This is a genomic window from Pseudomonas sp. EU05-FHT14B02 (assembly GCF_058791055.1).
Genome location: NZ_JBYTDD010000027.1, coordinates 1 through 107,481, shown reverse-complemented (window position 1 = coordinate 107,481; position 107,481 = coordinate 1). Strand labels below are relative to the sequence as shown.

Below are 107,481 nucleotides of genomic sequence, written 5' to 3'. Positions count from 1 at the left end.
AACAGTCAGAATCGAGCCTTGTCCCTCCTCCTCCCTTCAAGTCCTACCATACAAGCGAGCTTGCTCGCGATGGCGTCCGTTCAGGCGCCGCCGGCATCAAGGGCTGACGTGATACGGATTCCTCGGATCATGATTCCAGTCCAGGAACGGCTTGCCAGTCTCCACCGGCACCATCTCGATGCAGTCCTGCACCGGGCAGGTGATCTGGCACAGGTTGCAGCCCACGCACTCCTCATCGATCACTTGATACTTGTGGGTGCCATCCGCTTGCTTGAGGCTGGCCACGGCCTGGTGCGAGGTGTCCTCACAAGCGATATGGCAGCGACCGCAACCGATACAAGCCTCCTGATCGATTTTCGCGATCACCTGGTAGTTGATGTCCAGGTACTTCCAGTCCGTGGTGTTGCCCACCGCGCGACCGGAAAACTCCGAAATGCTGGCATAGCCCTGACTGTCCATCCAGCGTGACAAACCGTCCTTCATGTCTTCGACAATCCGGAAGCCATGCAGCATCGCCGCCGTGCATACCTGCACCGAGCCACTGCCGAGTGCGATGAATTCCGCCGCATCGCGCCAGTTGCCAATGCCGCCGATCCCGCTGATCGGCAGGCCCTGGGTCTGCGGGTCGCGGGCGATTTCGGCAACCATGTTCAAGGCAATCGGCTTGACCGCCGAGCCGCAATAGCCGCCATGGGTGCTCTGGCTGCCGACCATGGGGTTGGCGACCATGCGTTCGAGGTTAACGCTGGTGATCGAGTTGATGGTGTTGATCAACGACACCGCATCGGCACCGCCTCGGTGGGCGGCGCGGGCGGCAACACGGATGTCGGTGATGTTCGGCGTGAGCTTGACGATCACCGGCAGCGAGCAATACGTCTTGCACCAGCGCGTGACCTGTTCCACGTATTCCGGCACCTGGCCGACTGCCGCGCCCATGCCCCGTTCCGGCATGCCGTGGGGGCAGCCGAAGTTCAGCTCGATGCCGTCGGCGCCAGTGGCTTCCACCAGCGGCAGGATGTGTTTCCAGGATTCTTCGACACAGGGCACCATCAAGGACACGATCAGCGCACGGTCCGGCCAGTCCTTTTTGACCTGGGTGATTTCCCGCAGGTTGATCTCCAGCGAGCGGTCGGTGATCAGCTCGATGTTGTTAAAGCCGAGTACCTCCCGGTTAGCCCCGAAGTGTGCCGAGTAGCGCGAAGACACGTTCACCGCCGCCGGGTCTTCACCCAGGGTTTTCCAGACCACGCCACCCCAGCCGGCCTCGAAGGCGCGGACCACGTTGTAGGCCTTGTCGGTCGGCGGCGCGGAGGCCAGCCAGAATGGATTGGGTGCTTTGATGCCGGCGAAGACAATCGACAGATCGGCCATTTACGCAGCCTCCACGTTGAGCATCAGTTGAGCGTTGATCGCCTCGGCGGCGCGCTTGCCATGCTGCACGGCTTGCACGGTAAGGTCTTGATCGAGGCTGGTGCAGTCGCCGCCGGCATACACGCCGGGGATGCTGGTGCGCAGTTGTTCGTCGACTTCGATGCGTTCGCCTTGGCGTTTGAGTTCGCGGGCCAGCGGATCGCTGAGGGCGCAGCCGTCGAAGGTCTGGCCGATGGCTTTGAAGATCGCGTCGGCGGCCAGTTCGAAGGTTTCACCGGTGGTTTGCAGGCGGTCTTCCACCAGATGGGTGCGGGCGAAACGCATACCCCGCACGCGGCCGTGGTCATCGAGCAGCACTTCTTCGGGTTGCGACCAGGTCATCAGCCGTACCTGATTGGCCTTGGCGATCTCCTGTTCGTGGCGGGTGGCTCCCATTTCCTCGATGCCACGGCGGTACACCAGATTCACGTCACGGGCGCCGAGGCGGGCCATTTGCACCGTCATGTCGATGGCGGTGTTGCCTGCGCCAAGGACAATGCAGCGGTCGGCCAGGGGCAGTTGGGTCAGGTCATCGGCCTGGCGCAGTTCGCGGATGTAGTCGGTGGCGGCGAGCAGGCCGGGTGCGTCTTCGTGGGCCAGCCCTAGCTGTTTGCTGGCATTGAGCCCGAGGCCGAGGAACACCGCATCGAACTGTTGATGCAGTTCACTGAGGGTCAGGTTCTCCCCGAGTTTCTGCCCGTGGCGGATTTCGATGCCGCCAATCTCCAACAGGAACTCAAGCTCCTTTTGCGCGTAGTCATCCACCAGTTTGTATTTGGCGATTCCGTACTCGTTGAGGCCGCCAGCCTTTTCCCGCGCCTCGAAAATCACCACGTCATGCCCGTGCATGGCACTGCGGTGGGCGCAGGACAAACCGGCCGGACCGGCACCCACCACGGCGATGCGTTTGCCGGTGGCGGCAGCACGCTGGAAGGGGTGCGTGCTGAAGTGGGCGTTGTCCACGGCGTAACGCTGCAACAGGCCGATCATGACCGGTGCACACTCGTGGGCGTTATTGCGCACGCAGGCTTGCTGGCAAAGAATCTCCGTCGGGCACACCCGGGCGCAACTGCCGCCGAGGATGTTGGCCGAGAGGATTTTCTGCGCGGCGCCTTGCACGTTGTCCTGCGCAATGTTGCGGATGAACGAGGGAATGTCGATCTCGCTCGGACAGGCATTCACGCAGGGGGCGTCGTAGCAATACAGGCAGCGCGAGGCTTCCAGGTGCGCCTGGCGCTCGTTGAGCGGCGGCGCCAGATCGGTGAAATGGCCGGCGAGGGCGGCCGCATTCTCAACGGGATGCGGGAGGTGGTCCAGGGTCTTGATCACGGTTTTGGCCTCACGGTTATTTGAGGTGCTGCCTCTGAATGGGCATTGTTTTTCGTTGTCTGTACCGGCCTCTTCGCGAGCAAGTCGAATCGTCGCACCGCCGCTCCCACATTTGGAACGCGTTCCCCTGTGGGAGCGGGCTTGCTCGCGAAGGCCGTAGGCCTCGATTTCAGCGTTTCACGGCAACCGGCTTGTGCTGCTCCGCCCGCTTGCTCAGCAAATCAAACACCGCCGGATACGCCGGTCGTTCGATGTAGCGCCCGGCCCCGCGTTCGGCCCGCAGGTCGCCGTCGGCCCAGACCACGCGGCCCTGGCTGATGGTGTGGCTGGGCACGCCGCGCACGGTCTTGCCTTCGAAGATGTTGAAGTCCACCTGCTGATGGTGGGTCTTGGCGGAAATGGTCCGGGTGCCTTGCGGGTCCCACAGCACCAGGTCGGCATCGGCACCCACGCGAATCGCGCCTTTGCGTGGGTAGAGGTTGAAGATCTTCGCCGTGTTGGTGGACGTCAGCGCGACGAATTGCTGCATCGAAAAGCGTCCGCTGTTCACGCCTTCATCCCACAACACCGCCATGCGGTCTTCGATGCCGGCGGTGCCGTTGGGGATCTTGCTGAAGTCGTCGCGGCCAGCGGCTTTTTGCTCGGCGCAGAAGCAGCAGTGGTCGGTGGCGGTGGTGTGCAGGTTGCCCGATTGCAGGCCATGCCAGAGCGCCTCTTGATGGCCGCGGGGGCGGAACGGCGGGCTCATCACGTAACCGGCGGCGGTTTGCCAGTCCGGATCGCGGTAGACGCTGTCGTCCAGCAGCAGGTGCCCGGCCAGTACTTCGCCGTAGACCGGCTGGCCCTTGCCCCGGGCGTAGGTGATTTCGTCCAGGGCTTCCTTGGTCGAGACGTGCACCAGATACAGTGGCGTGCCCAGGGTTTCGGCGATGCGGATCGCCCGGCTCGCGGCCTCGCCCTCAACCTGTGAAGGCCGCGACAGCGGATGCGCTTCCGGTCCGGTGATGCCCTGGGCCATCAGCTTGCGTTGCAGGTGATACACCAGTTCACCGTTTTCCGCATGAACGGTCGGCACCGCGCCCAGTTCCAGGCAGCGTTCGAAACTCGCCACCAGGGTGTCATCGGCGGCCATGATCGCGTTCTTGTAGGCCATGAAATGCTTGAAGCTGTTGACGCCGTGCTGGCTGACCAGTTCGGCCATTTCCTCGCGGACCTGTTCGCTCCACCAGGTGATGGCGACGTGAAAGCCATAGTCCGACGCCGATTTCTCGGCCCAGCCGCGCCACTGATGGAAGGCTTCGAGCAAGGATTGCTGCGGGTTGGGAATCACGAAGTCGATGATCGACGTGGTGCCGCCGGCCAGTCCGGCCGCCGTGCCGCTGTAGAAGTCTTCGCTGGCCACAGTGCCCATGAAGGGCAGTTGCATGTGGGTGTGCGGGTCGATGCCGCCGGGCATCAGGTATTGGCCGCTGCCGTCGAGCACTTCGGCGCCTGCAGGTACATCGAGATTTTCGCCAATGGACTTGATCACGCCGTCTGCGCAATACACATCGGCGCGATAACTTTCATCATGGGTAATAAGGGTGGCGCCACGGATCAACAGAGACATTCCGAGTTCCTCGCAGGCAATGACCGGCTTTTGCCGGTTCTAGATGTTCTATATAAAAACAGCCCGGTCAGATTGATTCCTGTCAGCGCTGTCAGGATTAAACGCTAGCTGCAGTTATCCGAATCGGCAAGAATATTTTTTATAAGCTTATGCAGGTATTAACTGATTGATATTAAAAGATTAATTACAAGAATCACCAAAATGGTGAGGCCGCTCACCATTTTGACGCACTTGACAGGATCGAAAAATAGTCAAGATTTCTTATGTGAAATCAGCTGTTTGAGTATGGTCTATGGTGGATGCGCAGCCATTGAAAAAAAGATCAACGCACCAGATTGAGTCCTGACTGTCAGGACAACTTGCCTGGCATTCGGCCTGAGTGGCATGACATGCAACTGAGGACTGCATCGTTGACTGCATAAAACTGATAAATATCAGTTGCTTACAGAGTGTTTATGGAACTGCCCGATGCGTAAGCGGGGCACCCGGCACGTTTATTGATGCCGCCAGCCCCCGATGAGCAAAAAATAATTCAAAGAACAGTGGAGCGGCCATGCAACAGATCAGATCGCAAGTGACCGAGCGCGACGGCTTGTTCGAGCTTGAAGCCGGCAGCGATGTCCTCGACAGTCCCCGTTACAACCACGACATTGCACCGACCAAGGTGCGCGAACGCACCTGGAACAAATGGCACATCACCGCGCTGTGGGTCGGCATGGCGATCTGCGTGCCGACCTACACCCTCGGTGGTGTGCTGACCGCGTACTTCGGCCTGACCGTCGGTGAAGCGCTGCTGGCGATTCTGTTTGCCAACATCATCGTGCTGATTCCCCTGACGCTTAACGCCTTTCCCGGCACTAAGTACGGTATTCCCTTTCCGGTGTTGCTGCGGTCGTCCTTCGGCGTGCTCGGCTCCAACATTCCGTGCCTGATCCGCGCTCTGGTGGCGTGTGGCTGGTTTGGTATCCAGACCATGTTCGGCGGGCTGGCGATTCACCTGTTCCTCGGCTCGGTGTTCGAGGGCTGGAAGTCCCTGGGCGGCACCGGTGAGGTCATCGGCTTCATGGTGTTCTGGGCGCTGAACCTGTGGGTGGTGATTCGCGGTGCCGAGTCGATCAAATGGCTGGAAACGCTCTCGGCACCGCTGTTGGTGCTGGTGGGAGTTGGGTTGTTGGTGTGGGCCATGCCCAACGTGTCGATGACCGAGTTGCTGGCGATCCCGGCCAAGCGCCCCGAAGGCGCGGGCGTGGTCAGTTACTTCGCGGCCGGGCTGACCGCGATGGTCGGGTTCTGGGCCACGCTGTCGCTGAACATCCCCGACTTCAGCCGCTACGCGAAAAGCCAGAAGGACCAGATCGTCGGGCAGATCATCGGCTTGCCGCTGACCATGTTCCTGTTTGCCTCTCTGGGCGTGGTGATGACCGCCGCCTCGGTGAAGCTGGTGGGCGTGACGGTGTCCGACCCGGTGACCCTGATCGGCCATATCCAGAGTCCGGTCTGGGTGGCGCTGGCCATGGCGTTGATCATCATCGCCACGCTGTCGACCAACACCGCGGCCAACATCGTGTCGCCCACCAACGATTTCCAGAACATCGCACCCAAGGCGATCAACCGGACCAAAGCGGTAATCCTCACCGGGCTGGTCGGACTGGCGCTGATGGCCCATGAACTGCTGAAAAAGCTCGGCCTGATCGTTTCCGATCTCAGCCTGGAAACGGTCTATTCCAACTGGTTGCTCGGCTATTCCAGCCTGCTGGGGCCGATCGCCGGGATCATGGTGGTGGACTATTTCCTGATCAAGAAGCAGCAACTGGACCTCGCCGGCCTGTACCGCGATGACGTGTATCCGGCGTGGAACTGGAGCGGGTTCATCGCGTTTGGTGTGCCGGTGGTGCTGACGCTGCTGTCCCTGGGCAACGACGCGTTCAGCTGGTTCTACAGCTATGGCTGGTTCACCGGCTCGGCGTTGGGTGGGGTTATTTATTACGGGTTGAGTGTGATGCGGCCCAGCCCATCTATTGCGAAATCTGCGGTGTGAACACTGGCCCCATCGCGAGCAAGCTCGCTCCCACAGGGGGTCTGTAAACACTGGAGATCCAATGTGGGAGCGAGCTTGCTCGCGATGAGGCCTCTGAATCCACCAAAGAACTGCCTGAAGAAACACACAAGAACTGCCTGAGGAGATCATCATGAACGCGGCCGTAGACGTTCTGCAGTCCAGCCATCAGCACATCAACCGCGACCGCCTGTGGCAATCGCTCATGGAACTGGCCCGACTCGGCGCAACGGTCAAGGGTGGCGTGTGTCGCCTGGCCCTGACCGATCTGGATCGCCAGGCCCGGGACATCTTCGTCAAATGGTGTACCGATGCCGGCTGCACCGTCAGCATCGACGCCGTCGGCAACATCTTCGCCCGTCGTCCCGGGCGCAATCCCGATCTGCCACCGGTGATGACCGGCAGCCACATCGACACCCAGCCCACTGGCGGCAAGTTCGATGGCTGTTTCGGGGTGCTGGCGGGCGTCGAAGTGCTGCGTACCCTCAACGACCTCAACATCGAAACCGAGGCGCCGCTGGAAGTGGTGGTCTGGACCAACGAAGAAGGCTCGCGCTTTGCCCCGTGCATGATGGGGTCCGGCGTGTTCGCGGAAAAATTCACCCTCGAGGAAACCTTGGCCAAGGTCGATGCCGAGGGTGTGACGGTGGGGCAGGCACTGAATGCCATTGGTTACGCCGGGCCGCGCAAAGTCAGCGGCCACAAAGTCGGTGCCTACTTTGAAGCCCACATCGAGCAAGGCCCGATACTGGAAGACGAACGCAAGACCATAGGCGTGGTCATGGGCGCCCTCGGGCAGAAATGGTTTGACCTCAAGCTGCGCGGCGTCGAAGCCCACGCCGGCCCGACCCCGATGCACCTGCGCAAGGACGCCCTGGTCGGCGCCGCGGTGATCGTCGGTGCGCTTAACCGCGCCGCCCTCAGCCATCAACCCCATGCCTGCGGCACCGTCGGTTGCCTGCAAGCCTATCCCGGCTCGCGAAACGTCATACCTGGCGAAGTGCGCATGACCCTGGACTTCCGGCACCTGGAACCGGCGCGCCTGGATTCGATGATTGCCGAAGTGCGTGAAGTCATCGAAACCACCTGCGACGAACACGGCCTGACCTTCGAACTCACGCCAACGGCTGACTTCCCACCGCTGTACTTCGACAAGGGCTGCGTCGAAGCGGTACGCGGCGCCGCCCACAGCCTGGGTCTGTCGCATATGGACATTGTCAGCGGTGCGGGCCACGACGCGATTTTCCTCGCCGAACTCGGCCCGGCCGGGATGATCTTCGTGCCGTGCGAAGGCGGCATCAGCCACAACGAAATCGAAAACGCAGCGCCGGATGACCTGGCGGCCGGGTGTGCGGTGCTGTTGCGGGCAATGCTGGCGGCTTCGGCGGCACTTGGGAAGGGAGAGTTGGCTGCTTGAACCGAGTGACGTGCGCTGAATGAATCAGCGCACGTCACAAACCCCAACCCTCAATCGTCATCCTGTTGAACCTCTCAAACAGTGGAGCAACACGATGTCTTCCAACACCCAAGCGGTCAACCTGCTGCAATCGATTCCACAGGTTTTCGAAAGCCTGACCCAGGTCCATGTCGCGCTCGATCAGCATGATCTTGATCCAGGCCTCAAGTACTTGATCCACTTGCGCGCCTCGCAGATCAACCAATGCGGTTTCTGCGTGAAGATGCACACCCGCGAAGCCCGGGAAGCCAATGAAACCAACGAGCGTCTGGATCGCCTGATCGTCTGGCGTCACGTCAGTGATTTCAGCCCTGCGGAGCGCGCCGCGCTGGCGTGGACCGAAGCCTTGACTGTTCTGGATGAAAAAACCGATTACGCCAGCCTGCGAGGTGAACTGAGGGCATATTTCAATGACGAACAGATCGGCGCCTTGACGGCCGAGATCGGCATGATCAACCTGTGGAACCGCTTGCAGGTGTCGAGGCACTGATTGATGAACCGCGCTGAAAACGCCGCCACTGTGTTCGAGCAGCGGCGGCCCTTTTTGCTTGGTCTGGCCTATCGCATTCTCGGTTCGCGCACCGAAGCCGAGGATGCGGTGCAAGAGTTGTTCATCAAGTGGCTGGAGGTCGACCGGGCCTCCATCGCCACGCCGGCCGCCTGGTTTACCACCGCGTGCACCCGCCATTGCATTGACCTGCTACGGTCGGCGCACAAGTCCCGGGTAGATTACATCGGTACCTGGCTGCCGGAGCCGATCCACACGGCGCATCAGGACTCACCCGAGCACATGCATGAACTGGCTTCGTCGCTGTCCACCGCGTTCGTGTTGTTGCTGGAGCGGCTGACACCCAAGGAGCGTGCCGCGTACCTGCTGTACGAAATCTTCGACATGGATTACCCGCAGGTTGCCGATGCGGTCGGGGTGCAGGAAGCCGCATGCCGCAAACTGGTTTCCCGGGCAAAGGCGAGTCTTGGCAATGCCCAGACCCGCTATCAACCGGAACCTGTGCGTCAAAACCAGTTGCTCAGTGCCTTCCACAACGCCATCACCAGTGGTTCCACCGCAAACTTGAGCGTGATGCTGAGCGAAGACGTCGAACTCTGCGCCGACAGCGGCGGCAAGGCTTCGGCGATCCGTGAAACGCTGTTTGGCATCGAAAGCGTGCTGGATTTCATTGGCCAGTCGTTGCACGCCTATTGGCAAGCCTGTGAATGGCTGCCCGTTGAAATCAATGGTGCACAAGGCGTCATCATCAAGGCCGATGGCAGCATCACGGCGTCGATGACCTTTGGTTTTGATGAGGCGGGGCGGGTGAATCGGGTTTTCATCATGCGTAATCCGGACAAGTTGGCGGGGCTTGACGCGTCCTTTAACGTGCAATAGTCAAAGGACCACCGGCCCTCCAGGCTTTTCGCCGACCAACTCCACCGCTTTCGCGAGCAAGCCCGCTCCCCAAGGTTCGTTGCACTAACCAAAACTTCGGCGGTCGTATTCTTCACAGGGGCACCATACTTGCGGAGTCGAAATGCGCCAGCGCGTCCTGACCACGGAGGCCAATCGTTGCCAGTTGGAGCAAATCATCGCCAGCTTGTCCGACGGGGTGATTCTGCTCGATCCCGACCAGAGCATCCTGTGGGCCAACGAGGCGGCGCTGGCCATGCACGGTGCCTCGCAGATCAGCGACCTGGGCAGCAATGCCAAGGCCTATGTCAAACGCTTCGCCTTGCGTTATCGCAACAATCACCTCGTGCCGGCCGACAGCTACCCGATCAGTCGGGTGGCCCGTGGCGAGACGTTCAGCGATGTGCTGGTGGAGGTGACATCGGCGGGGAACGAAGCGCGCACCTGGGTCCATCGCGTGCGCAGCCTGGTATTGGTTGACGGCCGTGGCAAGCTGGAATCGCTGGTCTTGATCATGGACGATGTCACCGACCGGGTCAGCACCGGGCAACTGACCGCCCGTGAGCGCGATGTACTGGGCCTGATCTGCGAAGGCCTGGCCGACAAGGACATCGCCGCGCGCCTGAAACTGGCACCGAACACAGTGCGCAACCATGTGGCGACGGTGTACTCCAAGCTCAATGTGCACAGCCGCAGCGAGGCGATTGTCTGGGCGCGGGAGCGGGGACTGTTCTCTGGTGAATCCCGGTCGAAGGGGCAGGGTTAAGCTACAAACGCACTATAGGTCACCGCATCGATCGAAGAACTACGTTACGAACTGGACAGCGATTCCTTGCAGCGCCCTGATTCGGTGATGTAAGAACTGTCAGCTTTTACGGGTGCTGGCTACGGATTGGGCTATAAGTGATTCGCAGATATTTATTTTTTTGACAGGTGCATGGATTTTGCGCGCCAGTTTTGTTGTCACAAAAATGTGTCTATCACTTATCGCGGGTCAACCTATGAAAACTCTTGGGAAACGCGTTATCTCACCTTTGTCGCTGGCGTTCTGCGTGGCGATCCTCGGCGGCTGTGCCAGTCCGCCACCCCCTCCAGCGGTCACTCCACCCCCTCCTGAACGCACTTGCCAGGCCATGGATAAAACCGATGTTCTGGGCGATGTACGGGATGAAAACGGGCAGGTGACCCGAGTCACCACCACGACTCGTTGCGTCACGCAGTAAATCCGCGCTGCGCTGAGCAGCAGCTTCGATCTGTTCGGGGTATCACTCTGTGGGAGCGAGCTTGCTCCCACAGGGACTTGTGCTGTTCAGACGATCAGGACAGGAAACCGCCATCCACATTCAGCGAAACGCCGGTGGTGTAGCTGGAAGCATCGCTGGCCAGGTACAACACGGCGCCGGCCATTTCGCTTGGGTCAGCCACGCGCTTGAGCGGGATCTGTTGCAAAGCGGTGTTCAGGATGGCTTCGTTTTTCACCAGTGCCGAGGCGAACTTGGTGTCGGTCAGACCCGGCAGCAAGGCATTGCAGCGAATCCCGAATTGCGCACATTCCTTGGCGAAGACTTTGGTCATGTTGATCACCGCCGCCTTGGTCACCGAGTAGATGCCCTGGAAGATACCCGGTGAAACACCGTTGATCGACGCCACGTTGATGATGCTGCCGCCGCCGTTTTCGCGCATCAGCTTGCCGGCTTCGACCGACATGAAGAAGTAGCCGCGGATGTTCACGTCGACGGTTTTCTGGAAGGCGCTGAGGTCGGTGTCCAGCACGTTGCAGAACTGCGGGTTGGTCGCGGCGTTGTTGACCAGGATGTCCAGGCGCCCGAACTGTTCCTTGATGCCGGCGAAGACCTGGTTGATCTGTTCCATTTCGCCGATGTGGCAGGCAATGGCAGTGGCTTTGCCGCCGGCGGCGATGATGGCGTCGGCGACGTGCTGGCAGCCTTCAAGCTTGCGGCTCGACACGATCACGTGGGCGCCTTGCTGGGCCAGTAGTTTGGCGATGGCTTCACCGATGCCACGGCTGGCGCCGGAGACGAAAGCGATCTTGCCGTCGAGGTCGAACAACTGAGTCTTGGACATGGGATTCCCTTATGAAAAGTCTTGTTATCGATTCAAATGCCGTGTTGCGGCTAATGCTGTTCAGTTGAGGCCAGTCAGTGCGCGCTATCGTTCACGATCTTTTCGAGCAGGCTCGCCCCTACAGGGATCGCATACAGTCAGAGGCTGGATTTCGAAATGACCTGCAAGCTCATCTGCTCCAGCAGCCTGTTCATGTGAATGAACTGCGCGAAGCGTTTGTCCTGGGTCTGGCCATGGTAGAAGCGGTAGTAGATCTGCTGCACGATGCCAGCCAGGCGGAACAGGCCGTAGGTGTAGTAGAAGTCGAAATTGTCGATGCGTATGCCCGAGCGCTCGGCGTAGTAGTCGACGAACTCGCGGCGGGTAAGCATGCCCGGCGCGTGGCTTGGCTGGCGGCGCATCATCTGCACCGGCGCCGGATCATCGGCTTCGATCCAGTAGGCGAGAGTGTTGCCCAGGTCCATCAGCGGATCGCCCAGGGTGGTCAGTTCCCAGTCGAGCACGCCGATGATCTGCATCGGGTTGTTCGGGTCGAGGATCACGTTGTCGAAGCGGTAGTCGTTGTGCACGATGCTGGAGGTCGGATGGTCGGCCGGCATCTTGTCATTGAGCCAGGCCTTGACCGCTTCCCATTGTGGCGCATCGGGGGTCAGGGCCTTTTCGTAGCGATCGCTCCAGCCTTTGATTTGTCGTGCCACATAGCCTTCGGGTTTACCCAGGTCACCCAGGCCGTACGCGTTGTAGTCGACGCGATGCAGTTCCACGAACTTGTCGATGAAACTCTTGCACAGGGCTTCGGTTTTCGCCGAATCCAGGCCCAGCTCCGGCGGCAGGTCTGAGCGCAGGATGATGCCGTTGACCCGTTCCATGACATAGAACTCGGCACCGATCACCGATTCGTCGGTGCAGTGCACGTAGGCTTTCGGGCAGTACGGAAAACCGTCGCGCAGTTGATTGAGGATGCGGAATTCACGGCCCATGTCGTGGGCCGACTTGGCCTTGTGGCCGAAGGGCGGGCGACGCAGGACGAATTCCTGTTCGGGGTATTCCAGCAAGTAAGTGAGGTTTGAAGCACCGCCCGGAAACTGGCTGATCCGTGGCAAGCCGCTTAGCCCCGGAATATGGGCCTTGATGTACGGATCGATCAGGCCGGCATCGAGCTCTTCGCCGGTGCGGGTACGGGTGGACTGGTCAGTAAGCGCCATGCTTATCCCTTCTGCTTATTCTGGAGGCCTTGAACTATTGGCTAATCTAATGCTGAGACGTGAGTGCCACAAGCGTGGCACGGTCTTATAGGTTAGCGTGTTGCAGGATAATCAGCGTTCCTGATGTGCGAGAACACGCCAGGCGGACTATGGTTCAGGGGCATGGTGCTTCCAGGAAGGAGGTTTGAAATGGGTTGTCCGCAAGTCTGTGCCACCGCCACCCTGCAATGCAGCTTTGGCGCGGCGCCGGCCGTGCTCAACGTGCTGCCGATCAATCGCACACTGACCGCTGACCTGCCGGCGGCGAACATCATGGATCACATCCCGCTGGTCAACATCATGCCCTTCGGTGTGTGCACGAGCCTGGCCAACCCGATGGTCGCGGCCGCCACCGCTGCGGCGTTGGGTGTGCTGACACCGATGCCCTGCATCCCGGCGACCGCCACGCCGTGGATACCGGGCGGGGCACCTACGGTGCTGCTGGGCAACATGCCGGCGATTGACGCCAACAGCACGTTGATGTGCAACTGGGCCGGGGTGATCAAGATCGTCATGCCCGGGCAGATGCAGATGCTCATTCCCTGACTCCCACTGGGGTCCTTCTGTGAGTGCAGTATTTGTGAGCAACAGTGCTCACAAGCGGGCTTGCCCGCGATGGGGCATCTGAGTCAATACAAGGCTTCAGGCCTCGGCAGGATCACTACAGCGCCTGAGCCACCAGCGTACCCTCGAGATCGGCTTGCCTTCGGCGTCCAGCGGTCGCCCATCGGCAGCGAAACCCTGTGCCGGTTCCAGTAACTGACCGTTGAGATACCGCGCCTCGACGGCGGTTTTTCCGTTGGGGTGAAACCGTTGATACCGCCCCTCACGCTCGCCATCACGGTAAAACTGCGTTTCGGCCAGTTGCCCGTCTGGGAAGTAGTTGTTCGCTTCACCGTGGAGCAGGCCCTGGCGATAAGTCGCCTTGCGTTGCAACCCGCCCTCGGGCGTAAAGAAACTGGCCACACCGTGCAATTTGTCGCGCACATAAGGCAGTTGCGCCGAGACATTGCCATTGGGGTAGTACAGCAGGCTCGTGCCCTGTAGCTCGCCCTGGCTGTAGTTCAGGTTCGCCTGAGGTCGACCGGCGTCCTTGATGCGCAGCGGGCCTTCCAGTCGGCCTTCAAGCAAGCGCCCGTCGAGGTGGCTGTCGCCACGCTCCAGATCAAGTTTGCTTGATGTCATTGCGTAACCCCCCTAGTTGACCTTCACCAGGCCGCCCTTGATGGTCAGCATGCCGCCGCCGTCGACGGTTTGCTCGGCGGCGGCCTTGTTCATCAGACTGATCCCTGCATCGTTGGTCAGCGTCGTGCCCGCCTTGTTTTCCAGCGAGGTGCCGGCCTGGTTGCTCAGGGAGGTGCCGGCTTTCTGGCTGATCGAGGTACCGGCCTCGGCGGCGAGGTCTGCGCCGCTCTTGATCGCAAAACTGCCGCCACTTTGCAGGGTCAGGGTGCCGGTCACCTTGATGGTCAGGTTGCCGTCCACGGTCAGGTTGTAGTTGCCGGTGACCGTGTGGTTGTAGTTGCCTCCAGTGCTGTGAGTCTGGTCGGCGCCGACTTTCACCGTGCGGCTGTCCTTCACGTCAAGGCTGTCGCTGCCGGTCTGGATGGTCACGCTGCGTTTGCCTTTCTCCAGGGTCACGGTCTCGTCGCCTTCCTTCACTGTGCGCGTGCGCGCATTCTGCACCGTCAGGGTTTCGTCATGACCAACGGTGGCAGTGGCGTCGTTGAGCACGTTGATCTTGAGATCCTTCTGCGCCTGCAGGAACACCTCTTCGGCGTCCTTCTTGTCCTCAAAGCGCAACTCGTTGAAACCGCCGCCCCCTTTGGACGACTGGGTCTTGATCCCGGACTGGGTCTGATTGGCCGGCAGCGCATAGGGCAGGGCGTTGTCACCGTTGTAGACGCAACCGGTCACCAGTGGTCGATCGGGGTCGCCGTCGATAAAAGTCACGATCACTTCCTGGCCGATCCGCGGCACGAACTGCATGCCGAAACCTTTGCCGCTCCAGGGCAATACCACTCGCACCCAGCACGAACTCGCTTCGTCGTTCTTGCCGTCGCGATCCCAGGGGAACTGCAATTTGATGCGGCCGTATTCGTCGGTCCAGATCTCTTCGCCGGATTTGCCGACAACGAGAGCGGTCTGGGTGTGCATGCGTGGTTTGGGCGTTGTTCGCGCCGGGCGAAATGGCGTGGCTTTGGGGATTGCTTCGAAGTGATTGCGATAGTTTTCGTGACTGGCCTCATGGGTCACCGACATCACTACCCAGTCGATATTCAGGCTCGCATCATCATGGCCGGCGAGGGTGAACCAGTGCCCAGGCACCAGCCAGCGGCAATCGCTTTCGCCGACAAAACGCTTCTCCTGACTGCGCAGCCCGTCGACCCGTTGTTTGGTCAGTGCATCTCCGCGGGCCTTGGCGTTGTAACTGCCAGGATGCTCGTACATCGACCGAGGTCCGGCGACGGCTTCGGCCTGGCTGTAGAGCGAAGTGGTCGGTGTGGTGAACTCGTAATCCGTCGCCTGATAGACGCCGGCTACGGCTTGCATGCACACCTGGCCGGAGCGAATGCCATGCAGTTCGCGCTCGCCCATTTGCTGGCCGAGATAGTTTACCTTCGGCCCGTTCGGGATTATTGGGAAGGCATCGTTACTGTCCCCCAGCACCAGCGTGTGCTTGCCGTCTTCGTGGGTAAAAAACCAGAAAATCCCTTCCTCTTCCAACAGCCGTGAAACGAAGGCGAAATCGGTTTCGCAGTACTGCACGCAGTACTCGCGCGGGGTGTAGCTGCCGGTGAGTTTCAGCGTGAAATCGGTGAAGCCGTGGGCCTTGAAAATCGTGGTGACGATGTCTGAAGTGCTGAGGTTCTGGAACACCCGGTTATTGCTGGCCAGGGTCAGCCACCAGAGCCACGGTCTTAGCACCAGATGATAACGCTCGGCGGTGGCGTCCGCAGGAAGCTGGCGGACTTCGGCGACCAGTGCGTCGAAGTGCCGGGTTTTCGCGTCGTTGTGCAGGGTGGTGGTGACGTGGGTGGCGACGGCGGTGGACAGGGTGACAGAGGTGCCGTCGTTGAGGCCGTTGAGGGTTTGCGAACCGAGTGCGTTGAGTGCTTCCTCGCCGGACAGCGACTCAGGGTAAAGCGCCGACAGCGAGACGGCGGTGAGGGAGAGGGTGGTGTTGCTGTCGGTGGTTCGGGGCATCGAGTAGCCTCTCGTAGCGGTCAATGTTCAGCATCACCGTTGAAAAATCGACTGACTAGATGATCGGATTCGCTTGATGTTGGGTGACCAGGCGAGCAAACGCTTTTATATGTTCGGAGGTATTGAACTGTTGGCGTGCCACAGCGTTATTAATCGGATCGCCTGCACCAGGATGAGGGAACTGCAGTCTGAATTCCTGCAAGATCCAATTGATAAGAGGTGCCAGGTTGTTAAGGTCAGGAACAGGGGCATTATTCATGTCGAGCAAAAGAACATCACCTGTACCCTCTTGGTAGCTGGGCATTGCCGCCTGCGCCAGGGATAACACTGCGTTCGGGGAAAAGTTGAATCCCCTGGCGTAATAGTAAATATAGTGAGTGAAGCCAACCTTGGTCGTCCAAAGCAGTTGGAAGACAGCGGGATCAAGTTCAATTTTTCTGTGAGATTCTTCAGTAGTTTCTTTCGCACACGTTACGTAGGTATTGTCGTCGTCGTCATTGCCTCCAAAAACACTGGGGAAACCAGCGCACCACGCGGCGGCGCCGTTGTAAGGGTTCAGCAGGGACTTTACCCCCCAATAGGCGACGCCGTTTCGGACGGGGAAAACATAACATTTCATTTGGCTGCTCCATTTTTTGATGTTGAAACAAAGCGGACACCCATTAACCGGACTCAAGTCAGGCTAATGGGTGTCTCATTTCCTATTTCAATCAACCCATTTGAGCCAGAACATTGATCAGTCTCAGGCTCGCTTCAGCCGCCTGGTATAACCGAAAGTCCGGGTTTCCCAAGTGAGCTCTTACGTCGTTGAACGCATCATTGAACGGTGCCCTTTGTGCAGGCCCCTGTAACACAACCTGAATGCCATTGGGGTACGTAAGTCCGGTGACATCATCCCAGCCAAACGGTGTTGCACCGCCGTTCTGGGTAATCCAGGTCTGGAGGTTGTTAAAGTAAAGCGTGAAGGCCGGCACCATGGGCCCCTGATTTTGCGGGGTTGAGTTCGCCCATAGCTGCAGGTCATTACGGCTGTTGGTGATCTGCGCGGCCAGTTGTGTGGTTGTAAATGCCATATAAACACTCCTTGTTTTCACTGCATTGGTTTGCATTGCCCTAAGGACGGGGCGGGCTGCACCCTGTATTCACTCCAGCACCCATTCCGCCAGTTTCCCAGTCACCTGGGTCATTAATACGTTCTCTACATCCCTTGCACCCGCCGCACTGCACTTGGCCAACACCGCCTGCACAATTCCTGCATCGAACTCGAACTGTTTTCCAGTCGCAGCCTTGTACCGGCCACGCAATTTCTCCAGCTTCGCCAACACAATCCCTTCCAGCGTCGCCTCATCCAGCGGCCGATACGCCACCACGGTCATCCGCGCCAAAAAGGCCGGGCGAAAGGCTTGCAGCAGCACTTTGTGCAAGGCCTCGTTAAAGGTATCGGTTCCAAGTTGTGCCACCGGTGTGTCGAGCAACAGTTCGGCACCCACGTTGCTGGTGGCGAGCATCACGGTGTTCTTGAAGTCCACCACCAATCCGGTGCCGTCTTCCATCACGCCTTTATCGAACACGTTGTAGAAGGCTTCGAGCACGTCCGGATGGGCCTTTTCGATTTCATCGAGCAACACCACCGAGTAGGGTTTGCGCCGTACCGCTTCAGTCAATACGCCGCCGCTGCCATAACCGACGTAACCGGGCGGGGCGCCTTTGAGTTGGCTGACGGTGTGGGCTTCCTGGTATTCCGAGAGGTTGATGCTGATCAGGTTGCGTTCGCCGCCGTAGAGCGCATCGGCCAAGGCGTAGGCGGTTTCGGTTTTACCCACGCCAGTAGGGCCGACCAGCAGGAACACGCCGACCGGTTTTTGCGGGTCGGTGAGGCCGGCGCGGTAAGCCTGCAGGCGCTGGGCGATGGTGCCCAGCGCGATGCTCTGGCCCATGACGCGCAACCCCATGCGTTGGCCGAGGGTGCGCACGGCGTGGGCTTCGTCGGCGAGCATTTTGCCGACCGGGATGCCGGTCCAGCCGGCGATGACGGCGGCGACGGTTTTTCCGTCGACCTGTTCCGGTACCAGCGGGTCGTCCTGGCGGATCGCGTCGAGCCCGGCCTCCAGTCGTACCAGTTCGGCGGCCAGATGATCGATGCGGCTGTCGATGGCTTCGTCCGGTTTGTCGCTGTCGGCGCGTTCGCTCAAGGTCAGCAATTCGCTGCGGGTTTCCAGCAGTTCGCGCACCGCAACCCGCTCTTCATTCCAGCGTACTTCCAGTTCGCGAATCGCTTGCACATTAGCTACGGATTCGGTTTCAAGCAGGGTGATGCGCTCGCGGTGATCGAGCCCGGTGGCCTGTTCGCGGCGCAGACGTTCGACTTCGTCGCTGAGGCTGTTCTGGCGGTGACGCAGGCTTTCCAGCGGTGGCGGCACGTCGTGCTGGCCGAGGGCGACCCGGGCACAGGCGGTGTCGAGCACGCTGATGGCTTTGTCCGGCAACTGGCGCCCGGAGATGTAGCGATGGGACAGTTTCACCGCCTCATGGATGGCCGCGTCAAGCACTTGCACGCCGTGGTGCTGTTCGAGTTTGGCGGCAACCCCGCGGAGCATTTCCACCGCAGTGGTTTCGTCCGGTTCCTCCACTTGTACCAGTTGAAAACGGCGGGCGAGGGCCGGGTCTTTCTCGAAGTATTTTTTGTATTCAAGCCACGTGGTGGCGGCCAGGGTACGCAACTCGCCACGGGCCAGGGCCGGCTTGAGCAGGTTGGCCGCATCGCTGCCGCCTTCCGCGCCACCGGCACCGATCAGGGTGTGGGCTTCGTCGATGAACAAGATGATTGGTTTTTCCGCGCTGCGTACGGCGTCGATCACTCCTTTGAGGCGTTGCTCGAACTCGCCCTTGACCCCGGCGCCAGCCTGCAACAAGCCGAGATCGAGCACACGCAAGCTGACGTCCTGCAAGGACGGCGGTACATCACCGGCAGCGATGCGCAGGGCCAGGCCTTCGACCACGGCGGTCTTGCCCACGCCCGGCGCGCCGACCAGGATCGGGTTGTTCTGCCGGCGGCGCAGCAGGATGTCGATGCATTGGCGAATCTCGCCGTCGCGGCCGACGATGGGGTCGATGCGCCCGGCGTGGGCGTCGGCTGTCAGGTCCTGGGTGAACTGGTCCAGCACCGAGTCCTCTTTCGGCGCCGGGTTGCCGGCACTCACCGCACGTTTACCGCCGACGTGCTCGCGAGAATTTTCGGTCCATTCCAGCAGGTTGCTGCGCAGAGCATCCCGGGGAATCTTCAACAGTGACGAAGCGCTGTTGAGCAACAGGCTGCGGCGCTCGTCGCGGTCGATCAAGGCAAGTAGCAGCAACCCTGAGCGAATGCTCTCCAGCCCCAGCACACTGGCCTGCACCACCGCGTCTTCGAGCAACCCGGTGGTGTGCGACGACAATGCCGGGGTGCGCGTGCTGCCGGATTTGAAGAGCTCCAGCGCCTTGTTGATTTCCGCTGCCAAGGCATCGCGCTCCAGGCCGAAGCGCGGCAGCAGATAGGCGAAGTCTCCGCCCTCGATGTCCAGCAACTCCAGCAGCAGGTGTTCGATTTCCACGTAGTGGTGGCCTCGCTGCAGACAGCGTTGCGCGGCCCGTTCCAGGGCGCGGCGGTTGTCTGGATTGAGGCGTCCGATCAGGCTGGCCAGTTCCATGTTCAGGTGATCTCCAGCTGACGAAGACGGGTTTCGATGCGTTGCACCGCCAGGCTGGCCTGGCGTTGCAAACCACCGTTCCAGCTGAGCAGTGGCGGTGCCTGGCGGCTGAGTCTGATTGGGCCGGCGCCGCGCACCAGCAACACCAGGGTGCAATCCAGGTCCGGGCCAAAATACAGTGCGCTGAGGCTGGCCAGTACCGGGTGAGATTCGCCATCGGGCAGGAACCGCGCCGCCTGGGCAGTGGCCAGCGGGCCAAGGGTCAGGCGGAAGCCGGCGTGTTCATCCCAGACCCGGGTGCCGGCCACTGCCGTGCGACCCAGTTGCAGATTGCGACCGCCGGGGATCATGCGGCTGCGACTGGCGGGCGGGATCTCGCGCCAGGCACCTTCATAGGCGCCCAGCTCAACCGGCAGTTCGAATTGCTCACGCACGATGGCTGCAAAACCGGCGAGGGAGCGGCGCCCATCGGCGAACAGCGCGCTGCACGCCAGCACGGCACAATCGGGTACGGCCTGACGCTCGCGCAAGGCTTTGGGCAGCAGGCCGGTCAATGCCCTGAGTTGCGCCTGAACTGCCGAGGCACCGGGGGCGGTGAACCCCAGGGCAATCCGGTGTTTGCGCATCACTTTGTACAGCAGGCTCAGCAGCCGATGCTGAAACAGATCGAGAAATTCAGCGGGCGCGTAATCCTTGGCCCGCGCGCGTTGCTGCAACCATTCCTGATAGGCGTAGGGCAGCGGGCCGTCGGGACCGCCGAGGCCGAACACCGGGGTGCTGAGGACCGGTTGCTGGCCGGGTTGCTGGGTCAGGCTTTCGATTTCGCTGGCGGCAAACAGCGGCGTCAACGGGCCGCGCAAGCGCAGTGCTTCCGCTTGCGGGGCGGTGCCGCTGCCCAGTGATTCAGCTTGCGGATGTTCGCGCTCCAGCAGCAACAGTGCCTGCAACAGTTCGAACCCCTGGGGATCCCGGCGCAGTCGTTGGCTCAGGCTCAGAGGGAGAGTGGCATGCCGGCTTGGGGTTGCCATGTCTTCACCTCCCTGTCTGATTGAACCAGCACCGTGCGCACGAAACGGTTAGCGGTGGCATAGAGTGAAAAGAACTGCGCAAGCACTGCTGAAAACAACACCGCGCTGCTACCGACGAAATGCTGCGGGTCGAGTTGCAGGCGCACCTCCAGCCCATTACGCCAGCCACGCCAGGCGTCTTCGCCGACATGGGCGATGACGCGTTCACAACCGAGGCTGAGCAAGCCTTCGATTTGCCGCCAGGCGCTGGCCTCGTCACGCAGGTTGTGCAGCTGGAGAATTTCCTTGAGCGCGTCCAGCGCCTGTGGCCCTTCGACCAGCGACAAATGATTGAGGGTCAGTTGCGAGACCAGCCGCCAGCGCGACTCGCCGTCCAGTCGCGGCACACTTTGCGGGCTGGGCGGGTTGCGCAGGCGTGCCCAGGCCACGGGACCAGGACGCTCAAAGCCTAACGGTGTGCCGGCTGGCAGGCTTTGCGCCAGGTGCCGATTGGTGCAGAGCAGTTCCGCGGTGAGGCTGTAGCCGACGGCCTCGGACAACGGGTCGAATCGAGTGTCCACCAGGCTCACCAGCAGGTCGGTGCCAAGGCGATTGGGGGTCATGCCACTGACACGGCGGGCATGCCAGTAGCACTGTTTATCGGTGCCGCCATGTTGGCTGCCGTAGTAGGCCGGTACTCGCTGAACCCCACGACTGGAAGTGGCACGCATCGCCCGGATGCTATGGATCTCGACGCTGTTTTCCCGGTGGCTGTCGGCGACCAGGCGGTATTCACTGCGGGTGCCGTCCGGGCGCAGCGGCTCCGAGGTTCGAGGAAACAGATTGATCACCGGCGTGCAGCCCAGTGCAAGATCGCTGGCCTGAAGGTGCAGGCGGTTGGCAGGGGCGCGGTCGAAGACGATGTACAGGTACAGCGCCTGACTGTCGCTGGTGGCGCCTGCAAGGGGCAGGTCGAAGAAGTTGAATTTGTCCGCGAAGGCAAAGTACTCGGCGAGCAGACGCATGCCGGGGTGCACGCCGTCCTCGTCCGGCAGCAAACCTTCATCGCTGGCAAAACCGACGATTTGCGGCATCCCGGCAAGGGCTTTCGGCACACTGCCGACGGGGCCGGCCAGAACCTTCACGGCATGGGCACCGAGCAGATCGTAGAGGCAGGCGTTGACCACCGGAGATGCACACAGGTGGACGCGCAACTGTTCGATGCCCAGCGTTGACCACTGGCTGTCGCCGAGGCAGTGCAAGCCCAGGCGCAACGCCGAACGCGCCTGGACAACGCCGGTCAGGGCCTGGGCTTCATCGCTGCCCAGCAGCAACGCTTCGGTGATTTCCACCGGCCACAGACGCACGGGTGCACTGGTGCGAAAGTGGATGCTTTCGCCTTTGCCGGTGGTGACGAACAGCGGCGTGTCGCGAGGTAATGGATAGCCGCCGTCGAGATTGCCTTTGCTCGGGTCCGGCTGGAACTGCACGATGGCGCAGGACGGCAGTGGGCGCATCGCCAGTGGATAGAGTTGTTCGAGCAGGGCATCGCTGAATTCGGCGTAGTCGTCATCGAGCCGGCGTTGCAGGCGGGCCGCCAACAGTGCGAATCCTTCAAGCAGCCGTTCGACGTGGGGGTCGGGGCATTCGTCGGGGGACAACTCCAGCCGCCTGGCCACCTTGGGGTAGCGCTCGGCGAAAATGCCGCCGGCGTGGCGCAGCCAGGTCAGTTCCCGCTGGTAGTAATCGAGCAGTTGCGGGTCAATCGAGTCGCTCATGACGCACCTCAAGGCCATCGCTGGCCTTCTCGATGACAAAGGCCACGGGCCAATGCTGCTGGCCGCTGCGCAACTCGCCGAGCAGGCGGATGCTCAGTTGCTGCGGATGGTCGGGGACCGGATTGACCTGAACCTCGTCCAGTTTCAGGCGTGGTTCGAAATGGCTGATGGCCTCGCGCACTTCCCGCGCCAACTGCCGTCGGTCATCGCTACGCTGCTGTTGCAGGGCGGTCCAGTCAGCGAGGCCGTAATCGAGAATGCTCGGTGGCGAGGTCAGGGCACGAGGGCCGCGTCGGGTGTTGAACAGGCGCAGCAATTCCGTGCGGACCGAGTCGAGCAGGTCCTGGAGGTCGAACACGTGCAGCGTGTCGACCTCGCTTGCGGCCAGTCGCTCGAACAGCGGTGGGAGGAGTGAGCCTGCCATGGCCGATGCGCCCGCTTACTTGACGAGCTTGTTGGCGGCCATGTCCCAGGTCGAGGCGGCCGTGCCTTCCTTGGTGCCGTCGTCTTTCTGCGCGGTCAGCTCCCATTTGATTTTGGTGAAGTTCAGCGACAGGGTTTCCACTGGCTTGCCACCCGTACCGCCGCTGACACTGACGTTGGACAGCACCACGTTGGTCAGGGTGTAGATGATGAACGGCATCAACTGACCGCTGCCTTCGGCGGCGTTACGGCCGATGGTGATCTTGGCTTCCGGGATCGGCTTGCCGGCACAGCAGTATTCATTGAGGGAGGGTGTGGAACTGTCGACGAATTTGGTCAGCGTGAACTCGCCGATGTGCGGCTTGCCGGAGGTCCGTTCCGAGTTGCTGACGTCGTTGGTCACCTGCATGGCCACGTTGTGGCTGTAGGACATGACTTCGATCTTGTCCTTGTAGCCCTCGAGCAGACTGTCGCCTTTGATGTCGCCGCCGAGGTCGAGAATGATTGCATCCATCGCATGAAACTCCTGAAGGTTATCGCGCTAGATAAGCAGGGAACTCCCGCCGGGCTGGCCGACGGGAGCGGGGCAGGTCAGGCGGCGACCGGTGGCGGCAGGGTAGCCACCAGGCGGATCGAGGCGGTCAGCTCTTCAAGCTGGAAGTGTGGCCGCAGGAATACCGTGGCCTTGTAGGCGCCCGGCTTGCCCGCGACTTCCGTCACATCGACACGGGCTTCGCGCAACGGGTACTGCGCCTTGATCTCTTGCGGCGCGTTGTCGTTGATCAGCACGTAGTCGGCGATCCAGTTGTTGAGGTAGGTCTGCACGTTGTCGCGGGTCATGAAACTGCCGACCTTGTCGCGCATGATCACCTTCAGGTAATGCGCGAAACGCGAGGCTGCGAGCACGTACGGCAACATCGCCGAGATCCGCGCATTGGCGTTGGCCTCATTGGTGTTGTAGAGCTTGGACTTGTTGGTGGTCTGGCCGCCGAAGAACACGGCCACGTCGCTGTTTTTCTTGTGGCACAGGGCGATGAACCCCAGGTCGTTGAGCTCTTTTTCCCGGCGATCGGTGATGGCCACTTCGGTCGGGCACTTGAGCGACAGGTCGCCGGAGGTGGTGCGGAAGGTATGGGCCGGCAAGCCTTCGACTGCGCCGCCGCCTTCAGCCCCGCGAATCGCCGCGCACCAGCCGTATTTGGCGAAGGCTTCGGTGATGCGCTGCGACAAGGCCCAGGCGGCGTTGCCCCACAGGTATTTGCCGTGGTCGCTGCCGTTGACGTCCTCGATGTAATTGATGCCTTCCACCGGCGAGGTGTCAGGGCCATAAGGCAAACGCAGCAGGAAATGCGGCAGCACCAGCGATACGTAGCGCGAGTCTTCGCTTTCGCGGAAGGCGCGCCACTTGATCAGTTCCTGGCTCTCGAACACTTTCGACAGGTCACGGGGCACGGCCAGTTCGGTGAAGCTGTTCATGTCGAACAACCGGGGGCTGGCGGCGGCAATGAACGGGGCGTGGGCAGCGGCGGCGACGTTCGACAGTTTTTCCAGCAGGCCGATGTCCTGCGGGTGCCGGCCGAAGGTGTAGTCGCCAACGAGCAGGCTGAACGGGTGGCCACCGAAGGTGCCGTATTCCTCTTCGTAGATCTTTTTGAACAGCGCGCTCTGGTCGAACTCGACGGCTTTTTCCAGATCGTTCTGCAGCTCTTTCTGGGTGACGTTGAGCAGGCGCAATTTCAACCGGGAACTGGTTTCGGTGTTTTGCACCAGCAGGTGCAGGCCGCGCCAGGAGGCTTCGATTTTCTGCAGCTCGGGGTGGTGCAATACCTCGTTGAGTTGCGCGCTGATCAACTGATCGATCTGGCTGATGCGGTCGTTGATCATTGCCACGGTGTCCTTGTCGATGGCCATGCCTTCGTCGAGGACCTGGGTGGCGAACTCCGCGAGCATGTCGCGGGCATAGTCCTGCTGGCTATCGTCATGGGCCATGCGGCCTTCGGCGATGATGCGGTCAAGCAGGGACAGGCTTTGCGTGGTGCTTTCACTGGTGTTGGCGCTGGCTGAAGCGGGCATGGCGACATCTCCCTAAGTGAATGAGTGATCAGGCTTGCGGTTCGGCCGGTGCTTCGCTATCGCCTGCGGGGGCGGCGGTGTCCGGACGGGCAGACTTGATCTCTTGCAGGCCTTCGGTATTGGCGATGACGTCGCGCAGGAGTTTGTCCAGGTCATCGTTACCGTCGAGCTTGGTCAGCAGGTCGCGCAGACGCTGACGGGCTTCGAACAGGCGCCGCAGCGGGATCACCTGTTCGACGACCTTCACCGGGTCGAAGTCGTCGATGTGTTTGAAGTTGAGTTCGATGTTGAGCTTGCTGTCGTCGCCAGTGAGGGTGTTGGTGACTTGCAAGGTGGCGCGGGGGGCAATCGAGGCGAGCACTTCGTTGAAGTTGTCGCGGTCGATCTCGGTGAAGCGTCGTTCATTGAGTTTGGGAAGGGGCTCGAGCGGCTTGCCGGAAAGGTCGGCCAGAATGCCGACGACCAGCGGCAATTCTTTTTTCTCGATGGCGTTGCCGATTTCGACGTCGTAGGTGATTTGCACCCGGGGTGGGCGGACCCTGTCGAGCTTGTGCTGAGTACTTTCTGCCATGTTGGCTGACTCCGATGCATGAGCGGGCGCAATGCATCGGGAGGCCCGTTCATCGCTTTCCCTTGCTGGACCGTAGGTTAGAAAGGGTGGCAGATGGACCTGTCGTTCCTTTGACAAACCTTCCACATTCGGCATGGGGGGCCGAACTATCCAAGACGCTAGAACAGGTCTATAAAAATGCAAGCGAAAAACAATTTTGGACCGATCCGAGAAAAGGACAATTCATTTTGATTGCACGTTTTTTTGCTTTCGCCTTGTTCCTGACCCTCGCCGGGTGCTCGTTTTTCGGGCCTCGGGTGGACCTTGACAACCTGACCCTGGACGTCGCGCCGAAGGCAAACGACGACACTCCGATTGCCGTGGATTTCATCGCCGTCAATGATCCGGATCTGCTCAAGCAGTTGTCGGGCATCACGGCGCGGCAGTGGTTCGCCGAACGCGATCAATACCAGCGCGACTACCGGCAACTGATGACGGTTTGGGGGCTGGAGCTGGTGCCCGGCCAGTTCATCGACAAACAACCCTTCCCGCTGGGGGGCAAGCGGGCAACTGGACTTTTGGTCTTCGCCAGCTATAACACTCCCGGAGCACACCGGTTACGGCTCGATGACCAGAGCGATGCCTGGCTCAAGTTCGACAGTCGCGAGATGACGCTGGTCAGCAATACTCCGCAGTGAACACATTGCCAGGCCGCTGGTTTGCGCGGCGACGTAGACGTCGAAGGGAGTCGTATGAGCCTGTTACCTGACGCGGTTTGCTGGCACGAGGGCATGCAATTGCTGCCCCAGCATTTTCAGTTGCAAGGGTTGCGAGCCGAGGCGTTGGTGGCGCATTTTGCCCAGGCCTGCAATCCCTGGTTCTGGGGCGTGAGCCGGGTCGAGTTCGACCCCGGCGCATTGAGTGCCGGGCTGGTGCGGTTGCTCGATCTGCAAGCGACGCTGCCGGACGGTTTGCCCATCAATCTGCAAGTGGGTGTCGGGCCGGCGCTGGAGCTCGATGTCAGCGAAGCGGTCAACGCTTCGGAAAACGCCACGGTCACGGTGTACCTGGCCGTCAGCCCGTTATGGCGTGCCGGGCAATTGCTGCCGCTCAAGGGCCGGTTGCAATCGGTGATCGGCGATGCGCTGCCGGATTTGACCAGCGGTGAGTACCCTGAGTCGATCACGGTGTGGCGTCCGAATCCGCGGTTGTGCACGCAATTGAACAAAGCCGATTCCATCTGTTTGCCATTGCTGAAAATCCGCAAGGAGGGCGGTGGTTTCCTTTCGCTGCCCTACACACCGCCCACGCCATGCCTGCTGCCCGAGTCGCTGCTGGGTCGCCGGGTGGCCGGGCTGTGTGCCAGGACGCGGGAGAAATGCATGTTCCTGGCTGGCCGTTTGCGTCAGGCGCAACAGGCCGGCAATCAAGACGATGCGCTGGAAATCCGTCGACAACTGACGGCGCTCTGGGCGCGCCTGCCGGAGGTCGAGGGTACGCTCAACAGTCGATCGGCCACCCCGCAGGCATTGCACGGTTTGTTGCTTGGGCTGGCCGGTGCCTGGTCTGCGCTGGACCCTTTGGCCGGGGTTCCACCGTTCGCCCCCCTGGATTTTCTCGAGCTGCAGCGCGGCTATGAACAAGTCCTGGACTGGCTCGAAAATACCCTCGAATTGATCCGCGCCGGCTATCGCAGCCTGCCGTTTGAACGCAGCGAGCAACTCTTTTCGATTCAACTGCCGGACGATCAACCGAGCCAGCGACTGGTCATTGGCTTGCGTATGCCCAACGGCAGCAGCGAACAGGCTGCCAGCGAATGGCTGAGCGGCGCGATCATCGCCTCGGCACCGCATGTGCCCTTGCTCAGTCGCCAGCGCATGAGCGGTTTGCCCCATGAGGCGATGAGCCGAAACGAGCAAGTGGCCTACAGCGTCGGCGACGACACGCGGTTGTTTGTGGTGACGGCCGAGGGTCAATGGTTCGACGGGCAATTGCCGTTGCTGATTGTCGCGCCGGCCGCCAAGCCGGCGAGCAGCCCATGGCAAGTGGTGTTGTTTGTGGCACAGGCCAGTGAAAGTGCCTGATCAGGGAAGGGGCGTCGTATGTTCGAGGGGCATGCCGGGGCGGGTACAAGGGGCTTGCGCGAAGCACCGTTGAGCAGCGCATTTCGCGAAGCCTGGTTGCAATGGTCCCGGGAATGGAATCAGTTGCCCGGGGACAGCGATGACGATGCGCTGGTGGAGGCGGTGGTCGACCTGTCGACGCAAATATCCCAGCGTCTGTGGCGCACGGCTTTCGCCCGGGTTGGCGAAGCGGCGACCGATCAGGTCAAGGCACTGGTCTATGCCTTTGTCGCCTTGATCGATGAAACGCTAGTGTTCACGCCGTGGCCGGGCCAGACCGCCTGGCAAGAAAAACCGCTGGAGTCGCGGATGTACGCCAGCCGTCAGGCCGGTGAAAAACTGCCGGCGGCGATCAAGACGTTGCTGGACGAGCAGATTCCCGCCACCCGCGACCTGGCCAATGTCTATTTGCAATGCCTGGTGTTGGGGTTTGAAGGACGGCTGCGCGGCGAACAGAGCCAGGCCCAGCATGAAAAATTGCGCCTGGCGCTGTTCACGTTTGCCTGGCAGCACGACGCGGAATATGCCGATGTCAGCATCCGGCTCGAGCAGCCTTCGGCGGTGCCCGCGGTGCAGTTGCCGGTGCGGCAGTCGTTGCCCGATGGCTTGCGCCTTGGCCTGGTCATTCTCGCCATGGTCATGATTCTGACCGGGCTGGGGCAGTTCTTCTGGCGTGACATTCACCAGGAGCTCGACCCGGTGTTGCAGAGCACCGACCCGGTGGCCACCTCGGAGCAAGACGCATGAGCACACTGGGGATCGTGGGGCTGGTCTTCGTCCTGTTGGTGGTGTTGGCGGACATCGCGGTGGCGGTATGGTGGTTGCGCACCCAGAGCGGGGCGGCGATCCGCAGTTTTTATAACGCGGTGCGCCATATGGAACAGGAGCAGGGCGCTCAGGACCGTTACCAGATTCCATGGCTGCTGATGCTCGGCGATGAAACCCAGGGAAGCCAGTTGTGCAGCCAGTGGCGCTTGCAACCGACGGATAAACCGGCCTGGTTCGGGCGCTGGTGGTCGGACCCCGAAGGTGCGGTGCTGGTGGTGCCTCAGGCGCTGTTTTTGCCCGATGAAGGCATGAGTCTTCAACGTGGAGGCTGGTGGCGCTTGTTGGGGTTGATACTGCGCCTGCGCAGCAAACGGCCACTGGACGGGGTGATCTGGACCGTGCCGGTCAGCCGCCTGGGCAATGCCGAGCAGGCCGCGAACCTCGGCCTGGCGGCGCGCCGGCGCTTCATCGATCTGTTGCAGCGGTTCGGCCTGAGCCTGCCGGTGTACGTGGTGATTACCGGCATGGAAGAACTGCCGGGTTTTCAGGAGCTGATCTCGGCGCTCCCCGCCGAATCCCGCGAACGCACATTGGGCTGGTCTTCACCCTTTGGCCCCGAGGCGGTCTGGCAGGCGCAATGGAGTGATCAGGCGCTGGACCAGGTGAATCGGGCCCTGTCGGAATCGATCATTGAAATCGGCGCGTTGTCCGGCCATCTCAAGGGCGAACTGTTTGGGTTGCCGGAACAATTCGAGGCCTTGAGGCACCACCTGCAAACCGTGCTCGAACCGGTATTTCAGGGCAATGCCCAAGGCGAGGCGCCACGTTTTCGTGGGGTGTACTTCACCGCCAACCAGCCTTCGCAAGAGGCTGCCGACGGATTCTCAGCCCATGACAACGGGTTGCAGCAGAGTGCTTTTGCCCGGCAATTGTGGCAGCGCCGGGTGGTTGCCGAACGCGGTCTGGCTCAGGTGGTGCCACGTTTGCTGCGCCTGCGTCAGCGTTGGCAGCGACTGACCGGCGCGGTGGCCCTGGTGGTCGGCGTGGTGTGGGCTGCAAGCATGCTCTGGGTCTGGCAGGACTCGGTCAAGGATGCCCATGAGCTGTCGCGTCTGCTACAAGGTGCACAGAAGAATTACGTTGCAGTCACCGATGAGTCCCATCGGCTGGAGTCGACCCGACGCAACGTCCAGGGGTTCTGGCGGGTCCTGGAAAAGGCTCCGCGCTGGAGCTTCACCTCGGTGGTGTTTCCCACCTCCTGGTTCTCGTCGCTGGACAGGCAACTGGAGGATCAACTGCGCCTGACTGCCCAGAGCCATATGCTGGAACCGCTGCATGACTTGCTGAAGGCCGAACTGGTGCAACTCAAGGCCATTCGCAACACCGAGCGACGTGGCAACGTCGAAAGCGAAGACCCGGCCCAATGGCAAAATTACGTCAAGGCCAAGGACCTGGTGGAGCGCGCAGTACGTCTTGAACAACAGAATCAATGGTTCAATCAAGCGCTGAACAACCCCAAGGCGCCGCTCGAAGATCTGGCGTTGCTGAGCAACAACTCGCTGTCCCTGAACCTCAATGCCGGGACATTGCACCGTGCAGGTTTTTACAACCGGGTGTTGCTCGATGCCAATAGCGGTGACTTGAAGCCCCAGGACCTGGCCATGGAACGTGCGGTCATCGAGGAGAACTTTTCCGGCCTCATGGAACGTTGGCTTGACCAGTACTTTCTGGCCGACAACTTCGTCCGTCAGGCCGGTTATCTCAAGCTGCACCTTGAACGGCTGGAGGCCGGCAGCGGCAACTCCCTGGTGGAACTCGAAGACTTGCGTGCACTGATCGACGACCTGCAAGCGCTGGTAGGCCTGACCAATTCGGCCTGGAGTCGCGGCAAGGGCCAGGACCTGGTGCCGGGTTATCGCGAGATGATGGACAAGGTGCGCCAGAGCAGCCTGCTCGGCCCGCAGGTCGAGCAACAGCTGGATCAGCAAGCGTCCAGGTTGCAGCAAAGCTTTCGTGATCAGTGGATCGCCCAGGCGGGGGCGCGGGGCAATTTGCTGGTTCAGCAAGGCAGCGGGCAGCTGAGCCTGCAAGTGCACGTCAACCAGTTGAACAACGCGGTAGCGGCCCTGTTCAAACGGGATTTCGTGGCCATCGCCTTGCGCGCGGATCAGGCCGCCACTGCCGTTCAGGGGCAGAACGTCGACGGCGATGATCTCGGTACGGCGCTGAACTATTTTGCCAGCTACAAGAGTTATGCCGCCGAGGAGCTGCCGCGCATTCCACCGGCGTATCGCGATGCGGTGCTTCAGGCGGCAGAGGGGGCGGCGGCCAAGGCCATGTGGTTGAGTCTCAAGGATCAGAATGACCAACCCCGTGGCGATGATGTATTCAACGTGCTGGCGCCACAGGCCGTGGCCTTGCAAAAAGCCTTCGCCGAGGTCCATCGCAACGATCTGGCCATGCGAGTGCAAAACGCGCTGAATCGCCGCGCCATGGCCCAGGTGGTCAGCGGTCTGGAGGAGATTACCGCGCAGCCGTTGTTCAGCGGGCGCAGTGAGATCAACCAGTGGGACGGCTCGAAAAACCTTGGCCTGCAACTGTTTGGCGCCCTTGATGTGCAGGATTTGAAGCTGAGCCTCAAGCAGCAATTCAACACCATGCTTGGCATCACCGAACGGCGCACCTCGGCGCTGGAGTGGTTGAAGACTCAGCAACAGAATCTCTCGGCGCTGGATTACGAGCGCGTCATGCAATTCAGCGCGCTCAACGATGAACTGCTCAAGTACAAGGATCAGAACCCCGCCAGTTCTCCTGCCCAGATCGAGCAGTTGGTAAGTCGCGATTTCATTGAAATGAACGCCACGTCCTGCGGCCAGATTCTGCAGACAGCCAACTTGTCCGGCGGGCGCGGAACCTTGGCCCTGCGGGCCCTGGATCTGCAACAAAGCGCGATGCAACGCTGTCAGTTCTTGCAGCAGCAACAAGCAGCGGCAGCCTGGAACGACCTGGCCAGCTACTTCAATCAATACCTGGCCGAGCGCTTCCCGTTCGCCAACGGCGTGCAGGCCAGCGACGCCGACCCGGCCCGGGTTCAGCACTTCCTCGATCTGATCGACAAACGACTGCCCGTGGCGCAGGCCGGGTTGCAACTGAGCCAGACGCCGGAGCGTCTGGCTGCCGAGGATTTCCTCAACCGCTTGAAGCTGGCCAGCACGTGGCTGGGTCCGCTGTTCGTGCGGGACAAGAGCGGCATCCTCGGCGTTGAAATGGATGTGCGCTGGCGCACCGATCGCAATGAGGAACGTGGCGCCGATCAAGTGATTGCCTGGGGTTTGAATGCCGGTAATCAGCAAATCAATTACCCCGGCGAGCCACAGCCGAACCTGCGCTGGATGGTCGGCCAACCGGTCCGGTTGACCTTGCGCTGGGCCAGGAACGGCTCGCAACGTCCGGCCAATGATCCGTTGCAGCCCAACCTGATGGTGCGTGATTTCGAAGCCGGTTGGGAGTACGGCGGCCCGTGGTCGTTGCTGCGCCTGATCGGTTCGCACCAGTCGGTGCAGCGCCAGCCGAACATGGATTTCACCGATTTTCCGTTGACATTGCGTTTGCCGGTGACTGCACAGACCAGCACGGCCGGGCAGACACAAATGTTTATGCGCCTGTCGTTAATGAGCCAGGGCTCGAAATTGCCGCTGTCCATTCCACCGCTGCCCACCCGGGCCCCGCGTTCACCGTTCATGCAAACCAGGGCGACTGCGTCTGCGACGGTCATGACTGAGGAGGAGGGCTTGTGAACCTGACTTCACCACCGTTGCCGGAGCTGATTGCCCGACTGCTCGAACCCATCAGCGAACAGGCACCCTGCGGCGAGGACTTGCGTTACGAGCGTGAGTTCGACCAGGCCCGTGAATTGCGCCGGGAGGACGACACCAGCCTGCCAACGGGGGTCTGGCAGTCTTCGATCAAGCGGGCGCAATGGCCCGAGCTGGAGAAGCTGACCACCACCTTGCTGCTTGAGCGCAGCAAGGATTTGATGGTGTGCGCCTGGCTCGGCGAGGCCTGGTTGCATCGGGACGGCCTGGACGGCTTGCCGGGCAGCCTCGCACTGGTCGCGGGCCTATGCGAGCGCTACCCCGAGCAGCTTCATCCCCGGGCCGAAGACGGTGACCAGTCATGGCGGGTCATACCCCTGGAATGGCTGGTGCGGCGCTACAGCGAAGTGTTGCTGACGCGGGTGCCGTTGCTCGATCCGCGTCACGGTGAGTTCGAAGGATACTGCCTGGACGCCTGGCGGCGATTGCAGCTGCAACAGGTACTGGTCAATGACAGCAAGGCGGCAAAAACAGCGGCGGAAACAGCACGGGGCGAACAGCAAAAACTGACCGAGCTGATCCGGTCCACACCTCTGTCCCACTGGCTACGCCGCCAGGACAATCTGCTGGCGAGTTTGCAACATCTGCAACGGCTGCAAGCCTGGAGCGATGCTTACCTCGGCGCCCAGGCACCGGGCTTCAAGGGCTTGCAGGATGTGATCGAAGCGTTATTGACACTGGTCCAGGAGTTCATCGCCATGCAGCCAGGATCATTGACCGCGGTGCCGGTCGAGCCGCCATCCCTGGCGGCGTCAGAATCGGCCGGGCCGGCGTCGGTGCCATCCACACCGCAGGTGTTTCGCGAGCCGGTGAGTCGCGACGAGGCCTATCGGCAATTACTGTTGATTGCTGAGTACCTGACACGCACCGAACCCCACAGCCCCGTCCCTTATTTGATTCGCAGGGGGGTGGAGTGGGGCAACAAACCGCTGAGTGAACTGTTGGGTGAGCTGATCTCGGCCGATGCCGAATCCCGTCGTCTCTGGACGCTGTTGGGCGTCCTTTAATCGGTGACCAAGTACGGCGTGATCGGCGCGGGCAAGTCAATCGGCGTGAACACCGGTTTGCCGGAAAAAAACGCCCCGAGGTTCTTGCCCACCATTTCGACGGTGCCCTGGGTGGCTTCCGGGGACAGCCCGGCGACATGGGGGGTGAGGATCACGTTGCTCAGGGCCTTGAGTGCATCCGGCACCTTCGGTTCGGCGTCGAATACGTCGAGTGCGGCGCCAGCGATCCGGCGTTGTTCAAGGGCGCTGATCAGGTCGGTGGTGACGATCACGCTGGCGCGGGCGATGTTGACGATAAACCCGTTGGGACCCAAGGCATCAAGGACCGCTTTGTTGATCAGGTGTCTGGTCCCGAGCCCACCCGGGGTCGCGACGATCAAAAAGTCCGAAGCACGGGCCAGTTCAGTGGGGGTGGAGCAGAAGGTGTAGGGCACATCGCTGCGATGCTGGCGATTGTGGTAACTCACCGCCATGTCGAAGCCATTGGCCGCGCGTTTGGCGATGGCCATGCCGACGGCGCCAAGGCCGAGGATGCCCAAGCGTTTGCCAGCGAGGGAAGGACGCATGATCTTCGGCCACTCGCCGCGCCGTACCGAGGCATCACAGCGGGGTATGTCGCGCACCAGCGCCAGCAGCAGCGCCATCGCATGGTCGGCGACGGACGAGGCGTTTACCCCGGCGCCATTGGTGACGGTGATGCCCCGGTTCGCTGCGGCCTGCAGGTCGACGTGTTCATAGCCGGCACCAATCACGCAGATGATCTTGAGGTTGGGCAGGGCGGCGATTTCATCGGCATACAGCCCCAACGGGCCACGGGTGAGGACTGCGTCGATCTGCCCGGCGTGGCGGGCAATGGCTTCGGCGCGTTCGGCGGGCGTCGGGGCCAGTATCAGGTGAAAGCCCTGATGTTCGAGGATGGGCAGGTACTCATTGATGGTTTCAACCAGTACCAGAACGGTTACAGGCATGCTTGGCTCCCTGTGGGCATCAAAAAATCGGCTCGAACGTCACTTGAGATTGCTGATTTCAGGGCTGCTTGGCAACCACCAGCGATCGCAGTCCGTGGCAGCTCCTGCGCCATTGTGGACCCTGCGCTGAGTGCAGGAGCTCGTAATACCTGCGATTTTCCCATTGCGTGGGGGCGGGCGATTACTTCGACGGCGTGAGGGTGGCCCGGGCAGCTTCGAGAATTTCATCCGATAGCGGGTCGCCTCGGGTGGCCCGGGACAGCATCAGCGCACCGAACATCAGCGAATACTGCACCAGCGCCTGCTGCCGTTTGCCGGCTTCGTCCTCTGCGTCCAGCAGCGAGCCGAGGGAATCAAGCAGATTGTTCAGGCCCTGCAGATAGGTTTGGCGCAATCCGCTCTCGGCGGCCTCATGGCACATGTCCCCGGCAAAGGCCACCACCGGGCAGCTGTCGCCCGGATTGTCCCGACTTTCGTTGGACAGGTAGGTTTCGACCACGGCACGGTGGGCGGCGTCCTTGCTGTCATGCTCGGCCACCCGTCCTGACCAGCGTTGCGCGGCCTGCTCGAAAGCCCGGCCGCTGGCCTCTTGCGCCAGGGCTTCCCTGGATTCGAAGTGCCCGTAGAAACCGCCGTGGGTCAGGCCCGCGGCGGCCATCACATCGACCACACTGATCCCGTGCAAGCCGCGTTCACGAAACAGCCGGGTGGCGGCATCGACGATGGTCTCGCGGTTGAGGTCGGCTTGTTTGCGGGATACTCGGGGCATGGGTCATTCTCGGTTTGCAGGTGGACAATCAGAGGGCGTATTGGGCAATCCCGTTGCCGAACGACCAGTTCTCTTTTTTCACTTCCACCAGATTGATGAAAACGTCCTCCAGACGCACCGCCAGCTCTGCATTAAGGCTTTCGGCGATGGTTTTGTAGAGACTTTTTTTCTGCTCCAGGGTTCGCCCTTCGTTGAGGGTGATCTGGATGACAACCAGGTTATCGGTGCGGTTGATGCCCAGATACTCGGGGTCAAAGATGAAATGCTGCTGATCGTGTTCGGCCAGGATCTGGAAGTTGTCGTGTTCAGGCACGCCAATGGTCTGGCGCATGGCGGCATAGATCAGTTGCCCGATGCGTCTGGCGTGGGTGGGGTCCCGGTGTTTTTTGATATCGACGCGAACCAGTGGCATGGGCAGACTCCAGAAGGAATGCAGTCGGTTAAAAATACATGGTGGTAGACCTTTATCAAGTGTCCCATGCTTTCTGGCAATGAAACGAAGCCTCGAAAACACTGCAATTCCTTGTGGGAGCGAGCTTGCTCGCGATAGCGTTGTGTCTGGCAAGTGGTTGTTGGATGTGCCGAAGCCATCGCGAGCAAGCTCGCTCCCACAGGCGGGGCGTCTATCTGGTACCACCGTTCCTCACCTAAGTCTTTGCTTCTGCTCACTAATCCTCCAGAATCGCGCCCCTGTTTCGGCCGGGCGCCGCCTGTCGGGTATTCCGACGCGTCCTGGCCGGGTGGCAAGTGACCGGAATGTGGAGATCCCACCGGATGAATGATCAGGCCAATAGCGTTAACGAACGCTATGTAGACGCGACACCCGCGACGCTTACAAGCTGGAATCGCCAAGACACCACCTGGATGCTGGGCCTGTTTGGCACGGCGATTGGTGCCGGAACCCTGTTTTTGCCGATCAACGCAGGCCTGGGCGGTTTCTGGCCGCTGCTGATCCTGGCGTTGCTGGCGTTTCCGATGACGTTCTACGCACACCGCGGGCTGACCCGTTTCGTGTTGTCCGGTCGCGAAGGCGCCGACATCACTGAAGTGGTGGAAGAACATTTCGGCATCAAGGCCGGCGCGCTGATCACGCTGTTGTACTTCTTCGCGATCTTCCCGATCCTGCTGATCTACAGTGTGGCGCTGACCAACACCGTGGGCAGTTTCCTTGAGCATCAATTGCACATCACGCCGCCACCGCGCGCCGTGTTGTCACTGGTGCTGATCCTTGGCCTGCTGGCCGTGGTTCGCTGCGGCGAGCAAATGATCGTCAAGGCCATGAGCCTGATGGTCTATCCGTTCATCGTCGCGCTGCTGTTTTTGGCGGTTTACCTGGTTCCACACTGGAACGGCGGTATCCTGACCACCGCCAGCAGCGTGCCGGCGCCATCGGCGCTGTTGCATACCCTGTGGCTGGCGATTCCGGTAATGGTGTTCTCGTTCAACCACTCGCCGATCATCTCGGCGTTTGCGGTCGACCAGAAGCGTCGTTATGGCGAACACGCCGAGGAACGCAGCTCGCAGATCCTGTCCCGTGCCCATCTGTTGATGGTCGTGATGGTGCTGTTCTTCGTCTTCAGTTGCGTGCTGACCCTGTCGCCAGCGCAACTGGCTGAAGCCAAGGCGCAGAACCTGTCGATCCTGTCGTACCTGGCCAACCACTTCAGCAATCCGACCATTGCCTTCGCGGCGCCGTTGATTGCCTTCGTGGCCATTTCCAAGTCGTTCCTGGGGCACTACATCGGCGCCAGCGAAGGCCTCAAGGGCCTGATCGTCAAGAGCGGCAAGCGTCCGTCCGCCAAGGCCCTGGACCGTATGACCGCCGCGTTCATGCTGGTGGTGTGCTGGATCGTCGCCACGCTGAACCCGAGCATCCTGGGCATGATCGAAACCCTCGGTGGCCCGGTGATCGCGGCGATCCTGTTCCTGATGCCGATGTACGCCATCCGCAAGGTGCCGGCGATGGCACGCTATCGCGGTCAGGCGTCCAATGTCTTCGTGACGGCGGTGGGCCTGGTGGCGATTTCGGCGCTGGTCTATTCGCTGAGTGCGTGATTGCTGTTTGATTTGATGAGTGAATGACGGCTGATCCGGTTTTCGGGTTGGCCGTTTTTTTTGGGGGGGGCTCGGGGGTATCCGGTCTGCCGCGGTCGGCTGTAGGAGCGAGCCTGCTCGCGAAAAACGCCGGGACACCGCGGGGACTCAGACAGCCCGCGTTATCGTTAACGACCATCGCGAGCAGGCTCGCTCCTACAGAGGTTCGGGGGCCTCAGCCAGAGCCAGGTCGGCTCGCTTTGTCTGTTTGCCGTAAGGGCGGAACAAATAGCAGCCATTACTCCAGAAACGGATATATACACAAAAAAAAGGCATAAAAAAACGCCGCTCATCTCACGATGGGCGGCGTTTTTCATTGCGTTGCAACGTTAGGCTTGAACGACCGGGATGTTGGCGTTCGCAGCAGCTTCACGGAACTCGGCGATCTGGTCGAAGGACAGGTAGCGGTAGACATCGGCCGCCATGCTGTCGATCTTGCCAGCGTATTCCATGTACTCCTCGACGGTCGGCAGGCGACCCAGGATGGAAGCCACGGACGCCAGCTCGGCCGAAGCCAGGTAGACGTTCGCGCCGTCACCCAGACGGTTCGGGAAGTTACGGGTCGAAGTCGACACGACAGTCGAGTTCGGCTCTACACGTGCCTGGTTACCCATGCACAGCGAGCAGCCTGGCATTTCCATGCGAGCGCCAGCCTTGCCGTAGATGCCGTAGTAGCCTTCTTCGGTCAGCTGGTGAGCGTCCATCTTGGTCGGCGGCGACAGCCACAGACGGGTTGGCAGCTGACCCTTGACCTGCTCCAGCAACTTGCCGGCGGCGCGGAAGTGACCGATGTTGGTCATGCACGAACCGATGAACACTTCGTCGATCTTCTCGCCAGCAACGCTGGAGAGCAGGCGAGCGTCGTCCGGGTCGTTCGGCGCGCAGAGCACAGGCTCCTTGATATCGGCCAGGTCGATCTCGATGACTTCGGCGTATTCGGCGTCTTTGTCGGCTTCCAGCAGCTCAGGGTTGGCCAGCCAGGCTTCCATTGCTTGAGCGCGACGTTCCAGAGTACGTGCATCGCCGTAGCCTTCGCCGATCATCCAGCGCAGCAGGGTGATGTTGGACTGCAGGTATTCGGCAATCGACTCTTTGGACAGCTGGATGGTGCAACCGGCAGCCGAACGTTCAGCCGAGGCGTCAGACAGTTCGAACGCTTGCTCTACGGTCAGTTTAGGCAGACCTTCGATCTCCAGGATGCGACCGGAGAAGGCGTTCTTCTTGCCTTTCTTCTCTACGGTCAGCAGGCCAGCCTGGATCGCGTAGTAAGGAATGGCGTGAACCAGGTCACGCAGGGTGACGCCTGGCTGCAGTTCACCTTTGAAGCGAACCAGGATCGACTCAGGCATGTCCAGCGGCATGACGCCGGTGGCTGCGGCGAACGCAACCAGGCCGGAACCGGCCGGGAACGAGATGCCGATCGGGAAACGGGTGTGGGAGTCACCACCGGTACCGACGGTGTCTGGCAGCAGCATGCGGTTCAGCCACGAGTGGATGATACCGTCGCCCGGACGCAGGGAAACGCCGCCGCGGGTCATGATGAAGTCAGGCAGGGTGTGGTGGGTGGTCACGTCGATCGGCTTAGGGTAAGCCGCGGTGTGGCAGAAGGACTGCATCACCAGGTCGGTCGAGAAGCCCAGGCACGCCAGGTCTTTGAGTTCGTCACGGGTCATTGGACCGGTGGTGTCCTGGGAACCCACGGTGGTCATCTTCGGTTCGCAGTAGGTGCCTGGACGAACGCCAGTCACGCCGCAAGCCTTGCCGACCATTTTCTGCGCCAGGGTGAAACCCTTGGTGCTTTCAGCCGGAGCTTCAGGCTTCTTGAACAGGTTCGAAGGTGGCAGACCCAGTTCGGCGCGAGCCTTTTCGGTCAGGCCACGGCCGATGATCAGCGGGATACGGCCGCCAGCGCGAACTTCGTCCAACAGCACCGGAGTCTTCATTTCGAAGGTGGTCAGGACTTCGTCGGTGCCGTGCTTGCACACTTTGCCAGCATGCGGGTACAGGTCGATCACGTCGCCCATGTGCATGTTGGAAACATCGAATTCGATTGGCAGTGCGCCAGCATCTTCCATGGTGTTGTAGAAGATCGGAGCGATCTTGCTGCCGAAGCAGAAACCGCCGGCACGCTTGTTCGGTACATAAGGAACGTCGTCGCCGAAGAACCACAGTACGGAGTTGGTCGCCGATTTACGCGAAGAACCGGTACCGACCACGTCACCGACGTAGGCGATAGGGAAACCGGCGTTGCGCATTTCTTCGATCTGCTTCATCGGACCGGTGACGCCTTGTGCGTCAGGCACGATGCCGTCGCGAGCCATTTTCAGCATGGCCAGGGCGTGCAGCGGGATGTCTGGACGGGACCAGGCATCAGGAGCAGGGGACAGGTCGTCGGTGTTGGTTTCGCCGGTGACCTTGAACACGCGCAGGCTGATCTTGTCGGCCAGGGTCGGGCGCTTCACGAACCACTCGCCGTCAGCCCAGGATTGCAGCACGCCTTGGGCGTGAACGTTACCGTTCTTGGCTTTTTCAGCGACGTCGTGGAAGGCGTCGAACATCAGCAGGGTGTGCTTGAGTTCGTCGGCCGCTACTGGAGCCAGTTCGGCGTCATCCAGCAGGTTAACCAGAGTCACGATGTTGTAGCCGCCCTGCATGGTGCCGAGCAGTTCAACAGCGCGCTTCTTGTCGATCAGGGGGGATTTGGCTTCGCCTTTGGCGATGGCGGACAGGAAGCCGGCCTTTACATAGGCTGCTTCGTCCACTCCAGGCGGAACGCGATTGGTGATCAGGTCAACGAGGAATGCTTCTTCGCCAGCCGGGGGATTTTTCAGCAGCTCGACCAGGCCTGCAGTTTGTTCGGCGTTTAGCGGCTGGGGAACGATACCCAGTGCTGCGCGCTCTTCGATATGTTTGCGGTAGGCTTCAAGCACAGTTATTACCCTCATCAGTGGTCCCAAATGGGTGTCCGGGACGCTCATCCCGAAATTGCCGTACTCATGCGCTGCATGGCGTTGTGAGCCACTTAGCCAGAATTACCGACAATTCCTTACAGAAGCTGCTTTCAAAGTTTTACGCCTGCAGAACGGGAGCTGATGAGGGTTGGCGTTGGGCTTTTCCCCGCTGGAAAAACCCCTCGCCAACACCGCTCTGAAGGAACGACTGTGCTCGTGACGCTTTGAAAACAGCTTCTAACGGACATTGGCGCCTAAAAAGGCAGGCTGATTCTACGGCAAAAAAAAATTAAAGGTAAGTCAGTGATTATTGGACTTTGGTGGTGACGGTCACCAGAACCCGATTCTCCACAGGCCCTGAACTTTGAGGGGTGATCAATGGCCGACAAAGGGCTAACATGCCGGCCTGTTCTGCTTTTTCGCGTTTTGCCTATCTATGCCCAATCAGACCATCAAGACCCCCTGCGTCGGCCTCTGCTCCACTGTTTACGGTGACCTGGTGTGCCGTGGCTGCAAGCGTTTCCACCACGAAGTGATCCACTGGAATGGTTACAACGAGGAAGAAAAGCGCGCGGTATGGCTGCGTCTTGAGCAGTTGCTGTCACAGGTGATGGCCGCCAAGGTGGAAATTTTCGATCCGGCGCTGCTCCGAATGCAGCTGGAGCAGCGCAAGATTCGCTTCGTGCCCCATCAGTCGGAGTATTGCTGGGCCTACCAGTTGATCGCGCGAGGTGCGCGGGTGATCAACAACCTGGAAGCCTACGGGATGGTGCTGCTGCCGGAGTTTCGCGAGTGGAACCTGCCGGAACTGCGCGACGCCATTGATCGGGAATTTTTCCTGCTCTCCGAAGCCCATTACCAGCGCTATATCGCGCCGGGGTTCCTGCAAGATGCCTTTGGCGGCTGACCCGCTGATATGTGGCGAGGGGGCTTGCCCCCGTTCGGCGGCGCAGCCGTCGCAAATTGAGCTGGCACAGTACATCTGCCGGAATGCAGGGGGCCGCTTCGCGACCCAGCGGGGGCGAGCCCCCTCGCCACAAAAGCATGTTCGGCTTCAATGCTTGTCCGCAATCTCCTCAAGATGATCCGCCACTTCCATCGGCTTGAGCACCAACACATCGCTCTCGACTTTATCCAGCACCACTTCCGCCGTATTACCGATCAATGCCCCTGACAACCCGCTGCGCGCTACGGTGCCGATCACCGTCACCGCTGCCTGCAGTTTGTGCACCATGAAAGGAATCAGCACATCCGCCGGGCCTTCCTCGATGTGCAGGTGGTCATCGTCGATGTCGAATTCCGCCTGGAACGCCTTGCACTGTTCGCGATAGCGCGCCTGGATGGTTTCGCTCAGTTGAAACGTCGGGTCGGCCGCCGACAGCATCGGCGAAGGGTGGGCGCTGATCACGTGCAAGTGGGCCTTGGCCAGGGTTGCGATGTCATAGCCATGATCGATGATGGTGTTGTGCAGGTGGCGATGTTCCTGGTCGGTGTTACCAACGTCGATGGCTGCCAGAATCACTTTGTCTTTCCATGAATCGGCGGTTTTCACCAGCAGCACCGGTGTCGGGCAGGACCGCAACAGCTTCCAGTCCTGCGGGGTCAGCAGGGCTTTTTTCAACGGGTTATCGGGGAAGTGCTGCTTGACCACCAGGCCGCAACCTTCGGCTTGCTGCACATCGACGATGGTTTGGTGTTGGCTGTCGTTCCAGGCCTGCTCGGTGGTGACGCTGTAGCCGTCCTCCGTCAAAGCAGCCTTGAGCACACTCAACATGCCACTGTGATCATGCTTGGGGTCGCACACCAGCAGATGCAACTGCGCCTGGGTCACACCGGCTATCAACTTCGCCCGTTTGAGCGCCAGGCTTTCCGAGTGCTCGGGTTCGATGACCACCAGAATGCTGCGAATGGCTTGCATGAGCGGGATCTCCTGAAAATGAAAAAGCACGGCGTTGCACAACTATAGTTGCTGTCGGCGATTCGGGGACTTGATGCATATCAACGGTTGGCGACTGGTGGTCTGCGGGCAGGCCGGTATAATCGGCGCCCTTCGTTTGAACCTATTTTTCCGTGAGCCCCATGATCCTTCCCGAAATTCACGAGTTCCTTGGCTGCCGAACCCCCGACGGCTGGATCCAGGCCGCGCTGGCTGATCAGGAAACCCTGCTGATCGACCACAAGAACTGCGAATTCAAGGCCGCCAGCACCGCGTTGAGCCTGATCGCCAAGTATCACTCCCATGTCGATCTGATCAACATGATGTCGCGCCTGGCCCGGGAAGAACTGGTGCACCACGAACAGGTCATGCGCCTGATGAAACGACGCAAGATCGAACTGCGCCAGCTGTCCGCCGGGCGCTATGCGTCGGGGCTGCGCAAGGTGGTGCGCAGTCACGAGCCGGTGAAACTGGTGGACACCCTGGTGGTCGGTGCCTTCATCGAAGCCCGCAGTTGCGAGCGTTTCGAAGCACTAGTGCCGCACCTGGACGAAGAACTGGGCAAGTTCTATTTCGGTCTGCTCAAGAGCGAGGCCAGGCATTTCCAGGGTTACCTGAAGCTGGCCTACCTATATGGGGACGCCAAGGACATCGCCCAGGTGATCGACAGGGTCCGTGCCGCCGAGCAGGAACTGATCGAATCCCCGGATGTTGAGTTCCGCTTCCATAGCGGCATACCGGCTGCGGCATAAACACCGCAACCCATTGTGGGAGTGAGCTTGCTCGCGATGGCGGATCAGGCAGTCACACCTGAGGTGGCTGACAGTCTGCTATCGCGAGCAAGCTCGCTCCCACAAGTTCCGGTGTTAACTGACAGGTATCAGTTTTCTGGCGGGCGCTCAGTTTAGAAATCCCACTTGGTGGTCAACATCACGTTGCGTGGTTCGCCGTAGTACGTGGTGTCGAAGTTGCCCAGGCCCGTCAGGTAGCGTTTGTCGAAGACGTTGTTGGCGTTGACGGTGAAGCTCAGGTTTTCGTTGAACTGGTAGCGGCTCATCAGGTCGACGAGGGTGTAGCCACCTTGCTTGATACGGGTGTCGCCGCCCGTTGTCGGGCTGTAGATCTTGCCGTAGAACGCACTCTGCCAGCTGATTCCGCCACCGACGGTCACCCGATCCAGTGCGCCGGGCAGGCGGTAGGTGGTGAACGTACGCACGACATGTTCCGGTTTGGATGTCGCCAGCGGGAAACCAAAGATGCGCTGTTCATCAGCGTCACGGGTGCGGGCGTAGGTATAGCCCGCCGACAGGTTCCAACCTTCGGCCACTTCACCGGCCAGTTCCAGTTCCACACCTTTGGTGGTTGCGCCGTCGATGGCTTTGTAGATGCCTTCGTTGGTGACCGGGTTGGTACCGATCGATTCAGCGACGTTGTCTTGCTCGATACGGAAGAAGGCCAGGCTGGCGTTCAGTCGCCCGTCGAAGTAAGCGGCTTTCAGGCCGGCTTCGTAACTGGCGCCTTCGACCGGTGCCAGGGTCGAACCGTTGGCATCCTTGTAGGTTTGCGGCTGGTAGATGCTGGTATAGCTGGCGTATGCAGAATAGGTGTCGTCCAGGTCATAAACCACACCGGCATAGGGCGTGACCACGCCATGTTCCTTGTAGCTGGCATGGGTGTCATCGAGTCCCACACCCGGATAGTACGAATAATCCTCGTTGTACTTGAAGGTGCTCAGGCGGCTGCCGAGGATGATCGACAGATCGTCGGTCGCGTGCAGGCGCGTGGCCAGGTACAGGCCATTCTGACTTTGGGAGCGTTCGTACTTGCCGTTTTTCGGGAAGTTCTGTTCCGGCAGATCGCCGCTCCAGTCGTAGATGCTGCCCGGGACCAATTCGAAGGCGCTGGTGTCGTAGGTCGCGCCGGTCTGGCGCGAGTGGGAAGCCATGAAGCCAGCCACCAGTTCATGCTCGCGGCCTCCCAGGCTAAAGGGGCCGGTGACGTTCACGTCAGCGGTGTTTTGCACGCGATGACCTTCCCAGCGACCCCAGTACAGGAACATGCCTTCACCAGTGGCGCGGTCCGGGTTGCCGCCGCTCGCCGAGGCCAGGCGAGTGTCGTGGTCGGTGGTTTTCTGGTCGATGCTGGCCTTGAACTTCCAGTCGTTGGCCAGGGCCTGTTCCAGGGAGGCGAAGTAGGTGATGTCGTCGAAGTCACGTCGGCTCCAGTCGGCGCCCGGGTTGAAGTGACGCGGGAAGTCGGTACGGCCGCCGTCCGAGAAGTACACCGGGTTGCCGGTCCAGGACGAGCCGCGCGGGGTGGTGCTTGATTTGTCGACGCCGAAGGTCAGCAGGGTGTCGGGTGTCAGATCGGCTTCGAGGATGCCGTAGAACAGGTCTTTTTTCTGGCTGTAATGATCCTGGTAGGAGTTCTTGTCGGAATAAGCGCCGACGAAGCGGCCACGCACACTGCCGGAATCGTTCAGCGAACCGGAAATATCGCCGACGCTGCGATAGGCGTCCCAGTAACCGACGGTCCCGCTGATCGATGCCTTGAACTCGCTGGTCGGCTTCTTGCGGATCAGGTTGACGGTGGCGGACGGGTCGCCCGAACCGGTCATCAGGCCGGTCGCACCCTTGACGATTTCGATGCGGTCCAGGCTGGACGCGTCGTCGCCGTTGTTAGGGTTTTCACCGTAGACACCGTCATACGGAATGTTCACGCCGTCGTACTGGAAGTTGGTGATGGCATAGCCACGGGCGGAAAACTCGGTGCGATCACTGTCGTACTTCTGCGTCGAAATGCCGGGGGTGTTGCGTAGCGCGTCGCCGATGCTCTGCACACCGCGGTCGTCCATCTGCTGACGGGTAATGACGGTCACCGATTGCGGCGTTTCGCGGATCGACAGGGGCAGGCCGGTGGCCGTGGATGTTGAACCGGTGGTGTAGGAGTGGGTGCCTTCGGTGGTAGCGCCCAGCGCCTGGCCGGAAATGGTCGTTGCGCCCAGTTGCAGTACGCCGTCGTCCCGGGCCGACTTCTTTTCGGCATCGGTTTCAGCGGCGTGGGCAACGGGTACAAGGCTCAGCAGGGCGGTAGGCAGGGCCAGCGCCAGAGGGCACAAGGCAAAACGGAAACGGGCGACAAGCGGGTGCGACATGGAGATCCCTTTGCATCGAATCGATCGGTAGTTGAAGTGCTCTGAGGGGTTGACCGAACGAAAAACGCAAAGGGGAACTGCCGTATGAAAAAAATTGATAATTATTCTCGGCAGGCCAGGCCGAGACGCTCATGCCACTGGGCGATGGATTCTTGAGCGTACCCTGAACAGCCTAGACCGTAAGGGCTACTCGACCGGCACCAGAATTGCGTCGCCGGTCGCCACCAGTTTCAATTGACCGGCTGTTTGCGCGAACAGTTCGGCGCGGGCGAATACCTGTTTCTTGCCGGCCTTCACCACTTTGCCCCGGGCGATGAACACTTCGCCGATCGCAGGTGCCAGGCAGTTCACTGAAAAGTGCGAGGCCAGCACGTTGCCCGCCACAGTCCCGGCGGCAAATCCGCAGGCGGTGTCGAGCATCGCGCCAATCAGGCCGGCATGCAGGAAACCGGCGTACTGAGCCATGTCGTTTTCACGAAAGGCCATGGTGAGCTCGGCTTCGCCAGTTTCGGCGCGGGTGACTTCAACGCCGGCCCAGCGGTTGAAGGCCGAGGTTGAGTTGATCTGTTTGAGTGTGTTGAGCATGGCGAGTCCCTCCGGTTGAGGGTTCAACATGCGCCGGGTTTGGGGGAGTGTCATCGTTGATCAGTCAGCGTGATAGGGCGGTGGATTTATGGTGAATATACTGGCCCCATCGCGGTCCCACTGGACGCCCACGAAAGGCCAAGTCAGCATGTCCCCCTCGAAACCGGGACATGACCTGATGCGACGATTACCCTCCCTGGCAGCCCTGCGAACCTTCGAATGCGCCGCCCGTCACGCCCATTTCGGTCGGGCGGCGGCCGAGTTGTGTGTCACCGACAGCGCGGTCAGCCACCAGATTCGCCAACTCGAAGAGCAACTCGGTGTGCCGCTGTTCGTGCGCGAGGGCCGGCAGATTCGCCCGACCCTGGCCGCCGGGCGCCTGATGCAAAGTTTGCAGCAGGCTTTCGAACTGATTGGCGATGCCTGCGATGAACTGCGCGACCCTTCATCCCTGGCGGTATTGCGTCTGGCGGTCACTGCCGAGCTGGCGCAAAAGTGGCTGATGAGTCGCCTCACGGATTTCTACGCGCGTTACCCGCACATCACCTTGCATCTGTACGAACAGCCGATCGACGCCACGGCACCCGGGGAAGACATTGACCTGGCGATCACCTACGGCACCGGCCCGGTGGACAGCACCGCGTATTTCGTCCGACCGCTGCCTGCGTTGCAGTTCTTCCCGGTGTGCAGCCCCGGCCTGTTCAACCAGGGCACCCTGAAAACACCGAGGGACCTGGCCCGACACTGTCTGCTGCACGACGACCAGGACGGCAAGACCTGGACCGCGTGGCTTACCAGCCATGCCGGTGACCAGCGCCCTGATCGTCAACTGTATTTCGCCCACGCCGGGCTGGCACTGGAGGCCGCGGCCCAGGGGCAGGGCGTGGCCATGGGCGACAACTTGACGGCCCAGGAAGATTTGCTCAGCGGGCGGCTGGTACGGCCGTTCACCTCGAGCATGACCGCGCTGGGCCAATATGCGCTGGTGTGCGAGCGGCTGCGGCTGGAGCGTCCGGCGGTGGCGCAAATGCTGGAATGGTTCAACGATCAGTTGCTCGATTGATGAGTTGAATTCAAGTATTCCGAAATAATCATCGTTGGCGAGCCAGTCGCTGTCGCCCTTAGCCTGTGGTCATTCCAATCCCCGCTGAAGAGGTTTGACCATGGCCCGTTTGCTCGACACCACTCCCAAACAGGACGGTTTCCGTCTGCCCGGCGAATTCGAAGCCAAGTCCGGTTGCTGGCTCGGCTGGCCGGAGCGTACCGACGTCTGGCGCAACGGTGCCAAGCCGGCGCAGAAAGTCTGGGTGCAGATCGTCACCGCCATTTCCATGAGCGAACCGGTCACCGTGTGCGCCTCGGCGGCACAGTTCGCCGCCGCGCGCCGCCAGTTGCCGCCGCAAGTACGCGTGGTCGAAATGACCTGCAACGACACCTGGTTCCGCGACAGCGGCCCGTGTTTTGTGGTCAACGACCAGAGTGGCGAAGTACGCGGCGTCGACTTCGAATTCAACGCCTACGGCGGCCTCGACGGCGGCCTGTACTACCCGTGGGACAAGGACGACCAGATCGCCGGCAAGATCCTCGAAATCGAACGCTTCGACCGCTATCGCGCGCCGCTGATTGCCGAACTGGGTGGCATCCAGAGCGACGGCCAGGGCAGCATCCTCACCACTGAGCAATGCCTGCTCAACCGTAACCGCAATCAGCATCTGGGCAAGGACGAAGTCACCCGTCGCCTGACCGACTACCTCGGCGCCGAGCAGGTGATCTGGCTGCCGCGGGGCTGCAAGTTCGATGAAACCGACGGCCACGTCGACGACCTCGCGTGCTTCGTGCGCCCCGGTGAAGTGGTGCTGCAGTGGACCGACAACCGCGACGATCCGCAGTGGGAAATCTATCAGGAGGCCTACGACATCCTGCGCAGCACCCGCGACAGTCGTGGTCGCGAGTTGATTGTGCACAAGCTGGCGCAGCCGGATGTGCTGGAGTGGACCGCCGAAGAAGCCGAAGGCCTGGATCAGCAGGACAGCACCCATACCCGCCAGGCCGGGACGAAAATCTGCGCGTCGTACATCAACTACTACGCCGGTAACAGCTCCATCGTGGTGCCGCTGTTTGGTGATCGCAACGACAAAGTGGCGCTGGCGACCCTGGCCGAGCTGTTCCCGCAACACAGCATCGTCGGCATCGAAAACTCCCGAGAAATCCTCCTCGGTGGCGGCAACGTCGCGTGCATCACCATGCCGCAGTACGCCGTCACCGCCTCCAACAAAAGGGGAGCGTGATCGTGGGCCTGCACAAACTGACTCAAGCAATACTGCTGGTGCTTGCACCCCTGTGTGTGCAGGCTGCCGACTCCGCCAAACCGGTGGTCAACCTCTACATCTGGGGCGAGTACCTGGCCCCGGACACCTTGAAGAATTTTGAAGCGAAAACCGGCATCCATGTGGTGGTCGACCACTTCGACTCCCTGGAAACCGTCGAGACCAAGCTGCTCACCGGCCGCAGTGGCTACGATCTGGTGCTGACGGCGGGGCAGCATCTGTCCCGGGCCATCGAGAGTGGCGCGGTGCAGACGGTCGACAAGCAGCAACTGCCGCACTTTGCCGGCGTCGGCGAGGAGTTCCGCCAGCACATGGCGGTGTTCGACCCAGGCAACCGCTATGCCGGGATCTACGCCTGGGGCACAACGGGTGTGGGGTATCAGGAACAGGCAGTCAAGCAGCGCCTGCCCGATGCGCCGACCGACAGTTGGGCGATGCTGTTCGATCCGGCCGTGGTCTCGAAATTCGCCGATTGCGGGGTCAGCTTGCTCAACGATCCCAACGAAGTGTTTGCGGCGGTCATGAAGTACATGGGCCTGGACATCAACCGCCAGAACCTCGATGACCTGAAGTTGGCCGAGCAGCAACTGGCGAAGATTCGCCCGTACATTCGTTATTTCGACAACGACCTGAACATCAGCGACCTGGCCAACGGCAACACCTGCATGGCGATGTCGTGGAACGGCAACGTGGCCATCGCGGCGGGCCAGGCCCAGGCAGCGGGTAAACCGTACTCGCTGAAATACCGGATTCCGAAGGAGGGCACGTTGATCTGGTTCGATGCCATGGTCATTCCCAAGGATGCGCCACATCCCAAGGCGGGTCTTGCATTGATGGACTACCTGATGACCCCGGAAGTGATCGCGCCGATCACAGACACCATCCATTACGCCAATGCGATCACGGCGGCGGACGGCTTGATCGACCCGGCGATTCGCAATGATCCGGGGACGTATCCGCCAGCGGTAGTCAGGGCTTCGCTGTACAACAAGAATGACAATGGCAAGGCGTTCAACCGGGCGTTGATCAGGGCGTTCAGTCGGTTGAAGTCGGGGTTGTGACTGGTCCTTGATGGTGTGTTGACTGGACTGACGTCTTCGTCGGAACGCCGCCCGGAGCAAGCCCGCTCCCACAAAGATCACGCGAACCTTGTGGGAGCGAGCTTGCTCGCGATGAACGATAACGCGGTCTACCGGTTGGGCACCCGCCACAAATACCAGGAGGCCACCGTTCGATAAGGACTCCACCCCAACCCGATCTCGATCATCTGCCGGCGCGTCGGCTGCACCTCCAGGCCCTTGAGTCGCCTATAGCCCTCACGCACACCAAAGTCATCGGCCGGCAGGATATCCGGCCGCTCCAAGCTGTAGATCAGTAGCATCTCCACGGTCCAGCGGCCCACGCCGCGCAACGTGATCAGGCGTTCGATCAGTGCTTCATCGTCCATGGCCAGCGCCGCGGCGTAATCGGGCACCAAGCCGTCCAGCGCCGCCTGGGCGATACCCTGAATGGTCGCGATCTTGCTCGCGGAAAATCCGCAACTGCGCAGTCGGTCGAAATCGGTCGCGACGATCTGTTCAGGCTTGGGAAACGCACCCGAACCGAACAGTGCCAGCAGCCGGCCGACAATCGCATCGCCGGCCTTGGCGTGCAGTTGCTGATAGGCAATCGCCCGCACCAGCGACTCATAGGGATCACGGGCTGCGTGCGGCTGGTGCAGGCACGGGCCGATGGCGTCGATATGGCGGCGCCAGTCGTCATCGATGGTCGCCAGGAACGCACTGGCCGCCTGATAGCCGTCGGACATGGGTTCAGGCTTTCCCGGACGGTTTCAACAGGGCGTTCACTTCGCCATAGGTGAGGGCCTTCAGGTCGTGGGTATCGAACTTGCCGGTTTGCAGAAAGCTTTTGGCGATGCCGGCCATGGCACCGTAGAGGAACTCGGCGATGCCTGAACCTGCGGACAGGCGGCGCACACCAAGTTCTTTGAGCACTTCGGGTGACGGCAGGCCTGGGAAGCCAAGCACATTCAACGGCAGTGAGGTGCCGTGGCACAGCGCCTTGATCTCGTACTCCGCGGTAACGCCCGCGGCAAACAGGCCATTGGCACCGGCCGCCTGATACAGCGCGGCGCGCCTGAGGGTTTCGGCGACGCGATCTTCGGCAGGCACCAGACCCCGAAGATAAACATCGGTGCGCGCATTGATGAACAGGTTCACGTTACGTCGATCGGCCACCTGGCGCGCGGTTTCAATCTTGCGTACCAGTAATTCCGGCGGCGAGGAGCCGTCCTCGATATTGATTCCGACAGCGCCGGCGGCGATCACGGCGTCAACCACTTTTGCCACTCGTTCCAGGTCATCGGAATAACCGGCTTCGATGTCCACGGTCAGTGGCACCGAAATGACCCGGGCAATCGACTCGACCGTCGAGACCAGGCGCTCAAGGGGCAGGGTGTTGCCGTCCGGATAGCCATGTACCCAGGCCACCGCCGCACTGCTGGTGGCGACAGCCTTGTTGCCCAGTTGCTCCACCAGCCGCGCACCGGCGGCATCGGCGACGTTGGTGAGGATCAGCAAACCCTCGTGATGCAGTTGGTGCAGTTGATTGTCGAGCCTGTCCATCGAGTTTCCTTCCTTATGAAAAAACTGTGAGGGGATCAGAACGCCAGCTGCTCCGTGAGCTGCACCGCTGCGTTTTCCAGCCTGAGCAGAAACGCCTTGCGCGGCTGGCCTCCAGCGTAGCCGGTCAACGAGCCGTCGGCGCCGATCACCCGGTGGCAGGGCACGACAATCGATAAGCGGTTATGCCCGTTGGCCAGGCCCACCGCCCGACTGGCACCGGGCTTGCCCAGAATCGCCGCAATGGCGCCGTAGGTGGTGGTCCGGCCGTAAGGGATCTTCGCCAGTTCAGCCCAGACCCGGCGGGAGAACTCGCTACCGGGCATGTGCAAGGCCACGCTGAACTCAGTGAGCGTACCGGCGAAATATGCGGACAATTGCTCTTCGATCTGCTGCAAATACGCGTTGTGCCCCGGTGCCACGGCATAACCGAAACGGTTTTGCAGCGCCTGGACCGAAGGGTTCAGCGAGGCCTGATCGAGAAACTCCAGCAGCACCAGCCCACGCCGTTCGGCCATGGCGATCATCGGCCCCAAGGGTGTGGTCAGGCGCGTGAACAGCAGCGGCTCGCTGTTGGCCGCCCGGCCCGGGGTGATGTGAAAGGATTTTTGAAAGGCATCGCGAAAACCGCTCAGGGACTCGTAGCCGAAATCGAAGGCGACGTCATCGATGGAGTCGCCCTGTTTGATCCCGCCCAACGCCATGCCCAGGCGCCGGGTGCGCAGCCAGGCGTGGAAGGTCATGCCGAAATGCTGCTTGAACCAGCGACGCAGTTTCAGTGGTTCGATGCCTTCAGCCAGTAGCCGGGCGTCGGTCCAGCGCTGTTCCGGGTCGGCGTCTACCGACTTGAACAGTTTCTGCACCCAGTCCGGCGCGCTGGCGGCGGTGTCAAGCGGTTTGCAGCGCTTGCAGGCGCGATAGCCCGCCGCCAGGCATTGTTCGGCGCTGGCAAAGAACTCGACGTTCTCAGGCTTCGGGCTGCGGGCGGTGCAACCGGGGCGGCAGAAGATGCCTGTGGTCTTGACCGCCGTGAAAAACACCCCCTCGTAGGAGGTGTCTCGCTCGAGCATGGCGCGAACCATCTCGGCACGGGGCGGCAGCAGCGTTTTTTGTAGGTTCATGGGCGCAGCATAGATCGCGTCATGAGCGACCTCCACCGGAAAATCGACAGCGAATTTCGATCCTTTCAACACTGCTCCCACATGGGGGAAATATCTGCTTCAGCTGCGTCTGGCCATCAGAAGTACCGAAGCCGCCGCCGACAACAACCCGGCGCAGCAGCGGTTGAACATCCGCTTGCCCGATGGCCTGGCGAACCAGCGGCGCATGTGCAGGCCCATGTAGGCATAGGCGCCGATGGCGACCCATTCCAGCACCAGAAACAGCGCGCCCAACACCACGAACTGCGGCGCAATGGCGTGGGTCGAGTCGACGAATTGCGGCAGGAACGCGGTGAAAATCAGGATGGCCTTGGGGTTGCCGGCCGCGACCAGGAATTCCTGTCGGGCCAGCGCCAGCGTGCCCACGGGCGCTGAGGTGACCTCGTTTTCTACACCCGGATCTGCGCGCCACAATTGCCAGGCGAGGTAGAACAGGTATGCCGCGCCAAGGATCTTGATGGCGTAGAACAGCAGCTCAGAGGTTTGCAACACCACCGCCAGCCCCGCCGAGGCCAGGGCAATCATCCCGGCGAACGCCAGCAACCGGCCGATGCCGGCCACACACGCGGTGCGGTAGCCATAGCGGGTCGAATTGCTGACCGACAACAGGTTGTTGGGGCCTGGCGCCATATTGAGGGCAAAACAGGCCGGCAGAAACAGGGTGAGGGTGGCGAGATCCATGGTGGGCTCCTGTAGCAACAGCGCTATTTTTATCACGGCTCACCCTTGGCCAGACCCATACAGTCATTGGCGCAAACCACCGTACACGGGGTTATCTGGCGAACTTTTTCGCCCCGGCGACGCAGAGGAACACGGCGACGGTGACACCCAGCATGCCGAGGCTGACATGCTCATGCAGCAGGGTGGCGGCCAGGGTCAGCCCGAAAAACGGCTGAAGCAACTGCAATTGCCCGACGGCGGCGATGCCCCCTTGGGCCAGGCCGCGATACCAGAACACGAAACCGATCAGCATGCTGAACAGCGAGACGTAAGCCAGGCTGAGCCAGGCCGGCGTGCTGATGCCGGTGAACGAAGCCGGCATGCGCATCCAGCTGAGCACGGCCATGATCGGCAGCGACAGCACCAGCGCCCAGCTAATCACCTGCCAGCCACCGAGGGTGCGCGACAGTTTCGCGCCTTCGGCATAACCCAGGCCGCAGGCGAGGATGGCCAGCAGCATCAGGATGTCGCCTTGAGGGGAGGCGGTCAGCCCTTGGGACAGGGCAAACCCGACCACCAGCAGGCTGCCCAGCACCGAGAAAATCCAGAACGCCGCCCTTGGCCGCTCGCCGCCGCGCAGAACGCCAAACACCGCTGTTGCCAGAGGCAGCAGGCCGACAAAGACAATGGAGTGCGCGGAAGTCACGTATTGCAGCGCCAGCGCGGTCAACAGGGGAAAGCCGATGACCACGCCCAGGGCGACGATCATCAATGGAATCAGTTGCTGGCGCGCCGGGCGTTTTTCCTTGAATAACCACAGCAGGCACAGCGCCAGGATCGCCGCGATGGTCGCGCGCGCAACCGTCAGGAACACAGGGTCAAACTCCAGCACCGCCACCCGTGTCGCCGGCAGCGAGCCGCTGAAGATCACCACGCCGATCAGGCCGTTGATCCAGCCGCTGGTACTGTTTTCCAACGTCCGGGGTTGCAGGTTCGAGGTCCGTTCCATTTGGCTCACGCTCATTGTCTGATTGCACGAAACTCATCCTATGAGCGACTATCGATACAATCAAAAAATTGTCATGGATACATCTCGACATGCCTCGATCCCGCTACAAGACCCTGGTAGATACCTTTGCCGCCGACATCCGCTCCGGGCATCTGCCGCCCGGTACGCGCCTGCCGACTCACCGGCAACTGGCAACCGAGCACGGTATGGCGCTGGTCACCGCCAGCCGGGTGTATGCCGAGCTGGAGGGTATGGGTCTGGTCAGCGGCGAAGCCGGACGCGGGACCTTTGTCAGGGAGACCTCGCTGCCGCCGGGGCAGGGCATCTCGCAGCACGTGGTGGCGGCGGGGATGATCGACCTGAATTTCAACTACCCGTCATTGCCCGGTCAGGCCGACCTGTTGCGCACTGCCTTGCGTCAACTGGCGTTGTCCGGGGACCTTGAATCCCTCCTGCGCTATCAGCCTCACGCGGGACGCCTGCACGAACGGGCCTCGGTCGCGCGCCATCTGGTTGAACGCGGGCTGAGCTTGCCAGCCGAGCAAGTGTTGATCGTCAGCGGCGCCCAGCATGGCCTGGCGGTGGCGATGATGTCGCTGCTCAAGCCTGGTGATGTGATCGCCGCCGATGCGCTGACCTATCCCGGTTTCAAGACGCTGGCCGAAACCCTGCATCTGGAAGTCTTGCCCATTCCGGTCACGGATACCGGGCCTGATCTGCCCGCACTGGAAAAACTCTGTCGCAGCCGATCGGTACGGGCGCTGTACTCGATGCCGACCCTGCACAACCCTTTGGGCTGGGTGATGGACGTCGGTCAGCGCCAGCAACTGGTGGCGATAGCGCGCCGGCATGACCTGACGATCATCGAGGACGCCGCCTATGCGTTCCTGGCCGAAAACGTACCGCCGCCACTGGCCGAGCTGGCGCCTGAGAGAACGGTGTACGTGTCCGGTCTGTCGAAGAATGTCGCCACCGGGTTGCGCGTCGGTTTCATTGCCGCACCGGCGCAATGGGTCGCCGCCTTCGAGCGCACGATCATGGCGACCACCTGGAACACTCCTGGCGTGATGACCGCCATCGCCACGGCCTGGCTCGATGATGGCACCGTCAGCCAACTGGAATCGCAAAAACGTGCAGACGCCCGGGCCCGGCAAGCCCTGGCCCGCGAGATGCTGGCGGGGCTCAGGACCATCAGTCACCCCAATTCCTACTTCATCTGGCTGCCGTTGGCAGAGGACGCCCGGGCCGACCAGATCGCCATGGCACTGATGCGCGAGCAGGTGTCGGTGTCGCCGGCCGAGCCTTTTGCGATTTCGGCCCACGTGCCGCACGCGATACGCCTGGCGTTGGGTTCGGTGGACATGGAGTCGTTGCGCATTGCCTTGAGAAAAGTGAAAAACGTCGTCGGTTATTACTCATAGCGAGGCCGGGCAGGGCAGTTTTCTTCAATACGCGAGCCGGTCGGCGCTTTACCTTGAGGGCCTTGTTCAACTCGATGGAAGAAGGTGTGCAATGAGTCTGATGATGTCCATGGCAGCGTTTGCGCTGGTCGCGTCCATCACGCCGGGGCCGGTCAACATTGTGGCGTTGAGTTCCGGCGCGCGGTTTGGCTTCCGGGCCAGCCAGCGTCACGTGGCCGGGGCCACCCTGGGGTTTGTTTTGCTGTTGGTGCTGATGGGGTTGGGGCTGCATGAGTTGTTGCAACGATGGCCGGCACTGACGCAGGGGGTGCAATGGGCAGGCGTGGCGTTTCTGTTGTACATGGCCTTCAAGCTGGCGGCCGACAATGGGCAGGTGCAAGCCAGCGAATCGGCGCAGGCGCCGTCGATGCTGTATGGCGCCATCATGCAATGGCTCAACCCGAAAGCCTGGCTGGCCTGCGTGGCCGGCATGGGCGCGTTTGTCGCCGATGGCGAGGCACGCCTGGTTTGGCAATTCGCCGCGATCTACCTGGTGATCTGTTATGCGTCGGTCGGCTGCTGGGCGTATGCCGGGACATTTCTCAGCGGCTTTTTACACAATCCGGCCGGCATGCGCCTGTTCAATCGCACCATGGCGTTGTTGCTGGTGGTGAGCGCGGTGTACCTGTTGCTGCCGTAACGGCAGTTACTGGATATTCACCCTCGATACTGCCCCGGTGTCGCCGCCAGGTGCTGTTTGAATGCCCGTTGAAAATGCGCCTGATCGGCGAACCCCGCTTCCAGTGCCACGTCCGCAATCAGCTTGCCGCTGCGCAATTGATCCTGGGCGAACTGGATGCGTCGGTTCACCAGGAACGCGTGGGGCGTCATGCCGTAATGCTGTTTGAAGGCGCGGATCAGGTAGGACGGTGACAGTTGCGCCGCCTCGCATATGTCTTCGAGCTTCAGGGTTTGCGTGCAGTGGTCGCGGATGTAATCGGCAGCACGCTCCAGCTTGAAATTGGGTTCGCGCAGCGGCTGATCGACCGGGTTGAACCGGAGCTGAACCTCGGTAAAGAACTCCACGGCCACGCTGTGTTTGCGCAGCACGTCCTGCTGTGGATCGACCAGTACTTCATACAAGCCCGCGAGGCCGGCAAACAGGTTGGCGTCCCGGGTATGGGTCACTGAAAAGCGGCGAAACGCCGCGTCATCGCTGAACCCGAGCTGATGCTGCAAATCGGTCAGCCACGGCGTATCGACGTACAGCATCAGGTACGACCAGGGTTGGTCTTCGATCGGGTTGCAGGCGTGGACGTCACCGGGGTTCATCAGCACGACAGTGCCGACGCTGACCTCGAACGCCGACTGCTCATGGAGATAGGTGCTGCGCCCGGCGGTGATCGCTCCGATGGAAAAGTGCTCGTGGGTATGCCGTGTGTAGCAGACTTCGCGCCCGTCGGCGATGGCGCGGGCTTCGATGAAAGGCAGGGCATCATCGCGCCAGAAGCGCGGGGCCTTGTCGGCGTTCTTGGCAACGGCGTGCTTCATGCTCGCTCCTCGGCAGGTCAGTGCCCGAGTGTATTAGCTCTCGCCGTCAAAGGCTCGTTGCAGTTCGGCGATATCGAGTTTTTTCATCTGCATCATCGCCTGCATGGCTCGTTGGGATTTTTTCGTGTCCGGGTCTTTGATCATGTCCATCATCGCAACGGGGACGATCTGCCATGACAGCCCGAACTTGTCCTTGAGCCAGCCGCATTGCTGGGCCTCGGGAGCGCCGCCGGCCGACAGGTTGCCCCAGTAATGATCGACTTCTTCCTGGCTCAGGCAATTGACCTGAAATGAAACCGCTTCACTGAACTTGAACAACGGCCCGCCGTTGAGGCCGGTGAAGCTCTGTCCGTCGAGCTCGAAGCTGACGGTCATGACCGAACCTTCGGGCCGACCGTGGAATTCGAAACCGGCGTGGCCGTAATGGGTAATGGCCGTGATTTTCGAATGATCGAAGATCGAACAATAGAACTTGGCCGCCTCTTCGGCCTGATCGTCGAACCACAGGCAGGGCGTGAGTTTTTGTACACGTTGCATGGCGGGCGCTCCTCGTCAGGTTATGCATGCTGGATTACAGCGTAGCCATCCTGGGTTCGTTCGGCAGTGCCGTAGATCGCCAAACACCCGTCTCAGGCCACGATCAGAACGCCCATCGGGTGGTCAGTTGTACGGCGCGCGGTTCGCCATAAAACCCGGTGCCAAAGTTGCCAAGCCCGGTGTAGTAGGTTTTATCGAACAGGTTCTTCACGTTCAGTGTGGTGCTCACGTGCTCGTTGAAGCGATAGTGCGCCATCGCGTCCACCAGGGCGTAACCGGGCTGGGTGATCGTCGTGTACTGACCGAAGTTCACCGTATCGGCGGGGTCGGGACGGAACACATTGCCAAAGAATTCGCTTTGCCAGTTCACGCCTGCACCGACGGTGAGCCTGTCCCAGGGGCCAGGCAGGCGGTAGGTGCTGAATACTCGCACCACCTGTTCCGGTGCAGTGGTTTGCAGCACCGAACCGTAGACGTAATCACCCTTGGCATCGCGGGTGTGGTTATAGGTGTAGCCGGCCGACAGGTTCCAGCCGTCCCGTAACTCGCCGGCCAGTTCGATCTCGAAGCCTTTGGTGGTGGCGCCCTGGACGGCGCGGTACACCGACTCGGTATCAACGCCGCTGACATACTCGGCGATGTTGTCCTGTTCGATGCGGTACAGGGCGAACCTGGCGTTCAGGCGCCCATCGAAGTATTCAGCCTTGATGCCCGCTTCAAGACTTTTGCCTTGTACCGGATCGAGCAGTCGCCGGTTGGCGTCCTTGCTCATTTGCGGCTGATAGATGCTGGTGTAGCTGGTGTACACCGACCAGGTGTCGTCGAAATCATAGACAAGCCCGGCATAAGGCGTGACGACACCGCTCTGGCGATAGCTGTCGCGCAGGTCGGCGGTGTGCGGGTCGCTGTAATCCAGGTCGTCGTGCCCCGAGAAGTCGCTGACACGCGTACCGAGGATCAGCGCCAGGTCATCGACGGGCTTGAGCCGGGTGGCCAGGTAGGCACCGGTCTGGCGCTGGACAATGTCGTCGGTGCCCACCCGTGGGATCCCGGGTTTCGCAAACTCGCCGCGCCAGTCGAAGATGCTGCCGTCCACTGGCGGGTACACCGAACCGTACACCGGGATGTCCTGGCGCGTGTTCATTGACATGAAACCGACGATCAGTTCGTGATCGCCACCCCATAGGGTGAATGGACCGGTCAGGTTGACGTCGATGTTGTCCTGAACCTGATCGCCCTCGAACTTGCCCATATACATGAACATGCCGTTACCGCTGACCGGGTCCGGGTTGCCGCCACTGGCGGAGGCGAGGAAGGTATCGTGCTGGCGGTGTTTGCGGTCGTAACTGACCTTGAGTGCCCAATCGTTGGCCAGTTGCTGCTGCACGGAGGCGAACACCGTCTGGTTGGTGAAGTCGCGACGGCTCCAGTCGGTGGCCGGGTTGAAGGACCGGGAGAAATCGGTGCGCGAGCCGTCGCTGTAGTACATCGGAAAACCGGTCCAGCTGGCGCCCCGGGAACGGGTGTCTTGCTGGTCGATACCGACGGTGACAAGGGTGTCCGGGGTCATGTCGGCTTCGACAATGCCGTAGGCGATGTCCTTGGTGTTGCGGTAGTGATCGGCGTAGGCGCTACGGTCCTGGTGGACCCCGATCAGGCGCCCGCGGACATTTGCGCTGGCACTCAGCGGGCCGGAAATATCGCCTTCGCTGCGATAGTTGTCCCAGGAGCCGACGGTGCCGGTGACCGAGGCTTTGAATACCGGGGTCGGGCGCTTGCGAATCAGATTGACGGTTGCCGAGGGATCACCTGCCCCGGTCATCAGGCCGGTCGCGCCTTTGATGATCTCAACGCGGTCGTAGGGTGCCATGTCGGTGCTCGAGGTGCCGTAGTCGTAGACGCCGTCATAGTCGGTGTTGACGCCGTCGTACTGGAAATTGGTGATTGGCAAGCCTCGACTGGAAAATTCCCAGCGTTCGCTGTCGTAGTTTTGTACGCTGATACCAGGAGTGCGGCGCAGGACATCGACGATGCTGGTGGCCCCCTGGTCATCCATGAGTTGGCGGGTGATGACCGTGACCGATTGCGGCGTTTCGCGCAGGGACAGCGGCAGACCAGTGGCTGAAGGCGTCGAGCCGACGGTGTAGGCGCGGGAGTCTTCGCTGATCGTCCCGGGTGCCTGCCCGGAAATGTTCGTCGCCCCCAGTTCCAGTGCATCTTGTGTCACGGCTGTGGCCTGCAGCACGTAGCTGCCGGTGCCCTGGCGTTGCGCTTGCAGGCCACTGCCTTGCAGCAGTCGTTGCAACGCTTGCTGCTGGCTGTAGACACCGTCAAGACCAGGGCTGCTTTTGCCGGCCGCGAGGTCATTGTGTCCGGCGAGAAAAATCCCGGCCTGTTCGGCAAAGCGGTTGAGGACGCTCACCAGCGATCCGGCAGCGATGGTGTAATGGCGTGCCTGGCTGCCGGGTTGTTCGCTGTTGACGAGGGGGGCGGCTTGAGTCCGCGACACGTCCAGGCCCGGCAAGACAACCGCCAGAGCCAGCATCAGCGGATGCAAGGCGAAGCGGTTGCGGGTAACGGTGGCGCGCGACATGGGGTTCCCGGGAGTCGGATCAATCGGCAATCGAGGTGCTTGAAGGGTTAACCGGACGAAAAAGGCAAAAGGGAACCGGCGCGACAGAAAAAACCGTCATCAGGCTTTTGGGCCGACGTTGACCCACCAGTCCAGCGGCTTCTGCACCCGTACCGGCAATGCCGCTTCCAGCAGGCGCAAGGCCTGATCAGTGTCCTTGAGCGGGAACGAACCCATGACCGGCAGCCCGGCTACCGACGGGTCGCAGCCCAGATGCCCGTGACGGTATTGGCTCAGCTCCTGGAGCAATTGGCCCAACGGCAGATTGTCTGCCAGCAACAGGCCACGGCGCCAGGCTTCACGTGTCGCCGTGGCGGCGGTCGGTGTCAGTATGTGGTTTTCGCTGAATGTCACTTGGCGTCCCGCTTCCACCACCTGAACCTGGCCTTGGGCAGTCCGGACTTCAACGGCGCCTTCGTAGACGTTGAGCACTGTCTGCCGATCCTCCTGGCGCACACTGAAGTGCGTGCCCAGCGCGCGCATCCGGCCCTGGGCGGTGTGCACCAGCAGCGGGCGGTGGCTGTCTTTGGCGGTATCGATCAACACCTCCCCAAGCCGCAACAGCAGCAGTCGTTGTGTGCTGTCGAACCGAACATTCAGCGCGCTCAACGCATTGAGCCAGATCTGGCTACCATCGCTGAGCCGGGTTTCGCGGGTTTCGCCGGTGCCGGTGGAGAGGTCGGCGCGCCAGCGAACCAGGGTGGGCGCCTGGGCGGTTTCCTCCCAGGCACTCCACCCCAGCAAACCTCCCGACACCAGAACCAGCAAACCCTTCACGGTGTGGCGGCGACTGATGGCGGCACGCCCGGTGTTGCGCAGTACATGGCTGACTGCTTGCGGATGATCGTTCTGCAAGGCGGCAAAGCGCTGGCCAACCCGCTCGACATAATGCCAGGCAGCCTGATGCTCGCTACTTCGCGTCAGCCAGGCTTGCCAGTGCTGGCGCTCTTGTTCCCCGGCCTGTTGGTCGTTGAGTTGGACATACCATTGCGCAGCTTGTTCGAGACTGGCGTGGCTGATGGCGTTCGATGCGGTCTGTGTCATTGAATCAGCAGGCCATCGAGTTCTGCTTCGAGCATGGCGCAATGCATCAATGCCTGGGCCAGGTACTTCTTCACCATGCGCTCACACACGCCGATTTCTTCGGCGATGGCGCGGTAGGGCAACCCCTGCAACTGAGCCAACACGAACGCATCACGTACCCGTTGGGGCAAGCGTTGCAACATGGCGTCCACTTCATACAGGGTTTCGACGATGATCGCCCGCTGCTCTGGCGAAGGGTGAACGGCTTGGGGCTGCGCTGCGAGGGTGTCCAGCCAGGCCTGTTCAAGTTGCCGACGACGCCAGTGATCGATACACAAGCCTCGGGCGATGGTCGCCAGATACGAACGTTCGTGGGTTTCGTCGTAGAACACCTGAGGGCGCTTGAGCACACGGATGAAGGTGTCATGGGCCAGGTCGGCAGCATCAAACGCGTTGTTCAGACGCCGGCGCAGCAACGCGTGCAACCAGCGGTGATGCGTGGCGTAGAGGGTCTGGACGCAGGAGGAATCGGCAACCGTCATCGTGAGCGCATGTCCATGGGCGGTTCGCGCCTCTATGTAAATAAGAATTGATCGCGATTAAAGCAAATGGTCCATGTCTGTGCAAATGATATTGGTTTGCTTTTAGGTTGATTGAACCGTGTCTGGAGGACGTTGTTGTCGTAATGACTCTTTGTGTTGTCATTATGACAGTATCGGGTTTGAGTCAAATTGACTGCGTTGATCTGGAGGTGCCGGTTTACAAGGGCTCATGAGCTGGCACGGAACATGAAACATCAAACTTACAACTGAGCGGCTACAGGCGTACGGAAAATGCCCCATTTCTTCAGCAACCCTCAAAACGTTCTGCATCTCTCCAATCGCGTACTCGGTGTTGGCCTGGTCATGTTGCTCGCCGGAGTCTACGGCGCCTATCTCTATGCAGGGCACCTGTCGATTGTCGCCCTGGTGTCGATGCACGCCATGACCATCCTCGGCCCGACCCTGCTGAAAATCGGCTATGTCATGCGGCTGCTGTCGCAGTACGGGCTGAGCCAAACTCCGGCCAGAGTGGTGGCGTGATGCGTGGAATCGCTGCTGCACCTGTTTTCTCCCTCGGCTTTCGCCCGTTTTTTCTGGCGGGTGCCGGGTTCGCGGCCATCGCGGTGGCGGTCTGGGCGTTGTGGTTGTACGGTCGACTCCCCGGCGCACAACCGACGGGTGGCATGCTCGCCTGGCATCGCCATGAAATGCCGTTCGGTTTTACCGCGGCGATCATTGCCGGGTTTCTGTTGACGGCGGTACCTAACTGGACCGGCCGGCCAGGACTCAATGGGTGGCCGCTGATCGGGCTGGTGCTGGTATGGCTGATCGCTCGGCTGGCCTGGTTGATGCCGATGCCCGCCATCCTGTTGCTGGCCTTGCAAGTGCCCTTTCTGCCGCTGCTGGCGTGTGTGCTGGGACGGGATTTGATCGCCGCCGGCAAGCGGGAAAATTATCCGGTTTTACTGATGGTCACGTTGTTGGCAGGCTGTCAGGCGCTGACGTTGCTGGGTATTTTCAATGAAGACGTGAATCTGCAGCGGCATGGTGTGCTGGCGGCTTTGTGGCTGGTGGGCGCGCTGATGAGCGTGATCGGCGGGCGGGTGATTCCGTTCTTCATCCAGCGCGGCTTGAACCGTCCCGCAACGCCTGCGGCTCATCCGTTGCCGGGCAAGGTGTTGCTGATCAGCGCGATGCTGGCGGCGGTGTCTTTTGCCGCCGGTTTGAATGACGCCCCACGTGTGTGGCTGGCGCTGTTGTTTGCGTTGATCAGCGGTTTGCATCTGCTGCGATTGTGGCGCTGGCATGATCGCGGTCTGTGGCGCGTGCCGCTGCTGTGGTCGCTTTATCTGGCTTACACCTGGCTCGCGGTGGCGACGCTGGCCATGGCGCTGTGGCACCTGGGCTGGATGCCGCAGCAAAGCCTGGCCACCCATTCGCTGGCCGTCGGCGGCATCGGCGGGTTGGTTCTGGCGATGATCGCGCGGGTCAGCCTGGGGCACACCGGGCGGCCGTTGCGGCCCTCGAAAGTAATCGTTGTGGGATTTGCCCTGGTGCTGGTGGCGGGTGTGTCACGGGTGTTGCTGGTGCCGTTTTCCGGGTGGGGATTGGGACTGTCGGCGCTGCTTTGGTGTATGGCATTCGGGCTGTTTCTGTCGCGTTACATCGGTATTTTGTTCAAGCCGAGGGTGTAGGAGCGAAGCTTGCTCGCGACGGACGTCAACGATAACGCGCCCTGTCTGAATGACCGCGTTGTACTGACGTTTTTCGCGAGCAAGCTCGCTCCTGCAAGTGACCGGTGGTCGATGCGCCTCGGCCTGCCGGCAAAATTGCGCTTAGCTGAAGGGTAACCCGAGGCGCGCGCAGGTTTTACAAGGCCGCAGCGACGCCCCTTCAGATCACCCTGAGTCTGAGGAACCGCGCCATGCTGACCCTGAACATCAATGGCCAGGATCAGGAGCTGGATGTCCCTGCCGACATGCCGCTGCTCTGGGTCTTGCGCGATGTCGCCCACCTCACCGGCACCAAATTCGGCTGCGGTATCGCCCAATGCGGGGCCTGCACCGTGCACGTTGATGGCGCACCGCTGCGCTCGTGCATCACACCGGTCACGGCCGTGGCCCATGGGCAAAAGATTCTCACCATTGAAGGCCTTTCCGCGGATGGTTCGCACCCGGTCCAACAGGCCTGGGCGGAACTTGACGTGGTCCAGTGTGGGTACTGTCAGTCCGGGCAGATCATGTCGGCGGCCGCATTGCTGGCGAAAATTCCGAAACCGACCGACAGCGACATCGATCAGGCGCTGTCCGGGAACATCTGCCGTTGCGGCACTTACCCGAGGATCCGCGCGGCGGTCAAACGCGCCGCCGAGCTGGGTTGAGGCCGGGGTGAAGGGAGCTTGCGCCATGAACAGCATCAACGCGTTATCGCGCCGTGGTTTTCTCAAGGGCAGTGCCATGCTGGGCGGCGGGCTGGTGGTCGCGTTTGCCATGCCCGCTGCCCACCGTTTCGCCATGGGCGCGGAAAACCAGGGCAACGTTTTTGCGCCTAATGCCTTCCTGCGTATTGGCAACGACAACAGTGTCACCGTACTGCTGGGGCACTCGGAAATGGGCCAGGGTATCTGGACCGGCCTGACCATGCTGATCGCCGAAGAGCTGGACGCCGACTGGACGAAGATCCGCGTCGAGCATGCACCGGCTTCTGCCGCCGATTACGGCCTGCCTGGTTTTGGCGGGATGCAAATTACCGGTGGCTCGACCTCGACCTGGATGGAGTTCGACCGCTATCGTCAGGCCGGCGCGGCGGCGCGCTTGATGTTGATCGACGCAGCGGCCAAGCGTTTCAACGTCGCGCCGTCCGGAATTCATACCGAATCGGGGGTGGTCATAGCCGGTGAGCACCGTGCTGCCTACGGCGAACTGGCCGATGAGGCCGGGCAATTGCCACGGCCAGACCCGGCCTCGATCAAACTCAAGGACGCAAAGGACTGGAGGCTGATCGGCAAACCCACCCAGCGTCTGGACACTCCGGAAAAAATCACCGGCCGGGCGAAGTTCGGCATGGACGTGCAGTTTGACGGGCTGATGACTGCGATGGTCGCCCGTTCGCCCACCTTCGGCGGCAGCGTCAAATCCTTTGAAGGCGCCGAAGCGCTGGCGATTCCGGGTGTGCACAAAGTGGTGCAAGTGCCGACCGGCATCGCAGTGATTGCCGATCATTTTTGGGCGGCGAAGCTGGGGCGCGATGCGCTGAAAATCGAGTGGAATCCGGGGCCGAACGCCGGGCTCGACAGCCAGGCGTTGCTGGAGAACTTCCGCAAACTCGCCACCACCCCCGGCCTGAACGCAGGCCAGGCGGGGGATACCCAGGCTGCTCTGGCGAAAGCGGCCAAGAAGATCGACGTTGAATACAGCGTGCCTTACCTGGCACACGCGCCGATGGAGCCACTGAACTGCACGGTGAGCATCACCAAGGATAAATGCGAAATCTGGACTGGCACCCAGTTCCAGACCCTGGACCAAATGGTCGCCGGGAAAATCACCGGGCTCAATCCCGAACAGGTAGTGATCCATACCGAGTTTCTCGGTGGCGGCTTCGGGCGCCGGGCCAATCCGACGTCGGATTTCGTCAGCGAAGCGGTGTATGTCGCCAAGGCTGCCGGTGCACCGGTGAAAACCGTGTGGGCGCGGGAGGACGACATCCGCGGCGGCTATTACCGCTCGGCGTTCCTGCACCATGCGCGTATCGGGCTGGGCGCTGACGGCCTGCCACTGGCCTGGAAGCATGTGATGGTCGGGCAGTCGATCATGGCCGGGACCTCACTTGAAGCGACCATGGTCAAGGACGGGATCGACAAGACCTCCGTCGAAGGCGTGGTCGATAGCCCTTACATCGAAGGACTGGCCAATCACCAGATCGAACTGCACTCACCGACAACCGGCATCAGCGTGTTGTGGTTGCGTTCGGTGGGTCACACCCACACCGCGTTTGTCATGGAGTCGCTGATCGATGAGCTGGCCACGGCGGCCGGCAAGGATCCGGTGGAGTATCGGCGCACCTTGCTCAAGGACCATCCGCGCCATCTCGGTGTGCTGAACCTCGCGGTGCAGAAGACCAACTGGAAAGCGCCACTGCCGGACGGCCATGCCCTGGGGGTGGCGGTGCATGAGTCGTTCGGCAGCTACGTGGCCCAGGTGGCCGAGGTGTCCCAGGACAACCTCGCCATCCGCGTGCACCGGGTGGTGTGCGCAGTGGATTGCGGCATTGCGGTAAACCCCCAGAGCATCGCCGCGCAGATGGAGTCGTGCATTACCTTTGGCCTCAGCTTCGCCTTGCACAGCAAGCTGACACTCAAGGACGGGCAGGTGGTGCAGTCCAACTATCACGACTATCAGGTGCTGCGACTCAACGAAATGCCGGTGGTCGAAGTGCATATCGTGCCCAGCAGCGACAAACCCGGTGGTATCGGCGAAGCCGGTGTGCCACCCGTGGCGCCAGCGGTAGCCAACGCGGTGTTTGCCCTGACCGGGCAGCGCCTGCGGGAGCTGCCCTTGCAGCTGGCGGGGGTGTGAGGTGAAACGACATCACTGGTTGCTTGGGGCGGTGATCCTGGTCTGTCTCATCGCCTACGCATCGCACGTGTTAGCTGATGACCGCGAGGCCTTGCAGGCGTTCGACACCGTGCAGAAGGTCTTCCAGAGCCCTCGTTGCCAGAACTGTCACATACCTGGGGATTCGCCGCTGCAATTCGATGCCGGCTTGCCCCACGATATTTTCGTCGCCCGGTTCAAGCGCTGGGCCGATGCGGGAGGACCGTGCCCGGTGGCAGGTAGCTGACCAGCGGCACGCTTACAGGGAGTCAATGTGGGTACGGGCGACTCTAACGTACATACCTGCCAAGGGAGTGAACGATGTTGATCTCAGGCAAAACAGGCAAATCGGGCCGATCAGCCAACCCGTTGCGCACGCCACAGCAAGAACGTGAACGGTTGCGCGAACTGGCTCGCCAGTCCGAACAAGAACTGGCAGGGGTGCAGATGGCGAGCATGGACGAGCTGACGCTGCTGTCCAATCGCCATGGTTTCACCGCGTTGGCCCAACTCGGGCTGGACGCCTGCCGACAACTGGAGACGCCGGCGACACTGCTGTACCTCAGTCTCGATGAATTCAAGCTCATCTGCTATCTGTATGGCCGGGCCAAAGGTGACGATGCGCTCAAGACGTTCGCCGATGTCTTGCGTATCGGCTTTCGTGAAAACGATGTGGTCGGCCGACTCGAAGGCGACCGGTTTGTGGCGCTGCTGACTGGGTCGAGTGCCGTTGAGATTGCGGCTATCAAGGTGCGACTCAATGAGATGCTCGATGAGCGCAACGCCACGGCGCACCGTAGCTATGACATTCGGTTCAGCGTTACTCAGGTCGAATATAACCCCACTGTTCATGACTCAATCGAGGAACTGCTGGAGGAGGCCGAGCGTGTGATGTGCCGTTAGGGCGGTGTTGCATTAGCGGGCCTCTTCACGAGCAGGCTCGCTCCCACAGGATTTATGAACGCCACAAATCCACTGTGGGAGCGAGCTTGCTCGCGATAGCGTCCTGACAGGCAACGTCTACTTGGCAAACAACTGCCCAATATCCTTGAATGCCTTGAACTCTAGCGCATTCCCGCAAGGATCAAACAGAAACATCGTCGCCTGCTCACCCACCAGCCCCTGAAAACGAATCCCCGGTTCGATCACGAAGCGTGTCTCCAGCGACTTCAGCCGCTTGGCCAGCGCCTCCCACTCGGCCATTCCGAGCACCACGCCAAAATGCGGCACCGGCACATCGTGACCATCCACGGCGTTGGTGTGCGCGGCTTCTTGCGTGGGATTTTTCGGCGCCAGGTGAATCACCAGTTGATGGCCGAAAAAATTGAAATCCACCCATTGATCGCTTGAGCGGCCTTCTTCCAGGCCAAATACTGAACCATAGAAATGTCGGGCGGCCGGCAAGTCGTAGACCGGAATGGCCAGGTGAAAAGGGGACAGTTGCATCAGGCGAACCTCGGTGTGGGTGGGAATGTGTCGAGTTTAGCCCTGTGCTTTTTGATTGAAAGACGATAATTTTCGCATCGAGCTCAAATTATTTCGATCAATCGAGGCCGCCATGCTGCGCGAACTGAAAACCTTTATCGCGGTGGCGCGTTACGGCACGTTCGCCGCAGCGGGTATGCACATCGGTCTGACGCAATCGGCGGTCAGCGCACAGATTCGCAAGCTGGAACAAGCCCTTGGCATCCGACTGTTCGACCGCACCGGCCGCCAGGCGCTGCTCAACGCGGCGGGGCAGCGTGCGTTGCCGATGGCCAGGGAAATGCTCGAGACCTTCAGCCGCATGGCCGTCAGCGACGATGTGAGTGAGTATCGAGGCGAACTGAGAATCGGCGCAGTGGCGACCGCTCAGACCGGGCTGCTGCCCCAGGCGCTGGTGCGCTTGCGCCAACAGGCGCCTTTGCTGGAGCCCAAGCTGGTACCCGGTGTGTCACTGAACCTGCTGAGTCAGGTCGACACGGGAGAAGTGGACCTGGCGATCCTGATCAAGCCGCCGTTTGAGTTGCCAAAGGAGTTGTCTGCGCAGGTCATTCGCCGGGAACCGTTCGTGCTGATCGTACCGGCGGAGCTGGACGGCGATGATCCGTTGCAACTGCTCGCCGAGTACCCTCATGTGCGCTACGACCGCAATTCGTTTGGCGGGCGGCTGGTGACACGGTTTCTGCGCGAACGACAGATCGAGGTGCACGTGGCGCTGGAGCTGGATGAACTGGAGGCCATTGTCAAAATGGTCGAGTGTGGGTTGGGGGTTTCGTTGTTGCCGGAGGCGGGACTGTGGCTGGAGCATGGGGCGAAGGTCAGGGTGATTCGGCTGGGTGAATTGACCTTCTACCGCGAGATCGTGCTGTTGCAGCGCTACAGCCAGCGCAATCAGCCGATTCAGCGGTTGTTCGCGAAGTGCCTGACACAACACTGACCCTCTGTAGGAGCGAGCTTGCTCGCGAAGGTCGTTAACGACAACGCATTTAGTCTGGATGAGCGCGGCGTGCCCGGTTTTTTCGCGAGCAAGCTCGCTCCTACGGGTGGACTGCATCGCCCGGGGAAATCACAGGCATAAAAAACCCGCCAAAAGCGGCGGGTTTTTTTGGCTGACCGAAGATTACTCTTCGATGCTGCCCATGGCCGTGGTGTTGAAGCCACCGTCCACGTACATGATTTCACCGCTGATGCCGGACGCCAGGTCCGAGCACAGGAAGGCGCCGGCGTTGCCAACTTCTTCGATGGTGACGTTGCGGCGCAGCGGGGTTTGCGCTTCGTTGGCGGCCAGCATCTTGCGGAAGTTCTTGATGCCGGAAGCGGCGAGGGTGCGGATCGGACCTGCCGATACACAGTTGACGCGAGTGCCTTCCGGGCCCAGGGAGCCGGCCAGATAACGTACGCCCGCTTCCAGAGAAGCCTTGGCCATGCCCATAACGTTGTAGTTCGGCATGGTGCGCTCGGCGCCCAGGTACGACAGGGTCAGCAGGCTGCCGTTGCGGCCTTTCATCATTTCGCGGCCAGCCTTGGCCAGGGCCACGAAGCTGTAGGCGCTGATGTCGTGAGAGATGCGGAAACCTTCACGAGTGGTGGCTTCGGTGAAGTCACCGTCCAGTTGGTCGCCCGGGGCGAAGCCTACGGAGTGCACGATGCAGTCCAGGCCATCCCACTTCTTGCTCAGATCTTCGAAGACCTTGGCGATTTCTTCATCGCTGGCCACGTCGCACGGGAAGCACAGTTCAGGGCTCGAACCCCAGCCTTGTGCGAACTCTTCGACACGACCCTTGAGTTTGTCGTTCTGATAAGTGAAGGCAAGCTCAGCGCCCTCGCGATGCATGGCGGCAGCGATGCCGGATGCGATGGACAGCTTGCTGGCGACACCGACGATCAGTACGCGCTTACCGGCGAGAAAACCCATGTGTTGCTCCTCTTTCAGGTTATTGCGCAGTGGCCGGAGCCAAAAAAGCGGCTTCCAGCAACTGCTGTGTATACGGATGTTGGGGGGCGGCAAAAATGCTTTGCGCGTCTCCCTGTTCGACCACTTGGCCATGCTTGACCACCATCAACTGGTGGCTCAGCGCTTTCACCACAGCCAGGTCATGGCTGATAAACAGATACGTCAGGTTGTACTTGGTTTGCAGTGAACGCAAAAGCTCCACTACCTGGCGTTGTACCGTGCGGTCGAGGGCCGAAGTCGGCTCGTCCAGCAAAATCAACGCCGGTTTTAACACCAATGCCCGGGCAATGGCGATTCTCTGCCGTTGCCCGCCGGAAAATTCGTGGGGGTAGCGGTGCCGGGTTTCCGGATCCAGACCTACCTCCTTGAGTGCCGCAATGATCGCTTGTTCCTGTTCCGCCTCGGTGCCCATCCTGTGGATCCGCAGGCCCTCGCCAACGATCTGGCTCACGCACATCCGCGGGCTCAGGCTGCCGAACGGGTCCTGAAACACCACTTGCATCTCCCGTCGCAGCGGCCTGACCTGTTGCTGCGTCAGGCAGTCTAGCTGCTGGCCTTCAAAGCGGATGGCACCCTTGCTGGCGATCAACCGCAAAATTGCCAGGCCCAGGGTCGATTTGCCGGAACCGCTTTCTCCCACTATCCCCAGGGTCTGACCCTGGGGCAGGCTGAAATTGATGCCGTCGACCGCCTTGACGTAATCCACCGTGCGCTTGAGCAAGCCTTTCTTGATCGGAAACCAGACTTTGAGGTCCTCGACCGCCAGCAAGGGCGGGCCGATCACGTTGCTTGCAGGCTTGCCGCCGGGCTCCGCTGCCAGCAGTTCCCGAGTGTACGGATGCTGCGGCGCGCGGAACAGTTCTTCGCACGATGCCTGTTCGACGATGCAACCTTGCTGCATGACACATACGCGATGCGCAATTCTTCGCACAAGGTTCAAATCGTGGCTGATCAGCAGCAGGGCCATGCCCAATCGGGCCTGCAATTCCTTGAGCAATTCGAGGATTTTCAGCTGAACGGTCACGTCCAGCGCGGTGGTCGGCTCGTCGGCGATCAGCAGTTCCGGCTCGTTGGCCAGGGCCATGGCGATCATCACCCGCTGACGTTGGCCGCCGGACAATTCGTGGGGCAGGGCCTTGAGTCGTTTGTGCGGCTCGGGGATGCCGACCATTTCCAGCAGCTCCAGGGTGCGTTTGGTCGCAACCTTGCCAGTCAGGCCCTTGTGGATGCCCAGCACTTCGTTGATCTGCTTCTCGATCGAGTGCAGGGGATTGAGGGAGGTCATCGGCTCCTGGAAGATCATCGCAATCCGGTTGCCACGAATGTGGCGGATGGTTTTTTCTTTCAGGTCCAGCAGGTTCTGCCCGGAATACAAGATGGTGCCGGACGGGTGCCGGGCGAGCGGGTAGGGCAGCAGGCGCAGGATCGAGTGTGCGGTGACCGATTTGCCGGAGCCGCTCTCGCCGACCAGGGCCAGGGTTTCGCCGCGCTTGATGTCGAAGCTGATGCCTTCGACTGCCCGCTGGCAACGATTGCCGACAACAAACTCGACGGACAGGTCGCGCACTTCGATCAGATTGTCCTGATTCATTTCACTTCCTCGGGTCGAAGGCATCGCGAGCGGACTCGCCGATGAACACCAGCAGACTCAACATCAAGGCCAGCACCGCAAAGGCGCTGATGCCCAGCCACGGCGCCTGCAGGTTGGATTTGCCCTGGGCCACCAGTTCCCCCAGGGACGGGCTGCCCGCCGGCAAGCCGAAGCCGAGGAAGTCCAGTGCGGTCAGCGTACCGATGGCGCCGGTGAGGATGAACGGCATGAAGGTCATGGTCGAGACCATCGCGTTGGGCAGGATGTGACGGAACATGATCGCGCCGTTCTGCATGCCCAGGGCACGGGCGGCGCGTACGTATTCCAGGTTGCGCCCGCGCAGGAACTCGGCGCGCACCACGTCGACCAGGCTCATCCAAGAGAACAGCAGCATGATCCCCAGCAACCACCAGAAGTTGGGCTGGACGAAACTGGCAAGGATGATCAACAGGTACAGCACCGGCAATCCGGACCAGATCTCCAGGAAACGCTGTCCGGCCAGATCCACCCAGCCGCCGTAGAAACCCTGCAAGGCCCCGGCGATCACGCCGATGATCGAGCTGAGCACGGTCAGGGTCAGGGCGAACAGCACCGAAATGCGGAAACCGTAGATCACCCGGGCCAGCACGTCGCGGCCCTGATCGTCGGTGCCCAGCAGGTTGTCCGCCGAGGGCGGAGCGGGGGCCGGGACTTTCAGGTCGTAGTTGATGCTCTGGTAGCTGTAGGGGATCGGCGCCCACAGCACCCAGGCGTCCTTGGCCTTGAGCAGTTCGCGGATGTACGGGCTCTTGTAGTTGGCTTCAAGCGGAAATTCGCCGCCGAAGGTGGTTTCCGGGTAGCGTTTGAGCGCCGGGAAGTACCAGTTGTTGTCGTAGTGCACCACCAGCGGCTTGTCGTTGGCGATCAACTCGGCACCCAGGCTTGCGCCGAACAGGATCAGGAACAGCCACAGCGACCACCAGCCACGCTTGTTGGCCTTGAACAGTTCGAAGCGGCGGCGATTGAGAGGGGACAGGTTCATCTCAATGCTCCCGGCTTTCGAAGTCGATGCGCGGATCGACAAAGGTATAGGTGAGGTCGCCGATCAGCTTCACCACCAGCCCGAGCAGGGTGAAGATGAACAGCGTGCCGAATACCACCGGGTAATCGCGGTTGATCGCCGCTTCGAAACTCATCAGGCCGAGACCGTCGAGGGAGAAGATCACCTCCACCAGCAACGAGCCGGTGAAGAAGATGCCGATGAAGGCCGAAGGAAACCCGGCGATCACCAGCAGCATGGCGTTGCGGAACACGTGGCCGTACAGCACGCGGTGGTTGGTCAGGCCCTTGGCCCTGGCGGTGATCACGTATTGCTTGTTGATCTCGTCGAGGAAGCTGTTTTTGGTCAGCAGCGTCATGGTTGCGAAGTTGCCGATGACCAGCGCGGTCACCGGCAGCGCCAGGTGCCAGAAGTAGTCGAGGATCTTGCCGCCCATGCTCAGTTCATCGAAGTTGTTCGAGGTCAGCCCGCGCAAGGGGAACCAGTCCAGGTAACTGCCGCCGGCGAACACCACGATCAACAGGATGGCGAACAGGAACGCCGGGATCGCGTAGCCGACAATGATCGCCGAACTGGTCCAGACGTCGAAGTGGCTGCCGTGCCGCGTGGCCTTGGCGATCCCCAGCGGGATCGACACCAGGTACATGATCAGCGTGCTCCACAGCCCGAGTGAGATCGACACCGGCATTTTTTCCTTGATCAGGTCGATGACCTTGGCGTCGCGGAAGAAGCTGTCGCCGAAATCCAGGGACGCATAGTTCTTGACCATGATCCACAAGCGTTCCGGCGCCGATTTGTCGAAACCGTACATGTGTTCGATTTCCTTGATCAGCGCCGGGTCCAGGCCCTGGGCGCCGCGATAGGCCGAGCCTGCCACCGAGACTTCGGCGCCACCGCCGGCGATGCGGCTGGTGGCGCCCTCGAAGCCTTCGAGCTTGGCGATCATCTGCTCCACCGGGCCACCGGGGGCCGCCTGGATGATCACGAAGTTGATCAGCAGAATGCCGAACAGGGTCGGAATGATGAGCAACAGTCGCCGAAATATGTACGCCAGCATCTGATTACTCCGTGCCCGCAGGGTCGGCCTGCAGTGTGGTTTCGACTTCTATTGCCGGCTTGATGTCCGGCTTGACCCACCAGGTGGCCGTGCCGATATCGTATTTAGGCGAGACCTTGGGATGGCCGATGTGGTTCCAGTACGCCACGCGCCAGGTCTTGATGTGCCAGTTGGGTATTACGTAATAGCCCCATTGCAGAACTCGGTCCAGCGCGCGGGCGTGGGCCACCAGGCTGTTGCGCGAATCGGCGTTGATCAGTTGCTCGACCAGTTGATCGACCACCGGATCCTTCAGCCCCATGGAGTTGCGGCTGCCGGGCTTGTCGGCGGCGTCCGACATCCAGAATTCCCGTTGTTCGTTACCCGGCGAGTTGGACTGCGGGAAGCTGCCGACGATCATGTCGAAGTCCCGGGAACGCACGCGGTTGATGTACTGCGAGACGTCGACCCGGCGGATCACCAGGTCGATGCCCAGGTCGCTCAGGTTGCGTTTGAACGGCAGCAGCACCCGTTCGAATTCGGTCTGGGCCAACAGAAACTCGATGACCACCGGTTTGCCAGTGGCGTCGACCATCTTGTCATCGACGATGCGCCAGCCGGCCTCCTGCAGCAATTGATAGGCTTGCCGTTGCTGGGCGCGGATCATGCCGCTGCCGTCGGTGGTCGGGTTCTGGAAGGCTTCGCTGAACACCTGTGGCGTCAGCTTGCTACGGAACGGTTCGAGGATCGCCACCTGATCGGCATCGGGCAGGCCGGTGGCGGCCATTTCCGAGTTCTCGAAATAACTGCGGGTACGCGCGTAGGCGCCGTTAAACAGTTGCTTGTTGGTCCATTCGAAATCCAGCAATAGCGACAAGGCCTGGCGCACCCGCACATCCTGGAACACCGGGCGGCGCATATTGAACACGAACCCTTGCATGCCAGTGGGATTTCCGTTGGGAATCTGTTCCTTGACCAGTCGACCTTCGGTGACCGCCGCAATGTTGTAGGCGTTGGCCCAGTTCTTCGCGGTCATTTCCAGCCAGTAGTCGAACTGCCCGACCTTTAGCGCTTCCAGGGCCACGGTGTTGTCGCGGTAGTAGTCGGTGGTCATCACGTCGAAGTTGTAGAAACCGCGATTGACCGGCAGGTCCTTGCCCCAGTAGTCCTTGACTCGCTCGTAACGCACAGAGCGTCCGGCCTTCACTTCGCTGACCTTGTACGGGCCACTGCCCAGCGGGATTTCCAGGTTGCCCTTGTTGAAGTCGCGGTCGGCCCACCAGTGCTTGGGCAGCACCGGCAACTGGCCGAGGATCAGCGGCAACTCGCGGTTGTTGGTGTGCTTGAACTTGAACAGTACGGTGAGCGGGTCTTCGGCGATCACTTCGGCCACATCGCTGTAGTAGCCGCGGTACATCGGCGCGCCGTCCTTGGTCAGCATCTGGAAGCTGAACACCACGTCCTCTGCGCGTACCGCATGGCCGTCATGGAAACGTGCTTCGGGGCGCAGGTAGAAGCGCACCCAGGCATTGTCCGGGGCTTTCTCGATCAGGCGGGCGATCAAGCCGTACTCGGTGAACGGCTCGTCCAGGCCTTGCTTGGCCAGGGTGTCGTAGATCATGCCGATATCGTCCGCTGGCACGCCTTTGCTGATGAAGGGGTTAAGGCTGTCGAAGCCGCCGAAACCGGCCTGGCGGAAAATTCCGCCCTTGGGCGCGTCCGGGTTGACGTAGTCGAAGTGTTTGAAATCGGCCGGGTATTTCGGCGGTTCGTTATACAGGGTCACGGCATGTTGCGGGGCGGCGCAGGCCAGCCCGGCGAACAGCAGACCGCTGGCCTGCAGGAGCAGGGCACGGATGGGTTTCATTGATCTTTCTCCGAAGATTTCAGCCACCACGCGTTCAGGCCCAGGGTGTAGGGCGGCGTGGTGACAAAGGCGAGCCGGTTGCGGTACCCCAGACGGTGATAATTGAGGTACCAGTTGGGAACGATGTAGTGCTGCCACAGCAGCACGCGGTCAAGGGCCTTGCCGGCGGCGACCTGTTCATCGCGGGTCCGGGCGGCCAGCAACTGTTCGAGCAAATGGTCGACCACCGGGTTGGCAATGCCGGCGTAGTTCTTGCTGCCCTTGACCCCGGCCTGGCTGGAGTGAAAGTACTGCCATTGTTCCAGACCCGGGCTGAGCGTCTGGTTGAGGGTCATCAGAATCATGTCGAAATCGAACTGGTCGAGGCGCTGCTTGTATTGCGCGCGATCGACCGTGCGCAGCCGCGCGTCGATACCGATGCTGGCCAGGTTCTCGACGTAAGGTTGGAGGATGCGTTCCAGGTTCGGGTTGACCAGCAACAGTTCTAGGCGCAGCGGCTGCCCGGCGGTGTTTTGCAGGCGCTGGCCATTGAGCTTCCAGCCGGCTTCGGCGAGCAGGCCGAGGGCTTTGCGCAGGGTCTCCCGGGGGATGCCGCGGCCATCGGTCTGCGGCAGGCTGAACGGTTCGGTAAAGAGCCTGGCCGGCAGTTGCTCGCGATAGGGCTTGAGCAGTAGCCATTCATGTCCGACCGGCAAACCGCTGGCCGAGAACTCGCTGTTGGGGTAATAGCTCATGGCGCGTTGGTAGGCACCGCCGAATAGCGAGCGGTTGGTCCATTCAAAGTTGAACATCAGCCCCAGCGCTTCACGGACCTTGGTGTCCGAGAAAGCCGGACGGCGGCTGTTCATGAACAGGCCCTGGGTCTGGGTCGGGATCTGATGGGGAATCTGCGCCCTGATCACCTCGCCACGGCGTACGGCGGGGAAGTTGTAGCCGGTGTCCCAGTTCTTCGCCTGGTGCTCGATATAGATGTCGAATTCACCGGCCTTGAACGCCTCGAACGCTACGACGCTGTCGCGGTAGAACTCGACTTCCATGCGGTCGAAGTTGTATTTGCCGCGATTGACCGGCAGGTCCTTGCCCCAGTAGTCCTTGACCCGTTCGAAGACGATCTGCCGTCCTGGTGTAGCCGAGGTGACGCGATACGGCCCGCTGCCCAGCGGCGGCTCGAAAGTGGTGGCCTTGAAGTCGCGGTCTTTCCAGTAGTGCTGCGCCAGCACCGGCATTTCACCCAGGCGCAGGATCAGCAGCGGATTGCCGGCACGCTTGAACACGAAACGGATGCGCTGCGGGTTGAGGATGTCGACCCGCGACACTTCCTGAAGGCTGGTGCGGTACAGCGGATGGCCTTCCTTGAGCAACACGCGATAGGAGAACGCGACGTCGTAGGCGGTGATCGGCGTGCCGTCATGGAAGCGTGCCTCGGGACGCAGGTTGAACACCACCCAGCTGCGGTTCTCGTTGAACTCCACCGACTGGGCAATCAAGCCGTAGCTGGACGCGGGCTCGTCACCGGAAGGTGCGTACTGCCCCGTGCCGACCATCAGCGGTTCGTTGAGCTCGTTGATGCCGTATTGCAGGAAACTCGGCGTGGTGACCGGGCTGGTGCCCTTGAAGGTGTAGGGGTTGAGCGTGTCGAAGGTGCCAAACGCCATCACCCGCAAAGTACCGCCCTTGGGCGCTTGCGGGTTGACCCAGTCGAAGTGGGTAAATCGGGCCGGGTACTTGAGCGTGCCGAACTGCGCATAACCATGGCTTTCGCTGATCGTCGCGCTTGCGGTGGAGCTCAAGGCCAGGCTGATCAGGAGCAGGGGCAGGGGACGCTTCAAATAGGGAATCCGATCCAGGCGGCTTGGGCTTTGTGGACGGTACAGTAACAGCTTGTATGGACAGGAAAAAGACGGGGGATCCGGGCGATCGCAATCCTGTAGGAGCGAGCTTGCTCACGATGGTGGTCAATGATGACGCGGGGCACCTGAATCAACTCGGTGCCCTTGGGTTTTTCGCGAGCAGGCTCGCTCCTGCAGTTAGTGCGGATTGGCCACCGTCAACATCTGACCAGGCTTGAGCGCCTGGCCGACACGCGGGTTCCAGCGCTTGAGGTGCTGCATCTCTACGTTGAAGCGCTTGGCCACGATGTACAACGAGTCGCCTTGCTGGACCTTGTACTTGGCCTGCTGCTTTTTGGTATTGGCTGCAATCACGGTGTTGACGCGCCCTGAGTTGCGTTTGCTGTTGTCCTGCATGACCAGGGTCTGGCCGGGCTTGATGTTCTTGCCGCTCAGTTTGTTCCAGCGTTGCAGGTCCTTCACGTCAACGTTGTTGGCCTTGGCGATGGAACCGAGGTTGTCACCCCGCTTGACCCGATAGGAGCGCTTGACGCTGGCGACCTGGCTGTCGTCGGCACCTTCGAAGACCGGCTTGAGTGATTTCTTGCTGATCAGTTCTTCAGGACGCATGGTCTGCAGGCTGCTGGTCAGCAATTGTGCCTTGGAGGTCGGCACCAGCAGGTGCTGCGGGCCATCGAGGGTGGTGCGCTGCTTGAAGGCCGGGTTGAGCTGGAACAGTTCGTCTTCGTCGATGTTGGCAACTTCAGCAACCTTGGACAGGTCCATGCGCTGGTTGATTTCGACGACCTGGAAGTAGGGCTCGTTGGCGATCGGATTGAGGTTCACGCCGTAGGCTTCCGGCGCCATCACCACCTGTGACAGTGCCAGCAACTTTGGCACATAGGCCTGGGTTTCGGCGGGTAGCGGCAGGTTCCAGTAGTCGGTCGGCAGGCCGAGGCGTTCGTTGCGCTCAATGGCCCGGCTGACGGTGCCTTCGCCGGCGTTGTAGGCCGCCAGGGCCAGCATCCAGTCGCCGTTGAACATGTCGTGCAGGCGGGTCAGGTAATCCAGTGCGGCAGTGGTCGACGCGGTGATGTCGCGACGGCCATCATAGAAGCGGGTTTGACGCAGGTTGAAGTAACGCCCGGTGGACGGGATGAACTGCCAAAGACCCACCGCGTTGGCCCGAGAATAGGCCATCGGGTTGTAGGCGCTTTCAATCACTGGCAGCAGGGCCAGTTCCAGCGGCATGTTGCGTTCTTCAAGGCGTTCGACGATGTAGTGAATGTAGAGGCTGCCACGTTCGCCGGCGTTTTCGAGGAAAGATGGATTACTGGCGAACCACAGGCGCTGTTGCTCGATGCGCGGGTTGACGCCCAGCCCGTCTTGCAGCTGGAAGCCTTGGCGCATGCGCTCCCAGACGTCCTGGGGGATTTGCGGGCTGGGTTTTTCGCTGAGCCAGATCGGCTTCTGCTTGGCGCGCGCGGCGATGTTCTGCGTGTGCGCCGCATCGGTCTGCGGCGCATGGCTGGAACAGCCCGCCAGGGTGGCGGACACAGCCACCGCAATGGCTTGAGCCAAGCGGGTCAATGCGTCTGAACTGATGGCTTTGCGAATAGGTGACGACATTGGCTGGAAGTAAGTTCCGGGCAAAAATGTCGGGCGATTCTAGGAAGCGCACCCTGCGCGGTCAACCTTTCAGAATTGTTGCAATCTTGATAGGCCCCTTTAGAACCTGTCTTTCCACGCTCGAAGCGCCGCAAAAACCATATCGGGCGCCGAGTTATCGGTGCCGGCCCGTTCGTCCGCTTTTTCTTTAACGGATGTTTCACCGGAGCGCAAAAACGGGTTTGTGAGCTTTTCCAGTGCCAGTGTCGACGGCAGCGTCATGATCCCGGATTCCCGTTGGCGGGTGACTTTGGCCAGACGCTCGGCGGTGTGCGGGTTGTCCGGCTCGACGGCCGCGGCAAACTTCAGGTTGCCGAGGGTGTATTCGTGGGTGCAGTACACCAGCGTGTCTTCCGGCAACCCGGCCAGGCGTGTCAGCGAACTGTACATTTGCTGTGGCGTGCCTTCGAACAAGCGTCCGCAGCCGGCGGCAAACAGAGTGTCGCCGCAGAACAGCAAGCCGTGATGGTAATAGGCTATGTGCCCCAGGGTGTGACCAGGGACCGCGAGGACGTCGAAGTCCCAGCCGAGCACGCAGACCTTGTCGTTGTCCTTGAGCGCAACGTCCCGCGCCGGGATCGTTTCGCTGGCCGGACCATAGACTTTCGCGTCCGTCGCTTTTTTCAGCTGTTCGACGCCGCCGACGTGGTCATGATGGTGATGAGTGATCAAAATATCACTCAGTACCCAGCCCGGATTGGCCGCAAGCCAGGCTTGTACGGGGCCGGCATCACCCGGGTCGACGACCGCGCAGCGCTTGCTGCCGTGGTCTTGTAACAACCAGATGTAGTTGTCGGTGAAGGCGGGCAGGGCTGTGATCTGTATCATCGTCGGATTCGCCAAGCGGAAAACATTGGCGCATCTTAGAACTTCCTGGCGCGTTGGAGAATGCAATGACTGATAAAGCGTTCGCACAAGCCGATCCTGACTGGCTGGCGTTGATCAGCGCCGCCCGCGAGTGGCTGGCCGGTCCCCTCGGGCAATTTCTGCTGGACGAAGAGCGGCGCATGCTCGAAGACGAGCTCGGGCGGTTCTTTGGTGGCTATCTGGTGCATTACGGTCCCTCGGCCCAGACTCCGCCGTCTGCCCCTCAGGTACAGCGCAATGTACGACTTGGTGCGCCGTTGCCGGGGGTCGAGATCGTTTGTGAGGAACAGGCCTGGCCGCTGAGCGAGCATGCCGCCGATGTGGTGGTGCTGCAGCATGGCCTGGATTTCTGCCTGTCGCCCCACGGCCTGCTTCGCGAGGCGGCAAGCAGCGTACGCCCCGGCGGGCATTTGCTGATCATTGGCATCAACCCCTGGAGCAGTTGGGGCCTGCGGCATGTGTTTGCCCAGGATGCGCTGCGCAAGGCGCGCTGCATTTCGCCGTCACGGGTCGCCGACTGGCTGAACCTGCTGGGTTTCGCGCTGGAGAAACGCCGCTTCGGGTGCTATCGTCCGCCGCTTGCGTCACCGGCGTGGCAGGCCCGCCTGGCCGGTTGGGAACGCAAGGCCGGTGACTGGCAGCTCTCGGGCGGCGGCTTCTACTTATTGGTGGCGCGCAAGATCGTGGTGGGCTTGCGACCGGTTCGTCAGGAGCGGCGCGAACCGATGGGCAAGCTGATCCCGTTGCCGATGGCCAAGGTCAATCGACGCAACATCGAACCGTAATACACACTTTTCATTTGTGGCCGGGCATGTCCCGGCTTCGGGCGTCGTCGATCAGCGATCGGCGGGCCAGTGCATTTTCTGGATAGATTGGCATGAGCGATAGCGTAGAACTGTTCACCGATGGCGCCTGCAAAGGCAACCCTGGTCCTGGCGGCTGGGGCGCACTGCTGGTGTGCAAGGGTGTCGAAAAGGAACTCTGGGGCGGCGAAGCCAATACCACCAACAACCGCATGGAGCTGATGGGCGCGATCCGTGGCCTGGAAGAGCTCAAGCGTCCCTGCGAGGTGTTGTTGGTGACCGACTCGCAGTACGTGATGAAAGGCATCAACGAGTGGATGGACAACTGGAAGAAGCGCGGCTGGAAAACAGCGGCGAAGGAACCGGTGAAAAACGCTGACCTGTGGAAGTTGCTCGACGAGCAGGTCAACCGTCACAAGGTCACCTGGAAATGGGTGCGCGGACACATTGGCCATCACGGCAACGAACGGGCCGACCAGTTGGCCAACCGTGGCGTGGATGAAGTGCGTGGGTACAAGCAGGGCTGATTTCTGTACTACGGATGAACCGCGCCGTGGCCTTCGCGAGCAAGCCCGCTCCCACACTGGATTCGTGTCGTCCACAAAGTTGTGAGCCGACGCCGATTCAATGTGGGAGCGGGCTTGCTCGCGAAGGCGGCGACTCGGTGTATCTGAAAGACCCAGGCGAGCGTGTTAACATCGCCGTTTTTGCACGATTGACCGATTGAGAGCTGAGCACTGATGGCCACCAGATCCGTTGTACTCGACACCGAAACCACCGGCATGCCGGTGACCGACGGCCACCGGATTATCGAAATCGGTTGTGTCGAGTTGATCGGCCGACGCCTGACGGGCCGGCACTTCCATGTGTACCTGCAACCCGATCGCGAAAGTGACGAGGGCGCAATCGGCGTCCACGGCATCACCAACGAATTCCTCGTGGGCAAGCCGCGTTTTGCCGAGGTGGCCGAAGAGTTCTTCGAGTTCATCAAGGGCGCGCAGCTGATCATCCATAACGCGGCGTTCGACGTTGGCTTCATCAACAACGAATTCGCCCTGATGGGCCAACAGGACCGCGCGGACATCACGCAGCACTGCTCGATCCTCGACACCCTGATGATGGCTCGGGAACGTCACCCGGGGCAGCGCAACAGCCTCGACGCCCTGTGCAAACGCTATGGCGTCGACAACTCCGGCCGTGAACTGCACGGCGCGTTGCTCGACTCCGAGATTCTTGCCGACGTCTACCTGACCATGACCGGGGGGCAAACCAGTCTGTCCCTGGCCGGCAACGCCTCCGATGGCAATGGCTCGGGTGAAGGGGCGGACAATTCGGCCACCGAGATTCGCCGTTTGCCGGCGGACCGTCAGCCGACGCGCATCATCCGCGCCAGCGAAGACGATTTGGCCCGCCACGCGGCGCGTCTGGAAATCATCGGCAAATCCGCAGGTGCCCCCGCGTTGTGGGTGCAGTTGGCCGAGGCTGAAGCTAAGGCTAAGGCTTAGCCGTTTCAAAAAAGGGACGCCTTGTGACCCATTTCAGGGCATCCCGCTCGCCACATCCGCTGCAACACTCTACCCTGAGGTGATTGGCAGGCTCTGGTCTGCCGCCTCAGGACGCTGAGCCTCATGTACAAAGACTTGAAATTCCCGGTCCTGATCGTTCATCGCGACATCAAGGCCGACAGCGTTGCCGGTGACCGCGTGCGGGGGATTGCCCGGGAGCTGGAGCAGGAAGGGTTCAGCGTCGTTTCGGCTGTGGACTACACCGAAGGACGACTGGTTGCGTCGACTTACCATGGTCTGTCCTGCATGTTGATTGCCTCTGAAGACGCCAGCACCCATTCTCATTTGTTGCAAAACATGGCCGAACTGATCGGTCTGGCGCGGGTGCGTGCACCGGATTTGCCGATCTTCGCCCTGGGCGAAAAAGTGACCCTGGAAAACGCACCCGCCGACGCCATGGCCGAGCTCAATCAGTTGCGCGGCATTCTTTATCTGTTTGAGGACACCGTGCCCTTTCTCGCCAGGCAGGTGGCCCGCGCCGCGCGCAAGTACCTCGATGGCCTGCTGCCGCCGTTTTTCAAGGCGTTGGTGCAGCACACGGCGGACTCCAACTACTCCTGGCACACCCCCGGCCACGGCGGTGGCGTGGCGTATCACAAAAGTCCGGTCGGGCAGGCGTTTCACCAGTTTTTCGGGGAAAACACCCTGCGCTCGGATCTTTCGGTGTCGGTACCGGAGCTCGGCTCCTTGCTCGATCATACCGGCCCCCTGGCTGAAGCCGAGGCCCGTGCAGCACGCAATTTCGGCGCCGATCACACCTTTTTCGTGATCAATGGCACGTCCACGGCCAACAAGATTGTCTGGCACTCGGTGGTCGCCCGCGATGACCTGGTGCTGGTGGACCGCAATTGCCACAAGTCGGTGCTGCATTCGATCATCATGACTGGCGCCATCCCACTGTATTTGTGTCCGGAGCGTAATGAACTGGGGATCATCGGCCCGATTCCCCTGAGTGAGTTCAGTCGCGCATCGATCCAGGCCAAGATCGACGCCAGTCCGCTGACCAAGGGGCGTTCCCCGAAGGTCAAGCTTGCCGTGGTGACCAATTCGACCTATGACGGCCTTTGCTACAACGCTGAACTGATCAGGCAGCAACTGGGCAATAGCGTTGAGGTGTTGCACTTCGACGAGGCCTGGTACGCCTATGCAGCGTTTCATGAGTTCTTTGCCGGGCGCTACGGCATGGGCACCTCCCGTGATGAAGACAGCCCGTTGGTGTTTACCACCCATTCGACCCACAAGTTGCTGGCGGCCTTCAGTCAGGCATCGATGATTCACGTGCGCGATGGCGGTGCGCGGCAACTGGATCGGGATCGCTTCAACGAAGCATTCATGATGCACATCTCGACCTCGCCGCAGTACGGCATCATCGCCTCACTGGATGTTGCTTCGGCGATGATGGAAGGACCGGCCGGGCGTTCGCTGTTGCAGGAAATGTTCGACGAAGCCTTGAGTTTTCGCCGTGCGCTGGCCAATTTGCGCCAGCACATTGCCGCCGATGACTGGTGGTTCTCGATCTGGCAACCGCCGTCGGCGGAAGGCATTGAGCGGGTCGTCACCGAGGACTGGTTGCTGCAACCCGATGTCGACTGGCACGGCTTTGGCGGGGTGACCGACGACTATGTGCTGCTCGACCCGATCAAGGTCACACTGGTGATGCCGGGACTGACGGCCGGTGGCGCCCTCAGCGAACGCGGGATTCCGGCGGCAGTGGTCAGCAAGTTCCTATGGGAGCGCGGCCTGGTGGTCGAGAAGACTGGGCTGTACTCGTTCCTGGTGTTGTTCTCCATGGGCATCACCAAGGGCAAGTGGAGCACGCTGCTCACCGAGCTGCTGGAGTTCAAGCGCAGCTACGACGCCAACGTCAGTCTGGCCAGTTGCCTGCCCTGTGTGGCGCAAGAGAATGTCGCGCGCTATCAGGGCATGGGGCTGCGTGATCTGTGCGATCAGTTGCATGCCTGTTATCGCAGCAACGCTACCGCCAGGCATCTCAAGCGCATGTACACCGTTCTGCCGGAAGTCGCGATGAAGCCGGCGGACGCCTATGATCAATTGGTGCGGGGTGAAGTCGAAGCCGTGTCGATCGATGCGCTGGACGGGCGGATCGCTGCAGTGATGCTGGTGCCGTACCCACCCGGCATTCCGCTGATCATGCCGGGTGAGCGTTTTACCGAATCGACCCGCTCGATCATCGATTACCTGGCGTTTGCCCGCACGTTCGATAGCAGTTTTCCGGGGTTCGTTGCTGATGTGCACGGATTGCAACACGAAGATCAGGGCAGTGGACGGTGCTACACCGTCGATTGCATCAAGGAATGAGGACATTTCCCAGTATGCAGTCGGTTATAAATCCGAATTATCCAGGGTTGTCGGTACGGGTTGCCGACGAGGGTTTTGCCGCCTACATCTGGGGCAGTGATTTCAGTTTTGAAGTCGCGGCCTACGGTGCGGCACAAATAGGAGCGCCGGTGGCACAGTGGCCTGTCACCCCGATCACGCCTTATCGCAAGTGTTATGGCATCGATCCCGAGGAATTCAGCAGCTTTCGCGATGCTGCCGACAGCGCAATTTTCATGGCTTATCTGGATGACCAGCCCGTGGGGCACCTGGTGGTCAGCACCAACTGGAACGGCTTTGCCCATATCGACGAGCTGGCGGTGCATGCACCGGCCCGGCGGCATGGCGTGGCCAAGGCCCTGCTGGATGTGGCGCAATTCTGGAGCCGCAAGAAAAAGCTGCCAGGCATCATGCTAGAAACCCAGAACAACAACCTGGGGGCCTGCCGGCTCTATGAGCGCTGCGGTTACGTGATTGGCGGGATCGACCACTTGCGCTATCGCGGCATCGACCCGAACACCGCCGAAGTGGCACTGTTCTGGTATCGATTGTTCGAAAACCCGCTTGAGAACCCGTTCAGTTCGTCAGCATCGACGCGGCTTGTTCCGTGATGATGGCCAACAGGGTCTGAACCGCCGGAGTAGGTTCGGCGTTTTTCAGGGTCAGGGCATAGAGACTGATCGGGACCGCTGGCGCCAGCGGGCAGGTGTCCAGCCCCGAGGCTTTGGCGCCGAGGGCGGTGAAGGGGTCGACGATGGCCAGGCCTTCGCCGGCCTCGACCATGCTGCGCATCATCTGATGCGTCTGGACCCGGGTCTGAATCACCGGGGCAGGGCGCAAGCCATGCAGTTTGTTTTCCAGCGCCGGGCTCAACGGGTCGTGCCCCTCCAGGCCGATCATCGATTGGCCGGCCAGGTCCTGCAGTGAAATGTATTTCTGTTTCGGTTGCAGCCAGCCATGGGGGGCGAGCAACTGGAGTTTGCCCTGGGCGATTACATGGCAGTCGAGGTCGGCGTGATCGGGGTCGTGCAGGCTCAGGCCCAGATCGCTTTCACGCAGTAGCAGGCTTCTGACGATGTCGCGGGTGGGCAGGCTCAGCAGCGTGCAAGGCGCATCGGGCAGGCGTCGGCGCAGGGCCGCGATGCTGTGTGGCAACAATTGGTTGGCCAGGGGAGGGGTGCAGATGATGCGCAGCGGCGGCGCCAGGTATTGCCTGAGGCTGTTGGCCAGGCGCTGCACCGGTTCAAGCGCATCGTAGACCCGGGCAATTTCCACCTGCAGTTCCCGCGCTTCGCGAGTAGCCTGCAATCGTCCACGCACGCTGGCGAACAGCATGAAACCCAACTGATCCTCGGCGTCGCGTAGCAAGCGCTCGACTTCGGCCACCGGCAACTGCAGCCATTCGGCGGCGGTGCCCAGGTGACCGGTCTGCAAGAGTGCCTGGATCACTTCGATATGGCGTAAGCGCATGCTTGAAGTCCATGTTCAGCAGGTGGAGGAGTCAGTGGCTGAATCCTACCCCAAGTCCGTGCATATGACTTCTGCTCATAACGACGGGTTATGAAGCGCTGGCGATTTGTGGTTCGCGGGTAATGGTCACGCCGGTTTGCACCAGCGTGAATTCATTGTCGTCGACCTTGTTGACGCGGTCGCCAATGGCCAGTTTGTAGGTGGTGACAGGCCCTGAACCTTCTGCCGCCGGGGTGGAGTCCTGAAACTCGTGCACCGAATAAATGCGGCCTTGCGCGTCTCTTGCATGGAACTGACCGACGAGTACTGCTGCCATCTGCTTAGAACCTCTGGAGATAAATCACTCAATTTGCGGCACTGTAGACCGTGCTTGGGCGAGGTAAGTTTTCCTACGGGAAAAAAATAGTCAGGGACCGGGTTTTCGGTCGCCCGCTGTTTGAATCGTCATCTATAACTACAAGCTCTTCCTATCGGACAGTCGAGAAATCTAATGAGCAACGTCTATACGATCGCCGTCGTGGTCGGCAGCTTGAGAAAGGAATCGATCAACCGCAAGGTCGCACGCGCCCTGATAGAACTGGCGCCGGCCAATCTGAAGCTCAACATCGTCGAAATTGGTGATCTGCCGCTCTATAACGAAGATATCGATGGCGCTTCACCGCCGGCAGCCTACAGCACTTTCCGACAACAGGTGAGCTCATCCGACGCGGTGTTGTTCGTGACCCCGGAATACAACCGGTCGGTGCCGGCACCGTTGAAAAACGCGATTGACGTGGGGTCGCGTCCATATGGCAAAAGCGCCTGGAACGGTAAGCCGGGAGCCGTTATCAGTGTGTCTCCTGGGGCTGTCGGCGGGTTTGGTGCCAATCACAACCTGCGTCAATCCATGGTGTTTCTCAATGTGCCGATGATGCAGCAACCGGAGGCCTATCTGGGGAACGCCGGTTCAGCGTTCGACGAGGCGGGCAAGCTCTCCGAGTCGGTCAAGCCGTTCCTGCAAAATTTCATCAATGCCTATGGGCAATGGGTCGAGCAGCACAAGAAGGTTTGATGGTCATTGGCCAGCGCTTTGTCCTACGAAGCGCTGGATAACCGGCTACAAATCATCGTTTCCATTTCAGACAGCCAGGCGGCAGTTTGCTCCGCTGCCGGTTGCGCCGTGACGCAATAGCGGCGACCGCCCCAGGCCATGATGACCCAGGCTTCAATAGTCGGTGCTGATGGCTGCATCGGCAAATCGCGGCAAGCAGCAAAGGCTTCACGCCATTTCTGCGACAGCTCCTCGTACACCCTTCGATGATGCTTGGGTTCGGCGATTTGATGCTCGATGAGCGACACGGCATGGTTGAACAGGGGCTGTTGGGCATCGTCAGGGTCGCAGGTCAGACACACAAGACGCTTGATGCGAGTTAGCCAGTCCAGGTCGGTTGGCTGGATGACGTCGTGATCCATTTGCGCCAGTAATACATCCAGGCGATGTCGGATGTAACCCGACAGCAGGGCTTCCTTGCTCGGGAAATAGTCATATAGCGTGCCAATCGCCACGCCGGCTTCCAATGCCACTTCCCGGGTGGTCAGCCCTGACCAGCCGTCACGCTGCCAAATCCGAACAAAAGCCTCGTAAATCGCCTCGACGGTGAAAATCGCCCGGGCCTGAGTCGGCCGTTTCAGCGGCTTGGCGCGGGAATTGAGGGTGGGCGAGCAGCCCTTGGTTTTTCCGAACCCACTCTTCATCGGCTGTGAATACTCTTGAGTGACCCGCCACTGTGCCGCAGCAGGAGACCGAATATGCAAGATTTCGCCACGGTAACACGGCTGATTACCCGTAAAAACGCCCTGGACCAGAGCCGAATAGAGCGGGAGCAACGTAGCCTGATCCCGGCAACCGGCGAGGTGATCTTGAAGATTGATCGTTGCGCATTGACCACCAACAACATTACGTACGCGGCTTATGGCGACTCAATGAACTACTGGGGTTTCTTTCCTACAGGCCTGGTGGATTGGGGCCACGTTCCGGCTTGGGGGTTTGCCGATGTCATAGCGTCAAAGGTGGATGGCATCGACGTGGGCGAACGTTTCTACGGTTACTTTCCGCTGGCGAGCCACCTGTGGATGCGCCCGGAACGGGTCACCGAGCGCGGCTTCTACGATGGGGGCGAACACCGGTCGTGGCTGACCTCGGCGTACAACCAATACACACGCTGCAGTTGGGATTTGTACTACAGGCCTGAAACCGAAAATCTGCAGATACTGCTCAAGCCGTTGTTTCTGACCTCATCGATGTTGGCGGACTTCCTGCAGGACAACCGGTTCTTTGGAGCAACCCGATTGGTGTTTTCCAGTGCGTCGAGTAAAACCGCCTATGGCACGGCGGTCTGCCTGGAGAGTCATTCGCAACTGGAACGGATTGCCCTGACTTCGGCCGCCAACAAAGCCTTTGTCGAAAACCTCGGTTGTTACGAACATGTGCTGTCCTATGCCGAATCGGCCGGCCTCACCGGTGACCATCCTACGCTGTACGTGGATTTTTCCGGCGATCTCAATCTACGCGATCAGGTTCACCAGCACTTTGCCGGGCAACTGGTCTACAGCTGCTTCGCAGGCTCTGCGCAAAGTACCGATGAGCCACGGTTGACGGCTATCGAAGGGCCGCAGCCGGTGTTCTTTTTTGCGCCGATCCAGATCCGCAAGCGCAATGCCGAATGGGGGCCGGAAGGGGTCAGCCAGTATATCGGCGAAGGGTTGGTGCGGTTTTTCCAGCGAGTGACCGGGAGCGAAAAGCCTTTGCTGAAAGTTGTTGAAAGTCAGGGTTACGAGGCGGCGCAAAAGGTCATTTCCCGCTTGGTTCATGGCCAGGTCCCGCCCGTGGAGGGGCATGTGATTCGCTTGTGATTTGATTCTGCGAGGTTGTCCGCTTAGACCGGGTTCGCCCCATCGCGATGGGGCCGGCTCATACACAGCAAAACTCAGGCATTGCCCGGCACATTCGGCCAAAGGTCCGCCACCAGAAACAATCGCTCGGCCTCTTCCCAGTCGCCGCTGGCATTTTCCGCCAGGCGCACCAGCAGTTGTGCTGGCGCCAGCGGGTCCAGTTCATCCAGCCACGCCTGCATCTGTCCCGGGTTCCAGGTGTGCTCCGCCGAATAGTGCGCTGGCGCCAGCCAGGCGTGACGGGGCAGGGGTTGCCAGCGACCGGGCGGGCTTTGGGCCAATAACGCCGGCCAATCCTTTTGATGCAACCAGCGACCCCGCAAATGCTGCGGATGGGCACCCAATGGCGGGGCGGCTTGTCCGGGCCACGGGTACAGCAAGTAACCCCCCAGCCATAAATGTGCGCTGAACGCCTGGATATCCAGCGCCGCGAGCACTTCACGGCTCTCGGGGCGTGTGGAAATCGGCAATTGATGCTGGCTCAGGTGCGCCAGTTTGCGGTCGAGCCGGTCGTGGCATCCCGGGCCCAGCCACTTGGCGGTGTCGTGTCCGTCGCCGGATTGCGGGCCAAGGTAGAGCTTGATCGCCAGTTCCAGGTGATGTACGCCGTCGCGGTCGCGCAGCAGCAAGTCCAGTTCACCGAGGGTGTGCCCTTCGCGGCGAATCGGCATGTTGGCGGCAATCAGTTCAATGCCCGGCGCATGCTGCACGGCGAATTGCCAGAGACGTTCGTAGTACAAACCCAGGCGTCGGGTCCGGGCCTGGGCCAGCCAGTGCAGCAGGCCATAACTGTCCCGATCCAGCTGCCGCAGCCAATGCTCCAACCGATCCGGTGCCTGCACCCAGTCGCTGCCGGCCAGCGGATGACGCTGCGGCCACGGGGTATTGCCCAGCATGGGTGGCGCGAGGATGACCCACGCCAGGTCACGCACTTCGGGATGGCGTAACTGATGGGGCAGGTGGAGCAAATCCGGAAATAGCATCATCTTGCGAGCATAGCCCGAAACCCGGGCACACCCCTGAAGCTGAAAGGATTTTGTCTACGGGCGGCTTTCGCCCATAATCGTGGTTTTCGCCGCCACGCAGATCCCCGCAGGAGCCCCATGGAGCAATTTCGCAATATCGGCATCATCGGTCGCCTGGGCAGTTCCCAGGTGCTGGATACCGTCCGCCGACTGAAACGGTTTCTGCTCGATCGTCACCTGCACGTGATCCTCGAAGACACCATCGCCGAAGTGCTGCCAGGGCACGGCTTGCAAACCTCGTCGCGCAAGATGCTCGGCGAAGTCTGCGACATGGTCATAGTGGTCGGTGGTGACGGCAGCCTGCTCGGTGCCGCCCGGGCGCTGGCCAAACACAATATTCCGGTGCTCGGCATCAACCGGGGCAGCTTGGGTTTCCTCACCGATATCCGTCCCGATGAGCTGGAAACCAAGGTCGCCGAAGTGTTGGATGGCCACTATCTGGTGGAAAACCGCTTTTTGTTGCAGGCCGAAGTCCGCCGCCACGGCGAGGCCATCGGCCAGGGCGATGCACTGAACGACGTCGTGCTGCACCCCGGCAAATCCACGCGAATGATCGAGTTCGAGCTGTACATCGACGGCCAGTTCGTCTGCAGCCAGAAGGCCGACGGCCTGATCGTCGCGACGCCGACCGGTTCCACCGCCTATGCGTTGTCCGCTGGCGGGCCGATCATGCATCCCAAGCTCGACGCTATTGTGATCGTGCCGATGTACCCCCATACCTTGTCGGGTAGGCCGATTGTGGTCGATGGCAACAGTGAGCTGAAAATCGTCGTGTCCAAGGATATGCAGATTTACCCGCAAGTCTCGTGCGACGGGCAGAACCACTTCACCTGCGCGCCGGGCGACACCATTACCGTCAGCAAGAAAGCCCAGAAACTGCGGCTGATCCATCCGCTGGACCACAATTACTATGAAGTCTGCCGGACCAAGCTTGGCTGGGGCAGCAAGTTGGGGGGTGGAGGCGACTGATGCTCGATCCCGCGCGTAGCTACGACCTGATCGGTGACGTGCACGGTTGCGCTCTGACCCTGGAGCACTTGCTCGACCGACTCGGTTATCACAAGCAGGGTGGCGTCTGGCGACATGCCTCGCGCATGGCGGTGTTCGTCGGCGATATCATTGACCGCGGCCCGCGAATTCGCGAGGCACTGCATATCGTCCACGACATGGTCGAGGCCGGTCAGGCGCTGTGCATCATGGGCAACCACGAGTTCAATGCACTGGGCTGGAGCACGCCGGCACTGCCCGGCAGCGGCAAGCAGTTCGTGCGTGAGCACACGCCGCGCCATGCTCGCCTGCTGCACGAAACCCTGACCCAGTTCGAACACCATCCGGGTGACTGGCACGACTTCCAGCAATGGTTCTATGAGCTGCCATTGTTCGTCGATGCCGGGCGTTTTCGCGTGGTCCACGCTTGCTGGGACGCCGGGCTGATCGAGCCGCTGCGGGCGTTGTTCCCCAACGGCTGCGTCGACGAGCATTTTCTCCAGGCGTCGGCGGAGTCGGGCTCTTTTGCCTGCACCGTATTCGACCGGCTGCTGCGCGGCACGGACATGCGTTTGCCCCATGGTCTGACCATGACCAGCGGCGACGGCCTGGTGCGCTCGTTCTTCCGCACCAAGTTCTGGGAAGACGATCCGAAAACCTACGGCGATATCGTGTTCCAACCGGATGCACTGCCGGAACCCGTGGCCCGGACGCCGCTGTCGTCCACCGAAAAGAACAGTTTGCTGCGCTATGGTATCGATGAGCCGCTGTTGTTCGTCGGCCATTACTGGCGCAGCGGCAAGCCGGCACCGATCCGGCCGAACCTGGCCTGTCTGGATTACAGCGCGGTGCTGTACGGCAAACTGGTTGCCTACCGACTGGATCAGGAAACCCGCCTGGATCCGCAAAAATTCGTCTGGGTCGATGTCGATCGGCCGGAGGTGTTGCAATGAGTGCTGTAGCCGTATTGCGTCTGCCTCTGGCGGTGGACTTGAGCGGGTTCGTCACGCTGCTCAAGCGCATGCAAGTACCCCATCGGGTCAGCGAGGAAGCTGGCGAGCAGGTGCTGTGGGTGCCGGACAACATCAGTGAAGACGTGCGTGCGCTGTACGAGCGTTTTCCGGCGGGTGACCCCGATCAGCAACTGGACATTCCGGTGGCGCATACCGTCAAGCGCCCGGGGTTCGTCGAGCAGTTGAAATACGCCAGGGCCACCGCGCTGGTGCTGCTGCTGAGCCTGGTTGTCGGCGCGGTGACCATGCTGGGCGACAACCTTGAAACGATGCGCTGGCTGACCTTCCTTGAGTTCCGCGTGGTCGGCGAATACATCCACTTCACACCACTGGCCGACAGCCTGGCGGCGGGGCAGTGGTGGCGCCTGGTCACGCCGATGCTGATCCACTTCGGCATCCTGCACCTGGCGATGAACGGCATGTGGTACTGGGAACTGGGGCGGCGCATCGAGTCGCGCCAGGGCAGTATCAACCTGATCGGCCTGACCTTGCTGTTCAGCCTGGTGTCGAACTTTGCCCAGTATCTATTCAGTGGTCCGACCTTGTTCGGCGGTTTGTCCGGCGTACTGTACGGCCTGCTCGGGCATTGCTGGATCTTCCAGTTGCTGGCGCCGAACCCGGCCTATCGCCTGCCGCGAGGCGTGCTGGTGATGATGCTGGTGTGGTTGTTGCTGTGCCTGTCCGGGCTGGTCTCGATGATCGGTTTCGGCGAGATCGCCAACGCGGCTCACGTCAGCGGGTTACTCATCGGATGCTTCACCGGTTTGTTGGGCGGTTTGTATAACCGCCGTAAACTGGCCGCCTAATTCAGAACATGCAATAAAGAGACGGAGACCCAATGTCCTCTTTTAACGAAATGATCAAGAACATCACCCCCGATATCTACGAGAGCCTGAAACTGGCCGTGGAAATCGGCAAATGGTCCGACGGTGGCAAGCTGACCGCCGAACAACGCGAGCTGTCGCTGCAGGCGATGATCGCCTGGGAAATCCAGAACCTGCCGGAGGACCAGCGCACCGGCTACATGGGCCCGCAGGAATGCAGCTCGAAGTCGATCCAAGTGCCGAATATCCTGTTCAAGTCGGATGCCATCCATTGATCGAGATTGGCCGCGGTGCAATCAGCAAAATGTCGGCGCGCCTGGACGGGTCGAACGTGCAATACGCATTTCGTCTGGGCGAAACCGAGGTCCCGGTCAATCCGTTGATCGGGACCACGGTGCGCCTGGAATACCTGGGAGCGATCCACTGCACCCATTGCGGACGCAAGACCAAGACCAGTTTCAGCCAGGGTTACTGCTACCCGTGCATGACCAAACTGGCCCAGTGCGACGTGTGCATCATGAGCCCGGAGCGCTGCCACTTCGAGGCTGGCACCTGCCGGGAGCCTGAGTGGGGCCAGAAGTTCTGCATGACCGATCACGTGGTGTACCTGGCCAATTCGTCGGGGGTCAAAGTCGGGATTACCCGCGCCACCCAGTTGCCGACCCGCTGGCTCGACCAGGGAGCGAGCCAGGCCTTGCCGATCATGCGCGTATCGACTCGTCAGCAGTCCGGTTTCGTCGAGGATCTGTTGCGCAGCCAGGTGGCCGACAAGACCAACTGGCGTGCTTTGCTCAAGGGCGATGCGGCGGCGGTGAACCTGGCCGAGGTCCGCGATCAACTGTTCGACAGCTGCGCCGAAGGCTTGCTCGGGTTGCAGCAGCGATTTGGCTTGCAGGCGATCCAGCCGGTGACCGACGTCGAACCGCTGGAAATCCGCTACCCGGTCGAGCAGTACCCGGCGAAGATCGTCAGCTTCAACCTGGACAAGAACCCGATTGCCGAAGGCACGCTGATGGGGATCAAAGGTCAATACCTGATCTTCGACACCGGCGTGATCAACATTCGTAAATACACGGCTTACCAGCTCGCCGTGCATCAGTAAGGACTCCAGCATGCGCACCGAACAACCGAAGATGATCTACCTCAAGGACTATCAGGCGCCCGAGTACCTGATCGACGAAACGCACCTGACCTTCGAGTTGTTCGAGGACCACAGCCTGGTCCATGCGCAACTGGTGATGCGCCGCAACCCCGAGCGTGGCCCGGGCCTGCCGCCGCTGGTGCTGGACGGCCAGCAGCTGGAACTGCTGTCGGTCACTCTTGCCGACCAGGAGCTTGCCGAGGCGCAGTATCAGCTGACCGAGAATCACCTGACCCTGCACCCGACCAGCACCACCTTCACGGTCGATACCAGCGTCCGGATCCACCCGGAAACCAACACCGCGCTGGAAGGCCTGTACAAGTCCGGCACGATGTTCTGCACCCAGTGCGAGGCCGAAGGTTTTCGCAAGATCACCTATTACCTCGACCGCCCGGACGTGATGAGCACCTTCACCACCACGGTCGTCGCCGAACAACACAGTTATCCGGTGCTGCTGTCGAACGGCAACCCGATCGCTTCCGGTCCCGGTGAAGAGGGCCGGCATTGGGCGACCTGGGAAGACCCGTTCAAGAAACCGGCGTACCTGTTTGCGCTGGTGGCTGGCGATCTGTGGTGCGTCGAAGACAGCTTTACCACCATGAGCGAGCGCAACGTGGCGCTGCGCATTTACGTCGAGCCGGAAAACATCGACAAGTGCCAGCACGCGATGAACAGCCTGAAGAAATCCATGCGCTGGGACGAAGAGGTCTACGGTCGCGAGTACGACCTGGACATCTTCATGATCGTCGCCGTGAATGACTTCAACATGGGCGCCATGGAAAACAAGGGCCTCAACATTTTCAACTCCAGCGCCGTGCTGGCCAAGGCCGAAACCGCCACCGATGCCGCGCACCAGCGGGTCGAGGCGATCGTCGCCCACGAATACTTCCACAACTGGTCGGGCAACCGCGTGACCTGCCGCGACTGGTTCCAGCTGTCGCTCAAGGAAGGCTTCACCGTGTTTCGCGATGCCGGTTTCTCCTCGGACATGAACTCGGCCACGGTCAAGCGCATCCAGGATGTGGCGTATCTGCGCACCCACCAGTTCGCCGAAGACGCCGGCCCCATGGCCCACGCCGTGCGCCCGGACAGCTTCATCGAGATTTCCAACTTCTACACCCTGACGGTGTACGAAAAGGGCTCGGAAGTGGTCGGCATGATCCACACCTTGCTCGGCGCCGAAGGCTTCCGCAAAGGCAGCGACCTGTACTTCGAGCGCCACGACGGCCAGGCCGTGACCTGCGATGACTTCATCAAGGCCATGGAAGATGCCAATGGCGTTGACCTGACCCAGTTCAAGCGCTGGTACAGCCAGGCCGGTACACCGCGCCTGGCGGTGAGCGAGTCTTATGACGCGGCGGCGAAAACCTACAGCCTGACCTTCCGTCAGAGCTGCCCGGAAACCCCGGACAAGGTGCAAAAACTGCCGTTCGTGATCCCGGTCGAACTGGGGCTGCTGGATTCCAAAGGGGCAGCGATTGCCCTGCGTCTGTCCGGTGAAACCACCGCGCAAGGCACCTCGCGGGTCATTTCGGTGACCGAAGCCGAGCAGACTTTCACCTTCGTCGACATCGCTGAACAACCGTTGCCGTCGTTGCTGCGCGGCTTCTCGGCGCCGGTGAAATTGAGCTTCCCGTACAACCGTGATCAGCTGATGTTCCTGATGCAACATGACAGCGACGGCTTCAACCGCTGGGATGCCGGCCAGCAGCTGTCGGTGCAGGTGCTGCAAGAGTTGATCGCACAGCAGCAGAAGGGCGAAGCGCTGGTACTCGATCAGCGTCTGGTGGCGGCGTTGCGCACGGTGCTTTCGGATGAGTCGCTGGATCAGGCGATGGTCGCGGAAATGCTCTCTCTGCCAAGCGAGGCGTACCTGACCGAGATCAGTGAGGTGGCGGATGTCGACGCCATCCACAGCGCCCGCGAGTTTGCCCGCAAGCAACTGGCCGATGCCTTGTTCGAAGGTCTGTGGCTGCGTTATCAGGCCAATCGCGAGTTGTCGAAGCAGACGCCGTATGTGGCCGAGGCCGAACACTTCGCTCGCCGCGCGTTGCAGAACATTGCGCTGTCGTACCTGATGCTCAGCGGCAAGCCGGAAGTTGTGGCTGCGACTCTGGAGCAGTTCGATTCGTGCGACAACATGACCGAGCGCCTGACCGCACTTGCCGTGTTGGTCAATTCACCGTTCGAAGCCGAGAAGGCCAAGGCGCTGGCCAGCTTCGCCGAACACTTCAAGGACAACCCGTTGGTCATGGACCAGTGGTTCAGCGTCCAGGCCGGCAGCGTGTTGCCTGGTGGTCTGGAGCGGGTTCGTCAGTTGATGCAGCATCCTGCGTTCAACATCAAGAATCCGAACAAGGTGCGGGCATTGGTCGGTGCGTTTGCCGGGCAGAACCTGATCAACTTCCATGCCGCTGACGGTTCCGGGTATCGCTTCCTGGCGGATTTGGTGATCGAGTTGAATGGCTTCAATCCGCAGATTGCTTCTCGCCAGTTGGCGCCTTTGACTCGCTGGCGCAAGTACGACAGTGCTCGTCAGGCTTTGATGAAGGCGGAGCTGGAGCGGATTCGGGCTTCGGGGCAGTTGTCCAGTGATGTGTTTGAAGTGGTCAGCAAGAGTTTGGCTTGATCTTGGCTTTTGAACTTGGCGGCCTTTGGGCCGACCAGGTTCTTGGTTGGTTGAGTACATATCCGTTTCTTCGGTAACGGCGGCTGGCGGTTTCGCCCTTACGGCGAGTCCCTTTTGGCAAACGCCCGGAGTGCCGGCCCAGCCAAAAGGAACCAAAAGGTCTTGCTCCTTACGTACGGCCCCTCGCTTAGGCTCGGGGTTCCTTCGCTCCGGTATTCATCCGGGGGCATTGCCCTCCGGTCGGCTTCGCTTCGACCTACATGCAATTAGTTCGACTGCGTCGAACGGCGCTGCGCGCCAATCCCCGGATGAACACCTCCACTCAGCCTGCCGAGGGGGCGGGTGGATCAAGATCAAGAGCTGCAGGCGTGCTAACGCTCGGCCTGATGAGTGGTGAGAAGCGACGCGGTGGTGCGGGATGCTCTGCTTTTTGCTTTTCTGTGGGAGCGGGCTTGCTCGCGATGGCGGCCTGCCAGTCGCTTGAATCCTATCTGGTTGCACAAAATTTTCAGAACCCCCATCTACGGCTTTGGCTTTGGCTTTTGATCTGGCTTTTGATCTTTCGCCCCTTCGGCAGGCCGAGCGTAGGTGTTCATCAGTGGGTTAGGCGCGTAGCGCCGTTCGACGAAGTCGAACACATCGAGAGGAGGTCGTCGCGAAGCAGACCGTAGGCGATGCCCCCTGATGGACGCCGTAGCGAGGGAACACCGAGCCTTGGCGAGGTGCCGTACGCCGGGGCGAAGCCTTTTGGTTCCTTTTTGGCGTTTGAAAAAGGGACTCGCTGTAAGAGCGAAATCGCCAGCCGCCGTTACCGCAGAAATGGATATGTACGCCGATTGGAAAAGCAGCCGTTACCGCTGCAACGGATATGTACACCGAACACCGAACACCGGTCACTACCACCCACCACCGAAACCGCAATCACCCCACCTGATACCCAACCATTCAGAACCCCACCCCCATCCCCCCGGTTAACAAAACATAACGTGGCGTCGATTGTCAGACATTAAAAAACACCGATAGGATAGGCCAGCTTCCGAAGGGGCTCTGGATTGCGGGTTTCAGGACTATGCTCTGAAACAGCCGGTCCGGACACGCACCCTTGCGGCGCCCAGTAAGGTTGAGCGACCTAACAATAATAATGGGAGAAGGTCTATGAGTGAGCCTGTCATGGGTGTGGGTATCTGCCGCCCGCCGGCATTACGCAAATTCGCGTTGCTGGCCACAGCGCTCTCGGTGTTGGGTTCTGCCATGCTGTCGGCGCCTGCGCTGGCCACGGCGGCGCCAGCATCCGACGTTGTTTATTCCATTGAATCGGCCAAGGCCGCCAAAAGCCTGATGCTCGATGTCGTCCACGCCGGCAAGCGCCTGGTGGCGGTCGGGGATCGTGGGCACATCCTGTATTCCGATGACCAGGGCGCTACCTGGACCCAGGCCAAGGTCCCGACCCGGGCCCTGCTGACGTCGGTGTTTTTCGTCGATGACATGCACGGCTGGGCCGTCGGCCATGACGCGCAGATCCTCGCCAGCGAGGACGGCGGCGCGACCTGGACCAAGCAATTCGAAGATCTGAAACGCGAATCGCCGCTGCTTGATGTCTGGTTCAAGGACGTCGACAGCGGCTTTGCTGTGGGCGCCTACGGCTCGCTGATGGAAACCACCGACGGTGGCAAGCATTGGGAAGACGCCAGCGACCGCCTGGACAACGAAGACCAGTACCACCTGAACGCGATCGCCGCGGTCAAGGACGCCGGGCTGTTCATCGTCGGTGAGCAGGGCAGCATGTTCCGCTCCGCGGACTGGGGCCAGACCTGGGAGAAACTCGAAGGCCCGTACGAAGGCTCGCTGTTCGGCGTGATCGGTACGGCGCAGTCCAATACGTTGCTGGCCTACGGCCTGCGCGGCAATCTTTACCGTTCCACGGATTTCGGCACCACCTGGGACCAGGTCGAGCTCAAGGCTGAACGTGGCGACCTGGAGTTCGGGCTGTCCGGCGGTACGCTGCTCGACGATGGTTCCATCGTGATCGTCGGCAACGGCGGTTCGGTCATTCGCAGCAGTGACAATGGCGAAACCTTCAAGGTGGTCAACCGTCCGGACCGTATTTCCGTCTCGGCAGTGACTGCGGCAGGCAATGGCAATCTGGTTCTGGCCGGGCAGGGCGGCGTTCGCGTCACTTCGCCAAACGGCACCGAGTCGGGCAAATGAGCCGGGTTAATAATAAGAAGGCGGAGCTATGACTTCCTTGAGTACTCATCACCAGGACAAGGCGACGTTCCTCGAGCGTCTGATCTTCAACAACCGCCCGGCAGTGATCACGATCTGCCTGCTGGTCAGTATTTTTCTGTTCTGGCAGGCGACGCTGATCCGTCCGTCCACCAGCTTCGAAAAAATGATCCCGCTGGAGCACCCCTTCATCCAGAAGATGATGGAGCACCGCAATGATCTGGCAAACCTGGGCAACACCGTGCGGATCTCGGTGGAAGCCACCGATGGCGATATCTTCTCCAAGGAGTACATGGAGACCCTGCGTCAGATCAACGACGAGGTGTTCTACATCTCTGGCGTCGACCGTTCCGGCCTCAAGTCGCTGTGGAGCCCCAGCGTTCGCTGGACCGAAGTGACGGAAGAGGGCTTCGCCGGCGGTGAAGTGATTCCGCAAAGCTACAACGGCTCCCAGGCCAGCCTCGATCTGCTGCGCAACAACGTGCTCAAATCGGGTCAGGTCGGGCGGTTGGTGTCCAACGACTTCAAGTCGAGCATCGTCGACATTCCGTTGCTGGAGTCCTATCCGGACCCGCAGGACCAGGGCAAGCTGCTGGCGCTGGACTATCGCCAGTTCTCCCACGAGCTTGAGGACAAGATCCGTACCAAGTTCGAAGCACAGAATCCGAACGTGAAGATCCACATCGTCGGTTTCGCCAAGAAAGTCGGTGACCTCATCGATGGCCTGGTGATGGTGGTGATGTTCTTCGGCGTTGCCTTCGTCATCACCCTGATCCTCTTGCTGTGGTTCACCAACTGCCTGCGCAGTACCGTCGCCGTGTTGAGTACGACGCTGGTGGCAGTGGTCTGGCAATTGGGCTTGATGCACTTCTTCGGCTTCGGACTCGACCCCTATTCGATGTTGGTACCGTTCCTGATCTTCGCTATTGGTATTTCCCACGGCGTGCAGAAGATCAACGGGATCGCCCTGCAATCGAGTGAGGCGGACAACGCCCTGACGGCGGCGCGTCGCACCTTCCGTCAATTGTTCCTGCCGGGGATGATCGCGATCCTCGCCGATGCCGTGGGTTTCATTACGCTGCTGATCATCGATATCGGTGTGATCCGTGAGCTGGCCATCGGTGCATCCATCGGTGTGGCGGTGATCGTGTTCACCAACCTGATCCTGTTGCCAGTGGCGATTTCCTATGTCGGCATCAGCAAGCGTGCCGTTGACCGCAGCAAAAAGGACGCGACTCGCGAGCATCCGTTCTGGCGCCTGTTGTCGAATTTTGCCAGCGCGAAAGTGGCCCCGGTTTCCATTCTGCTGGCACTGATCGCCTTTGGCGGCGGCCTTTGGTACAGCCAGAACCTGAAAATCGGCGACCTCGACCAGGGTGCCCCGGAGCTGCGTCCGGACTCGCGCTACAACAAGGACAACAACTTCATCATCAACAACTACTCCACCAGCTCCGACGTGTTGGTGGTGATGGTCAAGACCAAGTCCGAAGGCTGTTCGCGCTACGAAGCCATGGCGCCGATCGACGAGCTGATGTGGAAGATGCAGAACACCGAGGGCGTGCAGTCGGCGATTTCCCTGGTGACTGTGTCCAAGCAAATGATCAAGGGCATGAACGAGGGCAACCTGAAATGGGAAACCCTGTCGCGTAACCCTGATGTGCTGAACAACTCCATTGCCCGCGCTGACGGCCTGTACAACAACAGCTGTTCCGTGGCGCCGGTGCTGGTGTTCCTCAACGATCACAAGGCCGAGACCCTGGATCGCGCGGTACATGCGGTGCAGGAGTTCGCCAAGGAAAACAACAAGGAAGGCCTGGAGTTCATCCTCGCTGCCGGTAACGCCGGGATCGAGGCGGCCACCAACGAGGTGATCAAGAAGTCCGAACTGACCATCCTGGTCCTGGTGTACATCTGCGTCGCGGTCATGTGCATGATCACCTTCCGTTCGTGGGCGGCGACTTTGTGCATCGTGCTGCCGCTGGTGCTGACCTCGGTACTCGGCAATGCCCTGATGGCCTTCATGGGTATCGGCGTGAAAGTAGCGACCCTGCCGGTCGTGGCGCTCGGGGTGGGGATTGGCGTGGACTACGGGATCTACATCTACAGCCGCCTGGAAAGCTTCCTGCGTGCCGGCCTGCCGCTGCAAGAGGCGTACTACCAGACACTGAAGTCCACCGGTAAGGCGGTGCTGTTCACCGGTCTTTGTCTGGCCATCGGCGTATGCACCTGGATCTTTTCGGCCATCAAGTTCCAGGCCGACATGGGCCTGATGCTGACCTTCATGTTGCTGTGGAACATGTTCGGTGCGCTGTGGCTGTTGCCGGCACTGGCGCGGTTCCTGATCAAGCCGGAGAAACTGGCGGGGCAGAAGGGCAATTCGTTGTTCGCCCACTGATCCAGGCAGAAATGAAAAAGCCGCAACCTCAGGGTTGCGGCCTTTTTATGCCCGATGGTTTCGCCCTGGAACCTGTGGGAGCGAGCTTGCTCGCGATAGCGGAGTGTCAGCCGCATTGATATCAAACATTAGGCCGCCATCGCGAGCAAGCTCGCTCCCACAGGGTTCTTCGGTGATCAGGCGGGATCGCTGCCGAGCACTACATTCAGCGCGCTGCGGGCATCGTCCAGTTGCACCAGCGTCGCATGCCGTGCGCCGAGGGCGTCGCGGTTTTCGATGGCGGTCAGGATCGCCTTGTGCCGGGGCAGCGCCAGTTCATGCAGGTTCGGCCGCTGGTTTGAATGCTTCAAGGCTTCGGCGATGGCCACCGAGAGCATGTTGCACAGGTTGGCCAGCAAGTCGTTGTGCGTGGCATCGGCGATGCGACTGTGGAAGTCCAGGTCCGGCTGCAACAGCGCCTCCGGCGTCGGTGCGGCTTCCATGCGTTGGTAGGCCTCACCGATGGAGGCGATATCCGCTTCCGTGGCGAATTGCGCGGCGAGGGCGGCAGCGGCCGGTTCGATGATGCTGCGCACGCTGGTCAGCAGGTCGAAAAACTGATTCTGCGGACTGCTCTGCATCAACCAGTGCAGTACGTCCGGATCGAGCATGTGCCAGTCCTTGCGCGGCTTGACCACGGTGCCGACCCGCGGGCGGGAATACACCAGGCCCTTGGCGACCAGTACCCGGGTGGCTTCACGCAGCACCGGCCGGCTGACCGCATATTCTTCGCACAACAGCGCTTCGGCGGGCAGTTTGTCGTCGGGCAGGAAACGTCCCGAGACGATCTGCATGCCCAGTTCCTGGACGATGCGCGAGTGCATGCTTTTGCGGTCGGAGGGTTTGCGGTAATCCATGGGAAACGGCACGGTCCTGTGCGAAGAGGTGTCGCGCATGATAGCAGGCGCGGCGAATCGACTGTAGGAGCGAGCTCGCTCGCGATGGACGTTAACGATAACGTGGGGAACCTGACACCCCGCGGCGGTCTCGGGTCCATCGCGAGCAAGCTCGCTCCTACAGGGGGGAGGCGGTGTCAGTGGGAGTGGCGCGGCACCTCGGCCCCACGGCAACCGACCAGGAAGTCGAAGTCGCAACCCTGGTCCGCTTGCAGCACGTGGTCGATGTACAACTGACGATACCCACCGACGATCAGGTTCTGTGGCGGTTGCAGATCGGCCATGCGCGCGGCCAGCTCGGTGTCCGCAATATCCAGGTGCAAGCGGCCGCTGGCGCAATCGAGTTCGATCCAGTCGCCTTCCTTCACTGCGGCCAGCGGACCGCCGGCAGCGGCCTCCGGAGCGACGTGCAGCACAACCGTGCCGTACGCCGTGCCACTCATGCGCGCATCGGAAATACGCACCATGTCCGTCACACCCTGGGCCAAGAGCTTGGCCGGCAGGCCCATGTTGCCCACTTCGGCCATGCCCGGATAACCCTTCGGCCCGCAGTTCTTCATCACCAGGATCGAGTTGGCATCCACGTCCAGTTCCGGATCGTTGATCCGTGCCTTGTACATGTCGAAGTTCTCGAACACCACCGCACGGCCGCGATGCTGCATCAGTTCGGGCGTGGCGGCGGACGGCTTGAGCACAGCGCCCAGCGGTGCCAGGTTGCCGCGCAATACACAGATGCCGCCATCGGCGCGGATCGGGTTGTCGAGTGTGCGGATCACTTCGTCCTCGCCATAGATCGGCGCGTCCCTGGTGTTCTCGCCGATGGACTTGCCGTTGACGGTCAAGGCGTTCGGGTTCGGGATCAGGTTGGCTTCACCGAGGCGACGCAGCACCGCCGGCAAGCCACCGGCGTAATAGAACTCTTCCATCAGGAAGCGCCCGGACGGTTGCAGGTCGACGATGGTCGGCATGCCGCGACCGATACGGGTCCAGTCATCCAGGTCCAGTTCGACGCCGATGCGCCCGGCGATGGCTTTCAGGTGGATCACTGCGTTGGTCGAACCGCCGATGGCGGCATTGACGCGGATGGCGTTTTCGAAGGCTTCCTTGGTGAGGATCTTCGACAGCTTCAAGTCTTCGCGCACCATCTCCACGGCACGCATGCCGGACATGTGCGCCAGCACATAACGGCGCGCGTCCACGGCCGGAATCGCCGCGTTGTGGGGCAGGGAGGTGCCGAGCGCTTCGGCCATGCAGGCCATGGTGGAGGCGGTGCCCATGGTGTTGCAGGTACCGGCCGAGCGGGACATGCCGCCCTCGGCCGCGAGGAAATCGTCGATGCTGATGGTGCCGGCCTTGACCTGTTCGCTGAGCTGCCAGACCACGGTGCCAGAGCCAATGTCCTTGCCCTTGTGCTTGCCGTTGAGCATCGGCCCGCCGGTGACGACGATCGCCGGCACGTCGCAACTGGCGGCGCCCATCAGCAGGGCCGGGGTGGTTTTGTCGCAACCGGTCAGCAGCACTACGCCATCGATCGGGTTGCCGCGAATGGCTTCTTCCACGTCCATGCTCGCCAGGTTGCGGGTGAGCATGGCGGTAGGGCGCAGGTTCGATTCGCCGTTGGAGAACACCGGAAACTCCACCGGGAAGCCCCCGGCCTCGATCACTCCGCGTTTGACGTGCTCGGCAATCTGGCGGAAGTGCGCGTTGCACGGGGTCAGTTCCGACCAGGTGTTGCAGATGCCGATGATCGGTTTGCCATGGAACTGGTGGTCGGCGATGCCCTGATTCTTCATCCAGCTGCGGTACATGAAGCCGTTCTTGTCGGCGGTGCCAAACCATTGGGCGGAGCGCAGGGTGGGTTTCTTATCAGACATGATCGATTCTCTTATTGTATGACTATATTGTTCAAGCTGAGGCGTAACATAAGCGCAAATTGTGCGCTTTGGAAGTGTTGTTGAGTAAATAGTATTACTATATAGTCCGCTCAAACGGAGGGATGGCCCTGGCGAATTCTTCGCGAGAGGCGTCCCCCGAGGTTCTATAACAACAACAATCGGAGACCGTTCTCATGAGCCAGGAACTGCGGCTTATCCGCCGCATCACGCTGAAACTGATTCCCTTCCTGATCCTGCTGTACCTGATCGCCTATGTGGACCGCTCCGCGGTCGGCTTCGCCAAATTGCACATGGGCGCAGACATCGGCCTGGGCGATGCCGCCTACGGTCTTGGCGCCGGGTTGTTCTTCATCGGCTACTTCCTGCTGGAAATCCCCAGCAACCTGATGCTCGACCGCTTCGGCGCACGGCGCTGGTTCGCGCGGATCATGGTCACCTGGGGCGCCATCACCATCGGCATGGCCTTCGTCCAGGGGCCGAACAGCTTCTATGTGATGCGCTTTTTGCTCGGCGCCGCCGAAGCCGGGTTCTTCCCGGGCGTTCTGTACTACATCACCCAATGGTTCCCGGTGCGCCATCGCGGCAAGATCCTCGGGCTGTTCATCCTGTCGCAACCCATCGCAATGATGATCACCGGCCCGGTGTCCGGTGGCTTGCTGGGCATGGACGGTGTATTGGGGCTGCACGGCTGGCAGTGGCTGTTCATCGTCATTGGCGCCCCGGCGATCCTGTTGACCTGGCCGGTGCTGCGTTACCTGCCGGACGGCCCGCAGCAAGTGAAGTGGATGGACCAGGCGGAAAAGGATTGGCTCAGTGGCGAACTGAAAAAGGATCTGGACGCGTACGGCCAGACCCGCCATGGCAATCCGTTGCACGCCCTCAAGGACAAGCGCGTTCTGCTGTTGGCGCTGTTCTACCTGCCGGTGACCCTGAGCATCTATGGCCTGGGTTTGTGGCTGCCGACTCTGATCAAGCAGTTCGGCGGCAGCGACCTTGTGACCGGATTCGTCTCGGCGGTGCCGTACATCTTTGGCATCGTTGGGTTGCTGATCATCCCGCGCAGTTCCGACCGCTTGAACGACCGCTACGGCCACCTTGCCGTGCTGTACGTGCTGGGTGCGATTGGCCTGTTCCTCAGCGCCTGGCTGTCGGTGCCTGTACTGCAACTGGCGGCGTTGTGTCTGGTGGCGTTCGCACTGTTCTCCTGCACGGCGGTGTTCTGGACCTTGCCGGGCCGCTTTTTCGCCGGTGCCAGTGCGGCGGCGGGGATTGCGTTGATCAACTCGGTGGGCAACCTCGGCGGTTACCTCGGTCCATTCGTGATCGGCGCACTCAAGGAATACACCGGCAACCTGGCTTCGGGCCTGTACTTCCTGTCGGGGGTGATGGTGTTCGGGCTGGTGCTGACCGGTGTGGTGTATCGCTTGCTGGAACGCAAACACGTGTTGCCAGCCGATCAATTTGCAGCAAGTGCACGTGGGGCTTCGCGCACCTGACAGGAAACAGCAAATCACCACGGACCCTGTGGGAGCGGGCTTGCCCGCGATAGCAATCTGTCTGGTACATCAATGTTGAATGTGCCGCCGTCATCGCGGGCAAGCCCGCTCCCACAGGGAGTCGTGTTTGCCCAGGTTCTGGGTTAACAGGAGAAAATTCATGCGTTTGGTTCAGTTCGAATTGAGTAACGGCGAACGCCGTGTCGGCGTTGTCGAGGCGGGTCTGGTCCGTGAAGTACAGGACGCGCGCACCGTTCGCGATCTGGCATTGGCAGCGATCGAGGCGGGCGCAAGCCTTGAGCAACAGGTACAGAGCCTGGGGCTGGGGATCAGCCATGACTACGGCCAACTGCTGACGCAACGGCGCATTCTGCCGCCCCTGGACCATGCGGACCCGGCACACATGCTGATCAGTGGCACGGGCCTGACGCATCTGGGCAGCGCCTCGGCCCGGGACAAGATGCACCAGCAAAGTGGCGACGAAACCGCGATGACCGACACCATGCGCATCTTCAAATGGGGCGTGGAGGGCGGTAAGCCGGCGGTGGATGAAGCCGGTGTGCAGCCGGAGTGGTTCTACAAAGGCGATGGCGGCATCGTCGTGCGGCCAGGTCAACCTTTTCCGCTGCCACCGTTTGCCGAAGATGCCGGAGAAGAGCCGGAGATCAGTGGCCTGTACGTGATAGGTCATGACCGCAAACCCTATCGCCTGGGCTTTGCCGTGGGCAACGAGTTCTCCGATCACGTCATGGAGCGCAAGAACTACCTGTACCTGGCTCATTCGAAACTGCGCAGCTGCAGCTATGGCCCGGAACTGCGGGTCGGCGAACTGCCGCAGCATCTGGCGGGCACCAGCCGCATCCTGCGCGACGGCGAAGTGCTGTGGCAAAACGAGTTTCTCAGTGGCGAGGCGAACATGTGCCACAGCCTCGCCAACCTCGAATTCCATCATTTCAAGTACAGCCAGTTCCTGCGCCCGGGGGATGTGCACATTCACTTCTTCGGCACTGCGACCCTGTCCTTTGCCGATGGCATTCGCACGCAACCGGGTGACGTGTTCGAGATCACCCAGGCCGAATTCGGCGCACCGTTGATCAACGGTATCGCACCCGTCGCAGCGGCTTTCGAGCCCGGCACCGTCGGCACACTTTGAGGACTTACCCATGACCCGGATTCTTGGTCACAACTACATCGGCGGCCAACGCAGCGCTGCCGGTAGCATCAAGTTGCAGAGTGTCGATGCAACAACGGGCGAGGCTTTGCCCCACGACTTTTATCAGGCGACAGCGCAGGAAGTCGCTGCAGCGGCCACCGCGGCGGCGAGCGCGTATCCGGCCTATCGCAGCCTGAGTGCGGAACGACGGGCGCAGTTTCTCGATGCGATTGCCGATGAACTGGATGCCCTCGGCGATGATTTTGTCGCTGTGGTTTGCCGCGAAACGGCGCTGCCCGCAGGCCGGATTCAAGGCGAGCGTGGACGCACCAGCGGCCAGATGCGCCTGTTTGCCAAAGTCTTGCGTCGCGGTGATTTCTACGGCGCACGGATCGACCGGGCGTTACCGGAGCGTCAACCGTTGCCGCGTCCGGACCTGCGTCAATACCGTATCGGCCTCGGGCCGGTGGCCGTGTTCGGTGCCAGCAACTTTCCATTGGCGTTCTCCACCGCTGGCGGCGATACCGCATCGGCACTCGCCGCCGGATGTCCGGTGGTGTTCAAGGCCCACAGCGGTCACATGGCCACGGCCGAGCAGGTGGCCGATGCAATCCTTCGTGCCGCCGAGAAAACCGGCATGCCGGCAGGCGTGTTCAACATGATCTACGGCGCGGGTGTCGGTGAGGCACTGGTCAAGCATCCGGCGATTCAGGCCGTGGGTTTCACCGGTTCGCTCAAGGGCGGTCGAGCCTTGTGCGACATGGCCGCGGCACGTGCGCAACCGATTCCGGTGTTCGCCGAGATGTCGAGCATCAACCCGGTGATCGTGTTGCCCGAGGCGTTGCAGGCGCGGGCGGATACGATCGCCCGGGACCTCACGGCGTCGGTGGTCCAGGGTTGCGGGCAGTTCTGCACCAATCCCGGTTTGGTGATTGGCATTCGCTCTGCTTCGTTCAGCGCATTTGTGCAGCAAGTGGCCGGGTTGATGGGGGATCAGCCGGCGCAAACCATGCTCAATGCCGGAACCCTGAGCAGCTATGGCCAGGGCTTGCAGAAGCTTCTCGCGCATTCGGGAATTGAACACCTGGCCGGCAATCCGCAGCAGGGCAATCAGGCACAGCCGCAGTTGTTCAAGGCCGATGTCAGCTTGCTGATCGACGGCGATGAAGTGCTCCAGGAGGAAGTGTTCGGTCCGACCACCGTGGTGGTTGAAGTGGCCGATCACGCGCAACTGATGGCCGCCTTGAACGGCCTGCACGGCCAATTGACCGCCACCCTCATCGGCGAGCCGGCGGACTTCGAGTCGTTCACCGGGCTGACTGCGATGCTGGAACAGAAGGTCGGACGCATCCTGCTCAATGGCTACCCGACGGGCGTGGAGGTCTGTGATTCGATGGTCCACGGCGGGCCTTACCCGGCAACGTCCGATGCGCGTGGTACGTCGGTGGGCACACTGGCCATCGATCGTTTCCTGCGGCCGGTGTGCTTCCAGAACTACCCCGACAATTTGCTGCCGGATGCGCTGAAGAATGGTAATCCGCTGCGTATCCAGCGACTGGTGGATGGGCAGTCGTCCCGCGAGGCACTCTAGCGACTGACCACAATCCCTAATGAAATGGCTCCCCCCTCACACCCTGTGATCACTCTCTAAGCTTTCACAGGGTGTCTTTCGGAGGCTATTGCCATGAACAACGTTGCCATTGTCGCTATCGATCTAGGGA

92 protein-coding genes and 1 pseudogene are annotated in these 107,481 nt (G+C 60.9%); 45 read left to right on the top strand and 48 right to left on the bottom strand.

What is annotated here, in order from left to right:
• Positions 1-96 precede the first annotated feature (96 nt).
• The 3 genes from preA to hydA form a co-directional block, all read right to left on the bottom strand.
• Positions 97-1,371 (bottom strand): NAD-dependent dihydropyrimidine dehydrogenase subunit PreA, encoded by a 1,275-nt coding sequence (gene preA / locus AC3WTM_RS22715; protein WP_102672357.1) that lies wholly within the window; start codon positions 1,369-1,371, stop codon positions 97-99.
• Positions 1,372-2,739 carry an NAD(P)-dependent oxidoreductase gene (locus AC3WTM_RS22710; RefSeq protein ID WP_102672358.1) on the bottom strand — a complete coding sequence of 456 codons (1,368 nt, stop codon included), beginning with the start codon at positions 2,737-2,739 and terminating at the stop codon, positions 1,372-1,374. It lies immediately after the preceding gene.
• 169 nt (positions 2,740-2,908) lie between these two features.
• The gene (gene hydA / locus AC3WTM_RS22705) at positions 2,909-4,348 is read right to left on the bottom strand and encodes a dihydropyrimidinase (protein WP_102672359.1); all 1,440 of its coding nucleotides are present in this window, start codon (positions 4,346-4,348) and stop codon (positions 2,909-2,911) included.
• Positions 4,349-4,901: 553 nt separating this feature from the next.
• Here hydA and AC3WTM_RS22700 point away from each other — a divergent pair.
• The 6 genes from AC3WTM_RS22700 to AC3WTM_RS22675 all read left to right on the top strand — a co-directional run bounded on the left by AC3WTM_RS22700 (position 4,902) and on the right by AC3WTM_RS22675 (position 10,488).
• A complete protein-coding gene (locus AC3WTM_RS22700; protein ID WP_102672360.1) occupies positions 4,902-6,386 on the top strand; it encodes an NCS1 family nucleobase:cation symporter-1 in 1,485 nt (494 codons plus the stop codon).
• Positions 6,387-6,537: 151 nt separating this feature from the next.
• The gene (locus AC3WTM_RS22695) at positions 6,538-7,821 is read left to right on the top strand and encodes a Zn-dependent hydrolase (protein WP_102672361.1); all 1,284 of its coding nucleotides are present in this window, start codon (positions 6,538-6,540) and stop codon (positions 7,819-7,821) included.
• Between the two features lie 94 nt (positions 7,822-7,915).
• Positions 7,916-8,350, top strand: coding sequence for a carboxymuconolactone decarboxylase family protein (locus AC3WTM_RS22690; RefSeq protein ID WP_102672362.1), 435 nt, complete (start codon positions 7,916-7,918; stop codon positions 8,348-8,350).
• 3 nt (positions 8,351-8,353) lie between these two features.
• Positions 8,354-9,247 carry a sigma-70 family RNA polymerase sigma factor gene (locus AC3WTM_RS22685; protein ID WP_102672363.1) on the top strand — a complete coding sequence of 298 codons (894 nt, stop codon included), beginning with the start codon at positions 8,354-8,356 and terminating at the stop codon, positions 9,245-9,247.
• A 142-nt stretch (positions 9,248-9,389) separates the two neighbouring features.
• Positions 9,390-10,031, top strand: coding sequence for a helix-turn-helix transcriptional regulator (locus AC3WTM_RS22680; RefSeq protein WP_102672364.1), 642 nt, complete (start codon positions 9,390-9,392; stop codon positions 10,029-10,031).
• 235 nt (positions 10,032-10,266) lie between these two features.
• The gene (locus tag AC3WTM_RS22675; RefSeq protein WP_146023731.1) at positions 10,267-10,488 is read left to right on the top strand and encodes a hypothetical protein; all 222 of its coding nucleotides are present in this window, start codon (positions 10,267-10,269) and stop codon (positions 10,486-10,488) included.
• Positions 10,489-10,582: 94 nt separating this feature from the next.
• Here AC3WTM_RS22675 and AC3WTM_RS22670 read toward each other — a convergent pair whose 3' ends face one another.
• Together AC3WTM_RS22670 and AC3WTM_RS22665 are read right to left on the bottom strand one after the other, a co-directional pair.
• The gene (locus tag AC3WTM_RS22670) at positions 10,583-11,350 is read right to left on the bottom strand and encodes an SDR family oxidoreductase (protein ID WP_102672365.1); all 768 of its coding nucleotides are present in this window, start codon (positions 11,348-11,350) and stop codon (positions 10,583-10,585) included.
• 137 nt (positions 11,351-11,487) lie between these two features.
• The gene (locus tag AC3WTM_RS22665) at positions 11,488-12,555 is read right to left on the bottom strand and encodes a phosphotransferase family protein (RefSeq protein ID WP_102672366.1); all 1,068 of its coding nucleotides are present in this window, start codon (positions 12,553-12,555) and stop codon (positions 11,488-11,490) included.
• A gap of 189 nt (positions 12,556-12,744) precedes the next feature.
• Here AC3WTM_RS22665 and AC3WTM_RS22660 point away from each other — a divergent pair, with 189 nt between their 5' ends.
• On the top strand, positions 12,745-13,140 hold the full coding sequence (locus AC3WTM_RS22660) for a DUF4280 domain-containing protein (protein WP_102672367.1): 396 nt from the start codon (positions 12,745-12,747) through the stop codon (positions 13,138-13,140).
• Between the two features lie 96 nt (positions 13,141-13,236).
• On the opposite strand, the gene AC3WTM_RS22655 is transcribed toward AC3WTM_RS22660, so the two are convergent.
• The 11 genes from AC3WTM_RS22655 to tssB form a co-directional block, all read right to left on the bottom strand.
• Positions 13,237-13,779, bottom strand: coding sequence for a toxin-antitoxin system YwqK family antitoxin (locus tag AC3WTM_RS22655; RefSeq protein ID WP_102672368.1), 543 nt, complete (start codon positions 13,777-13,779; stop codon positions 13,237-13,239).
• A 12-nt stretch (positions 13,780-13,791) separates the two neighbouring features.
• Positions 13,792-15,801: a type VI secretion system Vgr family protein gene (locus tag AC3WTM_RS22650; protein WP_102672369.1), complete on the bottom strand. Its 2,010-nt coding sequence runs from the start codon at positions 15,799-15,801 to the stop codon at positions 13,792-13,794.
• A gap of 55 nt (positions 15,802-15,856) precedes the next feature.
• Positions 15,857-16,420 carry a hypothetical protein gene (locus AC3WTM_RS22645; RefSeq protein WP_102672370.1) on the bottom strand — a complete coding sequence of 188 codons (564 nt, stop codon included), beginning with the start codon at positions 16,418-16,420 and terminating at the stop codon, positions 15,857-15,859.
• A 91-nt stretch (positions 16,421-16,511) separates the two neighbouring features.
• The gene (locus AC3WTM_RS22640) at positions 16,512-16,874 is read right to left on the bottom strand and encodes a hypothetical protein (RefSeq protein WP_102672371.1); all 363 of its coding nucleotides are present in this window, start codon (positions 16,872-16,874) and stop codon (positions 16,512-16,514) included.
• A 69-nt stretch (positions 16,875-16,943) separates the two neighbouring features.
• Entirely contained in the window at positions 16,944-19,487 is a 2,544-nt protein-coding gene (gene tssH / locus AC3WTM_RS22635; protein WP_102672372.1) for a type VI secretion system ATPase TssH, read from the bottom strand.
• Between the two features lie 2 nt (positions 19,488-19,489).
• Positions 19,490-20,515, bottom strand: a complete 1,026-nt coding sequence (gene tssG / locus AC3WTM_RS22630) for a type VI secretion system baseplate subunit TssG (protein WP_102672373.1) — start codon at positions 20,513-20,515, stop codon at positions 19,490-19,492.
• A complete protein-coding gene (gene tssF, locus AC3WTM_RS22625) occupies positions 20,479-22,272 on the bottom strand; it encodes a type VI secretion system baseplate subunit TssF (protein WP_102672374.1) in 1,794 nt (597 codons plus the stop codon). Before tssF ends, tssG begins: the two co-directional genes overlap by 37 nt.
• The gene (gene tssE, locus AC3WTM_RS22620; RefSeq protein WP_102672375.1) at positions 22,256-22,696 is read right to left on the bottom strand and encodes a type VI secretion system baseplate subunit TssE; all 441 of its coding nucleotides are present in this window, start codon (positions 22,694-22,696) and stop codon (positions 22,256-22,258) included. Before tssE ends, tssF begins: the two co-directional genes overlap by 17 nt.
• Positions 22,697-22,711: 15 nt before the next feature.
• On the bottom strand, positions 22,712-23,209 hold the full coding sequence (locus tag AC3WTM_RS22615) for an Hcp family type VI secretion system effector (protein ID WP_007906301.1): 498 nt from the start codon (positions 23,207-23,209) through the stop codon (positions 22,712-22,714).
• 77 nt (positions 23,210-23,286) lie between these two features.
• A complete protein-coding gene (gene tssC, locus AC3WTM_RS22610; protein WP_102672376.1) occupies positions 23,287-24,768 on the bottom strand; it encodes a type VI secretion system contractile sheath large subunit in 1,482 nt (493 codons plus the stop codon).
• 28 nt (positions 24,769-24,796) lie between these two features.
• Positions 24,797-25,339, bottom strand: a complete 543-nt coding sequence (tssB, locus tag AC3WTM_RS22605; protein WP_102672377.1) for a type VI secretion system contractile sheath small subunit — start codon at positions 25,337-25,339, stop codon at positions 24,797-24,799.
• Between the two features lie 227 nt (positions 25,340-25,566).
• On the opposite strand from tssB, the gene AC3WTM_RS22600 reads away from it, so the two are divergent.
• The 5 genes from AC3WTM_RS22600 to tssA are packed head-to-tail and all read left to right on the top strand — an operon-like array spanning position 25,567 to position 33,091.
• Positions 25,567-26,016 carry a type VI secretion protein gene (locus tag AC3WTM_RS22600; RefSeq protein ID WP_102672386.1) on the top strand — a complete coding sequence of 150 codons (450 nt, stop codon included), beginning with the start codon at positions 25,567-25,569 and terminating at the stop codon, positions 26,014-26,016.
• A 54-nt stretch (positions 26,017-26,070) separates the two neighbouring features.
• Positions 26,071-27,402 (top strand): type VI secretion system baseplate subunit TssK, encoded by a 1,332-nt coding sequence (tssK, locus tag AC3WTM_RS22595; RefSeq protein ID WP_102672378.1) that lies wholly within the window; start codon positions 26,071-26,073, stop codon positions 27,400-27,402.
• Positions 27,403-27,420: 18 nt separating this feature from the next.
• A complete protein-coding gene (locus AC3WTM_RS22590; protein WP_102672379.1) occupies positions 27,421-28,188 on the top strand; it encodes a DotU family type IV/VI secretion system protein in 768 nt (255 codons plus the stop codon).
• A complete protein-coding gene (locus AC3WTM_RS22585) occupies positions 28,185-32,006 on the top strand; it encodes a type VI secretion system protein (protein ID WP_102672380.1) in 3,822 nt (1,273 codons plus the stop codon). The genes AC3WTM_RS22590 and AC3WTM_RS22585 overlap by 4 nt, the downstream gene beginning before the upstream one ends.
• Positions 32,003-33,091: a type VI secretion system protein TssA gene (gene tssA / locus AC3WTM_RS22580; RefSeq protein WP_102672381.1), complete on the top strand. Its 1,089-nt coding sequence runs from the start codon at positions 32,003-32,005 to the stop codon at positions 33,089-33,091. Before AC3WTM_RS22585 ends, tssA begins: the two co-directional genes overlap by 4 nt.
• On the opposite strand, the gene AC3WTM_RS22575 is transcribed toward tssA, so the two are convergent.
• The 3 genes from AC3WTM_RS22575 to AC3WTM_RS22565 all read right to left on the bottom strand — a co-directional run bounded on the left by AC3WTM_RS22575 (position 33,088) and on the right by AC3WTM_RS22565 (position 35,240).
• The gene (locus AC3WTM_RS22575; protein ID WP_102672382.1) at positions 33,088-34,059 is read right to left on the bottom strand and encodes a 2-hydroxyacid dehydrogenase; all 972 of its coding nucleotides are present in this window, start codon (positions 34,057-34,059) and stop codon (positions 33,088-33,090) included. The genes tssA and AC3WTM_RS22575 overlap by 4 nt on opposite strands.
• 181 nt (positions 34,060-34,240) lie before the next feature.
• Positions 34,241-34,828: a TetR/AcrR family transcriptional regulator gene (locus AC3WTM_RS22570; RefSeq protein WP_102672383.1), complete on the bottom strand. Its 588-nt coding sequence runs from the start codon at positions 34,826-34,828 to the stop codon at positions 34,241-34,243.
• A 28-nt stretch (positions 34,829-34,856) separates the two neighbouring features.
• Positions 34,857-35,240: a tautomerase family protein gene (locus AC3WTM_RS22565; RefSeq protein WP_102672384.1), complete on the bottom strand. Its 384-nt coding sequence runs from the start codon at positions 35,238-35,240 to the stop codon at positions 34,857-34,859.
• 362 nt (positions 35,241-35,602) lie between these two features.
• Between AC3WTM_RS22565 and AC3WTM_RS22560 the strand changes: the two genes are divergently transcribed.
• Complete coding sequence (locus AC3WTM_RS22560) at positions 35,603-36,883, top strand: HAAAP family serine/threonine permease (RefSeq protein WP_102672385.1); 1,281 nt, start codon at positions 35,603-35,605, stop codon at positions 36,881-36,883.
• A gap of 368 nt (positions 36,884-37,251) precedes the next feature.
• Here AC3WTM_RS22560 and acnB read toward each other — a convergent pair whose 3' ends face one another.
• Positions 37,252-39,852, bottom strand: a complete 2,601-nt coding sequence (gene acnB / locus AC3WTM_RS22555) for a bifunctional aconitate hydratase 2/2-methylisocitrate dehydratase (RefSeq protein WP_102672035.1) — start codon at positions 39,850-39,852, stop codon at positions 37,252-37,254.
• 457 nt (positions 39,853-40,309) lie between these two features.
• Here acnB and AC3WTM_RS22550 point away from each other — a divergent pair, with 457 nt between their 5' ends.
• A complete protein-coding gene (locus tag AC3WTM_RS22550; RefSeq protein WP_057715064.1) occupies positions 40,310-40,780 on the top strand; it encodes a DUF1289 domain-containing protein in 471 nt (156 codons plus the stop codon).
• Positions 40,781-40,927: 147 nt separating this feature from the next.
• On the opposite strand, the gene AC3WTM_RS22545 is transcribed toward AC3WTM_RS22550, so the two are convergent.
• Entirely contained in the window at positions 40,928-41,791 is an 864-nt protein-coding gene (locus tag AC3WTM_RS22545) for a universal stress protein (protein ID WP_102672034.1), read from the bottom strand.
• Positions 41,792-41,952: 161 nt separating this feature from the next.
• On the opposite strand from AC3WTM_RS22545, the gene AC3WTM_RS22540 reads away from it, so the two are divergent.
• Positions 41,953-42,561: a MiaE family protein gene (locus AC3WTM_RS22540; RefSeq protein ID WP_102672033.1), complete on the top strand. Its 609-nt coding sequence runs from the start codon at positions 41,953-41,955 to the stop codon at positions 42,559-42,561.
• Positions 42,562-42,713: 152 nt separating this feature from the next.
• On the opposite strand, the gene AC3WTM_RS22535 is transcribed toward AC3WTM_RS22540, so the two are convergent.
• Entirely contained in the window at positions 42,714-44,963 is a 2,250-nt protein-coding gene (locus AC3WTM_RS22535) for a TonB-dependent siderophore receptor (RefSeq protein WP_102672032.1), read from the bottom strand.
• Positions 44,964-45,149: 186 nt separating this feature from the next.
• Positions 45,150-45,548: a PaaI family thioesterase gene (locus AC3WTM_RS22530; protein ID WP_102672031.1), complete on the bottom strand. Its 399-nt coding sequence runs from the start codon at positions 45,546-45,548 to the stop codon at positions 45,150-45,152.
• 178 nt (positions 45,549-45,726) lie between these two features.
• Here AC3WTM_RS22530 and AC3WTM_RS22525 point away from each other — a divergent pair, with 178 nt between their 5' ends.
• The 3 genes from AC3WTM_RS22525 (at position 45,727) to AC3WTM_RS22515 (ending at position 48,936) form a co-directional block, all read left to right on the top strand.
• On the top strand, positions 45,727-46,611 hold the full coding sequence (locus AC3WTM_RS22525) for a LysR substrate-binding domain-containing protein (protein WP_102672030.1): 885 nt from the start codon (positions 45,727-45,729) through the stop codon (positions 46,609-46,611).
• Between the two features lie 100 nt (positions 46,612-46,711).
• Complete coding sequence (gene aguA, locus AC3WTM_RS22520) at positions 46,712-47,836, top strand: agmatine deiminase (RefSeq protein ID WP_102672029.1); 1,125 nt, start codon at positions 46,712-46,714, stop codon at positions 47,834-47,836.
• Between the two features lie 2 nt (positions 47,837-47,838).
• Complete coding sequence (locus tag AC3WTM_RS22515) at positions 47,839-48,936, top strand: extracellular solute-binding protein (protein WP_102672028.1); 1,098 nt, start codon at positions 47,839-47,841, stop codon at positions 48,934-48,936.
• A 128-nt stretch (positions 48,937-49,064) separates the two neighbouring features.
• Here AC3WTM_RS22515 and AC3WTM_RS22510 read toward each other — a convergent pair whose 3' ends face one another.
• The 5 genes from AC3WTM_RS22510 to AC3WTM_RS22490 all read right to left on the bottom strand — a co-directional run bounded on the left by AC3WTM_RS22510 (position 49,065) and on the right by AC3WTM_RS22490 (position 53,325).
• Positions 49,065-49,682, bottom strand: a complete 618-nt coding sequence (locus AC3WTM_RS22510; RefSeq protein ID WP_102672027.1) for a DNA-3-methyladenine glycosylase family protein — start codon at positions 49,680-49,682, stop codon at positions 49,065-49,067.
• 4 nt (positions 49,683-49,686) lie between these two features.
• Complete coding sequence (locus AC3WTM_RS22505) at positions 49,687-50,499, bottom strand: isocitrate lyase/PEP mutase family protein (RefSeq protein ID WP_102672026.1); 813 nt, start codon at positions 50,497-50,499, stop codon at positions 49,687-49,689.
• A gap of 35 nt (positions 50,500-50,534) precedes the next feature.
• Positions 50,535-51,617 carry a bifunctional transcriptional activator/DNA repair enzyme AdaA gene (locus AC3WTM_RS22500; RefSeq protein WP_102672036.1) on the bottom strand — a complete coding sequence of 361 codons (1,083 nt, stop codon included), beginning with the start codon at positions 51,615-51,617 and terminating at the stop codon, positions 50,535-50,537.
• 99 nt (positions 51,618-51,716) lie between these two features.
• Complete coding sequence (locus AC3WTM_RS22495; protein WP_102672025.1) at positions 51,717-52,337, bottom strand: LysE family translocator; 621 nt, start codon at positions 52,335-52,337, stop codon at positions 51,717-51,719.
• 91 nt (positions 52,338-52,428) lie between these two features.
• Positions 52,429-53,325: a DMT family transporter gene (locus tag AC3WTM_RS22490; protein WP_102672024.1), complete on the bottom strand. Its 897-nt coding sequence runs from the start codon at positions 53,323-53,325 to the stop codon at positions 52,429-52,431.
• An 89-nt stretch (positions 53,326-53,414) separates the two neighbouring features.
• Between AC3WTM_RS22490 and AC3WTM_RS22485 the strand changes: the two genes are divergently transcribed.
• Entirely contained in the window at positions 53,415-54,746 is a 1,332-nt protein-coding gene (locus AC3WTM_RS22485) for an aminotransferase-like domain-containing protein (protein ID WP_102672023.1), read from the top strand.
• A 91-nt stretch (positions 54,747-54,837) separates the two neighbouring features.
• Positions 54,838-55,425, top strand: coding sequence for a LysE family translocator (locus AC3WTM_RS22480; RefSeq protein WP_102672022.1), 588 nt, complete (start codon positions 54,838-54,840; stop codon positions 55,423-55,425).
• 17 nt (positions 55,426-55,442) lie between these two features.
• Here AC3WTM_RS22480 and AC3WTM_RS22475 read toward each other — a convergent pair whose 3' ends face one another.
• From AC3WTM_RS22475 to AC3WTM_RS22455, 5 genes are all read right to left on the bottom strand, one after another.
• A complete protein-coding gene (locus AC3WTM_RS22475; protein ID WP_102672021.1) occupies positions 55,443-56,276 on the bottom strand; it encodes a helix-turn-helix transcriptional regulator in 834 nt (277 codons plus the stop codon).
• Between the two features lie 33 nt (positions 56,277-56,309).
• On the bottom strand, positions 56,310-56,813 hold the full coding sequence (locus AC3WTM_RS22470) for a VOC family protein (protein ID WP_102672020.1): 504 nt from the start codon (positions 56,811-56,813) through the stop codon (positions 56,310-56,312).
• 103 nt (positions 56,814-56,916) lie between these two features.
• Positions 56,917-59,406 carry a TonB-dependent siderophore receptor gene (locus AC3WTM_RS22465; protein ID WP_102672019.1) on the bottom strand — a complete coding sequence of 830 codons (2,490 nt, stop codon included), beginning with the start codon at positions 59,404-59,406 and terminating at the stop codon, positions 56,917-56,919.
• A gap of 99 nt (positions 59,407-59,505) precedes the next feature.
• Positions 59,506-60,489: a FecR domain-containing protein gene (locus AC3WTM_RS22460; RefSeq protein WP_102672018.1), complete on the bottom strand. Its 984-nt coding sequence runs from the start codon at positions 60,487-60,489 to the stop codon at positions 59,506-59,508.
• Positions 60,486-61,010 (bottom strand): sigma-70 family RNA polymerase sigma factor, encoded by a 525-nt coding sequence (locus tag AC3WTM_RS22455; protein WP_102672017.1) that lies wholly within the window; start codon positions 61,008-61,010, stop codon positions 60,486-60,488. Before AC3WTM_RS22455 ends, AC3WTM_RS22460 begins: the two co-directional genes overlap by 4 nt.
• A gap of 291 nt (positions 61,011-61,301) precedes the next feature.
• On the opposite strand from AC3WTM_RS22455, the gene AC3WTM_RS22450 reads away from it, so the two are divergent.
• From AC3WTM_RS22450 to AC3WTM_RS22425, 6 genes and pseudogenes are all read left to right on the top strand, one after another.
• Positions 61,302-61,550, top strand: a complete 249-nt coding sequence (locus tag AC3WTM_RS22450; protein WP_102672016.1) for a transmembrane sensor/regulator PpyR — start codon at positions 61,302-61,304, stop codon at positions 61,548-61,550.
• Positions 61,550-62,704: an NnrS family protein gene (locus tag AC3WTM_RS22445; protein WP_102672015.1), complete on the top strand. Its 1,155-nt coding sequence runs from the start codon at positions 61,550-61,552 to the stop codon at positions 62,702-62,704. Before AC3WTM_RS22450 ends, AC3WTM_RS22445 begins: the two co-directional genes overlap by 1 nt.
• Before the next feature lie 230 nt (positions 62,705-62,934).
• Complete coding sequence (locus AC3WTM_RS22440; protein ID WP_102672014.1) at positions 62,935-63,390, top strand: (2Fe-2S)-binding protein; 456 nt, start codon at positions 62,935-62,937, stop codon at positions 63,388-63,390.
• 25 nt (positions 63,391-63,415) lie between these two features.
• Complete coding sequence (locus tag AC3WTM_RS22435) at positions 63,416-65,584, top strand: xanthine dehydrogenase family protein molybdopterin-binding subunit (protein ID WP_102672013.1); 2,169 nt, start codon at positions 63,416-63,418, stop codon at positions 65,582-65,584.
• 1 nt (position 65,585) lies between these two features.
• Positions 65,586-65,831, top strand: a pseudogene (locus AC3WTM_RS22430) (hypothetical protein); the annotation flags it as partial.
• Positions 65,832-65,923: 92 nt separating this feature from the next.
• Entirely contained in the window at positions 65,924-66,505 is a 582-nt protein-coding gene (locus AC3WTM_RS22425) for a GGDEF domain-containing protein (RefSeq protein ID WP_102672011.1), read from the top strand.
• A 117-nt stretch (positions 66,506-66,622) separates the two neighbouring features.
• On the opposite strand, the gene AC3WTM_RS22420 is transcribed toward AC3WTM_RS22425, so the two are convergent.
• Complete coding sequence (locus tag AC3WTM_RS22420; protein ID WP_102672010.1) at positions 66,623-67,048, bottom strand: VOC family protein; 426 nt, start codon at positions 67,046-67,048, stop codon at positions 66,623-66,625.
• 112 nt (positions 67,049-67,160) lie between these two features.
• Between AC3WTM_RS22420 and AC3WTM_RS22415 the strand changes: the two genes are divergently transcribed.
• On the top strand, positions 67,161-68,021 hold the full coding sequence (locus AC3WTM_RS22415) for a LysR family transcriptional regulator (RefSeq protein WP_102672009.1): 861 nt from the start codon (positions 67,161-67,163) through the stop codon (positions 68,019-68,021).
• 183 nt (positions 68,022-68,204) lie between these two features.
• Here the strand turns inward: AC3WTM_RS22415 and fabI are convergent, their stop codons facing one another.
• The 8 genes from fabI to gloB form a co-directional block, all read right to left on the bottom strand.
• A complete protein-coding gene (fabI, locus tag AC3WTM_RS22410) occupies positions 68,205-68,999 on the bottom strand; it encodes an enoyl-ACP reductase FabI (RefSeq protein WP_102672008.1) in 795 nt (264 codons plus the stop codon).
• A gap of 19 nt (positions 69,000-69,018) precedes the next feature.
• Positions 69,019-70,629, bottom strand: a complete 1,611-nt coding sequence (locus AC3WTM_RS22405) for an ABC transporter ATP-binding protein (RefSeq protein ID WP_102672007.1) — start codon at positions 70,627-70,629, stop codon at positions 69,019-69,021.
• Between the two features lies 1 nt (position 70,630).
• The gene (locus tag AC3WTM_RS22400) at positions 70,631-71,650 is read right to left on the bottom strand and encodes an ABC transporter permease (protein WP_046037209.1); all 1,020 of its coding nucleotides are present in this window, start codon (positions 71,648-71,650) and stop codon (positions 70,631-70,633) included.
• A gap of 1 nt (position 71,651) precedes the next feature.
• On the bottom strand, positions 71,652-72,725 hold the full coding sequence (locus AC3WTM_RS22395) for a microcin C ABC transporter permease YejB (protein ID WP_007979116.1): 1,074 nt from the start codon (positions 72,723-72,725) through the stop codon (positions 71,652-71,654).
• Between the two features lie 4 nt (positions 72,726-72,729).
• Positions 72,730-74,571: an extracellular solute-binding protein gene (locus tag AC3WTM_RS22390; RefSeq protein ID WP_102672006.1), complete on the bottom strand. Its 1,842-nt coding sequence runs from the start codon at positions 74,569-74,571 to the stop codon at positions 72,730-72,732.
• Positions 74,568-76,388 (bottom strand): extracellular solute-binding protein, encoded by a 1,821-nt coding sequence (locus AC3WTM_RS22385; protein ID WP_371918614.1) that lies wholly within the window; start codon positions 76,386-76,388, stop codon positions 74,568-74,570. Before AC3WTM_RS22385 ends, AC3WTM_RS22390 begins: the two co-directional genes overlap by 4 nt.
• Before the next feature lie 210 nt (positions 76,389-76,598).
• The gene (locus AC3WTM_RS22380) at positions 76,599-78,029 is read right to left on the bottom strand and encodes a transglycosylase SLT domain-containing protein (protein ID WP_102672003.1); all 1,431 of its coding nucleotides are present in this window, start codon (positions 78,027-78,029) and stop codon (positions 76,599-76,601) included.
• Positions 78,030-78,128: 99 nt separating this feature from the next.
• A complete protein-coding gene (gene gloB / locus AC3WTM_RS22375; RefSeq protein ID WP_102672002.1) occupies positions 78,129-78,896 on the bottom strand; it encodes a hydroxyacylglutathione hydrolase in 768 nt (255 codons plus the stop codon).
• Positions 78,897-78,961: 65 nt separating this feature from the next.
• Between gloB and AC3WTM_RS22370 the strand changes: the two genes are divergently transcribed.
• The 5 genes from AC3WTM_RS22370 (at position 78,962) to AC3WTM_RS22350 (ending at position 84,251) form a co-directional block, all read left to right on the top strand.
• Positions 78,962-79,720 (top strand): class I SAM-dependent methyltransferase, encoded by a 759-nt coding sequence (locus AC3WTM_RS22370; protein ID WP_102672001.1) that lies wholly within the window; start codon positions 78,962-78,964, stop codon positions 79,718-79,720.
• A 92-nt stretch (positions 79,721-79,812) separates the two neighbouring features.
• On the top strand, positions 79,813-80,265 hold the full coding sequence (gene rnhA, locus AC3WTM_RS22365; protein WP_007979123.1) for a ribonuclease HI: 453 nt from the start codon (positions 79,813-79,815) through the stop codon (positions 80,263-80,265).
• Between the two features lie 213 nt (positions 80,266-80,478).
• The gene (gene dnaQ / locus AC3WTM_RS22360) at positions 80,479-81,243 is read left to right on the top strand and encodes a DNA polymerase III subunit epsilon (protein ID WP_102671999.1); all 765 of its coding nucleotides are present in this window, start codon (positions 80,479-80,481) and stop codon (positions 81,241-81,243) included.
• 123 nt (positions 81,244-81,366) lie between these two features.
• Positions 81,367-83,622, top strand: a complete 2,256-nt coding sequence (locus AC3WTM_RS22355; protein ID WP_102671998.1) for an Orn/Lys/Arg family decarboxylase — start codon at positions 81,367-81,369, stop codon at positions 83,620-83,622.
• A 14-nt stretch (positions 83,623-83,636) separates the two neighbouring features.
• Complete coding sequence (locus tag AC3WTM_RS22350) at positions 83,637-84,251, top strand: GNAT family N-acetyltransferase (protein ID WP_102671997.1); 615 nt, start codon at positions 83,637-83,639, stop codon at positions 84,249-84,251.
• Here the strand turns inward: AC3WTM_RS22350 and AC3WTM_RS22345 are convergent.
• Both AC3WTM_RS22345 and AC3WTM_RS22340 read right to left on the bottom strand, forming a co-directional pair.
• On the bottom strand, positions 84,217-85,110 hold the full coding sequence (locus AC3WTM_RS22345) for a LysR family transcriptional regulator (RefSeq protein WP_102671996.1): 894 nt from the start codon (positions 85,108-85,110) through the stop codon (positions 84,217-84,219). The genes AC3WTM_RS22350 and AC3WTM_RS22345 overlap by 35 nt on opposite strands.
• Positions 85,111-85,198: 88 nt before the next feature.
• Positions 85,199-85,426: a hypothetical protein gene (locus tag AC3WTM_RS22340; RefSeq protein ID WP_102671995.1), complete on the bottom strand. Its 228-nt coding sequence runs from the start codon at positions 85,424-85,426 to the stop codon at positions 85,199-85,201.
• Positions 85,427-85,600: 174 nt separating this feature from the next.
• Here AC3WTM_RS22340 and AC3WTM_RS22335 point away from each other — a divergent pair, with 174 nt between their 5' ends.
• Positions 85,601-86,161, top strand: a complete 561-nt coding sequence (locus AC3WTM_RS22335) for an NADPH-dependent FMN reductase (protein WP_102671994.1) — start codon at positions 85,601-85,603, stop codon at positions 86,159-86,161.
• A 23-nt stretch (positions 86,162-86,184) separates the two neighbouring features.
• Here AC3WTM_RS22335 and AC3WTM_RS22330 read toward each other — a convergent pair whose 3' ends face one another.
• On the bottom strand, positions 86,185-86,844 hold the full coding sequence (locus tag AC3WTM_RS22330; RefSeq protein ID WP_102671993.1) for a TetR/AcrR family transcriptional regulator: 660 nt from the start codon (positions 86,842-86,844) through the stop codon (positions 86,185-86,187).
• 54 nt (positions 86,845-86,898) lie between these two features.
• On the opposite strand from AC3WTM_RS22330, the gene AC3WTM_RS22325 reads away from it, so the two are divergent.
• On the top strand, positions 86,899-88,002 hold the full coding sequence (locus tag AC3WTM_RS22325) for a DUF2855 family protein (protein WP_102671992.1): 1,104 nt from the start codon (positions 86,899-86,901) through the stop codon (positions 88,000-88,002).
• 74 nt (positions 88,003-88,076) lie between these two features.
• Here AC3WTM_RS22325 and AC3WTM_RS22320 read toward each other — a convergent pair whose 3' ends face one another.
• Positions 88,077-89,027, bottom strand: a complete 951-nt coding sequence (locus tag AC3WTM_RS22320; protein ID WP_102671991.1) for a DUF1853 family protein — start codon at positions 89,025-89,027, stop codon at positions 88,077-88,079.
• 117 nt (positions 89,028-89,144) lie between these two features.
• Between AC3WTM_RS22320 and AC3WTM_RS22315 the strand changes: the two genes are divergently transcribed.
• From AC3WTM_RS22315 to AC3WTM_RS22280, 8 genes are all read left to right on the top strand, one after another.
• Positions 89,145-90,035, top strand: coding sequence for an NAD(+) kinase (locus tag AC3WTM_RS22315; protein ID WP_008016128.1), 891 nt, complete (start codon positions 89,145-89,147; stop codon positions 90,033-90,035).
• Positions 90,032-91,006: a metallophosphoesterase gene (locus tag AC3WTM_RS22310; RefSeq protein ID WP_371918615.1), complete on the top strand. Its 975-nt coding sequence runs from the start codon at positions 90,032-90,034 to the stop codon at positions 91,004-91,006. The genes AC3WTM_RS22315 and AC3WTM_RS22310 overlap by 4 nt, the downstream gene beginning before the upstream one ends.
• Positions 91,003-91,872 (top strand): rhomboid family intramembrane serine protease, encoded by an 870-nt coding sequence (locus AC3WTM_RS22305; RefSeq protein WP_102671989.1) that lies wholly within the window; start codon positions 91,003-91,005, stop codon positions 91,870-91,872. Before AC3WTM_RS22310 ends, AC3WTM_RS22305 begins: the two co-directional genes overlap by 4 nt.
• Positions 91,873-91,904: 32 nt before the next feature.
• Positions 91,905-92,165, top strand: a complete 261-nt coding sequence (locus tag AC3WTM_RS22300) for a YeaC family protein (RefSeq protein WP_053158810.1) — start codon at positions 91,905-91,907, stop codon at positions 92,163-92,165.
• A complete protein-coding gene (locus AC3WTM_RS22295) occupies positions 92,162-92,992 on the top strand; it encodes a DUF2797 domain-containing protein (RefSeq protein ID WP_102671988.1) in 831 nt (276 codons plus the stop codon). The genes AC3WTM_RS22300 and AC3WTM_RS22295 overlap by 4 nt, the downstream gene beginning before the upstream one ends.
• Positions 92,993-93,002: 10 nt before the next feature.
• The gene (gene pepN, locus AC3WTM_RS22290) at positions 93,003-95,660 is read left to right on the top strand and encodes an aminopeptidase N (protein WP_102671987.1); all 2,658 of its coding nucleotides are present in this window, start codon (positions 93,003-93,005) and stop codon (positions 95,658-95,660) included.
• A gap of 1,155 nt (positions 95,661-96,815) precedes the next feature.
• Positions 96,816-97,868 (top strand): WD40/YVTN/BNR-like repeat-containing protein, encoded by a 1,053-nt coding sequence (locus AC3WTM_RS22285; RefSeq protein ID WP_102671986.1) that lies wholly within the window; start codon positions 96,816-96,818, stop codon positions 97,866-97,868.
• 28 nt (positions 97,869-97,896) lie between these two features.
• Positions 97,897-100,281, top strand: a complete 2,385-nt coding sequence (locus AC3WTM_RS22280; protein WP_102671985.1) for an efflux RND transporter permease subunit — start codon at positions 97,897-97,899, stop codon at positions 100,279-100,281.
• Between the two features lie 176 nt (positions 100,282-100,457).
• On the opposite strand, the gene AC3WTM_RS22275 is transcribed toward AC3WTM_RS22280, so the two are convergent.
• Together AC3WTM_RS22275 and AC3WTM_RS22270 are read right to left on the bottom strand one after the other, a co-directional pair.
• Entirely contained in the window at positions 100,458-101,177 is a 720-nt protein-coding gene (locus tag AC3WTM_RS22275) for a FadR/GntR family transcriptional regulator (protein ID WP_032829613.1), read from the bottom strand.
• 176 nt (positions 101,178-101,353) lie between these two features.
• A complete protein-coding gene (locus AC3WTM_RS22270; protein ID WP_057715018.1) occupies positions 101,354-103,090 on the bottom strand; it encodes an IlvD/Edd family dehydratase in 1,737 nt (578 codons plus the stop codon).
• A gap of 194 nt (positions 103,091-103,284) precedes the next feature.
• On the opposite strand from AC3WTM_RS22270, the gene AC3WTM_RS22265 reads away from it, so the two are divergent.
• From AC3WTM_RS22265 to AC3WTM_RS22255, 3 genes are all read left to right on the top strand, one after another.
• Positions 103,285-104,607, top strand: a complete 1,323-nt coding sequence (locus AC3WTM_RS22265; RefSeq protein ID WP_090455022.1) for an MFS transporter — start codon at positions 103,285-103,287, stop codon at positions 104,605-104,607.
• Positions 104,608-104,767: 160 nt separating this feature from the next.
• Entirely contained in the window at positions 104,768-105,760 is a 993-nt protein-coding gene (araD1, locus tag AC3WTM_RS22260) for an AraD1 family protein (RefSeq protein ID WP_102671983.1), read from the top strand.
• Positions 105,761-105,770: 10 nt separating this feature from the next.
• Positions 105,771-107,351 (top strand): aldehyde dehydrogenase (NADP(+)), encoded by a 1,581-nt coding sequence (locus tag AC3WTM_RS22255; protein WP_102671982.1) that lies wholly within the window; start codon positions 105,771-105,773, stop codon positions 107,349-107,351.
• The last annotated feature ends 130 nt before the right edge of the window (positions 107,352-107,481 follow it).

Bases quoted from the DNA above. Each gene is read 5' to 3' on its own strand.
- preA (WP_102672357.1), bottom strand. From the start codon at position 1,371: ATGGCCGATCTGTCGATTGTCTTCGCCGGCATCAAAGCACCCAATCCA.
- hydA (WP_102672359.1), bottom strand. From the start codon at position 4,348: ATGTCTCTGTTGATCCGTGGCGCCACCCTTATTACCCATGATGAAAGT.
- AC3WTM_RS22700 (WP_102672360.1), top strand. From the start codon at position 4,902: ATGCAACAGATCAGATCGCAAGTGACCGAGCGCGACGGCTTGTTCGAG.
- AC3WTM_RS22695 (WP_102672361.1), top strand. From the start codon at position 6,538: ATGAACGCGGCCGTAGACGTTCTGCAGTCCAGCCATCAGCACATCAAC.
- AC3WTM_RS22690 (WP_102672362.1), top strand. From the start codon at position 7,916: ATGTCTTCCAACACCCAAGCGGTCAACCTGCTGCAATCGATTCCACAG.
- AC3WTM_RS22685 (WP_102672363.1), top strand. From the start codon at position 8,354: ATGAACCGCGCTGAAAACGCCGCCACTGTGTTCGAGCAGCGGCGGCCC.
- AC3WTM_RS22680 (WP_102672364.1), top strand. From the start codon at position 9,390: ATGCGCCAGCGCGTCCTGACCACGGAGGCCAATCGTTGCCAGTTGGAG.
- AC3WTM_RS22675 (WP_146023731.1), top strand. From the start codon at position 10,267: ATGAAAACTCTTGGGAAACGCGTTATCTCACCTTTGTCGCTGGCGTTC.
- AC3WTM_RS22670 (WP_102672365.1), bottom strand. From the start codon at position 11,350: ATGTCCAAGACTCAGTTGTTCGACCTCGACGGCAAGATCGCTTTCGTC.
- AC3WTM_RS22665 (WP_102672366.1), bottom strand. From the start codon at position 12,555: ATGGCGCTTACTGACCAGTCCACCCGTACCCGCACCGGCGAAGAGCTC.
- AC3WTM_RS22660 (WP_102672367.1), top strand. From the start codon at position 12,745: ATGGGTTGTCCGCAAGTCTGTGCCACCGCCACCCTGCAATGCAGCTTT.
- AC3WTM_RS22655 (WP_102672368.1), bottom strand. From the start codon at position 13,779: ATGACATCAAGCAAACTTGATCTGGAGCGTGGCGACAGCCACCTCGAC.
- AC3WTM_RS22650 (WP_102672369.1), bottom strand. From the start codon at position 15,801: ATGCCCCGAACCACCGACAGCAACACCACCCTCTCCCTCACCGCCGTC.
- AC3WTM_RS22645 (WP_102672370.1), bottom strand. From the start codon at position 16,420: ATGAAATGTTATGTTTTCCCCGTCCGAAACGGCGTCGCCTATTGGGGG.
- AC3WTM_RS22640 (WP_102672371.1), bottom strand. From the start codon at position 16,874: ATGGCATTTACAACCACACAACTGGCCGCGCAGATCACCAACAGCCGT.
- tssH (WP_102672372.1), bottom strand. From the start codon at position 19,487: ATGGAACTGGCCAGCCTGATCGGACGCCTCAATCCAGACAACCGCCGC.
- tssG (WP_102672373.1), bottom strand. From the start codon at position 20,515: ATGGCAACCCCAAGCCGGCATGCCACTCTCCCTCTGAGCCTGAGCCAA.
- tssF (WP_102672374.1), bottom strand. From the start codon at position 22,272: ATGAGCGACTCGATTGACCCGCAACTGCTCGATTACTACCAGCGGGAA.
- tssE (WP_102672375.1), bottom strand. From the start codon at position 22,696: ATGGCAGGCTCACTCCTCCCACCGCTGTTCGAGCGACTGGCCGCAAGC.
- AC3WTM_RS22615 (WP_007906301.1), bottom strand. From the start codon at position 23,209: ATGGATGCAATCATTCTCGACCTCGGCGGCGACATCAAAGGCGACAGT.
- tssC (WP_102672376.1), bottom strand. From the start codon at position 24,768: ATGCCCGCTTCAGCCAGCGCCAACACCAGTGAAAGCACCACGCAAAGC.
- tssB (WP_102672377.1), bottom strand. From the start codon at position 25,339: ATGGCAGAAAGTACTCAGCACAAGCTCGACAGGGTCCGCCCACCCCGG.
- tssK (WP_102672378.1), top strand. From the start codon at position 26,071: ATGAGCCTGTTACCTGACGCGGTTTGCTGGCACGAGGGCATGCAATTG.
- AC3WTM_RS22590 (WP_102672379.1), top strand. From the start codon at position 27,421: ATGTTCGAGGGGCATGCCGGGGCGGGTACAAGGGGCTTGCGCGAAGCA.
- AC3WTM_RS22585 (WP_102672380.1), top strand. From the start codon at position 28,185: ATGAGCACACTGGGGATCGTGGGGCTGGTCTTCGTCCTGTTGGTGGTG.
- AC3WTM_RS22575 (WP_102672382.1), bottom strand. From the start codon at position 34,059: ATGCCTGTAACCGTTCTGGTACTGGTTGAAACCATCAATGAGTACCTG.
- AC3WTM_RS22570 (WP_102672383.1), bottom strand. From the start codon at position 34,828: ATGCCCCGAGTATCCCGCAAACAAGCCGACCTCAACCGCGAGACCATC.
- AC3WTM_RS22565 (WP_102672384.1), bottom strand. From the start codon at position 35,240: ATGCCACTGGTTCGCGTCGATATCAAAAAACACCGGGACCCCACCCAC.
- AC3WTM_RS22560 (WP_102672385.1), top strand. From the start codon at position 35,603: ATGAATGATCAGGCCAATAGCGTTAACGAACGCTATGTAGACGCGACA.
- AC3WTM_RS22550 (WP_057715064.1), top strand. From the start codon at position 40,310: ATGCCCAATCAGACCATCAAGACCCCCTGCGTCGGCCTCTGCTCCACT.
- AC3WTM_RS22545 (WP_102672034.1), bottom strand. From the start codon at position 41,791: ATGCAAGCCATTCGCAGCATTCTGGTGGTCATCGAACCCGAGCACTCG.
- AC3WTM_RS22540 (WP_102672033.1), top strand. From the start codon at position 41,953: ATGATCCTTCCCGAAATTCACGAGTTCCTTGGCTGCCGAACCCCCGAC.
- AC3WTM_RS22535 (WP_102672032.1), bottom strand. From the start codon at position 44,963: ATGTCGCACCCGCTTGTCGCCCGTTTCCGTTTTGCCTTGTGCCCTCTG.
- AC3WTM_RS22530 (WP_102672031.1), bottom strand. From the start codon at position 45,548: ATGCTCAACACACTCAAACAGATCAACTCAACCTCGGCCTTCAACCGC.
- AC3WTM_RS22525 (WP_102672030.1), top strand. From the start codon at position 45,727: ATGCGACGATTACCCTCCCTGGCAGCCCTGCGAACCTTCGAATGCGCC.
- aguA (WP_102672029.1), top strand. From the start codon at position 46,712: ATGGCCCGTTTGCTCGACACCACTCCCAAACAGGACGGTTTCCGTCTG.
- AC3WTM_RS22510 (WP_102672027.1), bottom strand. From the start codon at position 49,682: ATGTCCGACGGCTATCAGGCGGCCAGTGCGTTCCTGGCGACCATCGAT.
- AC3WTM_RS22505 (WP_102672026.1), bottom strand. From the start codon at position 50,499: ATGGACAGGCTCGACAATCAACTGCACCAACTGCATCACGAGGGTTTG.
- AC3WTM_RS22500 (WP_102672036.1), bottom strand. From the start codon at position 51,617: ATGAACCTACAAAAAACGCTGCTGCCGCCCCGTGCCGAGATGGTTCGC.
- AC3WTM_RS22495 (WP_102672025.1), bottom strand. From the start codon at position 52,337: ATGGATCTCGCCACCCTCACCCTGTTTCTGCCGGCCTGTTTTGCCCTC.
- AC3WTM_RS22490 (WP_102672024.1), bottom strand. From the start codon at position 53,325: ATGGAACGGACCTCGAACCTGCAACCCCGGACGTTGGAAAACAGTACC.
- AC3WTM_RS22485 (WP_102672023.1), top strand. From the start codon at position 53,415: ATGCCTCGATCCCGCTACAAGACCCTGGTAGATACCTTTGCCGCCGAC.
- AC3WTM_RS22480 (WP_102672022.1), top strand. From the start codon at position 54,838: ATGAGTCTGATGATGTCCATGGCAGCGTTTGCGCTGGTCGCGTCCATC.
- AC3WTM_RS22475 (WP_102672021.1), bottom strand. From the start codon at position 56,276: ATGAAGCACGCCGTTGCCAAGAACGCCGACAAGGCCCCGCGCTTCTGG.
- AC3WTM_RS22470 (WP_102672020.1), bottom strand. From the start codon at position 56,813: ATGCAACGTGTACAAAAACTCACGCCCTGCCTGTGGTTCGACGATCAG.
- AC3WTM_RS22465 (WP_102672019.1), bottom strand. From the start codon at position 59,406: ATGTCGCGCGCCACCGTTACCCGCAACCGCTTCGCCTTGCATCCGCTG.
- AC3WTM_RS22460 (WP_102672018.1), bottom strand. From the start codon at position 60,489: ATGACACAGACCGCATCGAACGCCATCAGCCACGCCAGTCTCGAACAA.
- AC3WTM_RS22455 (WP_102672017.1), bottom strand. From the start codon at position 61,010: ATGACGGTTGCCGATTCCTCCTGCGTCCAGACCCTCTACGCCACGCAT.
- AC3WTM_RS22450 (WP_102672016.1), top strand. From the start codon at position 61,302: ATGCCCCATTTCTTCAGCAACCCTCAAAACGTTCTGCATCTCTCCAAT.
- AC3WTM_RS22445 (WP_102672015.1), top strand. From the start codon at position 61,550: ATGCGTGGAATCGCTGCTGCACCTGTTTTCTCCCTCGGCTTTCGCCCG.
- AC3WTM_RS22440 (WP_102672014.1), top strand. From the start codon at position 62,935: ATGCTGACCCTGAACATCAATGGCCAGGATCAGGAGCTGGATGTCCCT.
- AC3WTM_RS22435 (WP_102672013.1), top strand. From the start codon at position 63,416: ATGAACAGCATCAACGCGTTATCGCGCCGTGGTTTTCTCAAGGGCAGT.
- AC3WTM_RS22425 (WP_102672011.1), top strand. From the start codon at position 65,924: ATGTTGATCTCAGGCAAAACAGGCAAATCGGGCCGATCAGCCAACCCG.
- AC3WTM_RS22420 (WP_102672010.1), bottom strand. From the start codon at position 67,048: ATGCAACTGTCCCCTTTTCACCTGGCCATTCCGGTCTACGACTTGCCG.
- AC3WTM_RS22415 (WP_102672009.1), top strand. From the start codon at position 67,161: ATGCTGCGCGAACTGAAAACCTTTATCGCGGTGGCGCGTTACGGCACG.
- fabI (WP_102672008.1), bottom strand. From the start codon at position 68,999: ATGGGTTTTCTCGCCGGTAAGCGCGTACTGATCGTCGGTGTCGCCAGC.
- AC3WTM_RS22405 (WP_102672007.1), bottom strand. From the start codon at position 70,629: ATGAATCAGGACAATCTGATCGAAGTGCGCGACCTGTCCGTCGAGTTT.
- AC3WTM_RS22400 (WP_046037209.1), bottom strand. From the start codon at position 71,650: ATGAACCTGTCCCCTCTCAATCGCCGCCGCTTCGAACTGTTCAAGGCC.
- AC3WTM_RS22395 (WP_007979116.1), bottom strand. From the start codon at position 72,725: ATGCTGGCGTACATATTTCGGCGACTGTTGCTCATCATTCCGACCCTG.
- AC3WTM_RS22390 (WP_102672006.1), bottom strand. From the start codon at position 74,571: ATGAAACCCATCCGTGCCCTGCTCCTGCAGGCCAGCGGTCTGCTGTTC.
- AC3WTM_RS22380 (WP_102672003.1), bottom strand. From the start codon at position 78,029: ATGTCGTCACCTATTCGCAAAGCCATCAGTTCAGACGCATTGACCCGC.
- gloB (WP_102672002.1), bottom strand. From the start codon at position 78,896: ATGATACAGATCACAGCCCTGCCCGCCTTCACCGACAACTACATCTGG.
- AC3WTM_RS22370 (WP_102672001.1), top strand. From the start codon at position 78,962: ATGACTGATAAAGCGTTCGCACAAGCCGATCCTGACTGGCTGGCGTTG.
- rnhA (WP_007979123.1), top strand. From the start codon at position 79,813: ATGAGCGATAGCGTAGAACTGTTCACCGATGGCGCCTGCAAAGGCAAC.
- dnaQ (WP_102671999.1), top strand. From the start codon at position 80,479: ATGGCCACCAGATCCGTTGTACTCGACACCGAAACCACCGGCATGCCG.
- AC3WTM_RS22355 (WP_102671998.1), top strand. From the start codon at position 81,367: ATGTACAAAGACTTGAAATTCCCGGTCCTGATCGTTCATCGCGACATC.
- AC3WTM_RS22350 (WP_102671997.1), top strand. From the start codon at position 83,637: ATGCAGTCGGTTATAAATCCGAATTATCCAGGGTTGTCGGTACGGGTT.
- AC3WTM_RS22345 (WP_102671996.1), bottom strand. From the start codon at position 85,110: ATGCGCTTACGCCATATCGAAGTGATCCAGGCACTCTTGCAGACCGGT.
- AC3WTM_RS22340 (WP_102671995.1), bottom strand. From the start codon at position 85,426: ATGGCAGCAGTACTCGTCGGTCAGTTCCATGCAAGAGACGCGCAAGGC.
- AC3WTM_RS22335 (WP_102671994.1), top strand. From the start codon at position 85,601: ATGAGCAACGTCTATACGATCGCCGTCGTGGTCGGCAGCTTGAGAAAG.
- AC3WTM_RS22330 (WP_102671993.1), bottom strand. From the start codon at position 86,844: ATGAAGAGTGGGTTCGGAAAAACCAAGGGCTGCTCGCCCACCCTCAAT.
- AC3WTM_RS22325 (WP_102671992.1), top strand. From the start codon at position 86,899: ATGCAAGATTTCGCCACGGTAACACGGCTGATTACCCGTAAAAACGCC.
- AC3WTM_RS22320 (WP_102671991.1), bottom strand. From the start codon at position 89,027: ATGATGCTATTTCCGGATTTGCTCCACCTGCCCCATCAGTTACGCCAT.
- AC3WTM_RS22315 (WP_008016128.1), top strand. From the start codon at position 89,145: ATGGAGCAATTTCGCAATATCGGCATCATCGGTCGCCTGGGCAGTTCC.
- AC3WTM_RS22305 (WP_102671989.1), top strand. From the start codon at position 91,003: ATGAGTGCTGTAGCCGTATTGCGTCTGCCTCTGGCGGTGGACTTGAGC.
- AC3WTM_RS22300 (WP_053158810.1), top strand. From the start codon at position 91,905: ATGTCCTCTTTTAACGAAATGATCAAGAACATCACCCCCGATATCTAC.
- pepN (WP_102671987.1), top strand. From the start codon at position 93,003: ATGCGCACCGAACAACCGAAGATGATCTACCTCAAGGACTATCAGGCG.
- AC3WTM_RS22285 (WP_102671986.1), top strand. From the start codon at position 96,816: ATGAGTGAGCCTGTCATGGGTGTGGGTATCTGCCGCCCGCCGGCATTA.
- AC3WTM_RS22280 (WP_102671985.1), top strand. From the start codon at position 97,897: ATGACTTCCTTGAGTACTCATCACCAGGACAAGGCGACGTTCCTCGAG.
- AC3WTM_RS22275 (WP_032829613.1), bottom strand. From the start codon at position 101,177: ATGGATTACCGCAAACCCTCCGACCGCAAAAGCATGCACTCGCGCATC.
- AC3WTM_RS22270 (WP_057715018.1), bottom strand. From the start codon at position 103,090: ATGTCTGATAAGAAACCCACCCTGCGCTCCGCCCAATGGTTTGGCACC.
- AC3WTM_RS22265 (WP_090455022.1), top strand. From the start codon at position 103,285: ATGAGCCAGGAACTGCGGCTTATCCGCCGCATCACGCTGAAACTGATT.
- araD1 (WP_102671983.1), top strand. From the start codon at position 104,768: ATGCGTTTGGTTCAGTTCGAATTGAGTAACGGCGAACGCCGTGTCGGC.
- AC3WTM_RS22255 (WP_102671982.1), top strand. From the start codon at position 105,771: ATGACCCGGATTCTTGGTCACAACTACATCGGCGGCCAACGCAGCGCT.